Origin of the sequence: Roseivirga thermotolerans, from assembly GCF_014653175.1 — a bacterium.
Classification (GTDB): domain Bacteria; phylum Bacteroidota; class Bacteroidia; order Cytophagales; family Cyclobacteriaceae; genus Roseivirga; species Roseivirga thermotolerans.
In genome coordinates this window covers 576714-692056 of sequence record NZ_BNAG01000002.1, presented here as the reverse complement: position 1 = coordinate 692056, position 115343 = coordinate 576714, and the positions used below count along the sequence as shown (strand labels likewise).

The 115343-nt window shown below is 43.9% G+C and carries 92 protein-coding genes (2 of these 92 cut by a window edge); 45 read left to right on the top strand and 47 right to left on the bottom strand.

From position 1 onward, the window contains the following. Positions 1-939, top strand: partial view of a xanthine dehydrogenase family protein molybdopterin-binding subunit gene (locus IE164_RS08940; RefSeq protein ID WP_189629868.1) — the 3' end only. Its footprint begins 1185 nt before the window's first position; the window shows 939 of its 2124 coding nt (coding positions 1186-2124); the start codon falls outside the window, past its left edge; its stop codon occupies positions 937-939. A gap of 276 nt (positions 940-1215) precedes the next feature. Here IE164_RS08940 and IE164_RS08935 read toward each other — a convergent pair whose 3' ends face one another. The 4 genes from IE164_RS08935 to IE164_RS08920 form a co-directional block, all read right to left on the bottom strand. Continuing rightward, entirely contained in the window at positions 1216-2523 is a 1308-nt protein-coding gene (locus IE164_RS08935; protein ID WP_189629867.1) for a NupC/NupG family nucleoside CNT transporter, read from the bottom strand. Positions 2524-2585: 62 nt separating this feature from the next. Further along, positions 2586-3170 (bottom strand): bifunctional nuclease family protein, encoded by a 585-nt coding sequence (locus IE164_RS08930; RefSeq protein ID WP_189629866.1) that lies wholly within the window; start codon positions 3168-3170, stop codon positions 2586-2588. Positions 3171-3181: 11 nt separating this feature from the next. Continuing rightward, complete coding sequence (locus IE164_RS08925) at positions 3182-4135, bottom strand: electron transfer flavoprotein subunit alpha/FixB family protein (RefSeq protein ID WP_189629865.1); 954 nt, start codon at positions 4133-4135, stop codon at positions 3182-3184. Positions 4136-4151: 16 nt separating this feature from the next. Continuing rightward, positions 4152-4889, bottom strand: a complete 738-nt coding sequence (locus tag IE164_RS08920; protein WP_189629864.1) for an electron transfer flavoprotein subunit beta/FixA family protein — start codon at positions 4887-4889, stop codon at positions 4152-4154. A gap of 156 nt (positions 4890-5045) precedes the next feature. Between IE164_RS08920 and IE164_RS08915 the strand changes: the two genes are divergently transcribed. Both IE164_RS08915 and IE164_RS08910 read left to right on the top strand, forming a co-directional pair. Next, positions 5046-5369: a tetratricopeptide repeat protein gene (locus IE164_RS08915; protein ID WP_189629863.1), complete on the top strand. Its 324-nt coding sequence runs from the start codon at positions 5046-5048 to the stop codon at positions 5367-5369. 25 nt (positions 5370-5394) lie between these two features. Continuing rightward, positions 5395-6327 carry an energy transducer TonB gene (locus IE164_RS08910; protein WP_189629862.1) on the top strand — a complete coding sequence of 311 codons (933 nt, stop codon included), beginning with the start codon at positions 5395-5397 and terminating at the stop codon, positions 6325-6327. A gap of 603 nt (positions 6328-6930) precedes the next feature. Here IE164_RS08910 and IE164_RS08905 read toward each other — a convergent pair. Both IE164_RS08905 and IE164_RS08900 read right to left on the bottom strand, forming a co-directional pair. After that, positions 6931-8670 carry a M14 family metallopeptidase gene (locus IE164_RS08905; RefSeq protein WP_189629861.1) on the bottom strand — a complete coding sequence of 580 codons (1740 nt, stop codon included), beginning with the start codon at positions 8668-8670 and terminating at the stop codon, positions 6931-6933. Between the two features lie 8 nt (positions 8671-8678). Then, a complete protein-coding gene (locus IE164_RS08900) occupies positions 8679-10301 on the bottom strand; it encodes a M14 family metallopeptidase (protein WP_189629860.1) in 1623 nt (540 codons plus the stop codon). 217 nt (positions 10302-10518) lie between these two features. Between IE164_RS08900 and IE164_RS08895 the strand changes: the two genes are divergently transcribed. The 4 genes from IE164_RS08895 to IE164_RS08880 are packed head-to-tail and all read left to right on the top strand — an operon-like array spanning position 10519 to position 16856. Then, positions 10519-10911, top strand: a complete 393-nt coding sequence (locus IE164_RS08895) for a bactofilin family protein (RefSeq protein WP_189629859.1) — start codon at positions 10519-10521, stop codon at positions 10909-10911. A gap of 11 nt (positions 10912-10922) precedes the next feature. Further along, positions 10923-14807 carry a phage tail-like protein gene (locus IE164_RS08890; protein WP_189629858.1) on the top strand — a complete coding sequence of 1295 codons (3885 nt, stop codon included), beginning with the start codon at positions 10923-10925 and terminating at the stop codon, positions 14805-14807. Beyond that, positions 14800-15888 (top strand): T9SS type B sorting domain-containing protein, encoded by a 1089-nt coding sequence (locus IE164_RS08885; RefSeq protein ID WP_189629857.1) that lies wholly within the window; start codon positions 14800-14802, stop codon positions 15886-15888. The genes IE164_RS08890 and IE164_RS08885 overlap by 8 nt, the downstream gene beginning before the upstream one ends. Beyond that, complete coding sequence (locus IE164_RS08880) at positions 15885-16856, top strand: PorP/SprF family type IX secretion system membrane protein (protein ID WP_189629856.1); 972 nt, start codon at positions 15885-15887, stop codon at positions 16854-16856. The genes IE164_RS08885 and IE164_RS08880 overlap by 4 nt, the downstream gene beginning before the upstream one ends. A gap of 9 nt (positions 16857-16865) precedes the next feature. Here IE164_RS08880 and IE164_RS08875 read toward each other — a convergent pair whose 3' ends face one another. Together IE164_RS08875 and dnaB are read right to left on the bottom strand one after the other, a co-directional pair. Next, complete coding sequence (locus tag IE164_RS08875) at positions 16866-17861, bottom strand: zinc-binding dehydrogenase (protein WP_189629855.1); 996 nt, start codon at positions 17859-17861, stop codon at positions 16866-16868. Positions 17862-17942: 81 nt separating this feature from the next. Then, positions 17943-19511: a replicative DNA helicase gene (gene dnaB / locus IE164_RS08870; protein ID WP_189629854.1), complete on the bottom strand. Its 1569-nt coding sequence runs from the start codon at positions 19509-19511 to the stop codon at positions 17943-17945. A 209-nt stretch (positions 19512-19720) separates the two neighbouring features. Here dnaB and IE164_RS08865 point away from each other — a divergent pair, with 209 nt between their 5' ends. From IE164_RS08865 to IE164_RS08855, 3 genes are all read left to right on the top strand, one after another. Further along, complete coding sequence (locus tag IE164_RS08865; protein ID WP_189629853.1) at positions 19721-21091, top strand: UDP-N-acetylmuramate--L-alanine ligase; 1371 nt, start codon at positions 19721-19723, stop codon at positions 21089-21091. Continuing rightward, positions 21091-21897 (top strand): 3'-5' exonuclease, encoded by an 807-nt coding sequence (locus IE164_RS08860; protein WP_189629852.1) that lies wholly within the window; start codon positions 21091-21093, stop codon positions 21895-21897. Before IE164_RS08865 ends, IE164_RS08860 begins: the two co-directional genes overlap by 1 nt. Positions 21898-22019: 122 nt before the next feature. Further along, positions 22020-22970, top strand: a complete 951-nt coding sequence (locus tag IE164_RS08855; protein WP_189629851.1) for a calcium/sodium antiporter — start codon at positions 22020-22022, stop codon at positions 22968-22970. A 226-nt stretch (positions 22971-23196) separates the two neighbouring features. On the opposite strand, the gene IE164_RS08850 is transcribed toward IE164_RS08855, so the two are convergent. The 5 genes from IE164_RS08850 to IE164_RS08830 form a co-directional block, all read right to left on the bottom strand. Then, the gene (locus IE164_RS08850; RefSeq protein WP_189629850.1) at positions 23197-23850 is read right to left on the bottom strand and encodes a response regulator; all 654 of its coding nucleotides are present in this window, start codon (positions 23848-23850) and stop codon (positions 23197-23199) included. Positions 23851-24114: 264 nt separating this feature from the next. Next, complete coding sequence (locus IE164_RS08845; RefSeq protein WP_189629849.1) at positions 24115-26058, bottom strand: ATP-binding protein; 1944 nt, start codon at positions 26056-26058, stop codon at positions 24115-24117. 48 nt (positions 26059-26106) lie between these two features. After that, positions 26107-26724, bottom strand: a complete 618-nt coding sequence (locus IE164_RS08840) for a hypothetical protein (protein ID WP_189629848.1) — start codon at positions 26722-26724, stop codon at positions 26107-26109. A gap of 33 nt (positions 26725-26757) precedes the next feature. Next, on the bottom strand, positions 26758-27762 hold the full coding sequence (locus IE164_RS08835) for a hypothetical protein (RefSeq protein ID WP_189629847.1): 1005 nt from the start codon (positions 27760-27762) through the stop codon (positions 26758-26760). 755 nt (positions 27763-28517) lie between these two features. After that, positions 28518-31304 (bottom strand): CHAT domain-containing protein, encoded by a 2787-nt coding sequence (locus tag IE164_RS08830; RefSeq protein WP_189629846.1) that lies wholly within the window; start codon positions 31302-31304, stop codon positions 28518-28520. A gap of 701 nt (positions 31305-32005) precedes the next feature. Here IE164_RS08830 and IE164_RS08825 point away from each other — a divergent pair. The 3 genes from IE164_RS08825 to IE164_RS08815 all read left to right on the top strand — a co-directional run bounded on the left by IE164_RS08825 (position 32006) and on the right by IE164_RS08815 (position 34527). Continuing rightward, complete coding sequence (locus IE164_RS08825) at positions 32006-32437, top strand: hypothetical protein (RefSeq protein ID WP_189629845.1); 432 nt, start codon at positions 32006-32008, stop codon at positions 32435-32437. 254 nt (positions 32438-32691) lie between these two features. Next, the gene (locus tag IE164_RS08820) at positions 32692-33984 is read left to right on the top strand and encodes an AAA family ATPase (protein ID WP_189629844.1); all 1293 of its coding nucleotides are present in this window, start codon (positions 32692-32694) and stop codon (positions 33982-33984) included. Between the two features lie 9 nt (positions 33985-33993). Then, entirely contained in the window at positions 33994-34527 is a 534-nt protein-coding gene (locus IE164_RS08815; protein ID WP_189629843.1) for a hypothetical protein, read from the top strand. Positions 34528-34905: 378 nt separating this feature from the next. Here IE164_RS08815 and IE164_RS08810 read toward each other — a convergent pair whose 3' ends face one another. The 4 genes from IE164_RS08810 to IE164_RS08795 all read right to left on the bottom strand — a co-directional run bounded on the left by IE164_RS08810 (position 34906) and on the right by IE164_RS08795 (position 39983). Continuing rightward, positions 34906-35952 (bottom strand): hypothetical protein, encoded by a 1047-nt coding sequence (locus IE164_RS08810; RefSeq protein WP_189629842.1) that lies wholly within the window; start codon positions 35950-35952, stop codon positions 34906-34908. Positions 35953-35954: 2 nt separating this feature from the next. Next, the gene (locus IE164_RS08805; RefSeq protein WP_189629841.1) at positions 35955-37784 is read right to left on the bottom strand and encodes a hypothetical protein; all 1830 of its coding nucleotides are present in this window, start codon (positions 37782-37784) and stop codon (positions 35955-35957) included. 351 nt (positions 37785-38135) lie between these two features. Further along, positions 38136-38384, bottom strand: a complete 249-nt coding sequence (locus IE164_RS08800; protein ID WP_189629840.1) for a hypothetical protein — start codon at positions 38382-38384, stop codon at positions 38136-38138. 771 nt (positions 38385-39155) lie between these two features. Beyond that, positions 39156-39983 carry a M48 family metallopeptidase gene (locus IE164_RS08795; RefSeq protein WP_189629839.1) on the bottom strand — a complete coding sequence of 276 codons (828 nt, stop codon included), beginning with the start codon at positions 39981-39983 and terminating at the stop codon, positions 39156-39158. Between the two features lie 190 nt (positions 39984-40173). Here IE164_RS08795 and IE164_RS08790 point away from each other — a divergent pair, with 190 nt between their 5' ends. The 6 genes from IE164_RS08790 (at position 40174) to IE164_RS08765 (ending at position 45477) form a co-directional block, all read left to right on the top strand. Then, positions 40174-40782 carry a fumarylacetoacetate hydrolase family protein gene (locus IE164_RS08790; RefSeq protein WP_189629838.1) on the top strand — a complete coding sequence of 203 codons (609 nt, stop codon included), beginning with the start codon at positions 40174-40176 and terminating at the stop codon, positions 40780-40782. Further along, positions 40769-42673, top strand: coding sequence for a M23 family metallopeptidase (locus IE164_RS18570; RefSeq protein WP_189629837.1), 1905 nt, complete (start codon positions 40769-40771; stop codon positions 42671-42673). The genes IE164_RS08790 and IE164_RS18570 overlap by 14 nt, the downstream gene beginning before the upstream one ends. Position 42674: 1 nt before the next feature. Then, a complete protein-coding gene (gene bcp, locus IE164_RS08780) occupies positions 42675-43124 on the top strand; it encodes a thioredoxin-dependent thiol peroxidase (protein WP_189629836.1) in 450 nt (149 codons plus the stop codon). A 27-nt stretch (positions 43125-43151) separates the two neighbouring features. Further along, complete coding sequence (locus tag IE164_RS08775; RefSeq protein ID WP_189629835.1) at positions 43152-44000, top strand: transketolase; 849 nt, start codon at positions 43152-43154, stop codon at positions 43998-44000. A gap of 9 nt (positions 44001-44009) precedes the next feature. Then, positions 44010-44963: a transketolase family protein gene (locus IE164_RS08770; protein WP_189629834.1), complete on the top strand. Its 954-nt coding sequence runs from the start codon at positions 44010-44012 to the stop codon at positions 44961-44963. Between the two features lie 139 nt (positions 44964-45102). Further along, positions 45103-45477: a response regulator gene (locus tag IE164_RS08765; protein ID WP_189629833.1), complete on the top strand. Its 375-nt coding sequence runs from the start codon at positions 45103-45105 to the stop codon at positions 45475-45477. Here the strand turns inward: IE164_RS08765 and IE164_RS08760 are convergent. Continuing rightward, entirely contained in the window at positions 45474-47039 is a 1566-nt protein-coding gene (locus IE164_RS08760; RefSeq protein WP_189629832.1) for an ArnT family glycosyltransferase, read from the bottom strand. The genes IE164_RS08765 and IE164_RS08760 overlap by 4 nt on opposite strands. Positions 47040-47096: 57 nt before the next feature. Here IE164_RS08760 and IE164_RS08755 point away from each other — a divergent pair, with 57 nt between their 5' ends. Further along, positions 47097-48284, top strand: coding sequence for an aspartate aminotransferase family protein (locus tag IE164_RS08755; protein WP_189629831.1), 1188 nt, complete (start codon positions 47097-47099; stop codon positions 48282-48284). An 89-nt stretch (positions 48285-48373) separates the two neighbouring features. Here IE164_RS08755 and IE164_RS08750 read toward each other — a convergent pair whose 3' ends face one another. The 3 genes from IE164_RS08750 to IE164_RS08740 all read right to left on the bottom strand — a co-directional run bounded on the left by IE164_RS08750 (position 48374) and on the right by IE164_RS08740 (position 51319). Then, on the bottom strand, positions 48374-48895 hold the full coding sequence (locus IE164_RS08750; RefSeq protein WP_189629830.1) for a hypothetical protein: 522 nt from the start codon (positions 48893-48895) through the stop codon (positions 48374-48376). A 111-nt stretch (positions 48896-49006) separates the two neighbouring features. Next, the gene (hslV, locus tag IE164_RS08745) at positions 49007-49546 is read right to left on the bottom strand and encodes an ATP-dependent protease subunit HslV (protein WP_189629829.1); all 540 of its coding nucleotides are present in this window, start codon (positions 49544-49546) and stop codon (positions 49007-49009) included. Positions 49547-49690: 144 nt separating this feature from the next. After that, positions 49691-51319, bottom strand: coding sequence for a pyruvate dehydrogenase complex dihydrolipoamide acetyltransferase (locus IE164_RS08740; protein WP_189629828.1), 1629 nt, complete (start codon positions 51317-51319; stop codon positions 49691-49693). A 190-nt stretch (positions 51320-51509) separates the two neighbouring features. Between IE164_RS08740 and IE164_RS08735 the strand changes: the two genes are divergently transcribed. After that, the gene (locus IE164_RS08735) at positions 51510-52208 is read left to right on the top strand and encodes an SOS response-associated peptidase (protein WP_189629827.1); all 699 of its coding nucleotides are present in this window, start codon (positions 51510-51512) and stop codon (positions 52206-52208) included. On the opposite strand, the gene IE164_RS08730 is transcribed toward IE164_RS08735, so the two are convergent. Further along, positions 52205-52996 carry a DUF6503 family protein gene (locus IE164_RS08730; protein WP_189629826.1) on the bottom strand — a complete coding sequence of 264 codons (792 nt, stop codon included), beginning with the start codon at positions 52994-52996 and terminating at the stop codon, positions 52205-52207. The two genes, IE164_RS08735 and IE164_RS08730, sit on opposite strands and share 4 nt — an antisense overlap. A 253-nt stretch (positions 52997-53249) precedes the next feature. Between IE164_RS08730 and IE164_RS08725 the strand changes: the two genes are divergently transcribed. The 4 genes from IE164_RS08725 (at position 53250) to IE164_RS08710 (ending at position 56968) form a co-directional block, all read left to right on the top strand. Beyond that, the gene (locus tag IE164_RS08725) at positions 53250-54245 is read left to right on the top strand and encodes a 3-oxoacyl-ACP synthase III family protein (protein WP_189629825.1); all 996 of its coding nucleotides are present in this window, start codon (positions 53250-53252) and stop codon (positions 54243-54245) included. Positions 54246-54259: 14 nt separating this feature from the next. Continuing rightward, the gene (locus IE164_RS08720; RefSeq protein ID WP_189629824.1) at positions 54260-54829 is read left to right on the top strand and encodes a hypothetical protein; all 570 of its coding nucleotides are present in this window, start codon (positions 54260-54262) and stop codon (positions 54827-54829) included. Between the two features lie 41 nt (positions 54830-54870). Continuing rightward, complete coding sequence (locus IE164_RS08715; RefSeq protein WP_189629823.1) at positions 54871-56400, top strand: toxin-antitoxin system YwqK family antitoxin; 1530 nt, start codon at positions 54871-54873, stop codon at positions 56398-56400. Between the two features lie 406 nt (positions 56401-56806). Further along, complete coding sequence (locus IE164_RS08710) at positions 56807-56968, top strand: Lacal_2735 family protein (protein ID WP_308440966.1); 162 nt, start codon at positions 56807-56809, stop codon at positions 56966-56968. Between the two features lie 3 nt (positions 56969-56971). Here the strand turns inward: IE164_RS08710 and IE164_RS08705 are convergent, their stop codons facing one another. Together IE164_RS08705 and IE164_RS08700 are read right to left on the bottom strand one after the other, a co-directional pair. After that, on the bottom strand, positions 56972-57841 hold the full coding sequence (locus IE164_RS08705) for an alpha/beta fold hydrolase (RefSeq protein WP_189629822.1): 870 nt from the start codon (positions 57839-57841) through the stop codon (positions 56972-56974). A gap of 244 nt (positions 57842-58085) precedes the next feature. Continuing rightward, positions 58086-60248, bottom strand: coding sequence for a glutamine synthetase III family protein (locus tag IE164_RS08700; protein ID WP_189629821.1), 2163 nt, complete (start codon positions 60246-60248; stop codon positions 58086-58088). Positions 60249-60478: 230 nt separating this feature from the next. Here IE164_RS08700 and mtaB point away from each other — a divergent pair, with 230 nt between their 5' ends. The 4 genes from mtaB to IE164_RS08680 all read left to right on the top strand — a co-directional run bounded on the left by mtaB (position 60479) and on the right by IE164_RS08680 (position 64635). Then, the gene (mtaB, locus tag IE164_RS08695; protein ID WP_189629820.1) at positions 60479-61798 is read left to right on the top strand and encodes a tRNA (N(6)-L-threonylcarbamoyladenosine(37)-C(2))-methylthiotransferase MtaB; all 1320 of its coding nucleotides are present in this window, start codon (positions 60479-60481) and stop codon (positions 61796-61798) included. Positions 61799-61914: 116 nt separating this feature from the next. After that, a complete protein-coding gene (locus tag IE164_RS08690; protein WP_189629819.1) occupies positions 61915-62154 on the top strand; it encodes a hypothetical protein in 240 nt (79 codons plus the stop codon). 101 nt (positions 62155-62255) lie between these two features. Continuing rightward, on the top strand, positions 62256-63215 hold the full coding sequence (locus IE164_RS08685; RefSeq protein WP_189629818.1) for a hypothetical protein: 960 nt from the start codon (positions 62256-62258) through the stop codon (positions 63213-63215). Between the two features lie 721 nt (positions 63216-63936). Beyond that, positions 63937-64635 carry a hypothetical protein gene (locus IE164_RS08680; RefSeq protein ID WP_229838596.1) on the top strand — a complete coding sequence of 233 codons (699 nt, stop codon included), beginning with the start codon at positions 63937-63939 and terminating at the stop codon, positions 64633-64635. Between the two features lie 53 nt (positions 64636-64688). Here the strand turns inward: IE164_RS08680 and IE164_RS08675 are convergent, their stop codons facing one another. Then, positions 64689-65006: a hypothetical protein gene (locus IE164_RS08675; protein ID WP_189629816.1), complete on the bottom strand. Its 318-nt coding sequence runs from the start codon at positions 65004-65006 to the stop codon at positions 64689-64691. An 883-nt stretch (positions 65007-65889) separates the two neighbouring features. Here IE164_RS08675 and IE164_RS08670 point away from each other — a divergent pair. From IE164_RS08670 to trxA, 4 genes are all read left to right on the top strand, one after another. Next, positions 65890-66138: a transposase gene (locus IE164_RS08670; protein ID WP_189630066.1), complete on the top strand. Its 249-nt coding sequence runs from the start codon at positions 65890-65892 to the stop codon at positions 66136-66138. A gap of 95 nt (positions 66139-66233) precedes the next feature. Further along, positions 66234-66416, top strand: coding sequence for a hypothetical protein (locus IE164_RS08665; RefSeq protein ID WP_189629815.1), 183 nt, complete (start codon positions 66234-66236; stop codon positions 66414-66416). Positions 66417-66794: 378 nt separating this feature from the next. Beyond that, positions 66795-71090: a DNA polymerase III subunit alpha gene (gene dnaE, locus IE164_RS08660; RefSeq protein WP_189629814.1), complete on the top strand. Its 4296-nt coding sequence runs from the start codon at positions 66795-66797 to the stop codon at positions 71088-71090. 96 nt (positions 71091-71186) lie between these two features. Further along, positions 71187-71522, top strand: coding sequence for a thioredoxin (gene trxA / locus IE164_RS08655; RefSeq protein WP_189629813.1), 336 nt, complete (start codon positions 71187-71189; stop codon positions 71520-71522). A 177-nt stretch (positions 71523-71699) separates the two neighbouring features. Here trxA and IE164_RS08650 read toward each other — a convergent pair whose 3' ends face one another. Together IE164_RS08650 and IE164_RS08645 are read right to left on the bottom strand one after the other, a co-directional pair. Then, complete coding sequence (locus IE164_RS08650) at positions 71700-74258, bottom strand: M14 family zinc carboxypeptidase (RefSeq protein WP_189629812.1); 2559 nt, start codon at positions 74256-74258, stop codon at positions 71700-71702. A 56-nt stretch (positions 74259-74314) separates the two neighbouring features. Then, positions 74315-75250 (bottom strand): carbon-nitrogen hydrolase family protein, encoded by a 936-nt coding sequence (locus IE164_RS08645; protein ID WP_189629811.1) that lies wholly within the window; start codon positions 75248-75250, stop codon positions 74315-74317. A 356-nt stretch (positions 75251-75606) separates the two neighbouring features. Here IE164_RS08645 and IE164_RS08640 point away from each other — a divergent pair, with 356 nt between their 5' ends. Together IE164_RS08640 and IE164_RS08635 are read left to right on the top strand one after the other, a co-directional pair. After that, positions 75607-78882: an amidohydrolase family protein gene (locus tag IE164_RS08640; RefSeq protein ID WP_189629810.1), complete on the top strand. Its 3276-nt coding sequence runs from the start codon at positions 75607-75609 to the stop codon at positions 78880-78882. A 297-nt stretch (positions 78883-79179) separates the two neighbouring features. Further along, positions 79180-79683: a hypothetical protein gene (locus tag IE164_RS08635; protein WP_189629809.1), complete on the top strand. Its 504-nt coding sequence runs from the start codon at positions 79180-79182 to the stop codon at positions 79681-79683. Between the two features lies 1 nt (position 79684). On the opposite strand, the gene IE164_RS08630 is transcribed toward IE164_RS08635, so the two are convergent. Together IE164_RS08630 and IE164_RS08625 are read right to left on the bottom strand one after the other, a co-directional pair. Beyond that, positions 79685-80518 (bottom strand): DUF3667 domain-containing protein, encoded by an 834-nt coding sequence (locus tag IE164_RS08630; protein ID WP_189629808.1) that lies wholly within the window; start codon positions 80516-80518, stop codon positions 79685-79687. A 141-nt stretch (positions 80519-80659) separates the two neighbouring features. Then, entirely contained in the window at positions 80660-82897 is a 2238-nt protein-coding gene (locus IE164_RS08625) for a Tex family protein (RefSeq protein WP_189629807.1), read from the bottom strand. 316 nt (positions 82898-83213) lie between these two features. Between IE164_RS08625 and IE164_RS08620 the strand changes: the two genes are divergently transcribed. Next, entirely contained in the window at positions 83214-83756 is a 543-nt protein-coding gene (locus tag IE164_RS08620; RefSeq protein ID WP_189629806.1) for a pyridoxamine 5'-phosphate oxidase family protein, read from the top strand. Here the strand turns inward: IE164_RS08620 and IE164_RS08615 are convergent. From IE164_RS08615 to cmk, 8 genes are all read right to left on the bottom strand, one after another. Further along, the gene (locus IE164_RS08615) at positions 83745-85103 is read right to left on the bottom strand and encodes a S41 family peptidase (protein ID WP_189629805.1); all 1359 of its coding nucleotides are present in this window, start codon (positions 85101-85103) and stop codon (positions 83745-83747) included. The genes IE164_RS08620 and IE164_RS08615 overlap by 12 nt on opposite strands. A 150-nt stretch (positions 85104-85253) precedes the next feature. Then, positions 85254-85865 (bottom strand): NADH:ubiquinone reductase (Na(+)-transporting) subunit E, encoded by a 612-nt coding sequence (gene nqrE / locus IE164_RS08610; protein WP_189629804.1) that lies wholly within the window; start codon positions 85863-85865, stop codon positions 85254-85256. 13 nt (positions 85866-85878) lie between these two features. Continuing rightward, complete coding sequence (locus tag IE164_RS08605; RefSeq protein ID WP_189629803.1) at positions 85879-86544, bottom strand: NADH:ubiquinone reductase (Na(+)-transporting) subunit D; 666 nt, start codon at positions 86542-86544, stop codon at positions 85879-85881. Positions 86545-86557: 13 nt separating this feature from the next. Then, positions 86558-87331, bottom strand: a complete 774-nt coding sequence (nqrC, locus tag IE164_RS08600) for an NADH:ubiquinone reductase (Na(+)-transporting) subunit C (RefSeq protein WP_189629802.1) — start codon at positions 87329-87331, stop codon at positions 86558-86560. Next, positions 87318-88535: an NADH:ubiquinone reductase (Na(+)-transporting) subunit B gene (locus tag IE164_RS08595; protein WP_189629801.1), complete on the bottom strand. Its 1218-nt coding sequence runs from the start codon at positions 88533-88535 to the stop codon at positions 87318-87320. Before IE164_RS08595 ends, nqrC begins: the two co-directional genes overlap by 14 nt. A 5-nt stretch (positions 88536-88540) precedes the next feature. Next, on the bottom strand, positions 88541-89908 hold the full coding sequence (locus IE164_RS08590) for a Na(+)-translocating NADH-quinone reductase subunit A (RefSeq protein ID WP_189629800.1): 1368 nt from the start codon (positions 89906-89908) through the stop codon (positions 88541-88543). A gap of 142 nt (positions 89909-90050) precedes the next feature. Beyond that, positions 90051-90944 (bottom strand): 4-hydroxy-3-methylbut-2-enyl diphosphate reductase, encoded by an 894-nt coding sequence (locus IE164_RS08585; RefSeq protein ID WP_189629799.1) that lies wholly within the window; start codon positions 90942-90944, stop codon positions 90051-90053. Positions 90945-90953: 9 nt separating this feature from the next. Then, on the bottom strand, positions 90954-91682 hold the full coding sequence (gene cmk / locus IE164_RS08580; RefSeq protein WP_308440965.1) for a (d)CMP kinase: 729 nt from the start codon (positions 91680-91682) through the stop codon (positions 90954-90956). A gap of 125 nt (positions 91683-91807) precedes the next feature. Here cmk and ade point away from each other — a divergent pair, with 125 nt between their 5' ends. The 4 genes from ade to IE164_RS08560 all read left to right on the top strand — a co-directional run bounded on the left by ade (position 91808) and on the right by IE164_RS08560 (position 96521). Further along, complete coding sequence (gene ade / locus IE164_RS08575; protein ID WP_189629798.1) at positions 91808-93433, top strand: adenine deaminase; 1626 nt, start codon at positions 91808-91810, stop codon at positions 93431-93433. A 67-nt stretch (positions 93434-93500) separates the two neighbouring features. Beyond that, positions 93501-94787, top strand: coding sequence for a tetratricopeptide repeat protein (locus IE164_RS08570; protein WP_189629797.1), 1287 nt, complete (start codon positions 93501-93503; stop codon positions 94785-94787). A 136-nt stretch (positions 94788-94923) separates the two neighbouring features. Further along, positions 94924-96243, top strand: coding sequence for a tetratricopeptide repeat protein (locus IE164_RS08565; protein ID WP_189629796.1), 1320 nt, complete (start codon positions 94924-94926; stop codon positions 96241-96243). Next, the gene (locus IE164_RS08560; RefSeq protein WP_189629795.1) at positions 96243-96521 is read left to right on the top strand and encodes a sll1863 family stress response protein; all 279 of its coding nucleotides are present in this window, start codon (positions 96243-96245) and stop codon (positions 96519-96521) included. Before IE164_RS08565 ends, IE164_RS08560 begins: the two co-directional genes overlap by 1 nt. Positions 96522-96635: 114 nt before the next feature. Here IE164_RS08560 and IE164_RS08555 read toward each other — a convergent pair whose 3' ends face one another. The 5 genes from IE164_RS08555 to IE164_RS08535 all read right to left on the bottom strand — a co-directional run bounded on the left by IE164_RS08555 (position 96636) and on the right by IE164_RS08535 (position 106155). Next, positions 96636-99032: an alpha-L-rhamnosidase-related protein gene (locus tag IE164_RS08555; RefSeq protein WP_189629794.1), complete on the bottom strand. Its 2397-nt coding sequence runs from the start codon at positions 99030-99032 to the stop codon at positions 96636-96638. A 170-nt stretch (positions 99033-99202) separates the two neighbouring features. Beyond that, a complete protein-coding gene (locus IE164_RS08550; RefSeq protein ID WP_229838616.1) occupies positions 99203-100210 on the bottom strand; it encodes a phytase in 1008 nt (335 codons plus the stop codon). A 100-nt stretch (positions 100211-100310) separates the two neighbouring features. Beyond that, a complete protein-coding gene (locus tag IE164_RS08545) occupies positions 100311-103076 on the bottom strand; it encodes a TonB-dependent receptor (RefSeq protein WP_189629792.1) in 2766 nt (921 codons plus the stop codon). A gap of 182 nt (positions 103077-103258) precedes the next feature. Continuing rightward, the gene (locus tag IE164_RS08540; RefSeq protein WP_229838594.1) at positions 103259-104911 is read right to left on the bottom strand and encodes a tetratricopeptide repeat protein; all 1653 of its coding nucleotides are present in this window, start codon (positions 104909-104911) and stop codon (positions 103259-103261) included. A 374-nt stretch (positions 104912-105285) separates the two neighbouring features. After that, on the bottom strand, positions 105286-106155 hold the full coding sequence (locus IE164_RS08535; RefSeq protein WP_229838593.1) for an SDR family oxidoreductase: 870 nt from the start codon (positions 106153-106155) through the stop codon (positions 105286-105288). A gap of 154 nt (positions 106156-106309) precedes the next feature. On the opposite strand from IE164_RS08535, the gene IE164_RS08530 reads away from it, so the two are divergent. Further along, positions 106310-107266, top strand: coding sequence for an OmpA family protein (locus IE164_RS08530; protein ID WP_189629790.1), 957 nt, complete (start codon positions 106310-106312; stop codon positions 107264-107266). Positions 107267-107297: 31 nt separating this feature from the next. Beyond that, positions 107298-107564 (top strand): hypothetical protein, encoded by a 267-nt coding sequence (locus IE164_RS08525; RefSeq protein ID WP_189629789.1) that lies wholly within the window; start codon positions 107298-107300, stop codon positions 107562-107564. Here the strand turns inward: IE164_RS08525 and IE164_RS08520 are convergent. Beyond that, a complete protein-coding gene (locus IE164_RS08520) occupies positions 107553-108806 on the bottom strand; it encodes a DUF819 family protein (protein WP_189629788.1) in 1254 nt (417 codons plus the stop codon). The genes IE164_RS08525 and IE164_RS08520 overlap by 12 nt on opposite strands. A 182-nt stretch (positions 108807-108988) precedes the next feature. On the opposite strand from IE164_RS08520, the gene IE164_RS08515 reads away from it, so the two are divergent. From IE164_RS08515 to IE164_RS08505, 3 genes are read left to right on the top strand one after another with little or no spacing between them, the layout of a single operon-like run. After that, positions 108989-110380 carry a sodium-dependent transporter gene (locus IE164_RS08515; RefSeq protein WP_189629787.1) on the top strand — a complete coding sequence of 464 codons (1392 nt, stop codon included), beginning with the start codon at positions 108989-108991 and terminating at the stop codon, positions 110378-110380. A gap of 53 nt (positions 110381-110433) precedes the next feature. Further along, entirely contained in the window at positions 110434-111519 is a 1086-nt protein-coding gene (locus IE164_RS08510) for a carbohydrate-binding family 9-like protein (protein ID WP_189629786.1), read from the top strand. Beyond that, the gene (locus IE164_RS08505) at positions 111519-112604 is read left to right on the top strand and encodes a family 10 glycosylhydrolase (protein ID WP_189629785.1); all 1086 of its coding nucleotides are present in this window, start codon (positions 111519-111521) and stop codon (positions 112602-112604) included. Before IE164_RS08510 ends, IE164_RS08505 begins: the two co-directional genes overlap by 1 nt. A gap of 107 nt (positions 112605-112711) precedes the next feature. Here IE164_RS08505 and IE164_RS08500 read toward each other — a convergent pair whose 3' ends face one another. The 4 genes from IE164_RS08500 to IE164_RS08485 all read right to left on the bottom strand — a co-directional run. Next, the gene (locus IE164_RS08500) at positions 112712-113215 is read right to left on the bottom strand and encodes a hypothetical protein (RefSeq protein WP_189629784.1); all 504 of its coding nucleotides are present in this window, start codon (positions 113213-113215) and stop codon (positions 112712-112714) included. Positions 113216-113439: 224 nt separating this feature from the next. Next, on the bottom strand, positions 113440-113808 hold the full coding sequence (locus IE164_RS08495; RefSeq protein WP_189629783.1) for a hypothetical protein: 369 nt from the start codon (positions 113806-113808) through the stop codon (positions 113440-113442). 272 nt (positions 113809-114080) lie between these two features. Next, positions 114081-114419 (bottom strand): hypothetical protein, encoded by a 339-nt coding sequence (locus IE164_RS08490; RefSeq protein ID WP_189629782.1) that lies wholly within the window; start codon positions 114417-114419, stop codon positions 114081-114083. 126 nt (positions 114420-114545) lie between these two features. Beyond that, positions 114546-115343, bottom strand: the 3' portion of a protein-coding gene (locus tag IE164_RS08485; protein WP_189629781.1) for a PorP/SprF family type IX secretion system membrane protein. Its footprint extends 843 nt past the window's final position; only the last 798 of its 1641 coding nucleotides appear in the window; the start codon falls outside the window, past its right edge; its stop codon occupies positions 114546-114548.

Sequence of the window (115343 nt, the reverse complement as noted above, 5' to 3'; positions counted from 1 at the left end):
GGCGATTTTGCGGTGGAGGCCGCTCAAATTTCTGACAAAATAAGAAAGCCCGTTCAACTTATTTTTACCCGCGAAGACGACATGACTGCCGGAACTTACCGTCCGGCATCCAAATACAAATTCAGGGCAGCCTATAAAAATGGCCAGGTGGTAGGCTACCACCTCACCGGAGCAGGTATACAAATGGGCGACTCTACCCGCTCCAACTGGTTTCCTGCCGGAGGCATTGAAAACTACAGAGTAGACTCTCATAATGTTAGAAGTAATATTACTACAGGAGCATGGAGAGCCCCTATAACCAATTTCCTGGCCATGGCCGAACAAGCCTTCTTTGATGAATTGGCTGGCGAGATGGGGGTTGATGCTGTTCAGTTGAGGCTCGATATACTTGAGCGTGCCAAAAACAACCCGGTGGGTTCCATAGACTATGAACCTGAGAAAATGATTGGGGTAATAAAACTGGCGGCTGAAAAAGGAGGTTGGAACAATGGCAATGCCAGCATAGCCAAAGGCTTTAGCGCCTACTACTCGCACAACACCTATGTGGCCGAAGTTGCACATATGAGCCAGGTCAACGGTCAGCCAAAGCTTGATAAAGTGACCGTAGCCGTAGATTGCGGCATAGTAGTAAACCCTGAAGCAGCCATTAATCAGGTTCAAGGGGGTGTGGTAGATGGTATAGGCCACGCCATGTATGGAGACTTTGCCTTTGTAGATGGTAGACCACAAGCCGACAATTTTGATAAGTTTAGGCTTATACGCATGAAAGAAGCACCGGATGTTGAGGTACATTTTGTACCCGGCACTAACCACCCGACAGGTTTGGGAGAACCTTCTTTGCCGCCTGCAGGTGGAGCCTTGGCCAATGCCATTGCCAAAGCTACGGGAAGAAGGGTTTACAAAATTCCTTTCGTGCAACAAGACATAGCCTTAGGATAATCATATCTCATTGCTGAAACAGAAAAGGGGCTGTCTCAAAATCTAGGTGGGCGTCACCCAGAACTTACCTGCGGCCAAGGCAGGCAAGTTCTGGGTGTTCATATCGCTCATTGACGAACTTATGGATTCTGAAATGAACCTGCCTTTAGGTAGCCTAAGTTCAGAATGAAGGGTTTTGAGGCTTTTGAGACCGCCTCTTTCTTATATCTCTGCCGCCATACACCAGCCGCTGTTTATGTCAAGATAATATAAGGCGGCCAAGCAACTCAAACTCATTTAACCGAACAGTGCTCCGGCAATAGTCGCAGTCATCATTGTGGCCAAAGTAGCCGCCATGAGGGCTCGTAACCCAAGCTTCGAAAGGTCTGATTGCCTTTCCGGAGCCATACCTCCTATACCTCCAATTTGAATGGCAATGGAAGAAAAGTTGGCAAAGCCACACAAGGCATAAGTAGAAATTACAATGGCTTTTTGGCTAAGTACTCCATCGGCCTTCATTTCGGCCAGGCTCAGGTAAGCCACAAACTCATTGATTACAGTCTTTTGCCCAATTAGGCTTCCAACCTGCAAAGTCTCTTGCCATTCAACCCCCATTGCAAATGCAAATAGCCTGAACACCTGCCCAAGTATATACTGCAAACTAAATCCGTTGAAAACTCCTCCGGTACTTTCAACCACATAAGCATTGAGCCCGGTCAGTTCGCCAATACCATCAACCAATATCCAATTGAGGGTATATATTACAGCAATAAAGGCTAAAAGCATAGCACCAATATTGGCTGCTAATTTAAGTCCGTCACTGGCACCTCCGGCCAGAGCGTCAATAACATTCACCCCAATCTGATCTTTACTTACTCGCAGTTCAGTATCTACCTCTTCTTCTTCAGGCATAAAAATCTTGGTCATAAGAATTGCGGCCGGAGCATTCATTATAGAAGCGCTCAGCAAATAAGTAGCAAACTGAGCCTGTTGCTCGGGGTCACTTCCCCCTAAAAAAGAAACATATGCCCCTAATACAGAGCCTGCAATAGTGGCCATACCGCCCGTCATTAAACAGAGCAGTTCTGACTTAGTCATTTTACCAATAAAGGGTTTCACCAGAAGCGGTGCTTCCGTTTGCCCCAGAAATACATTGCCGGCAGCCGACATAGACTCAGCCCCTGAGAGTCTCATGGTTTTAGCCATAACCCAGGCAAACACATACACTATCTTTTGCAAAATACCCAGGTAGTATAAGCCAGCTGTTATGGCCGAAAAGAAAATTACAGTGGGTAGTGCCTGAAAAACAAAAAGAAAACCAAGGCTGTGACGGGCGTCTTCTACAGAGTCGCTGTTTTTAGCCAAATCTCCATATAGAAACTCGGCTCCATTAAGGGCAAAACTGAGGAAAGAAACAAAGCCTTCACTTATCAGCTTAAAGATATTCTGTACAAACCCTACCTCAGAGATAAGCAAGGCAATGACCACCTGCATGGTCAGGCCCACTCCTACTAATCGCCAGCTAATGGCTTTTTTATTCCCTGACAATAAATAGGCTATCCCTATGAGAATAGCCAGTCCTAATACTGCTCTTAATACGTCCATTATATTCTAAACCATCTCAGAACTGACTTTTCGGGTAGCCAGCATCTTCAACGATGTTCCGGTTAACTTCTTCGGTTGATCTCGTCTCTTATCTTGGCTGCCCGCTCATAGTCTTCGGCTTTCAATGCTTCATCCAGCATCTCATTCAACTTATCGATAGTAAAGTCCTGAAGCCGATCACCTTTTTTTTCTACAACCACGGGTTCATCTTGCTCTTCGACAATCTCCTCATCGTCTGTCAGTATTATACCGGCCTCGGCCAATACTGACTCATAGGTATAAAAAGGAACGCCAAACCGAATACCTATAGCAATAGCATCAGAGGGTCTGGAGTCTACTTCCATGGTTCTGACCCCATCGGTACAGACAATCTTAGCAAAAAATATCCCCTCCTTTAAATCGGAAATAATCACTTCGGTAATCTCGTAATTAAAGGCATGGGCAAACGACTTAAACAAGTCGTGCGTCATGGGGCGGTTGGGGGTGATTTTTTCAATTTCGAGTGCAATGGCCTGAGCTTCAAACATGCCAATAATAATTGGCAGTCTTCTTTCGCCATCTACTTCTCCTAAAACAAGGGCAAACGAGCCAGTCGATTGCGACTGACTCGATGACAATCCTAAAATTTCAATCTTTACTTTTTCCAAGATAAAAAAGTCTAAGCGAGCGCCTTTTTAAGTGCTTCGTTGAGCTTTGGCAATACTTCAAACGCGTCTCCAACAATGCCATAGTCTGCGGCTTTGAAGAATGGCGCTTCTTCGTCTTTGTTAATCACTACAATATACTTAGAAGAATTGACTCCTGCTAGGTGCTGTATGGCTCCGGAAATCCCAACGGCTATGTATAGCGAAGGGCTAACTTTAACTCCGGTTTGGCCAACGTGCTCATGGTGAGGCCTCCAGTCCATATCAGAAACAGGTTTGGAGCAACCGGTGGCAGCTCCCAAAGTTTTAGCCAAATCTTCAATGATGCCCCAGTTTTCAGGCCCCTTAAGACCTCTACCACCTGAAACCACTATATCAGCTTCTGGCAGCAATACATCACCTTCGGCTTTATCGGTAGCGGTTATTTTCGCATTGAACAAAGCATCATCCAGGCTTACTGAGAAGGCCTCCACATCGGCCGGCCCACCATCGGTTTTCAATTCAATGGCGTTTTTCTTGATGGCCAGAATTTTCTTGTCGGTGGTAATGCTGGTATTGGCAAAAGCCTTACCGGTATATATGCTTCTTTTCACCACAAACTCATTGGAAGTATCGGGCAAAGCCACCACGTTAGACACAAGACCTGCACCCAGCTTTGCGGCTACTCTTCCTACCACGGCATCGGCCAAAGACGACTTGGCGGTTACAATAATTGTAGCTTCTGTGGAATTTGCGGCAGCGGCCAATACCTCAGCATATGGCTGAATTAGACCCGCATTGAGCCGCTCGTCAGATACATGAAGCACTTTAGAAGCTCCATTGGCTCCTGCTGTGGCCAATTCATCGGCACTGGCAGACCCCAAAGCAACGGCTGTTGTATTGCCTAAAGCTGCCGCATATGATATAGCCTCGCGTGAAGATTTTTTGATTTTACCTTCTTCTAACTCTATAAATACTAATACTGACATTTCTTTTGCTTTTGGGTTATATCACTTTGGCTTCATTCTTCAACAAATCTACCAACTCCTCCACGTTGTCGGCATCGATCATCTTCACGGCTCCTTTGGCCGGAGGTAGCTCGTATTTGCTCAATTGGCTGTGTACTGTAGCATCAGTAGGCTCAACCACATTGAGCGGTTTTGTTCTGGCCGACATAATTCCCCTCATATTGGGTATTTTCCATTCGGCAATGGGCTCCTGACAACCGGCAACAAAAGGCAGGCTCACTTCCAGTTTCTCTTTACCACCTTCTATTTCACGGGTTATTTTAGCAGTAGTACCCTCCACATCGAGTTGCATTACGGGAGAAAACGAAGGCAATCCCAGTAGTTCCCCTACCATTCCGTGAACCATTCCTCCATTAAAGTCTATCGACTCACGTCCCATCAAAATCAGGTCGTATTCACCTTGCTTAGCTACTGCGGCTATTTGGTTGGCTACAAAAAAAGAGTCTGAAGGGAAGGCATTTACCCTTACCGCCTCATCGGCACCAATAGCCAAAGCCTTTCGTATGGTTGGCTCTGTTTCTGCTTCTCCAACGTTCAACACTGTTATTTTTCCTCCATGCTGTTCCTTTAGCTCAACAGCTCTTGCCAACGCGTAGTCATCGTAAGGGCCAATAATGAATTGAACCCCGTTTTTATCGAATTCTGTATTGTCGTTGGTAAAAGCAATGCGAGAGGTGGTATCCGGAACATGTGTAATACAAACGAGTATGTTCATGCTTGCTTTATAGTTTAATGATTTTATAATTCAACCCCACGTTAGCCTAAGTGTTCAGAAAAATGGAGCTAATCGGAAAGGTTTAAAACCCAAGGTTATCCTTAAATTTGCCCCGAAGATAGTCAATAATGAAGTAAATAAAAACGAGGCGAAAAGATGAATAGCGGGCGAATAGAACTCCTCCAAAAGTATATTGAGCAAGAACCAAACGAACCCTTTAACTACTATGCTCTGGCCAATGAATATATGGCTTCTGATGCCCCGAAAGCATTGAATATACTGCTAAAGGTGCTCAGCGATTTTCCTGACTATTTGCCCACTTACTATCAGGCAGCGCAACTTCTGACACAGTTAGAACAGGAAGAAAAAGCGCTGGAAGTTTATGAAGACGGTATTGCCCTGGCTAAAATTCAGGGCAACCATAAAATACTAAACGAATTAAATTCGGCTTATCAGAATTTATTATTCGAGATGGATTAGTTTAGCTCCTTTAAATAACTGATCTATGCGCACACTTATTCTTTCGGGAGTTTGCCTCCTTTTGTCTTTTAACCTCTTTTCTCAAGCCAACGACACCACATACTATTCGGCATATCATGTACATCTTGATAATTCAGAAAAAGAACATGCGGCATACTATGAGCTAAACAATGGTAAAAACAGAGAAGGCAAAGTAGATCGCTTTTTCCCTAGTCATGAGCCCTACGGTTATGCCCATTACAAACAGAATATCTTGGAGGGCTTTAGCCGAACTCTGTTTAAAAATGGTCGGCTAAAAGAGGAAGGAAACCATAGCAAGCTTACCAAAATCGGTGTTTGGAAACTTGGTTTTGAAAATGGTCAATCCTTTGCAACTCTCGAGTTTGGGGGCGACAATAGCTCCAATCTTTATACCGTAATTAGTTTATTAGATTCTCTTGGAAATACTTTAGTAAAAGATGGATCTGGTTTTTATAAGGGACCCGAACCGTTTAATGTGGAAGCGACAATTGAGGGAGAGTTCAGGTCGGGTATTAAAGTGGGTGAATGGGTAAGAAGGAAAGAGGGCCGCACGCTCGATAAAGAGAACTATTCTGAATTAGGTGAGTTTGTTTCGGGCACCAGTTGGGACAAAGAGGGCAATATATATCACTACACAGAAAGGGAGGTTCAAGCAGAATATGTAGGAGGCGTGGAGGGTTGGCACAAACACTTGCAACGAAACTTGAAGTACCCGAAAAAGGCTAAAAGGAATAATATTGAGGGGGCTGTGTTTCTTTCGTTTATAGTAGATAAAAACGGTGAGGTGAGTAATGTGGAAGTGCTTAAAGGCATAGGGTATGGCTGTGATGAAGAAGCTATAAGAGTAGTTGAAAGCTCTAAATGGCTACCCGGTTTACAAAGAGGGCAACCCGTGAAGTCAAGAATGGCCTTCCGAATTGTATTTAGGCTTCGCTAAGAGGTATTTTCTACACCTCAATTCATTTTCCGTAGTAGCGATCTCACATAAAAGTAACCTGTGTTCGATGCAAGAAAAAAACTTCATGCCGGAAAAACAGGCCTTAAACTCTCAAAAAGGCCAGTTTTATCCAGTATCTCAACAGAGCCTAAATGAGATTGCGGATATTTTCCTTTGCGTATGTGAAGTTTTCAGAGGAAAATTCCGCAATGACCTCCTAAGAGGGGATATTTTACTACTTACTTACATCGAACTCAGGTTAAAAGTAAGTATACAACCTGTGCCACAAGCTGTGTCCTCACAGCGTCTTTTAACAACCATTTGTGAAGACACGAATGGAGGCAAGGTTCAGAAATGCACTTCTTGCGACTTACGTAAGTACGTCTATTATGGAATACGATTACCTGAGCTACACGGTATATATTTCTAAGCCTTGCTACCATTGGCGTCAGTTCACCAACAGGTTTATTAGGAGCTGTGAAAACACAGCTTATGGCTAGTATACCGGGTCTAACAAATGCGATCTAAATGAGTAACCCTATTCCATAAAAAAACCGACTCCTTTCGAAGCCGGCTTTTCACATTTAAATTAACTAACTATGACTATCGGGTTATCAGCCCACCTTTAGCACTGTCTACAGTGATTTTTGGTGTGCCTCTACCACTTACAATCCATCGTACGATAACGGTACCATTTCCAGGAATATTGGCCACTTCCAACTTGGCAGGATTCACCTTCTGCTCAGTTGTAATTCCAAGATCCAGGTCTTCTACAATCATTCCGGCCTGCACACTTACACCATCAATCGAAATGTAGTCCGGACGCTCAATCTTATACTTGAGGTCTTGCGAAGCATGGGTAGGCATTAGGCGCTCATTTTTAATAATGGCGGTAATTTCCCTTAATCCACCACCCAGGTCTTTTTCCATTACCTTATCAATACTCAGCTTAGGCATATGATGGGCATGGTAAAGTGCAAAGGCCATGTTTCGGTGAAGCTCTTCTTCCAGCATGAATCCCGGAGTGGCCCTACCGAAGTTTTTCTTAAACCCGCCTATCTCAATTTCTCCATAGGTTGGGTGATTATATGGAGCCCAGGGGGTAAATGCATCGTTGGCCAACAACTCCCTGTCGAAATCATAGCTCTGATTTCTGTCCGGACGCTCATTCTTATAGTAGGCAAAGCTTGAGAATATCTCATTGGTGAAGGTGTAAATACCTCTGCTTCCGTAGAACCAATCGAGTTCACCGCCAAAAACTGAGTACAAGTCTTTATATACCGTTAGGTAACGGTAACCGGGGAGCATCTTCTCTCCTTTTTCACCAATGGCATCATAAATTCGAAGGTCGGCACGATTATAAGTCGCCAGATCTTCTTCGGCACCAGGCCCTCTCAAAATCATTCCTCCTGAGTTATGGAAACTCTGAGCACCGGCAATGTTGGGATGTGCCAATACGAAGTCGGCCACAGCACGGTTGGCCGGTACACTAAACGGATACTTTAATGCACCTCCCTGAATATAATCGGGCTGCCATTTCCAGGCCCAATCCCTGTTAGGATCATAATAACCGGGTCTGTCTTCATTTACCCGACCGTCACCATCATTATCTATACCTTCTGATCCCAGCAACTCATAGCGCTGAGCGGTAGTTACATCGTCCGGCCCAATCTGAATCATTTTACGCGGATCGAGCGGATCAATAATAAAGTCTCCATAATCGCTTTTTCTTCGCATGCTCGTTACCGAACCATCTCCATCCAAATCATCAAGACCATCTTCATCTACCAAACCATCGCGATCATCATCAAATGGCATCATTCCTGAACGAGGAGAACTTCCCGTATTGGCCTCTTTCATGTAATTGTTTCGGGCATCGGGGTTAATAGTAGGCACTATGTAAAAAATACGGTCGTCCAGTACCTCAGTAATGTAGTCTACATCGCCAAAGTTTTCGGTTAGGTACCAGGCCGTATAAATACAGATTTCTGCTCCCTGAATCTCATTGGAGTGAATGTTTCCATCGACATAAAATGCAGGTTTTCTTTCGGGGTTACCTTTCTTAAAGTTGGTAACCTGCAACATCCATATGTCTCTGCCCTCATACGACTTGCCAATCGATATTCGCTTTACCAAATCAGGGTGAGCATCGGCTATTTTCTTAGAAAGCTCGGCTAAGCCTTCGGCCGTGTAGTATCGGTTAAAGGCAATATTAACCTTAGGGTTGTGGGGGGAACCTGCAGCACGGAACACTTCGTCCGCATTCTGTCCAAAACTGATACCGGGTAGCGCTAAGCCTACCAGAACTAAACCAGCAAATATTTTTGATATATATCTTTTCATCAGTTCTCTTATTTAAGGTTTACAGTTTGGCTATCTACTCCGGCATGTGAGGCACCTGCCTGAATTTTGACAGTACCACTTCCTTTTACCAACCAGGTAAACTGCACAGATGCATCACCATCCAGGCTTCTGAGTGTTTGAATTTTTCTTCCGGAAATCAACTCTTGTCCGTTACCAAGGCTCAACTCTACCTTCACTGGCTGCAACCATCTGGAGCGGGTACCCATTTCGGTATGAGTAGGTAGGGTTCCACCATTATACACATCTACGGTGATTCGGGTCATTCCCTTACCAACGGCTTCCGTTTTAAGATTTACCAGCTGAACATTGGCCTGCATTTTGGCCATTTTCACTATAAAGTCGGTGTGGTTTCTTGCTGCATCACCAATTTTGGCCAATGGAGGATTATTCATCACGAAAGGTGCTATTCCACCTACCTCTACCTTTTGATTAGGAAAATCCGGGTGGTTTACCTCTTTCCAGTCTACCCAGTAATTGGTAAGACCCTCCTGCTCTGCCCATCTCAGGAAATTTACCTCTCGGTTTTTGTCTTTGTTGGCAGCTTGCCCTTCTTCATCTTTTACCGTGGGCACCCACCAGCCGGGAGTACCCACGCTCAGGCGTCCAAAGTGAAAATATGCCCACTGAAGGAAATCGCCTCCTTGCTCTCCGGAGTCCGGTGCGTTTTTCAGGGAAACTGTCTCATTGTAAATATCAGACAGGTACTTGTTCAGCCCTGCATCATCGTTCAAAATGCTCGTAACTACACGCTTAGAGGCTCCGGCTCTGTTGTATCTCCAGGGACTCGAAAGGTTGTTACCGGGACCGAAAGTAAACACTCCGTAAAGATTCCACTTGGTATAGAGCATATCCAGCAAGGCCCTGTTTTCCAACTCAGACACGGAATGCTCTCCGGAACCTGCCACAAAGTAAGGGTACTCATAAGTAAGGTTTTTTCGGAAGTGTATTCCACCTTCACCATCTTCATTGAAGGTACCGTCAAGGTCATTATCTCTACCTTCAGTAAAGACTTTGTACATACCTTTTTCACCTTTTGAGCGATCGGCTTTAATCATTATTCTACTATCGGCCGGGTGTGTAATCCAGTCACCTGTAGGGTCTTCAACTCTCATCCAGGTAATCATTCCATTACCATCCAAATCATCAAACGGATCTTCATTCAATCGTCCGTCCCGATCATCATCTGTAGGCCTGGCATTACCACTTCTTTCCCACTTAAGAGCTGCAAAATATTGTTCATATGCATCGGGGCTCATGTTAGGAAAGACATAGAAGGTCGTGTTATCGAGTACATCAGAATGATCTGAAATTATACCTTCGGCAAACCGAAGAGCCATTTCTACACTCAGCAGGTGACTACCTTCTACACCCCCCACTACCGCAATGGCAGGCTTGCTTTCCGCATCGCCCTTACCCAACGTGAGCATCCAAATGTCTTTGCCCCCAAGAGTTTTGGTGAGCGATTTCAGTGAAGCCATATTGGAAGAGTTTGCAAGATTACGCAGCCTTTGAGCCTGTTGGGGTAGTGTTGTATACTCCTGAGCCCATGCCATAGCAACCATACAAAACATCCCTACCAAAAGGCTAAGCTTCTGTAAGTTGTGTTTCATAGAGTTTCTTTTTGATAAAAATTCAAGTACTGAATTAACAGAAAGGCAATACGTATTTAAACAGACTCAAACTTGAGCGGTACTGAAATGTTATAAGTGGTTTGCGCGTTTAGGCCGTCCAGCTAGGTGAATTACCTAATCCACTGAATGCGTAAAATTTGCAGAAGTAAGAACTGCAAGCTCTCTAAGTTTATTAAGCCAAAAAACTGCTAAACGTATGAGAGTTAACCAAAACAGGAACAACCACCCAACAATCAATCGTATTGATGCGGGTACTCATTTAGAAGGACACCTCAAAACAAACTCTCCTCTGGTTATTAGTGGTTCATTTCACGGCACAATAAGTTCAGAAAGCTCGGTAGAAACCACCAAAGGCTCTATAGTCTTAGGCGAAATAAAAGCAGAGCGACTTATTATTAATGGTCAATGGCAAGGAAAAGCTCAAATTCAGGGAGAAACCCTGTTAGAAAGCCATGCTCTGGCCGATGGTGAACTAATCACCAACAAACTCTCAATCAGGCAAGGAGCCCAATTCAATGGCCTTTGCCAAATGCAAGACCCCACCGCGACACACATAAAACAGATCAGTTTAAAACAACAACTAGCCTAAACATTATGGTTATGCGATGGAAAACTACACTACTCACTACGGTCATTTTCTGGACCTGTATCAATTTGGCAAATGCGCAGTCGGTGGGAATCGGAAAAACAGACTTCAAACCTGATGAAAGTGCCATTTTAGAACTGAAATCAGACAGTCAGGGACTTTTGGTACCACGAATTTCCCTCAAGCAAAGAGACAATATTAAAAATCCTGCCTTGGGTTTGCTCATTTTTCAAACCGATGGTGAGGCTGGTTTTTACTATTACTCCCCCACCGGTTGGACAGCCCTTAAGAGCAACCGATCGGTGCAGGTAGGGCAATACCAACAACTGTCTTTCGATGCACAAACCGGTATTCTCTCATTAGAACAAGGTGGAAGCGTGGATTTAAGTCAATACCTGTATCAGCAGAAATTTCATGCAGGAACCAGTAACCCAGACTCCTCCATTGGTGCAGACGGAGACTTCTATCTCAACACCTCCTCTTACCAACTCTTCGGCCCTAAATCAGCAGGGAGTTGGGGCAGCGGAACTTCCCTTATTGGGCCTCAGGGAGTTCAGGGGCTTAAAGGTGACAAGGGCGATCAGGGCGAACAAGGAATCCAGGGACCTAAAGGTGACAAAGGAGAAAAAGGTGATACCGGGCCACAAGGACCTAAGGGAGATAAAGGCGACAAGGGCGATCAGGGCGAACAAGGAATCCAGGGACCTAAAGGTGATAAAGGAGAAAAAGGTGATACCGGGCCGCAAGGACCTAAGGGAGATAAAGGCGACAAGGGCGATCAGGGTGAACAAGGAATCCAGGGACCTAAAGGTGACAAAGGAGAAAAAGGTGATACCGGGCCGCAAGGACCTAAGGGAGATAAAGGCGACAAGGGCGATCAGGGTGACCCCGGACCGCAGGGGCAACAGGGTATAGCCGGAACTGATGGACTGGATGGTAAAACCATTATCAATGGCACCACAAACCCGGACTCTTCCATTGGGGTTAACGGAGACTTTTATCTCAATACCTCCTCTTACCAACTCTTCGGTCCTAAAACAGCAGGCAGTTGGGGTAGCGGAACTTCCCTTATTGGGCCACAAGGACCTCAGGGAATTCAGGGACTTAAAGGTGACAAAGGAGAAAAAGGTGATACCGGGCCGCAAGGACCTAAGGGAGATAAAGGCGACAAGGGCGATCAGGGCGAACAAGGAATCCAGGGACCACAGGGTGAACAAGGAATTCAAGGCCCCAAAGGAGATAAAGGTGACAAGGGCGACAAAGGCGATCAGGGCGAGCCCGGACCGCAGGGTATAGCCGGAACTAACGGACTGGATGGTAAAACCATTATCAATGGCACCTCAAACCCGGACTCTTCCATTGGGGTTGATGGAGACTTTTATCTCAATACCTCAACCTACGATTTTTTCGGCCCTAAAACAGCAGGCAGTTGGGGTAGCGGAACTTCCCTTATTGGGCCACAAGGACCTCAGGGAATTCAGGGGCTTAAAGGTGACAAAGGTGATCAGGGCGAACAAGGAATCCAGGGACCACAGGGTGAACAAGGAATTCAAGGAATTCAAGGCCCCAAAGGAGATAAAGGTGACAAGGGCGACAAAGGCGATCAGGGCGAGCCCGGACCGCAGGGGCCGCAGGGTATAGCCGGAACTAACGGACTGGATGGTAAAACCATTATCAATGGCACCACAAACCCGGACTCTTCCATTGGGGTTGACGGAGACTTCTATCTCAATACCTCCTCTTACCAACTCTTTGGTCCTAAAACAGCCGGTAGCTGGGGTAGCGGAACTTCCCTTATTGGCCCACAAGGACCTCAGGGAATTCAAGGCCCCAAAGGAGATAAAGGTGACAAGGGCGACAAAGGCGATCAGGGTGACCCCGGACCGCAGGGGCCGCAGGGTATAGCCGGAACTGACGGACTGGATGGTAAAACCATTATCAATGGCACCACAAACCCGGACTCTTCCATTGGGGTTGATGGAGACTTTTATCTCAATACCTCCTCTTACCAACTCTTCGGCCCTAAAACAGCCGGTAGCTGGGGTAGCGGAACTTCCCTTATTGGCCCACAAGGACCTCAGGGAATTCAAGGCCCCAAAGGAGATAAAGGTGACAAGGGCGACAAAGGCGATCAGGGCGACCCCGGGCCGCAGGGTACAGCCGGAACTGACGGACTGGATGGTAAAACCATTATCAATGGCACCTCAAACCCGGACTCTTCCATTGGGGTTGACGGAGACTTTTATCTCAATACCTCAACCTACGATTTTTTCGGTCCTAAAACAGCAGGCAGTTGGGGCAGTGGAACTTCCCTTATTGGCCCACAAGGACCTCAGGGAATTCAGGGACTTAAAGGCGACAAAGGTGATCAAGGCGAACAAGGAATCCAGGGACCACAGGGTGAACAAGGAATTCAAGGCTCCAAAGGAGACAAGGGCGATCAGGGCGACCCCGGACCGCAGGGACCGCAGGGTATAGCCGGAACTGACGGACTGGACGGTAAAACCATTATCAATGGCACCTCAAACCCGGACTCTTCCATTGGGGTTGATGGAGACTTTTATCTCAATACCTCCTCTTACCAACTCTTCGGCCCTAAAACAGCAGGCAGCTGGGGCAGTGGAACTTCCCTTATTGGCCCACAAGGACCTCAGGGAATTCAGGGACTTAAAGGTGACAAAGGAGAAAAAGGTGATACCGGGCCGCAAGGACCTAAGGGAGATAAAGGCGACAAGGGCGATCAGGGCGAACAAGGAATCCAGGGACCACAGGGTGAACAAGGAATTCAAGGCCCCAAAGGAGATAAAGGTGACAAGGGCGACAAAGGCGATCAGGGCGAGCCCGGACCGCAGGGTATAGCCGGAACTGATGGACTGGATGGCAAAACCATTATCAATGGCACCACAAACCCGGACTCTTCCATTGGGGTTGATGGAGACTTCTATCTCAATACCTCAACCTACGATTTTTTCGGTCCTAAAACAGCCGGATCGTGGGGAGTACCCACCTCGTTAATTGGCGACAACAGAAGGATAAATGATGCCGACATCAATACCTGGGTAACCACAGACCTAAACAGTATGAATGATGACATTATACGCTTTCAAACTGCTGGCACTGAAGTGCTTCGAATTCAGAAATCCACACTTGAATTCACCAACCCTCAAGAGTCAGTTTTAATTGGTAAACTATCGGGGCTCAACAACACAGGCGATCAGAATGTGGCTGTAGGCAACGAAGCCTTAGAAGCCAATACAAGCGGAAATAGAAATGTAGCCCTTGGTCATCAGGCGCTTGAAAAGAACACCACAGGGTCGGGCAATATTATGATTGGCTTTCGGGCCGGATTCAGTCATACCGGAAGCAACAAACTTTACATTGAGAACTCCCCTTCCAATTCACCACTTATTTATGGCGATTTCGACAACGACATTGTCAATTTCAATGGCAAAGTGGGCATTGGGTTAAATAACCCCTCTTCACTCTCTTACGAATTGTATGTCAACGGTAGGGTAATTGCCGATTGGTACAGTTTTACATCAGACGAACGCTTCAAGGAATCGATCAGCCCCATTAATGGTGCGCTCGAAAACCTCCTCAAGCTGGAGGGTAAAACATACTACTGGCGAAAAGAAGAGTTCTCCGATCGTAATTTCTCAGACAAACTTCAAATAGGCTTTATCGCTCAGGATGTCCAGAAGATCTTTCCGCAGTTGGTAGAAGCAGACGAACATGGCTACCTAAGCCTTAATTATGCCCAACTAACTCCCGTATTGGTTGAAGCCATGAAGGAGCAGCAAACACAAATAGAATCATTACAAAAAGAAGTTGAAGCTCTGAGAGATGATTTAAACAAGGCTCTGCAATTAATTAATCAACTGAACAAAAAAGATGATTAGGGTCTGGCTACATATGGTTTTAGGATTCGTACTGGGCATCAATCTGGTTCATGCACAAGTGTTTGTGACCACCGAAGGCAGTCATGTAAGCATCAACAATACCAACGTAGCACTGAACGATCTTCACATGATCAACAACGGCCAGTTAAAGCAAAGCGAAGGTCAGTTTATTGTGCGAAATAAGGAACGCAGAGTATACTTTGAAGGCAAAAACATGCCCGAACTTCATTCCATGCAACTCGATATAGAAGGTCGTTTGGTGCTGAACACAAGCATTCTGGTGGCAGCCGAATTAGAGATGGTAAAGGGAGAAATAGACCTGGGCAGGCACGAACTTATATTACCCTTTAACGAAAGTAAGATAGTTGGCGAAACATCCAATAGACGTATCCATAGTACTGGTGGTGGTGAAATAGTAAAGCTCATAGCCTCTAAACCACTAGAAGACGAAAATGTGGGTAACCTTGGGTTGGTATTTTCCAAATTTAACCTGGAAGACACCATGATTATTCGAAGGGGCCACTCTTCTACCCCATTGCCATTTGGCGAAAGCATAACGCGCTACTACAAAGTGAGTACTCGTAAGAAACCCAGCGACAAACTGGAGCTTGGCCTGGAGTATTTTGAAGATGAAGTACTACTCCGAGACCCCAAACTAAAAGAGCACATATGGTTTCAGAACAATGGCAGCTGGAAAAACACCACCGCCTATTCACGCTGGGGCCTCAACAATGGAGGAGTTATTGTAAAAGGAGCACTAGAAGTATTTGAAACCATAATTACTGTTGGTCTTTACAAGCAGTTGTTAGATATGTCGGCAATACCCACCGCCTTTACACCCAACAACGATGGCTTCAACGACCAGTTCATTATTCCCGGAATAGAAAAACTACCCAATGCCGAAGTACGCATTTACAATCAATGGGGACAGTTGCTTTACTCTACCAATAACTATGATCGATACCCCTGGAATGGCATTCTGAACGATAAGGTATTACCCATTGACAAGTATTTCTATCAAATATCCGACCCTAACAATCCGCTGGAATTTGTGCAAGGTGAAATATCCATTATTAAATGAAACCGCTGCACCTCTATATGACCCTTTTGCTACTCCCCTTTCTTACACGGGTTGGGAAAGCACAGCAGATTTCGCAATTCAGCCAATACATAAACAATCATTACCTAATCAATGCAGCTTCCAGTAACCTCAACAACGACCTGAACCTTGCTTTAAGCTTTAGAAAACAACAAAACCCCTGGCTGAAGAATACTGACAGTTACTACCTCTCGCTCTATAAGGCCTTAAAACCTGTAGGTAAAAACCAGACTACTTCCAACGGTTTTAGAGATACCAAGGCTGTAATGAATAGCACCGTTGCCTACGTCAACCCTAAAGCGATTCAGGTTCTCGGAGGCATTATTTCGAAAGACAACTTCGGGCTGGTCCATAGGCAAACCGCCCATGCAAACTATGGCGTACACCTGCCGCTCAATTCGGTAGTAACCATGAGTGCCGGTGCTTCTGTAGGCTATATCCGGCTTCGAATAGCCGATAACTTCTTTGTTTTGGAAGACAATGACCTGCCTTTTCAGCAATTCATGCAGGGCTTCGACCGACAAGATTTTTTGGACCTCTCTTTGGGCATTGCCTTATATTCTTCGAAGGCCCGAATATTCTACTCTGTAGAGCGTTTGTTTAGTGGCAATTCCATCCATGAGGGTAATCACGAAACCTTCCGCATTAAGAATCAACACTTTGTGGGTTTGGGGTATCGGTTAGAAATAAACGATTGGTCTTTTACCCCCTCAGTACTGCAGCGCATTAATCACATTAGCGATCTTGGACGCGATTATACCCTTCAAACGGGCTATAAAAACAATATCTGGGCTACATTTTCGCTTAGAAACGAAGAAGTTTTGGTAATGGGTATTGGTTTGCGCCTTTCGGGCAAAATGGAGTTTCACTTTAATTATGACAGTGGCGCTTTTAACGAGCGTACTCAAAGCACATCGGCCAACGAATTTCTACTAAAGTTGCGACTGTAAACGACCTGCTCACTCTAAACTAAGCACCAATTTTCCAAACTGCTTGCCTGCTTTCATTTCATCAAAGGCCGAAAGGACCTCATCCAATGGTCTTACAGAGTCTATAATTGGCTTTAATTTATGCTGATTGATAAAAGTAACCATCTCGGCAAACTCCTTATCATTACCCATAGTACTCCCCTGAAGCGTGATCTGATTCCAAAAAATTCGATATAAATCCACCTTTTCAGGTAAACCATTAGTTGCTCCGTAAAACACAATTCTCCCGGCCGGTTTCATGAGCTTCACAAAATCATTGACCTGATTTCCTCCCGCACTATCAATCACCAGGTCGAAGCCTCCTGTTTGTCGGGCCTCTTTGGTCCATGAATCCGATTTATAATTAAAACCGCCTTCAGCTCCGAGGGTCAGGCATTGTTCAATTTTTTCTTCGCTGCCTGAGCTCACCCAAACCCTGGCTCCCGCATGCACAGCAAATAAAAAGGCAAACTGAGCTACCCCTCCTCCTACTCCGGAGATTAGCACATTTTTACCGGAACTGCATTGGCCATGATGAAACGCAGCCCGAAAAGCCGTAAGCCCCCCGAGAGGTATTGCCGAAGCCTCAGCAAAGCTGAGATGCTCTGGCATAGGCACCAACCTATGGGCTTCTACCAATACATATTCGGCCAAGGTGCCGTCTTTGGGCATACCCAAAATATTGTATTCCGTACTTTGCACCAACGGATTTTCACCCCAAGATCGGTTGGGGTTTATGATCACCTCTCTATTCAGCCACTCTTCTTCTACACCCTCACCAACGGCCGAAACAATACCGGCTCCATCTGAACCCAGTGTAGTACCCATTTGAATATTGGGATATTTACCTTCTCTTATCCACTGATCGCGGTGATTAAGGGCGGCTGCTTTTATCCTCACCAAAACTTCACCCGCTTTGGGCACAGGCACTTCTTTGTTAGTAAACTGGAGAGGTTCTGGTTGGCTTGTAATACAAAGAGATTTCATGATGAGTTTTTAGTTCATTGTATTCAGTTCAAAGTAGTAAGACCTACCATAAACTTAAAACATGTGGCATGAAAGGTTAAATTAGAACGGAGGCTCCTCATCGTTAGTAGGCAAATTAGGAGTATCTCCACTATTGGCCTTGCTTTGGAAGGTCATGGTATTGCCACTAGACTCAAAATTACTTGAAGCACCAGACGGGAAGGTGTTTCCGTAAGTAGCTGTTCCACCATAGTTAAAGTCGAGGTCGCAGAACTTGGTAAACTGGCCGATAAATTTGAGCTGAACATTTTCCAGCGATCCGTTTCTGTGCTTGGCAATAATTACTTCACCGGTACCCTGAGTTGGCATGCCATTTTCGTCTTCCGTAATTCCGTAATACTCCGGTCGATACAAGAACATAACCATATCGGCATCTTGCTCAATAGAACCGGATTCCCTGAGGTCGGAAAGCTGGGGACGCTTATCTCCGCCTCGGGTTTCCACGGCACGGCTCAACTGCGAAAGCGCAATTACAGGAACATTAAGTTCCTTAGCCAGGTTTTTCAAAGCTCGGGAAATGGATGCGATTTCCTGTTCACGGTTACCGGATCCTCCTCCGCTCTTTGAAGAATCGCCCGACATCAGCTGGAGGTAATCAATCACCACCAGCTGAATATCGTGCTGTTGTTTCAACCTTCGGCATTTCGCCCTCAATTCGAGGATGGAAAGACCTGGGGTATCGTCAATAAATATGGGGGCTTTGGTTAAATTCGCTGTTTTGTGTACCAACTGAGCCCATTCGTGCTCAGCCAGGTTACCTTTTTTAATTTTTTCACTACCCAACTCTGCTTCGGCAGAAATAAGTCGGTTAACCAACTGTACCGATGACATCTCTAGAGAGAATATAGCACAGGCATGGCCATGGTCTACGGCCGCATTTCGGAGGGCCGAAACCACAAAAGCAGTCTTACCCATACCCGGACGGGCGGCAATAATTACCAAGTCAGATCGCTGCCAGCCTGAAGTTACCCTGTCCAGACTTGTGAAGCCGGAAGGCACGCCCGTCAGTCCATCCTGATGGTTTTTACGTGCCTGAATTTCTTCAAGGGCCGTAGCCATAATATTCTTCATGCTATCGTACTCCTTGCGGATATTGGCTTCAGACACTTCAAAAAGCGACTGCTCCATCCGATCGAGTAGCTGAAAAACATCAGTGGTATCTTCATAGGCATCTTTCTGAATTTCAGAAGCAATTCGAATAAGTTCCCTCTTAATGGATTGCTCCACAATAATTCGGGCATGATACTCAATATTGGCGGCAGAAGATACCCTATTGGTAAGTTGAGTTATGTAATACGGGCCACCCACCATTTCCAGCTTGCCCGTTTTTCTGAGGTAGCTGGTTACGGTAAGGATATCGATAGGCTCCGAAGCCTGAAACAGATCGTATATGGCCTGATATATTTCTTTGTGGCTGTCTTTGTAGAAAGAGTTCGGGCTTAAAATGTCAATCACATTGGTGAGTGCATCCTTCTCCAACATCAGCGCACCCAATACAGCCTCTTCCAAATCTATGGCCTGCGGAGGAAGTTTACCCAACTGGGCACCTTCCACCGAAAGGTTTTTAGACTTATATCCGAGCCTCAATGCTGCTGATTTTCCTTTTTCCATAAGCACAAAACTATCCTTATCCGGGCCACAAATTCAAGCAGATGCGAACCTTTATTTTTCCCCGCTCTATGCACAACAATAATGACCAGTTGCAAACAAGTTGTGCACAGTTGTGCACACCATTATCCACGCGCATGTATATCAGTACCTTATGATTGGAACGCCTTTAGTTTTCCTTTATTTTTGGCGCATTCTTCAGAAAACTATTCATGCTAAAAAATAAGAAGGTTCACTTTATTGCCATTGGCGGAAGTGTTATGCACAACCTTGCCATTTGCCTAAAACTACTTGACAATCAGGTTACTGGGTCTGACGACATGTTCTTTGACCCCTCTAAAACTAACCTCCAAAAGCATGGCTTATTGCCTGAAAAAGAAGGCTGGAATGCCGACAAAGTGCATAGTGGATTGGACTATGTGATTTTGGGTATGCATGCCAAAAAAGACAACCCGGAGCTACTCAAGGCCAGGGCCTTAGGTTTAAAAATTTACTCATTCCCTGAGTTTATCCACGAGGCATCGAAGGCCAAAACCCGGGTGGTAGTGGCCGGCTCTCATGGCAAAACCTCTATTACTTCTATGGTACTGCACGTATTGCAAAAAACGGGTAGGGCTTTCGATTATCTGGTGGGTGCACAGTTAGAGGGCTTTGAAACCATGGTAAAACTTTCTGACGCTCCGGTAATGGTAATTGAAGGCGATGAGTACACCACAAGCCCTCTGGATCTTACTCCAAAATTTCTTCATTACAAACACCATTATGCCTGCATAACCGGTATTGCCTGGGATCATTACAACGTATTCCCTACTCTGGACATATACGAACATCAATTTGCCCAATTCATTGACTTAACACCTCCGGAAGGCAAACTCTTTTATGCGGCCTCCGACCCGCGGCTTGTTAGTCTGATCGATCGGGCAGAAATACCACAAGAACGTTTATTGGCCTACGAGGCACTTCCGGCAACCGTTAGGAATAACAAGACCTTTGTTGAGTGGGAAGGTCATGAATATGGCTTGCAAGTGTTTGGTCAGCATAACCTCCAGAACCTGAATGCGGCTCGCTGTTTACTCAATGAGTTGGGCGTTTCCAATGAGCAGTTTTTCACTCACATACAATCGTTCAAAGGAGCTTCTAAACGGCTGGAACTAATAGGAGAAGGCCAAAATTGCAGCATCTATAAAGATTTTGCCCATGCCCCTTCTAAGCTAAAAGCTACTTCTGAGGCTGTAACCCGGCAGTTTACCAAACGGCAACTCACCGCTTGCCTAGAATTACACACCTTTAGCAGCCTCAACAAGGCATTCATACACCAGTACAAAGACTGTTACAACCTTCCGCACGAGGCGCTCATTTTCATAAACCCAAAAGCAGTAGAAGCCAAGAAATTGGAAATGATTACAGAAGCTGAACTGCGCGAGGCTTTTAACCGACCGGACATTCGACTGTTTACAGAAGCACCTAAGCTGGAAGAGTATTTACTCAACCAAAACTGGAATAATCGCAACCTGCTTTTGATGAGCTCAGGAAATTTCGGAGGTTTGGACATAGAAACCATTAAGAATAGAATAACAGGCTAATGCAACTCAACCTAAAAAACCCTCTCGTATTTTTCGACCTGGAAACCACCGGCATTAATATAGCACACGACAGAATTGTAGAATTGGCTTTTTTAAAGGTAATGCCCAACGGAGAAACCGAACGCAAAGTGCAGTTGGTTAATCCTACCATTCCCATTCCGGAAGAGGCTTCTATGATTCATGGTATTCGCAATGAAGACGTAGCCGATAAACCCACCTTTAAGGAAATAGCAAAAAGCCTGGCCAAATTTTTGGAAGGGTGCGATCTGGGTGGGTTCAACATTGTTCGTTTTGATGTGCCATTGCTGGTAGAGGAGTTTTTGAGAGCGGGAGTAGATTTTGAAGTAAGCCAGAAAAAGCTAATTGATGCTCAGAAGATTTTCTTTTTAATGGAGCAACGCACTCTGTCGGCAGCATACAAATTTTACTGCGGTAAGGAATTGGAAGGGGCCCACAGTGCTGAAGCCGATAACGAGGCCACTTTTGAAGTGTTTAAAGCACAAATTGAAAAGTATTTGGGGCAACCGGTTACTGATGCTTCCGGAAGAGATTTAGGCACTATTGAAAACGATATGGCCTCCATTCACAACCTGGTAGCCAGCCATATGGTAGACCTGGCCGGGCGCATGGTGTATAACGACAAGAATGAAGAGGTCTTCAACTTTGGCAAGCACAAAGGACGCCCGGTAGCCGATGTTCTTAAAAGAGAACCGGGCTATTACGACTGGATGATGCAAGGAGATTTCCCTCTGGACACCAAACGCAAGCTAACTCAGATAAAGTTGAGAAGCTTTCAAATGGGCTAGTGTTTTATGTTCATAGACCTTCATTGTTCATAAAGCATGAAATCATGAACCATGAACTATGAACCATAAACTTTCCTCCTCCATTTCGGTGACCTCTTAAAAGCACTTCGTCTAAAGGCCATATGCTTTCTCAAATATTGCTGATCCTGTTGGGCTTTGTTCTGCTGATCAAAGGAGCCGACTGGCTGGTTTCGGGCTCTACCCAATTGGCTAAAAAATATGGTGTCTCCGACCTGATTATTGGCCTCACTATAGTGGCTTTTGGCACATCGGCCCCTGAACTGATTGTCAACACACTGGCTTCTTACCAAGACCATCCTGAAATCGTGTTTGGCAATGTAATTGGCAGCAACAACTTCAACCTGTTCATTATACTTGGTCTTGTAGGGGTAATACTCCCTGTGTCGGTACAGTCGGGCATGGTTTGGAAAGAAATCCCCCTCTCCTTTTTAGCCACCGCTCTATTGCTATTTTTGGCCAACGACTGGTTGTTGGGTGGTGAACCAACTCTTTCAAATACTGATGCGTTCTTGTTATTGCTTGTTTTTGGTGCCTTTCTTTTCTACATGTTTCGGCAAATGAAATCCGAATCGGCTCAACCGGAAACCTATAGCCCTGGTTCTTCAGCCAAAATTTGGCTATTGATTGGAGCCGGTTTAACCGGACTTATTGCTGGTGGTAAACTGGTAGTAGACCACTCAGTACTGTTAGCGGAAAGCCTGGGCATGAGCGAAAGAGTAATTGGCCTAACCATAGTAGCAGCCGGAACTTCTTTACCCGAACTCGTTACCTCAGTGGTGGCTGCCCTTAAAAAGAACAGCGACATTGCCATTGGTAATATAATAGGCTCCAACATCTTCAATCTTTTGCTTATCCTGTCGGTGAGCGGTCTTATTAGTCCCATTCCATTTCAGCCAGACTTCAACAGGGAAATCTACTTACTTTTGGGAGGCACGTTATTCCTTTTTCTGGCCATGTTTATGGGAAAACGCAAAAAACTGGACCGTTGGGAGGCTGCTGTTCTACTGCTCGTGTATCTGGTTTATACCTGGTGGTTGGTGGTAGAACATTAGGAAGCCGGGAATTAGCCATCGGATGGACCAATCAACAGCCCTTCTTTTTATGTTCTGAGCACAGTCCAAGAATCTGCCCTAGTAGTTTGATAAGAAGAGCGCATAGCATAGGTTATAAATGGTTGAACGAAAAATTTCAAAAAACACCTAATAAATCCCTGACTATATATCTATTAAGTGACGATCAGGCATAAACTTTAAAATACCTTAATCGTGAAGCGGCCTACTATATTAAGCTCTGCCTTCTGGCCTTTTGAACGGCTTCCAGCTTATTATGCACTTGCAGCTTTTTGTAGATGTTTTCGATGTGCTTCCGCACCGTGCTTGGCGATAGAAACAGATTATTGGCAATAACGGTGTAACTCAATCCTTCCGCCAACTGCTCCAACACTTCCTGCTCACGGGTACTTAGTTCGGTAATGTCTTCTTCAACTTTGAATGACTCTTGTTTCTCAGGAAAACGAAGCAATTTGAGGGTTTTTACTGCAATTGAAGGACTCATGGCAGCACCTCCTTCTATCGTTTCCATGATAGCTTTGTAGAGTTTTTCACCTTCTATTTCCTTCAGCAAATAACCATCTGCTCCGGCACGAATAGCATTGAAGATGTTTTCATCATTATCGAAAACGGTAAGCATCAGCACCTTGATGTGGGGGTATTTTTGCTTAACGATATTGACCGTTTCGATACCATCGAGCACAGGCATTTCAATGTCCATCAGTACGATATCGAGGTTATGGTTCTTCTCCAGTTTGGCCAGAAACTCACTGCCATTGTGGACAGTGTATTTAATGTCCAAATCTTCATAACCAGACAATTTCTCATTGATAGCCCTCGCTAAGAATGTATTGTCATCTACTATCGCCAACCTTGTTTTCATTTTCTTACTCTTTAAAATACTGAGTATACGTTTTTACCTACCGCCTACTATTGTGTTCTCATCATGACTTTTACCAACCAATCGGTGAGGACACCGATTGTGGCAATCTCTCTTCCTTACCTTGTCCCGACTTTTCGGGATGGGGTCTTTAAATTCTTGATCTTGATATAGTTGATCCTGAAACACGTTCAGGATGACGGTACCGATTGTGGCAACAGAGGCTGCCCGTTCTACGCAACCCTACATTGACCTTTAAACTTCAAACTAACCTACCCTCAACTCTACCTTTGTGCCTTCACCTACTACACTAATCAGACTAAAGTCTATTCCGGCCTTTTCAGCCCTATTCTTCATAATATAAAGTCCGTTTCCCGAACCTTGAACTTCGGTATCGAAGCCTTTACCGAAGTCTTGAACTACAATTTCTATCTTATTATCGATGTCTTTGAAGGACACCAGCACTTCTTTCGTTTCTGAATGCTTCACCGCATTATTAATACACTCTTGAATGATTCTGAAGAGATTCATTCCCACAAAAGCATTCAATACTTTGTCGCTTGGCTCACTTTCGGTGCGAACCCTGATGCTGTCATCTGTGGCATCGTGGATGGTGGCTGCGAGCTGCTGCGTTCTCTCCTGAATATCTTCCAGGCTGATTTCATCCTTGTTCATGGCCCAGATGGTATCGCGCAATTCTGAGATGGTCACCAAAGTGAACTGTTTCATCTGCATGAGCTTTTCAGCCAGGAAAGCTTCTCCTTTGTTAATTCCTTTTCTGGTCGTGTCGGTTATCGAAGTGATGTATGTCAGTTGCGAACCGATATTGTCGTGCAGGTCTCTGGCAATTCTGATGCGTTGTTCCTTCAGGTTTTCCTGTGCTTTGGCCTCAGCCAGTGCCCTTTCCAGAGCAGCTTCATTCTTGATTCTTTCTGCCTTCAATCGCTGAACTCTAATCAGGGATACACCCACTACCAAGAGCACTAGCACCAAACCTCCACCTGCTATTAACAGATTATTTCTTCTTTTGAGGGTCAACTCACTCTCAATTAGCTCATTTCGTTGGCGCAGAATTTCATTCTCCTTTTGCTCGGTTTCGTATTGCTCCTTCAGCTTCAAAACCTCTTTGGCCTTTTCCGTCAGAAACAGGCTATCCTGAGCAGCAGTGCTCTTTTGCAAATAAGTTAGGGCATCCTTATAGTTGCGTTGATTTTCATAAATCTTAGAGAGTGTCAGGGCTGTCTTTTGTTGGAAAGTAAGCAGATCGTCATCTACAGCACCTTGGTAAGCTTCTCGACCCAAACTAGCCGCTTCAGAATAGTTTCCTCTTCTATTCAGCACATCGGCCAGGTGCATTTTCAGGAAAATCACCTCGTACTTATCGCCTCTTTCTTGTTGAAGTGCCAGCGCATTTTTCAAAGATTCTTCCGCCTCATCCAACTGACCCAATCCCTTCTGAGCAATTCCTAAATTGGTATAGCTATAGGCTACCACCAACCTTTGGTTGATCGATTGCCAAAGCCTTAATGACTCTTGTGCATGCGAAAGCGCCTTCTCGTATCGCTCCTGATCATTGTTCAGCAAGGCCAGGTTATTCTCAATGGCTGCCTGAAAGAACACATTGCCAAGTGCCCTGTACATTTCCAGTGACTCCATGTTCACCTTCTCCGACAGCCCATACTCCTTAATGGTTCGGTATTGACTGGCAATATTTAGCTTCACAGAGGCAATTCGCTGCGAATCATTAGCTATTTCATAGCGCCTCAATGCCTTGAGTGAGTAGTAAATAGCCGTATCGATCACCCCAGTTCGCTCATAGGCATTGGCCATGTTGTGATATACAAAGCTCAGTGTTTGCGAACCATTGGTTGAGTCTACCAGATTCATGGCGAGCTTATAGGATTTGATAGCATCTTCGTAATCTCCAGCTTCGGTTTTCAGAATCGCCAAATTCATGGAGATTCTGCCCTGAAGATCATCATCTCCAAAAGCCTCTGCTTCCTTATATGCTTGGCGAGCATAATGCCAGGCACTATCTGTGTTAATGGTTCGGTATTTAAAACCTAAATCGCCCAAAAACTCGATACGCTCTTTCCCACTTTTTAAAGCGAGAGAATCTTTGAGCGCATCAATATCGGCTTGGGTAATATTCTGGGCATAAGAACAAAGCCCGGAGAGCATCAAGAATGAAGCGATTATTAAGAAGCGCAAGTGTTTAGCTAAAGGCATCACTAAAAATAGACAACAAATTGAATTGGACTACTCTTTGAATTTTAAACTGTTCCAGATAATGGAAGAACATCCCTTTTTTCCGAAATCTTCAATCGAGGATATCTCAGAGTTCTGATTGGCTTGAAAAATAAAAATTACTCCCGTATCGGCTAAAGGTGTTGGCCTGATCAGCATGGCCTGTACATTATAAGTTCCGGCAAAATTTGCCTCAGGCCTGTCGATTGAGCCAGTAGCCTGGAACATGTGAAATTCCTTGCCATCGAACTCCTTTTTGCCTGAAAACTCAAAACTCAGATCGAAATTATTGACATAAAGACTTCTGATCTGGCTGATCAGACTTTCGTTCAGTACGTCTATCGTTCTGCCTAAGTCGCCCTCCAAGGTATAATAGCCGATGGAGACCATATCGCTGCGGTTGCCGGCTCCATCATTGGTGTAGAAGGCTGCGTAGTTCAGATTACGCTTACCTTCAGCAGCGAAATCAACAGCCATATTTGAAGGGTATTCTAATTCGAACTCAAGTTCTGGCAACCCATAAGCTTTGGCATAATCGGCATCGAAAACCAGTTTCTTAATCTCGCCACAGGAATTCAAAGCCTGCTGCCCCTTACTTTCACAAGACAGAGACAGCAGTACCATGAACATTGCTAAATATTTTGGTTGAAGGGTCATCAGCAATTAATTCGCTTTGTCAGCCATAGCTTGAACAGTGCCTCTTAAGAAAGCACCTACTCCCAATTCTGCACCTTTGAGGTATAATGCCGGATCACATTTTACGGTAGCAAAGTTGGCTTTCTCTCTGTCTTCAACTCTCCATACCCTAAGCACACCCATATCTGTTCCAAGCCTGTCAGTGTCGGCATTTTGGCCCGCTTCAAACTTTTGCCTTTCCATCACATCAGCAACCTCTACTCCACCTTTGGAGAAGAATGTGCCCATACCGAATCGGTTAGTACTACTCTCACTAATTTTAAAAGTAGTTTCAGCTTTAACTTGTGCTGAACCCGCATGACGGTTCAGGGTTCTCGATAATTCGCTCTGGCTATTCTCGAACACAATTACATCCAAGACCACCTTATTGAAGATATAGCCTGTCTTCTGGTTGATTACCTTATTCTCTGTACTTGTCTCATAATCCGCCAGTGCTGAAAGTGGGCTACCCTTTTCCTTGTCTACGGTTCTTCGAGCCACCACAAACTTTTGGGTGGAAGGACGTGTAAGAATAACACCGAATTCCTTGCCTTGCTCAGGTCCATTACCGGCTTTTAATTCCCATCTGTCTTCACGATTCTTGTCGTAAGCCTTGTTGTTCCATAGTTCCTCAATCGGAGCAATTTCAAAACCCTGGGCTTTTAAATCGGCCACATATTCAGCATACAATTGATCGGTTAGGGTCTGAAGATCGTCCGGATTCAGACCATCCAGCACAACGGTAATAGAGGCTTTCGCATCGCCTTTAATTCCTCCACGCCACATTTTGCCGCCCTTCTTTTCATCTTCTAAGGTGAGTGCTGTCTGGTAGTTTACCTGGAAGTCAGCAATAGCAATTCGCTTTGCTTCTTTGCGATAATTCAAATTGGCAGGACCGAGTTTTTTGATATTCACATCCTCTACTGTTTGAGAGAATAGGCTAAGGCTAGTAAATACCGAAACTAGCAACGCCAAACATATTTTCTTTTTCATAGTCATTTCAGTTTACACAACCACTTCAGGTTGATGTACCAAAACTAGACTACTGCCCTACGGCATTCAATACGGCAATTGACGTAAATGATTGGTTGATTTGTCATTGGACAATAGTCATTTGGGGAATGGGTGATTAGTTGATCAGAAAACAGGAGAAGCCTCTCCAAACCGTCATTCAGAGAGAAATGCAATGAAGCGAGGAATCCCCTAAGGAAACATCTACACTTGGAGATGCTGCAGTCGTACATTTCTGATTATTATCGAAATGTCATTCTTCTGAATGACGCGGGTTCTCCACCCTAAACATCAAAATACACAAAGCTTAAAGCACCAAGCACGAAGGCGGATAGAATAAGGATTGAATTGATTCGAACGAGTTTGGGGTTCAGGCCTTTACAAGTTAAAAAGGCATTGAGAGCGATGGCTAAGACCAAAGCAGGCAAACTCAGATACAGATTGAAAAGGTAAAACCATAACCAACTAGTGCAGAGTCCCCAAATGGCTAGGATGGTGGTGAGTGCCGGAATAACTTTTAGCATTTTCATTCGGCCTTTCTCAGAAAACTGAACATATGAAAAGAGTAAAAGCAGGGTAAGGAACCCTGCAATTACAATCGACCTAGAGACTAATCCAGACATCAACTAAAACCTTTTAAGACAGATTTAACTTCAATGAGATTCCAGATATTTCCCTTTGAGCTAATGAAATTTTCAAGGGAAAATTCCGGAATGACGTTCTAATTGGAATTCGTTTTAATACCCCGTATAAATAAATGGTGCCCAGAAATAGGGGTGCGTATGACCTTCAAACTCACCTTTAATGAAGCTTCTTTTTACATCGGTAATGGCTGCCGAAGTGCTCATACCTCCATTGAAAACACGGTTGTAAAGGTGGACTGTTAAGAACATAGTTCCCGTATCACTTACACTCCATAGGGAAGTTAGTGTGCTGTTGGCTCCGGCATTCAAAAGTGCCTGATTCAAGCCTTTGATACCATCGCCCGGAGATTCTACGCCCAAAGCCGTTTGACAAGCACTCAGCATTACAAAGTCTACCGGCAGATTCAGCTTTTCTAACTCTCCTACCACCAGCATGCCGTCTTCTCCGTTTACCGGAGTTGACTTCACGGTCATGGCAATGCTGCTCAGGTCGAAGACATAAGGATGCACACTGGCATGGCTGGAAAGGTGTACCGCACGATACTTGCCTAGTTCACCCGCAGCACTCATTCGCTTCAGCTCATTTTCTGTCATCATAGCATCCATACGTGTATCGGTTTTCGGAACAATTTCCTGAATCACAGATACTTCTTTGCGTCCACCTTCCAGGTAAGACATGGGTTCGTCAGTTTGAAATGTGGCGAAAGCGTAGTCTAATGGTTTACCCTTTTTCAAATCTTCACGCACACGGTAACGGAGTTTTTCAAGGTCTCCTAGTGAACTAAGCGGAGCCTTTTGTGCCGAATGCAAATCATAAGTAGCACCTCCAAAACCCAGCACATTCATTTCATAGGTCTTTTTAGGCTGCTTTCTGAGTGTGTAAAGCATGGCAGCATTCGGAATGTAGCCGATCTGGAAACGTTCAGCCAAATATTGGCCATTGTCATCCATCAAAGCATCGAACGGAATTGTCGCCAACAGCCCTTCTGGGCTGATTGTCAGCTTTTCCACCGTGAATAGATATACATCCAAACCACTGATAAAGGTGTGATAGAAGCGGTTAAGTAAGTCGGGCAGGTTCTCCTTCTGGTAGAAAACATATTTACCTTCAACTACCTTGGCTTCCATGTGCTTGCGCAAATATTGAGTCAGTAGTTTGAATTCGCCCTTGGCAAAAGTGTTGGTTACGCGTGCTTTCGCTCCGTTCAGATAATCCAGGTTCTCCTTCCTGAATTCCATTTGAGCCTGTTCTTTTTCCAACTCAATCAACTGGGCTTTTTGGTTGGTGAGCAAATCTATAAAGGCACCTGCTGAACGATTATACTTCACCACCACATTATTTTTGGTGACCAGGCACATGAGGTAGGTTCCTTCGTAAGTTGTGCCCTTAGACACGTCTATGAAAGACAAATAGGCTTCCTTTTCGCCCAAAATGGACTGCAATTCTTTCAGTGATAGCTGCTTCTTCTCGCTTCGTTTGTCATTCAACAAAGCATAAGCACGGTTCGACTCAATGACATCATAGATCTTATCGAACTGCTTGGTTTCGTAATATGCTCCTGCCAGAAATCCGTTGATGCGTTGAAATTTATCCAAGTAGCCACGCTGCTCCAGCGGATCCATTTTCTCCAATAACTCAACCTCTTCCGCCCTAGCCTTTTCAAACTCAACAGCTGATTCAGCATACTTCTTTTGCTCCATCAATCGGACACCATTGTTATAGGCATTTCCGGTTGAAGCTACCGCTTCATTATCCAGTAAATTGGCAATGCTGGAAAGTCCATTCTTCACATAAGAGACATAGCTCATTTGTTCAATTCCCTGAGTTTTAAGGAAGTTTTTAGCTCTTTGCGCAATGGCCTGAGCTTTGTCTATTTCCTTGTTGAAAGCATAGGCGCGCAAGATCACATAATAGGCTTCGGCAATGTATTCAGGAGATTTCAACTTAGGTAATTGAGCCGCATATGAATCGGCTAAAGCAGCAGCATCTTTGTAATTTCTGCTTTCAGTCTTGGCCATCACCAGGTAGAAATAAGCTTTGCCCAATGTGGCAATCGATGGCATTTGACCACTGAGATCGGATATAATGAGGTTCGAAGAAGCTTCCACCTTATCCCATCGTTTTAAGGCCGATTGTACCCTGGCCAAACGTTCATAAGCGCGATATCTTGAGGCTAATGCATAGTTCGACTGATCGAAAACGATCTTTTCCAAATGCGGCTCCAACTTCTGACCGAACTCAAAATTTACTTTTTCAGCCATGCTGGCAATGCTCACCAGGGCATCGACATACAAGTACCTTGAAATCAGACCTTGTTTTACTGCCTCTTCTGCTTTCACCCAATCGGCTAAAATCTGAACAGCTTTTTCGTTGTTGGCTATATCATCATAAGTTGCGCCAAGACTTGAAGCCAAATTCTCAAAAGTGGCCTTGGCTCTCTTAATACTTTCCTCATTATAATTAGCCAGATAGCCCCTCGCCTTTTGAACAGTGGCCGAAAGCTGGCTGTAATTGGCCAAGGAGTTAAGGTAACCGTTCAGGCTCTGATAGTCGCGCTGCATCCCGGCAGCATCCTGACCAAGCGCCTGCATATTCCTCACAAATTTCTCAGCTTCCAGCGGCTGATTGGCAAAGACGGAATGGATAAACCCATAGAAGCTTCCGGCTCCATCATAAGCATTGTAGGCTACAGCCCACTTCGAAAAATCGACTGCATCCTGAGGTTTATTCATATTGTAAAAGGCACTCGCAACCAGGTCAAAAGCCAGCGAATTGCCGGGATAGGTTTCTATCAGGTTGGCTCCGGCACGAATTGCGGCATTGAAGTCTTTGGCTTGCTTGGCACGCTGATAGGCCGCATAATCTGGGTGGGCTTCCATTTTGGCAGGTGGAATGCTGACCTGAGAAAAGGCCAAATTTCCACTGAAAAAGAGAATTATAAAAGATAGTGAGCACATTATTGGATTCGATCCAAAAGGATTAAACAGAAGCTTTCTCATAATTTGATTTTTCTCTAGTTGATACTTACAAACCTAGCTTCTGGCATAGTGCAGCTCAATACGGCAATTGACGTAATTGCTTCGGAGAAGCAGCTCAAGGGTTCAATGTATAATCTTCAAAGTTGAGGCTACCGCAAAAGCCAACCATAACACGTCATGCTGAACCTGTTTACCAACAGGCAGGCTTGTTTCAGCATCTCCCACAGCCTTGCACCTAGCCTCACTTCCCTAAGCAACGGAACAATCAAGTCGTCAGACCAATGACTGGTAAGGGCCACTAAGGCCGAAACTCCAGACTGTGTTGTGGACAATTGGTCGGACGACTAATTGCAATCTCGCAGCCCCTTGTAAATATTCTATTAAATTATTTACTTCCATTAAGAAAACCACATACATATTTTTTAAGCTAATTTGCTTTTCTGGAAAGAGAATAATTCCCGATAGCATACAAGTATGGAGTGCTATCAGGAATAAATCATTAATTAATTAATAAAATATAACAGCCACTACAGTGGCCTATAGCTAACGTTACCTCGCATATGAGAACCTGCATAATCATCATATTAACTCTGACCTTTTCGGTGAACAACCTATACGGGCAGAACAACCTCAACAAGTCAATTACAAAATTTGAAGCGGACTGCTCAGATGCAGTTTCAACTGAAGACCAGCCGAACGAATTTACCCTTCTGAAACTAGATTCTAAGTCAGGAACCTCTATCCTGAACTTTGAAATTGTCGCCAATTGCGCACAGAAAAATAAAGGCTTAATCTCCATTGTTGGAGACACTTTGAAAATTGATAACACTGATATGTCAACTCCAGAGACTAAACGCTATGAAATACTGGACTCAGCAGGTAACGTAGTTGAAATTGTTGAAGAAACATATGTAGCTGACATTGCCTTCTGTGATTGTCTGGTGAACTTTTACTACGAACTCTCAACATCCCTGGCTAACATCAACTTCCTAACCTTCCACGAACGAACTTTCGAACTGGCCAGAACAAAATAAACGCGAGGTAACAGACACTATCGGTTATGTGCCAAACTGCCTCTTTGCCAACTTCATCGGGAATTGCCCACGGAAGTGCACCTTCTGAAACTTCATCGCTTTTGGAGACTTCTGTGATTCTGGACTTTTACTTGTGGAACGCAGTTTTTTATAGTTACCGTAGTGGTTGTGGTGCACTTCCGCTATTTTAGCTGTACTTGCCAACTGTGGGCACACAAACCGATAGTTGAGTGTTGGCAGTAATTTGAAATAAAATGAAAATACTATATCTAAATAATTTCAGAGGGTTTAAAGACACTTATATCCCATTTGTAGATATGAATTTCTTCGTAGGAGAAAATAGTACAGGGAAATCTTCCGTATTAGCTCTTCTGAGATTAATATCTACTCCGCAATTTTGGAATAATGATGACTTCAACACCAATGATATTGAACTAGGTTTTTTCAATGAACTTGCCACTAAAAGCATCAAAGGAATCAAGGAATTCCAGCTTGGATTTCATATTGACGAAAACACTGATGGTCGAGACAGAGCTTTTGAAACACTCCTGCTCACCTATAAAAATGATAAGGGTTCTCCAAAGCTTTCTGAAATTAGACTATTGATTGAGGATTTCAATATTCTTCTAAAGGTTTCAAACAAGCAAATTAGGGTCTACACCAAAAATGCGCGCTATCTGCAGGGTACTTACAATTCATTTCAAGAATGGATAGGAGACAATGACTTTGGGGATGTAAAATACAAAGTGTACTCATCTGATGATGAATATGGCAATAGAGTGTCCTTTTATGAAATAAGAAGATTCTTAAGAGAAGAGCTCCCAAAGAAATACAAGATGGAAGGATTGGCTCGTCCAAGTTTTCTCCCTTTTACAACATGGATTGCACCCATACGAACCAAACCGAAAAGAATTTATGAAAGTTTCAAACTAATATTTAGTCCAGAGGGTGATCATACACCTTTATTGATTAAGTCAATTTTGGCAAACGAATTCAAAAAAAACATATCAAAAGATGAATTTTCTCGAAGGATAAGTCAATTTGGAAAACAAAGTGGACTCTTCGATAAGATTGAAGTGAAGAATTTAGGAAAGGATATGTCATCACCTTTCATACTAAATATTTACCTGAATGGCATGCCATTGAAAATAACCAATGTTGGATACGGTGTAGGTCAAATATTGCCACTTCTAGCCGAGATTCTTGTCACTTACAAAGGTAGATGGTTCTCAATCCAACAACCTGAAGTTCACCTTCATCCAAAAGCACAAGCTGCTTGGGGTGAATTTATTTATGAAGCTGCGGTTAGAGATAATAAGAGCTTTTTGATTGAAACGCACAGCGACTTCATCATTGATCGATATAGGTATTGTATGAAGAAAGGTAAAAAAAGCCCTAGGAGCCATGTACTGTTTTTTGAGCGAACCACTGAAGGAAATAAAGTCACTTCAATTGAAATTAACGAGAACGGACAATACTCAGAAAATCAACCTAGGTCATTTAGAGAGTTTTTCCTGAATGAAGAACTTAATCTTTTATCCCTCTAGTTTATGTGTTTGATAATTGATACTAATACATTTAAATCCGTTTTTGACGTTGAGGCTCAGGATCATGATGACTTTGCACCTGTTTATAATTGGATTATTGAAGGGGAAGGAAAAATAGTATTTGGCGGCACCAAATACAAAGACGAGTTGAGGTGTGCCTATAGATATCTAAAGGTTTTCAACCAGTTTGCAAGGATGAGAAAAGTGATTACGGTTGACGACAAAGAAGTCGATGACTACCAAGTAAAACTTGAGGAAATTGAGAAGCACAAAGATTTTGACGACCCCCATCTTGTTTCCATATGCTATATATCAAAGTGCAGAATCATTTGTACAAACGAAAAGAGGGCAATACCATTTTTAGCTCGCAAGGACTTTTATCCTAAGAATTCTCCCAGACCAAAACTCTATACGAGTAAACGAAACTCGGACTTACTATGTAGAAAAAATATGGCTGAAATCTGCATGCCTTGTGATAAACTAAAAAAAATAGATTACGAAGATTTAAAAAAAACTACTGCCAACATTGTGTATAAGCAATAGCGGGTTAAGAGCAAGATAAAACATAAAATTATATATCAAAGGTTGGTGCTTTCTGACAGTTTAGTGGTTTAAAATCCGCTACTGCTCATACACGAGACCGTTATCAAAAAAGCAGCACCGTCCGTGCTGCCTTTCTCAATTAAACAGGTGTAAACCTGCGACTCAACTAAAGACCATCCTAGCTTAAAGAACAAAACTGTGGGAGACTGCAGAATGACGGATTAAACTGACTGCATCTGTTCTCTGACCCTTGAATACTAATTCACCAATTCCCTGCCCCCCTAAATAACCAATGACAATTCAATCTGGCCGATCCTTCGGCTTTGCTCAGGATGAAAAAACCGGGTTTTTCTATTCACAAACTTCCCAATTCCCGAATTACTTAGTCCCCTTGAACAGATAAAACTCCTCCTTATTTAGCTTCATCATACTGAGCGGTTGCTTGCCGTATTTGGGGAAGAAAATAATCACCTTTTCTCCTACACTCAGCTGATCGTATAGCACTGTGCTGACCGGCAATGTGCCTTTGGTGGTGATTACTTTGTTGACTCCCCGTCTGCGGTTGCCCGTCACTGTGAGCTTGTCTTCCACCAATGCCGTCACTCCTCGCTTGTGGGCATAATCCTTGTTTCTGATGTATTCACCCCATCTGCGCATGGCACTCACTCCCTGCCAGAGAGGTACTACAAATAAGGGAAACAATACGATCAGGAAGCCCAGAAGTCCGTTGGTAATCATTCCAAAAACGATGACCACAAAGGGCAACATAAATAGCAGTCGCTTTCTGGTTTGCGCTCTAAAAATCTTCTTCAGTGCTTCAAAATCCTTTTCACTAAAACGCTCTTCCTGCATCTGGCTCTCCAGAAACTTGATGTTCTCTGCCCGCATATCGTTCGAAGCCTGCGGATCTTCGACCTCCTTAGACAAGACGGTTAATGAGAGTGTTAATCTGGATTTTGGAGCCCTATCCAACACTACATTAGAGCCCACTTTTACCCAAGTATAGTGCTTATAGTCTACCGAGAACTCCTCATCGTTGATATAGAGGTAATAGTGTCTGGTAGTGCTGGAACTGGTTCTTGAGCTGCCTGACCTGCCACCTGCTGAGGCATGCGAAGATGAAGTCTGCACATTCAGTCGCTTGTCTGTTACCACTCCGGTAACCCGGTATTTGAATCCTCTTTTGATGTCGATAACTGAAGTCCAAACCATGTAGCCCAGAATGCTTAGAAACAGCACCCCAAACCCCATGAAAATCTTCTCGCTGATGCCGTCTTGAAAGAAACTATCGTCCATATTTCTGAAGGCCAGCTTATAAAACACTGCAAACATAGCCACCACGGCAAATGGGAAAATCAGCATAGGAATAAGCTGTTTTCTCAGCTTGCCAATGTCTTCAGGTGAAAGTGGGAGTTGCTCTTTCATGGTTATTTCAGGGGGCTGGAAATGTAAATACCACCTAAGGTGTTGAACACAAATTCATCATTGGCGGTGAGAGTAATTTCCTCATCATGCGTGTACATGTCGGCTGCATCAAAACTCACTTCCAACACCTGTTCTGTGCATCCACCCGTTGAGCTGTTGCAAACGGAAATGCCCATTTCTCCACCAAATTCAAATACAATGGACACAAACTTGCCTGAACTCAATTCGAACTGACTGGTTTTGAATCCTTCAGGAAGCGGCTCATCTTTGATCAGGTTCCTACCCTGAAGAATTCCTTGCCAGGTGACTCCATAATCTTCACTCAACTTTGCTGACCCTATGCTTCCAGCATTGGTATCTACGGTGTACACGGTACCATCAGAACTGATCAGTCGAGGCCCGTAGCCCAAATGATTGGTAGCCGAACCAGACACCTCCGTCCAATCGATACCGTTGCCAGAAGTATAGGCTTTTAAATCAGCTGAATAGGTTCTGGCTTGGGTGCCTGGCGAAACGTAAACCTTTATTTCAACTGTCAGCGCATGGTAAATACCATCAGCGCCTTTGGCTACCAATTCAGGGGCGGGTGGATTTGTACTTTCAAGATTCCAATCCCTTCCATTGGTTGTAGTGTAAGTACCCGTTTCGGTGTATGCAATTGTTCTTCCTCCATCGTGCAAAATGCTGGTAATCTCGCCTGTCGGAGAAGTAGCATAAGTACCGCTATTCTTATCGAACACCTTGTCTTCGGCATAAGCGTAATTGCCAATTACATAAGTCTTTCCAAACATATAGCCCGATGGATACTGGTAGCCCATATCCAATGGCAGATATTCTTCTCGACCATTTTCGGTTTTGATAATTCCGCCTCTGAAACGATCGCCATTCTCAATAAAGCCTTGTGTATAGACCGTTTCACCTACATGGCAAACCGCAAAACCATGATCGACAGGCTCCACGGAATCACCGGTAGTCACATGCATTTTAGGCACTCCCCATCGATCGAAAATATTCACATAGGCATGATCTTTATAGAGCTTCATTCCTCCCTCTGTGTTCTGCCAAATGCGGTAGTCTTCAGGGTAATCGTAATAGCGAATTTCCTTTTCCGGAGTAACGATGATTACGCCTCCCTCCTTAGCATAAGCGAAATAACCATAGCTGTAGGCGGTTTTTACTTTGTTTCGGCTGTTTCCAGGACCATAGATTCTGGAATAGTTCATGTCGGTCAAAGTAGTTTGGGTATAGGTTTGTGTGCTTACATCGAACTCAGCAATGATTCTGTTCCTCCAATCGAAGAAACCCATTTTTTCGCCCCAGGTACCGAGGTAGAACTCTTCGCCTATTTCCAGACGAACACCTGTGCTCACGTAGGTTCCGTTATCATCGATAAAGAAAGTCTTGCCATTGGCACCATCATTCTGAATGTAGACCAACTTGCCCGAATCGGTTACACCAGTGGCATAGTGAATGGCTGCCGAACCCGAACGAATATTATCAAGGTCATAAACACCACCGCCATACACGAACAATCCATCGTTGCTGATGTTGATGGGAATATTATCTGCATTACCAGAAACGAAAAGCTCTTCAACTGTTTGCCCACCGTCTTTTGAGTAAAACGGCTTATGAGCACCAAAGAAGATCATGTACTTTTCATTCGGGCTGACCATGATGGATGTGGCCGTGGCATAGGCCGTTGTTGGCATTAACTGGCTGAACTTTATGTTTTGTGCAGCCTCAACAGTTGGATCAATATCTTCTTTAGGGTCACAAGCGAAGGCAACCAATAAGACGAATAGAAGTAAGAAAGCTCGATTTTTGAAACGCATAGATGCAAGGGAGTTTGTACGCTACAAACTTATCCGCAGGGCACGCGCAGTTCAATACGGCAATTGACGTAATTGCTTCGGGGAAGCAGTTCAAGGGTTCAAGGATTCAAGGGTTCAAGGTTTAATGTTCAAAGTTGAGGCTACCGCAAAAGCCAACCACACCCACGTCATGCTGAACTCGTTTCAGCATCTCACAAGACTTGCACCTCAGTAGGTTTTTGGTTGATCAGTTATCAGTTAATCGGGAAACCGTGGGCTAATCTTAGCCATCCTACTTTCCTCCCCGACCGTATTGGAGAGGCCTAAGAGGTGAATTGGTTGATTCGTCTATAAGGATTAATTGATCAGTTATCAGGTAATCGGAAAACGGGCTCCCAGTTCATTATTCACAGTTATGTGTACCACAAAAGCAACCATACCCACGTCATGCTGAACCTGTTTCAGCATCTCACAAGACTTCGCACCAGAGTAGGTTATTCGTTGATAGGTTATCGGATATCGGTTAATCGGAAAACGGAAAACAGGTCCTAGTTCATCATTCATAGTTACGGCTACCGCAAAAGCAACCATATCCACGTCATGCTGAACTCGTTTCAGCATCTCACAAGACCCTGCACCTGAGTAGGTTATTCGTTGATAGGTTATCAGTTAAATCGGGAAACCGTGCGTTGATCTTAGCCATCCTACTTTCCTCCTCGACCGTAGTGGAGAGGCCTAAGAGGTGAATTGGTTGATTCGTCTATAAGGATTAATTGATCAGTTATCAGGTAAACAGAAAACGGAAAACGGGCTCCCAGTTCATTATTCACAGTTATGTGTACCACAAAAGCAACCATACCCACGTCATGCTGAACCTGTTTCAGCATCTCCCACAGCCCTGCACCAGAGTAGGTTATTCGTTGATAGGTTATCGGTTAATCGGAAAAACAGAAAACAGGTTATTAGTATGTTTCTCATAGTAACGGCTACCGCAAAAGCAACCATAACACGTCATGCTGAACCTGTTTCAGCATCTCACAAGACTTTGCACCTCAGTAGGTTTTTGGTTGATCAGTTATCAGTTAATCGAGAAACCGTGGGCTAATCTTAGCCATCCTACTTTCCTCCCCGACCGTAGTGGAGAGGCCTAAGAGGTGAATTGGTTGATTCGTCTATAAGGATTGGTTATGGAACAAGGATGACAGAGGCTTGAAGGTGGCACCAGCTTTTCCCTATTAAACCCGAACTTAAATAGGGAGAATTGAGCGGACAATCGATGCGACAAAGCCAAAGGTCACGATCGGTAAAAGGTGTCTCAAAGCGCAATGAAGTGGGTCAGTAACTAAAATCACTCAGTTAATATCCACTTCCTGGCTTTAAAATTCTACCCTGTTACTTCATTTCGCTGTTTCTGTAATACTCCATAGCCTCCGGCAATTTGGCATTGAGGCGCTCGATACGGGTTTCATGAGAAGGGTGAGTTGAAAGAAACTCCGGAGGCGCCTGCCCACCGCTATTGGCCGACATGCGTTCCCAAAACTTGGGAGCTTCAGAAGGATCGTAGCCGGCAATGGCCATAAAGATCAGCCCAAGCTCATCGGCCTCCGACTCATGCGTTCTGGAAAATGCGAGCATCCCCAGCTCTGAGCCCAGTCCAACTGCCTGAAAAACCAAACGCTGACCCAACGTTGGGTCTTGCCCCAAAGCCACAGCCCCAATCGAAAGGCCAATTTGCTTGGCATAGGCATTATTCATACGTTCTTGTCCATGTTTGGCCACGGCATGGGCCACCTCATGTCCCATCACAACAGCTACCCCCAGGTCGTCCTTGCAGATAGGCAAAATACCAGTATAAAAGGCCACCTTGCCTCCGGGCATGGCCCAAGCATTTACAGTAGTATCATTGTCAATCAGGTTAAACTCCCAGTTGAATCCTTCCAACAAATCGGCTTTGCCATTATCGGCCAAATACTTTTCAACCGCCTGCTGAATACGTCCGCCAACCCGCTTGATCATTTGCGTTTGTTGCACATTGTCAGATAGTTTTACAGAATCCATTACCTGTTTGTAGGTATCGGCACTCATGGCTATAACCTGTTGGTTGCCAATAAGCCCCGTCATTTGTTTTCTTCCGGTAATAGGCACTGTCGTGCAGGCCCAAATGCCCACCATCAGTGTAAAAATCAATACTGCAAATCGCGTTTTCAAGGTTGCTTTCATGCTTGTTTGTATCTTTAGCTATTCAAAGTTGAACAATCTCTTTAGGTTGTCAAACGACTAGGGTATTTTAAATTTGTTCTGGCCAATGTGCTTTTTTAAGCATCTGTAGATGCTCACAAATTTAAGCGTTTATCAGACCTAGTGATTAAATACATTTGAGTCAAATTTGTTCCGAAACTGAAACTACTCTATGAAAATTATTGCCATTGGCAGAAACTACGCTGCCCATATTGCAGAACTGAACAACGAAAAACCCAGCCAGCCTGTTGTATTTATGAAACCCGACACGGCTTTGCTGAGAAACAACGCTCCCTTCTACTACCCCGACTTTAGCAAAGACATTCATTTTGAGGTGGAAATACTCCTCAAAATCAATAGAGAAGGTAAATATATCGACCCTAAATTTGCCCATAAGTACTACGAAGAAATAGGCATTGGCATAGACTTTACGGCAAGAGATTTGCAGCAGCAATGCAAAGAAAAAGGATTGCCCTGGGAAATTGCCAAAGCCTTTAATGGTTCGGCCCCCATATCTGACTTTGTTTCAAAAACCGATTTCGACCTGGCCAACCTCAACTTTTCACTGCACCAAAACGGTGACATGAAACAACAGGGCAATACCAGCCTGATGTTATTTCCGTTCGATGAAATAGTGGCCTACGTTTCGCGCTACTTTACATTAAAGAAAGGAGATATCATCTTTACCGGTACCCCAGCAGGGGTTGGCCCCATAGCCATTGGCGATAAGCTAGAAGCGTTTATAGAAGGAACAAAAATGTTGGAAGTTGAAATTAAGTAAGTTCATTGTAGGTGCCCTGCTGGTCGCACTTAGCTCCCATTCTTTTGCACAATACGATGCAATAGATAAAGACTATTATGTATTCCCCATTCAGCCGGAAAAGGATAATTTCTTAAGCGGCAACATGGGCGAACTACGCTCCAGTCATTTCCATGCCGGGCTCGACATTAAGACCAACGGAGTAGAAGGCCTTTCCGTATTGGCCTCAGCCGATGGCTATGTGAGCCGCATTCGTGTAGGCACAGGAGGCTATGGTAACTGTATTTATATTCAACACCCTAACGGAACCTCTACCGTTTACGCCCACCTTAGAAATTTCAGTGAAGCCATTGCCGAATACACTCTGAAAGAGCAGTACCGAAGAAAGTCGTTCGAGGTTAACCTCTTTCCTAAAAAAGGAGAATTCACGGTTAAAAAAGGCGAAGTGATTGGATTCTCCGGTAATTCAGGGTCTTCCACCGGGCCTCATCTCCATTTCGAAATCCGGGGAGTAAACCACGAAGTACTCGATCCTTTGCGCATTGGCTTCAACCAAATTAAAGACAACATTCCTCCTAAAATTGAAACCCTGGCCTTAAAAACCAACAACATACAGTCCAGGGTCAATCAACAATTTGGCCGCTTTGAATTCGACCTACAGTCTAAAAACAGCCGCGGACTTCATACCGACACCATCTATGCCCTGGGGCAGATAGGCATGGAAATTTACACCTACGATCAACTGAACGGTGCTTCCAACCGCAATGGAGTACCGCTTATCGATGTATATGTAAATGACGAACTCTATTTTCAGCAAAACATTGATAGCATTAACTTTTCGCTCCAGAAAAATATACTCATTCACACCAACTATCAGGCTGCCAAAGAAACCCGTAAGAGATTCAACAAGCTATATGTAGACGATGGCAACCCGTTGAAATTCTACCCGAAAAAGAAAAACAACGGCTATCTGTTGGTTGAAGCCAATGCCATAAAGAATGTGCGTATTGAAGCCCGCGATGCCTACGGCAACAAAAGTACGGTGCGGTTTGTCATTAAGGGGTTACCAACAATAGAGTGTCTGTCGGACCCCATAAAAGTAAAGTACAACTCGTATACGCTAGACAATACTCTGATGCTTTTTCAGTCCAGAGATAGCATCAACAATAAAATCACGGTTTATAACCAACAAGGATCCAAGGTCTATGAACCCGCCTACTACAACGACCAACAGAACGTGTACCTCATAGACCTGAGAAAAGTGCTTCCACTGGAAGTCGTTTACAGAGATGGTAGCCGTCAGGAAATAGCCTATTCAGACCGTGTGCCTGCCGCTAGCGAACACTCGTTTCTGGCCGACACCTACTCCCTGAAATTTTCTAAATCAACCCTGTTCGATACGCTGTATTTCAGAGCCAAACATTATGTAGACGAAAAAACGGGAAAAGATGTATTTGAATTCTCAGAAGATATATATCCGCTTAAGGGGGGAATAGAGGTAGAAATGGAGCTATTGGGCAGCTACGATTCGCTCAGCCAATACCGACTCTATATGGTAGATGGTTCCGGAAATGCCGGCTTTGTTGGAGGCACCATTAAGGACGGAAAAACCCGCTTTACTATGCATGGTTTCGGTAAGTACACCCTACTGAAAGACCTTGAACCTCCAACCATCAGGAAAAGGTCTGTTCAAAACAATATAATTAGCCTGACTATTGACGATAAACTTTCAGGGATTAATAACTTTGAAGCGAAATTGAATGGCGAGTGGTTGCTGATGCATTATGAACCCAAAAAGAAACTCATTTGGTCAGAAATGCTTCATAAAAACAAACCACTCAAAGGAGAGTTTGAATTGAAAGTGGCAGATAATGCCGGAAACGAATCAATTCTAAAACTAAACATTGAATAGCATGAGCTTAACAGTAGGCGACAAAGCCCCTGCCTTTGAAGGCATCGACCAAGATGGAAACACCATAAAACTTTCAGATTTTGCCGGAAAAAAACTGGCTCTTTACTTCTACCCCAAAGACAATACACCCGGCTGTACCGCCCAGGCCTGCAACCTGCGCGATAACTACGAAGCACTGCTTAAGGCAGGCTACGCAGTGGTAGGTATTAGTTCCGATTCTCCCAAAAAACACCAAAACTTCATCAATAAATTTGAGCTGCCCTTTCCGCTCATTGCCGATGAAGACAAGAGCATTCACGAACAGTTTGGCACTTGGGTAGAAAAACAAATGTATGGCAGAAAGTACATGGGCACGGCCAGAACAACCTTTATCATTAACGAAAAAGGCATTATTGAAGAGGTCATTGAAAAGGTAAAAACCAAAGACCACGCAGCGCAAATTTTAAAATAATTCCACAACCATAAACAACTTTGAAAGGTGAGTAAAAAGAACATCGAAGAACTTGAGCAAATAGCCTCTCAAGTGCGAAGAGACATTGTACGCATGGTGCATGGGGCCAGCTCAGGCCACCCCGGTGGCTCGTTGGGCTGCACCGATTTTTTAGTAGCCCTGTATTTTAACCTGATGGAGAGGAAAGATCATTTCGATCCGGATGGAAAGAATGAAGATATCTTTTTCTTATCTAATGGCCACATCTCACCGGTTTGGTATAGTGTATTGGCCAGAGCCGGCTACTTCGATGTGGCCGAACTTGCCACTTTCCGCAAAATAAACTCCCGTCTTCAGGGTCACCCTGCTACCGAAGAAGGCCTTCCCGGCATTCGCGTAGCCTCAGGTTCTTTGGGCCAGGGACTTTCTGTGGCTTGTGGAGCAGCACAGGCCAAAAAACTAAACAAAGACAATCACCTGGTATACATACTCATGGGCGATGGCGAAATAGAAGAAGGCCAGGTATGGGAAGCGGCCATGTATGCGGCTCACCATAAAGTAGACAACCTTATTGCGACCATCGATGTGAACGGCCAGCAAATTGACGGGCCAACAGAAGAAGTTATGTCTCTAGGTGACTTAAGAGCCAAATGGGAAGCTTTTGGCTGGACAGTAATGGAGAGCGAAGGCAACGATATGGCTTCCATTGTAAAAAGCATGGAAGAAGCCAAAACCCTGAGTGGTAAAGGAAAGCCTGTAATGAACCTAATGCATACCGAAATGGGCTACGGAGTAGACTTTATGGTAGGCACTCATAAATGGCATGGAATTGCCCCTAACGATGAGCAACTGGCCTCTGCCCTATCTCAATTGAACGAAACCCTAGGCGACTACTAATTCAGCAACATGACAAAATTCACTTACACTCAAAAGCAAGATACACGTTCAGGTTTTGGCGCTGGCCTTGCTGAACTCGGTAGAATCAACCCTGATGTTGTGGCCCTTTGTGCCGACTTGGTGGGCTCTTTGAAAATGCAGGATTTTATTGATGAGAATCCTGACCGATTCTTTCAGGTAGGAATTGCAGAAGCCAACATGATGGGTATTGCTGCTGGCCTGACCATAGGTGGAAAAATTCCGTTTACAGGAACCTTTGCCAACTTTTCTACCGGAAGAGTCTACGATCAGATAAGACAGTCTATTGCCTATTCCGGCAAGAATGTAAAAATCTGTGCCTCACACGCAGGTCTTACTCTTGGCGAAGATGGGGCTACCCACCAAATACTGGAAGATATTGGCATGATGAAGATGTTGCCTCACATGACGGTGATCAACCCATGCGATTATAACCAAACTAAGGCCGCTACCATAGCCATTGCTGAGCATCAGGGCCCCGTTTACCTACGCTTTGGGCGCCCCAAAGTGCCTATTTTTACCCCTGAGGATCAAAAATTTGAAATTGGTAAAGCACTCCACCTCATAGAAGGGTCGGACGTAACCATCTTTGCAACAGGACACTTGGTGTGGGAGGCCATAGTGGCCGAAGAGGAACTGGCCAAGGAGGGCATAAGTGTAGAAGTAATTAACATACACACCATAAAACCGCTGGATGTAGAAGCCGTTTTGGCTTCAGTAAGCAAAACCGGTTGTGTGGTTACAGCCGAAGAACACCAAATGAACGGTGGACTTGGCGACAGCATAGCACAGACGCTGGCTCTACATCATCCCGCTCCGCTCGAAATGGTAGCCGTAAACGATTCATTTGGCGAAAGCGGTACTCCCGATGAGCTTATGAAAAAATATGGCATTGATGCTGAAAATATAGCCAAGGCGGTTAGAAAAGTACTCAAACGAAAATAATAGACGCTAAAGTCACCAAAAAGCTCAGGTTTCTCATCTGGGCTTTTTTTATGCTCATCCCAGAAATCCTTCCAATGGTCGAAGAATCTCACGTACCATCATTATTAGGCCAATATTTGAATCATAAAACAGGAAGGTTATGAACAGACTCAAGATATTATTGGTAGAAGACGACAGGGTATCATTAATGGTATATAAGAAAATGCTTGAATCATGGAACTATGAGGTATTCCATGCCAGCGATGGCTTTCTGGCCTTGCAAATGTTACAAGAGCAGCGTTTTGATCTAATGATTAGCGATAATCAACTTCCGTTTATGAATGGAACGGAGTTAGTTGAAAAAGCCAACGAAATCAATGCTGCCATGCCAGCCCTTATACTTACCGGCAACAATCCTGACGATGTAAAAACGTCTGACATAGTGGCTGTACTGCAAAAGCCTGTTTTACCCAATTACTTCAGGCACCACATTCAGGCAGCAATTACTAACAGCAGATTCAGAAAAATTGCTTAAGGTGTATAGCGAATTAAATATATGGGCTCTCCGTGATAACTCAGCTCCCCCACCGGTTGGTATGTGGTGGGTAAATCTTCTGTATAGCAGAAAAAATACCCCTGCGAAAACTCTCCTTTCTGTTTCAATACTTCTCCACGCTCTCTTTCCAGGTAAAAAACTACAGTTAGCGACATGCGCACATCACCAAGCCTGTAAAGTGGCTTTCCTTCCGTAAGTAAGGCAAATTCGGTTGCCAAAGCCTTGTCTTTGGCTGCACCCGTTGTCTTTTCCCTTGTTTGCGGAACAATGAAAGAAAAACCTAAACGCAAAACACACAATACGGCCAAAACGGCCAAATAGGGTCTCACCCTTCTTTTTAAAGTAATCCCTAAAAGCACGGTGAGAAGGAACACCCCCATACCGGTTATTACCCATCGATTGTCAACCGCTTCTAAGGAAGGTAAAAACGGAATGGCTGCAAAAGCGATAATCATAAGCCCCGCACAAACAATGGAAACTGCTCTAAGGTACTTATCTTTCCAGCGAACGCCAGACAACTCTCCGGCATAAATCAACACCAGGCAAGCGAAAGGGAACAAGGGGTAAATGTATCTCGATCGCCCTTCAGTAGACAACCAATACACCGCAAAATTACTAAGGAATACGAGCACACCATACCAAACCAATCGGTTGGCTTTAAGCAACTGGATAATCTGCTTTCTGAAAATAACGGGCAAGAAAAAAGTAGCCGGAAGCAGGTTTTTGAGTGTATCGAGGGGAAAAGCTATTAAATGATTAATCCATTTAGAAAAGCCTCCTCCTGTGGCCTTCTCGGCTGATTCGCGGAATAAAGTAGTCCACCATCCGCTCACTTCCTCGTACTGGCTATACTGATAAAAATACCCTCCTACCAGGACTGAGAACAGCAAGACACCCAACCAATGCCTCCAAAAGAAAAGCTCTCTAAAACGCTTTTTCCAACTGAAATATACCAACAAACTAATGCCAGTAAATGGAAGGGCACTTAAGCCCTTGGTGAGGAAGGCCAGGGCTGTTAGCCCATATACCAAAAGAAAAAGCTTAAGGTAGCTACCCTTTTCCCCGTAGTGGAATATCCCAAAAAGTATTGGGGTGGTAAGCAGCGCATAGAACAAGTCTATTTCGCCTAAAGCCGAAAAATAGACCAGTATATCCACCGCCAACAAATAGCTAAAGGCCACAAGCACAGCCAATGCATTGCCCAAATATCTCTTAGAAAACAGATAGGTGATAAGCCCTAAAAGCAGGTGACTTGAAACCGAAAAAAAACGAGTGGCCCACTCATTGACACCAAATACCTTGTACGACAAAATGAGAAGCCAATTGTACAATGGTGGTTTCCTGAAGTACAAATCACCCGTTTGTGTCGGAACCCAGTAATTGTCCTGCATCATCATTTCCAGAGCAATTAATCCCCTACGGGGCTCCTCCAGAAACAATGGATAGATACCCAACTGATAATAAAAGGCGAATACAACCAGACACAGAAAGAACCACAAAAATCCTTTCTCAAAAGGGCTAAAAGGAGTGGTATTCAACATAGGTCAAAACTAATGAATAGGTGCCAATGGGAATGCAGAACTTCATTAATTTCGCACATGAACTCGCAGGAAATCTTTTTGCACCATTTGGCTCAAACCTCTCCTCACCCATTGGCTATAGAAGTGAGCCATGCCGAAGGCACATATATTTTTGATAAGAATGGTAAGCAATACTACGACCTCATTTCCGGTATAGCGGTAACAAACATAGGCCATCGACATCCCAAAGTAGTAGTCGCCATTAAAGAGCAATTAGACAAGTATATGCATGTAATGGCCTACGGAGAGTTTATTCAAACACCTCAAAACCAATTGGCTCTTGAGCTGGCCGGGCTACTCCCCAAAAGTCTAAACTGTAGCTATTTTGTAAACAGCGGAGCCGAAGCCATTGAAGGAGCTTTAAAACTAGCCAAACGGGTTACTGGCAGAACAGAAGTAATTTCCTGCCACAAGTCGTACCATGGCAGCACTCACGGAGCTCTTAGTGTATCGGGCAACGAAACCAAGAAGTATCGTTTTAGACCTTTATTGCCCGATGTTCGCTTCATTCATTTCAATCGACTAGCCGATGTAGAACTTATTTCTGAAAAAACTGCCGCTGTTTTGGTAGAACCTATTCAGGGAGATGCCGGGGTACGCATAGCCACCAGGGAGTTTCTGGAGGCATTGCGCAATAAGTGCAACCAAACAGGGACTCAGCTTATTTTCGATGAAATACAAACAGGCATTGGTCGTACCGGTAAAATGTTTGCCTTTGAACACTATGAAGTAGTACCGGATATCCTCACCCTTGCCAAAGCCCTTGGTGGAGGAATGCCCATTGGAGCGTTTATTTCTTCGCATGAAAAAATGAATCTCTTTACCCATGCTCCCATGCTGGGCCATATTACTACTTTTGGCGGGCATCCCGTAAACTGTGCTGCCGCTTTGGCCAACCTCAGGGCTATTGAAGAAGAGAATATGCTCGCTTCGGTTGAAGAAAAAGGCTACCATTTGGAAAAGGCTATTAGACATTCGGCCATAAAGGAGATTCGCAGAAAGGGGCTAATGTTCGCCATTGAATTTGAGCATGCTGAATTGGTTCAAAAAATTGTTCAAGCCTGTTTAAAGAGAGGTATTATTACTTTCTGGTTTCTCTCTTGCCCTGAAAGCTTCCGCCTGGCTCCTCCCATCAATATAAGTATGGAAGATATAGAAACTGCCGGAAGGTTGATTAGTGAATCAATTGAGGAAGCTTGCCAATAAAGGACTGATGTACTTAAAAACGGCTCAAAAACAAAAAACCGCTATGATATCACAGCGGCCTTTTATGTATATGATCAGACTGTTACAATTTAATCGGGCAGTATAGCGGAACCGTAGTCGCTTTGCCTCATTATCTTAACTTTCTCTCCTCCCATCACCACATAGTCTACTCTGAACTTGGAGATATCTTGAATGCTTCCGTAGCATATTAACAACTGCGCTTCACAACCAATGGTTATACATTTTTCCACTTCTTTGTCGCGTATCGCAATATTTATTGGTTCTGAATCGGCCCTTGCCAGGACAATCCCAGAATTTCCGGCATCAATTTTCTTAAAAGGATAAATATGGTACTCCGGCCCTAACTGATCTACCTGAAATTTTCTCAGGTCTAACTGATCTAGTGCATCGGCAGCCAGAAGGGTCACATAGCCATCTTTTACACCAAGTGCAGCATTCTCTACTACCTCACCATTTCCCAGGTGCACATTGGCTCCCAACAGAAGTCTGCCTTCTGTAGCTTCCTGATAGTTAACCACCGGAGACTCTGCACAAGCCCCAAGCACTACAGTTAAGAATGAGAGAATTAATAATCTACCTATGGTTTTCATTTTCTTTGTTTTAGAAAGCATGCGCTTTCAATGTCTGAATATCTCAGAATAGTTAGAAAATGATAGGTGTTGTTGGTGTTAGAAAAAGTTGCACTATTTCTAAACACAAATTTAGGAAATTCTCTCAATAATCAAATTACTATTGGTGTAAATACAGATGTCAGCAGCAATTTTTAAGCTTTCTTCGACAATTTTATAGCTGTCAAGTTCAGGAGCATGCTTTACCAGAGCCTGAGCTGCCGCCTGGGCATACATGCTCCCTGATCCTATGGCTGCAATGCCATTGTCAGGCTCCAATACATCACCGGTTCCGGAGAGAATTAATATGTCTTCTTTATCGGCCACAATGAGCATAGACTCCAACCGTCTCAGGTAACGATCCATACGCCAGTCTTTGGCCAACTCTATGGCTGCACGTTTCATGTTACCCCCATAGGCATTTAGTTTCTCATCGAAACGCTCCAGCAAAGTAAAGGCATCAGCAGTAGATCCTGCAAAGCCGGTCACTATCTTACCTTCCTGAAGTTTCCTGATTTTTTTTACATTGCTCTTAGCCACAGTGTTTCCCATAGTAGCCTGACCATCGGCACCTATGGCAATACCTCCATTGTGCTTTACGGCCAAAACAGTTGTCGATTTTATCTTTGTCATTTTCAATTTGCTTTAATGAAAAATGCTGCTTCAAAAGCCATTGCCCAAAACCGTAGCCCTTCGGCATTCTGGTTTTAATGAGCAATCGGATCAGACTTTTACGCATAAAAGTCTGAGGCTCTTAAAGCAGCATTTGTTAGTTCTTTATACCAACAGCCTCACCGGATCTTCCAGCAGACTCTTGAAGGTTTGCAAGAAGGCGGAACCTACTGCCCCATCCACTACACGGTGATCGCACGATAAGGTTACCTTCATAATGTTTCCAATGGTCAACTGACCATCTTTAACTACGGCTGTTTCTTTAATGCCTCCAACGGCCATAATACAGGCATCAGGCGGATTAATGATGGCCGTAAATTCATCTATACCAAACATTCCCAGGTTAGAAATGGTAAAGGTATTGCCCGACATTTCTTCGGGTTGAAGCTTTTTATTCTTGGCCTTTCCTCCCAACTCTTTCACCTCGGCAGAAATATGCGAAAGTGGTTTACTATCGGCAAATCGTACAACAGGCACAAGCAGTCCCTCATCGACCGCCACGGCCACACCAATGTGCACATGGTGATTTATGCGGATTTTATCTTCTAGCCATGATGAGTTTACCTGTGGATGTTTTCTCAGGGCCACCGAGGCAGCCTTAATGACCATATCGTTAAACGATATTTTTACCGGTGAAACCTCATTCATACTCTTTCTGGCTTCTATGGCCTTATCCATGTTGATTTCCATGGTGAGGTAGAAGTGCGGTGCGGTAAATTTGCTTTGAGAAAGTCTCTTAGCAATGGTTTTACGCATTTGACTCACTCTCATCTCCTCAAAGCTTTCTTCGCCAACTACTTTGGGTAACTGCACAGCCGGAGCTGCAGCGGCTTCCTGAGCCGGAGCCTGCGCTTGCTGACTTGGTACGTAGTTCTCAACATCACGCTTCACAATACGTCCGCCATCTCCACTACCTTTTACAAGGCTGATGTCAATCCCCCTTTCTTCTGCCATTTTCTTTGCTAAAGGAGAGGCTTTGATACGGCCATTGCTTCCTGATGTATTGTTTGAGGAAGAACCCGAAGATATAGGCTCGCTCTTGGCTTCTTCCTGTTTGCTCTCTTCTTTGGCAGTCGGAGTCGGCTCATCATCAGGAGTACCTCCTTGCTGGTCGGCCTTAATGAGTGCCTCATAATCGGCACCTTCTTCACCAACTACTGCCAAAATACCATCTACTTTTACCGAACTTCCTTCCTCAGCTCCCAGGTAAAGTACGGTACCATCGTGGTAGGACTCGTATTCCATAGTGGCCTTATCGGTTTCAATTTCGGCCATTAGTTCTCCAGCTTCTACTTTATCACCTACCTTCTTGTGCCATGCCGCAATAACACCTTCTTCCATAGTGTCGCTCATTTTGGGCATACGTACAATTTCAGCATTGATGTTGCTGGTATCTATTTTTTCAGCAGCTTTCTGGGGTTCTGCCTTTTTCTCTTCTTTCTTTTCTTCGGTGGCTTCTTCCTGGGCTCCATTCAAAAGGGCTTTATAATCTTCTCCCTCTTCGCCAACAATTGCCAATATGCCATTTACGGCTACCGCTTCTCCTTCTTTTGCACCAAGGTACAGCACAGTGCCTTCATGAAATGATTCATAGTCCATGGTAGCCTTATCGGTCTCGATTTCGGCCATCAATTCTCCAGATTCTACTTTATCACCAACTTTTTTATGCCAAACCGCAATAACACCTTCTTCCATGGTGTCACTCATCTTTGGCATTTTTACAATTTCAGCCATATTGCTCCGTCAAAATTTAGGCTCCAAAAATAGGTTTAAAACAATCTATATTCAAATTAAAGATACCAGAATAAAGCCCGATCTGTCATACACTTTGTTGGGCTATTGCTTTCTTTGCAAACAAGTTTTTTACAATTTGATTCCAAAGGCTTTTTTAACGAACTTGGAATACCAATTTTAGATCGACTAAATGCTCCCTAACTTCTCTATTGCATCCGAAGCTCAGCTTATTCAAGAACATTTTAGTGTTGAAGTTCCCGACAATCACCAAGGCACCTTTAACGCGCAACCTACTCAGCTATTACCGGCCATAACCAGTGCCGACCCTGATGTACTAAGCTATTTTTATTGGGGCATCCACCCTTCCTTTACAAAGAGTAAAGGCGTGAGCCATAAGCTGCTCTATGCACCTGTAGAAACCCTCCTAAGCAAGGCTTCTCAACGTAAAAGTCTAAAGCAGCAACGTTGTATAATCCCTGCCGATAGTTTTTATGATTGGAAAGACCTGGGCAAAAAAGAACAGGTTCCATACCGCTTTTATCTGCAAAACAATTCGCTCTTTGGTATAGCCGGTATATGGGACACCTTTGAAACAGAAGATGGTGAACAGGTGAATACTTTTATGATCTTGACCACCGAGGCCTCTGGCGATGTAAGCGAAGTTACCTCTCGAATGCCGGCCATTCTTAATGAAGACCTAATGATGGAATGGCTCAATGACAGCAACACAGCCGAAAGCATTCTGGAGTTTGTTAAGCCGTTTAGTGACGAGCCCATAAAACACTATACAATTAACCCGCGTTTGGCAGATCCTAATTTTAATGGGAGCGCCTTGTGGGAGAAGGTGCCTCCTGCCAATCAGTTTGGCAACCTTACTTTATTTAGCTAGTCGGCCAGCGGTTGCGGAAAAAGTCTTACTTCAACGTTTTCCAACTCAATTTTAGACACCAGCTTTAATTTGTTGGTTACAAAAGCATAGTCTAATTCGTGGGCAGGAAAGTCTTCTTCTATGGTATAGTTCATATAATCTTGAAAGCGTATGCCTTCGACCTCACGCTGGTTGTAGGCCTCTCTAAAGCGAACCCCTCCTCCATTTATATTAAAGGAGTAGGCCAGGTAGTCTACCGTGAAGTTTTCCTTGTGTATCCAATAAATGTACACGTCTTCAAAATCTTGCCCTCCTCCATTTTCACCATAGGTAATTTCTACTTTGTAGTAGGGTTGCCCTTTAATTTCCACCGAACGCATTAGTTGCCGGTTCACCACCGGATCGTCCAGGTTAAAGGGAAGAAGTGCAAAATAAATTACAGAATTAGTAGCCGTACGGTATGTGCGCATATCTTCACGGTCGAGTTTTATTTCTTTCTCCCCTACCATGCGCTTAAATTTTTTATTAGACCATATGTCTGTTACCCAGCCATTGTCACTTTTAAAACTGCGTTCGTAAACATATTCTCCATTGCTGATTTTTGCTCTGAAGTGGCGATTGCGAAAGTCAAATTCCACTTCCATGTTGTCGTAATTATCGCCTCCATGACGCTTCACCGCTTTTTGAATGATCTCATCGGCAGTAAGCTCTTTTTCATGATCACCACAGCTTGTAAAGGTCACCAGTACCAAGGCCACAAAACAGCAAAGACCACCTTTCATCATTTCTCTCAAACTACTTTCCAACACTGTTACGAATATGTTTTGAGTATGTTGCTTTTTTTCCAGCAGGCAAACTAAAGCTTATTTTGGGTTGTGCGCCAGCCACTCACCAAAAATGTTAGCTCTTACATGTTTTAAGCCTTTCCTCACCACAATTTACGGAGCGGCTTGTGGCAAAATGCCGCCATTGTTCTATTTTGCGTAAATTGTGCGTTGCCCAAAAAGGCAACAATGCTGTGAAGAGCGGTTATGAATAATACTCAAACAAAAACTCCTGCCTGTGAAAAAATCTAGAATAGTCGGACTTGGCCATTATGTGCCTGAAAACATTGTGAGGAACAGCGATCTGGAAAAAATAATGGACACCAACCATGAGTGGATCGTTGAGCGTACGGGCATTGAGGAAAGACGTTGGTTTAATCCGGAAAAAGACACCGTATCTAACATGGCTACACGAGCCAGTAAATTGGCCCTGAAAAGAGCGGGACTACAACCTGACGATATTGACTTTATAGTTTTTGCTACTATTACACCTGACTATTTTTTCCCTGGTTCCGGGGTACTTTTGCAGCGCGAACTGGGCCTACAGGGCATTGGCGCATTAGATATAAGAAATGCCTGTTCTGGCTTTGTTTATGCGCTATCTATTGCCGACCAATTTGTGAAAACCGGTATGTACAAAACCGTTCTGGTTGTGGGTGCGGAGATTCAATCGTCTGCTCTGGATAAATCCACAGAAGGACGCTCGAGTTCAGTCATTTTTGCCGATGGTGCAGGCGCTGCTATTGTTCAGGCTACCGATGAGGACAGAGGCATACTTTCCACTCACCTACATGCCGATGGCGATTATGCCGAGGAGCTTTACGTAAAAGACCCCGGATCGAGCCGTAAAGTAAGGTTGTCTAAAGAACTGCTGGATGGCAAAACATTCAACCTAACCATGAATGGAAATGCGGTTTTCAAACATGCTGTGGTGCGTTTTAGCGAGGTAATACAAGAGGCCTTGCAGCATAATGGACTAACCCCTGAAGATATTGATCTGCTCGTACCTCATCAAGCCAATCTGCGCATTAGCAACTTCGTACAAAAGCAATTTGGTCTCGCTGACGATAAGGTCTTTAATAACATAATGAAGCTTGGCAACACCACAGCAGCTTCTATTCCTATCGCCATGAGCGAAGCTTGGGAACAAGGCCGAATAAAAGATGGAGACCTTGTTTGTCTGGCTGCTTTTGGGAGTGGTTTCACATGGGCTTCAGCGCTCATCAGATGGTAGAGCTTAATTAGGAGTTGATCGATTTCCTTGAAAAGAAGGAATTCTTTGAACTGAAGTTAAAAACGGATAAACAGGTTAACGATTTACTATACTACACCCAGCAAAAGTTGGCCGAGTTATGGAAAAGCAGACCAATATGGAGTTTACCAGATGGTCTTTCGAGCATTCCTTCTAAAATAAGTAGAGGAAACAATCACTCCGGATACCCCTTTCAGGTTTTCGATTTTCCTTCTTCATTCTTTCAAACAGACATTTTTACTTTCAGAGTGATTGTTTGGTATGGCCGGCACTTTTCCTGTAACCTTATTGCCAGTGGTATTTTTCTGCGATATGTAGAAGACCGGCTCCTTGCCCTTGCCAACAAAAACACCCGACTGTTATTGGATGACAACCCATGGTCTAACTCGCTATTGGAAACTCATAACTTACTGATTGACAAAGAGTCAATAACACAAGCGACCACTTTTATTAAAAAAAATCAATCAATACGGTTATTTAGATTGTTTAGTATGAACCAAATTAATTCCATCCATCGTTTGACACTTGAGTGTTTTAACGATTGGTTCTCGGCTGATTTGGCTTAATATTTGATTCGTTAGGGCGACTCTCAACCACCTTATAGTTTATGCGACAAGCAACATTACTCTTCTCCCTTGTTTTTTTGGCCGGAGCACAACTCCCCCTCAAGGCCCAAGAGGCTTTTACTTTAATTTTTCCTTCAGAAAATCTGGAGCTAACAGAGAAGGGTGAAAAAGAAAACGGACTAAGAAGCGGGCTTTGGATAGCTTACTCCAAAGACAGCAGCTACATTCATAGAGGCAACTACTTTGAGGGGAAAAAATCGGGCTATTGGAATATATTTATAGACGGGGTTGAACGGGCACGTTTAAGCTATAGAAACGACAGCCTTAATGGTCCATACTATTTATTTTACCCCAACCGGGTAGTTGCAGTAAAAGCCATTTTTGCTCACAATCAGCTAAACGGAGAGTGGGAATCTTTTAGAGAAAACTCCTCCCCTTTAGAAAAAGGAACATTTAAAAGTGGAGAAAAAGAAGGACTCTGGACGGCCTTCCATCCCAACGGTCAGGCCGAGTTTATTTCTAACTACAAAAACGGCCTGCTCAATGGAAACTACTCAGCCTTCGATGAATATGGTTTTAAAACCGTGGAGACTACTTATAAAAACGGTTTACTCCATGGCGAGTGGAAAAAATACGACTACGATGGCTATGTCATTGAAAAAGGCCTGTATCTAAACGGTCAGCGCGATGGTAAATGGGAGTATTATTACGGACCAAATATGGAGGCCGGTGTTGAATACTACGAAAAAGGCAAAAAAACAGGAACTTGGGTGGCCTACCACATGAACGGACGCACCGCTTCCGAAATTACCTACAAAAACGATCAACCAGTTGGCACTGCCCGAAGCTGGTTTCCCAATAAGCAACTTGAGTCGATAACTCACTATAAATATGGCCTGGCCGATAGCCTTTATCAGCAGTATTACGAAAACGGCTTACTCGCTGCGGAGGGAAAGTATGAGCTCGGACTGAAAACAGGTGCCTGGAAGTATTTCCATGACAACGGCATGATCTCCGAATTGGGCAGATATTCAAAAGATAAACGAGTTGGTAACTGGAAGTCGTTTGACCAAACAGGAACACTCGTTGCAGAGGGCTCTTTTCTCGATGACCTGGAAACCGGTCAATGGTTCTATTATTATAGCACCGGAAAACTAGAATCTATTGGTAGCTATAAAAAAGGCGGGAAAGATGGGCTTTGGGGCTATTTTCATAAGAACGGTGCATCAATGAAAGAAGAGCAATGGGTGGAAGGAAGACTAATGTCCATTACTGAATACACTGATGAGCGAGGCAGAAAACACAGTTCCGGAAGCTTAAAGAACGGCTTTGGCGAGGTTATAAATTATTATGCTGATGGCACCGTGTTTTCTAAAGGAAACTATGAGCGAGGGTTGCCTAATGGCCAATGGTCTTTCTTTGATGAAAAAGGTAGAAAAATCACCTCTGGCAAACTAGTAGATGGTGTAAAAGAAGGTAGCTGGGAGGTTTTCTCTCGATCAGGTACCGTAGTAGACATTGAGTATTATAGCAATGGTGAGCTGGTGAGCACCAAAAGAGGTTTTAATTAAATCATAGGGTTACTTGCTTTGGTCATACAGCGAATGTATCGACATTTTACCACCTTGTGTCATCTCAAATGGCTCTTATAAGGCACTACAAAGACACAGCTTGTGGTTCACGTGGTCTATTTACATTTGTCTTATCTAAATAAACCTGAGTTCAATGTAAGTAAGTAGTAAAATATCCCCTCTTAGGACGTCATTGCGGAATTTTCCTCTGAAAACTTCACATACGCAAAGGAAAATATCCCCAATCTCATTTAGGCTCTGTTGAGATATCGGATAAAACAGCCCTTTTTGAGAGTTTAAGGCCTGTTTTTCCGGCATGACGTTCTTTTCGTACATCGAACTCAGGTTAAATAAGCACCCCTACTAAAACAATTGTATTTAAAGAGCTGTTGAGCTATAAAAAATCATGGGTTGGTTTACTAAAAAAACAGAAAAAGAGAAGCTTCACGATCGTTACAAAAAACTAATTGAAGAAGCTCACAAACTTTCACATAGCAACCGGAAAGCAAGCGACTTAAAGACTGCCGAGGCAGAAGAGGTTTTAAAGCAAATAGAAGCACTGAGTTAATCCTTACTGCCTGAACTCCCTCATCAATTCCAGTGCCTTTTGTTTTACAAGAGCATATTCATTCCAAGGTAAAAAATGGTTCTGCTTAGGTAAGAATATCACCTCTTTTTGAGCATTGATTAGCATGCTATCAGCAAAATTGGCATTCTGTGGATGTACGAGTCCATCCTCTCCTCCTTGTAACACAATAGTTTTTGCCTGAACTCCGGGCCAAAGCAGAAGCATTTGTTCAAGCTCCTCCTCAAGAAAAATAAGCTCCTCGTTCGAAACCCGTATAATTTTGGGAACCAGCGCACTTAGCAATGGCCATCGCATGGGCTTTCTGAACCAATCTTCGTTAGGCTCAAGGCGCGGATCCAAAGCCGGTGCCAGTAGCACAAGACCATCTACCCAATCGGGGTAATCCATTGCCAACCGGGCAGCAATTGGCCCTCCTAACGAATGACCTACTATAACTCTGGGAGCAGGCAACGCCTCAAGCATGGGTTGCAACAAGGCTGCTTGCTTCTCTATGGAGCCTACCGGTTTGCCAAATTCCGACTTGCCATAGCCTGGGCGGTCTACTGCCACTACAGTCACGTTCTGGTACAAAGTACTGTCAGCAAAATAATCTATGAACGCATCCCATCCGCCCGGTGAACCATGCAGAAACACAATAGTACCGTTTTTCGCTACGTCTAGTTGTTTATAATGAATGGCGTAACCATCCACATTGTAAAACACACTTCGTGGTTGAACCGGCTTGTCTCGAAAATACTTTGCTACCTCCCTATCGCTCTTGGTGAGGCTAACACAGCTGCTTACAATTTGAGTAAGAACTATAAAGCCTAATAAAAGAGTCAGGCAACCTATTTTAATCTTCTTTTTGGTCATTCCACGCATTCATTATAAATATAACTATTTGTAAATGAGCATGTTTATTATCACCCTGCAATTGACCAGCAAACGACATTTCTGCTTAGTCTAAGAAGAAAGGATGCCCACAACAATTTATGCCTGCTATTAATCTCCCCATAGTTTTACCTGTGGTCTGATGAAACCGCATACAACTACCAACAAATGAAAAGGCCCGTTCTCTAATGAAAACAGGCCTTCTATAGTGGTTTCAAAAAGGAAATTACCTTAAGAATAACATTTCTCTGTACTTCAACAATGGCCAGTCTTCATCGTCAATCAAACCTTCCAAACGATCCACAGCATCTCTGATCACATCAAAATAAGCTGCTTTAATTTGATCGCAGTAAGCAATGGCTCTTTCTCTGGTATCTTCTATAGAGTTAATCTCTCCCCTCACATCGTTCATGGCTGTTACATTCTTCTGAATAGTAACAATCTGAGCGTTTACCTTTTCGAGAATCGATTTGATATGGCTATTATCTAACCCAAACTCTCCCAAACCACGAGCATTCTGAATTAGTTTATTCTGGTAGTTAATTGCGGCAGGAATTACCTGAGCCATAGACATTTCAGAAATCAGGCGTGCCTCAATTTGAATCTTGAGAATATAATTCTCTAGCTGAATTTCGTTTCGCGCTTCTAGCTCTAGTGGCGACATTACACCAAACTCCTCAAAAATATGCTTAGAGGTTTTAGATACATAAGCATCCAACGCTCTTGGAGTATCTTTCACATTAGGTAAACCTCTTCTTTCGGCTTCATCGGCCCACTCTTGAGAGTAACCATCTCCTTCGAAGCGAACGGCCTTCGAGTCTTTTATGTATTCTCTAAGCACGTTGACGATAGCAATCTTTTTGTCTTCGCCTTTTTTAATCCTTTCGCTAACTACCTTATAGAATTCTTTCAGTTGCTTAGCCATAATGAGGTTAAGCACTGTCATTGGCTCAGCCACGTTCTGGTTAGAACCAACTGCTCTGAATTCAAACTTGTTACCTGTAAAGGCAAAGGGAGACGTTCTGTTTCTATCGGTGTTGTCGAGAATGATCTCAGGAATTTTATCAATTCCCAACTTCATGTACATATTTTCACCCTTGTCAATCTTAATGTTACCATTGTTCTCAAGTTCATCGAGAACGGCATTAAGATCGGACCCCAGGAAAACCGACATAATAGCCGGAGGGGCTTCATTAGCACCCAAGCGATGATCGTTTCCGGCAGAAGCAATACTGGCCCTCAACAAAGGCGCATACTCATGAATGGCCTTAACGGTGTTAACCAGGAACGTAAGAAATTGAAGGTTTTCTCTGGCACTGCTGCTTGGCTGGAATACGTTCACCCCATTGGATGCGATAAGCGACCAGTTATTGTGTTTTCCGCTACCGTTTAGACCTGCAAATGGTTTTTCGTGGAACAGAATGGACAAGTCGTGCCTTTCGGCCACTCGATTCATCACATCCATCATAAGTGAGTTATGATCTGTGGCCACGTTAATATCTTCAAATATTGGTGCCACCTCAAATTGAGAAGGTGCCACCTCATTATGACGGGTAGAAACAGGTATACCTAGTTTAAGGCACTCTATTTCAAAGTCTTTCATAAAGTTGTATACTCTACTTGGTATGGCACCAAAGTAGTGATCGTCCAACTGTTGCCCACGTGCAGGATGGCGGCCAAACACGGTTCTTCCGGCCATTACCAAGTCAGGACGAGCATTGAACAAGGCCTTATCTACTACAAAATACTCCTGCTCACAGCCTAGTGAAGCACTGACTCTATTCACATTTCGATCGAAAAGCTGACATACCTTAGTGGCCGCCTTATCTACTGCCTCAACAGCTTTTAGCAACGGTGCCTTATAGTCCAGGGCCTCACCGGTGTACGACACAAAAATGGTTGGAATACAAAGTGTACGTCCCCAAATGAAAATTGGTGAACTTGGATCCCATGCCGTATAACCTCTGGCTTCGAAAGTAGATCGTATACCACCATTAGGAAATGAGGATGCATCGGGTTCCTGCTGAATCAACTCGCTACCTTTAAACACCTCAATGCCCTTGTGCGCATCGAAAAACGAATCGTGCTTTTCGGCTGTTGCACCTGTAAGCGGCTGAAACCAGTGAGTATAATGAGTGGTTCCTTTAGAAATTGCCCAGGTTTTTACAGCAGAAGCTACCTCATTGGCAGTTTCTACGTCAATTTTCTTCCCTTTTTTAATGGCACTTTCTACTTTTTTGAAAGTATCTGGAGCAAGAGTGGCTTTCATCTTGTCCATTGTGAACACTTCTTCTGCGAAGAAGTCAGAAATTTTGTCAGAAGGAGCAAAAACTCTGTCTGTAGTTCTTTGCTGCACGATGTTTAGGGCACGTTGGCGCTGATTCGACATTTTTGTTGACTTTTGTGATCTAAATTCGTCCCGAAATTAACACAATTACGTAAACCTCTTTCGTTTCAGCTTATTTTTTTATCCGTTTTCAAAAGAAAAACGTTTGCACTAAGAGATTTGGGTTAAAAATCACACCTAATACTATCGATTTCTGAAAAAGTGAAGCTAATAGGGTTCCATCAACTATCTTTCTTCAATAATCCTTACCTTTGCAGTCTTTCCACCCGTCAATGAAGAAGGTTGCATTTTATACATTAGGCTGTAAACTAAATTTCTCCGAAACATCTACTATTTCCAGACAATTTGAGGAAAGAGGGTTTGCCAAGGTGGAGTTTTCTGACACCCCCGATGTCTTTATCATTAATACTTGCAGCGTTACAGAAAATGCTGATAAGAAGTGTAAGAAGATTGTTAAAGAGGCTCAAAAAATCAACCCTGACGGGTTTGTGGCTATCATTGGGTGCTATGCCCAACTAAAACCCAAAGAAATTGCCAATATTGAGGGAGTAGACGCTGTTTTGGGAGCGGCTGAAAAGTTCAGACTTCTGGACCTCCTTCCTACTTTCAAAAAATCTCCGCAGGCTAGAGTATTGGCCTCTGAGATCAAAGAAGCAACAACTTTTAACAATGCCTATTCTATAAACGACCGAACCAGAACCTTCTTAAAGGTTCAGGATGGTTGCAACTATCACTGCGCATTCTGTACTATACCACTTGCCCGAGGCAAAAGCCGCAGCGACAGCATAGAGAACATCATTAAATCGGCAAAGGAAATAGCCGCCACCGATACTAAGGAAATAGTGCTTACCGGGGTAAACATAGGTGACTTTGGAATTCAGGACGGAAAACGAACTGAGCGATTTGTGGACCTTGTAAAAGCAATCGATGAGGTAGAGGGCATTGACAGAATTCGGATATCATCTATTGAACCCAACCTCCTAACCAATGAAATCATAGAATATACGCTTAATTCAAAGCGCTTCGTACCGCACTTCCACATTCCGCTACAGTCAGGTAGCAATAAAATTTTGCGGAAAATGAGAAGGCGCTACCTGAGAGAGCTGTACGAAGACCGGGTTTCAAAAATTAAGAGCCTTATACCCGATTCGTGCATTGGAGTAGACGTTATTGTTGGTTTCCCTGGCGAAACAGAAGCCGACTTTCTGGAAACTTACAACTTTCTGAACGAACTGGACATTTCGTATTTGCATGTATTTACCTATTCGGAAAGAGCCAATACGGCTGCACCTGAAATGGAAGGAACTGTACCAATGAAGGAAAGACAGAAACGCTCTAAAATGTTGCGTATTCTATCCGAAAAGAAGAAACGACAGTTTTACGAAAGCCAGCTGGGAACTACACGCACCGTTCTCTTTGAAGACGATGTTGAAGATGGCATGATGCACGGTTTTACTGAAAACTATGTGAGGGTGGCCGCAAAATATGATCCACTGCTAATCAACGAACTAAAAACGGTGCAATTGAAGCGAATTAATGAGAATGGAGTGGTGGAAGTTGAAGAACCTGAAATGGTTTTTGAGACTCATTAGGCTCCGTTAATTATCTTCTCAAACCCGTTTGTCCTTATACTATAGATAATAGTGTTATTATACCCGTAAAACACACTATGTCTAGCGCAGGCCACATATTGGATTCTATCAAAAGAATGAAAGCCAACAGAGCGCTAACCGCGCGTAGAGATGCTTTCAACATAAAAGAGGCCAACACTTTTAAACCCAAGGCTGAATCAGAATTCAAGAAGTATAGATTTAGAAAAGCCAGCCCTGAATATCTAAAAGGATTAAAAGTGCAATTATCAGCTGAGCGAAAAAGAGAGCTTATCAAACAAACTATAATTCTATTACTCTCTGTGGCTATTGGTCTAATAATCTTTTACAGTATGTAAAAATCAATTTCATGTATTTGTAATTGGTTTTTCTGTATATAAGTTATACATTCATAGCGTCTTATAAACGGCCTATCTCTTAAGACCCACTACCCCAACCAATGTATTTAATTCATTCAATCCGTGCTTTTGTGCACAGGGTTCACCCTACAAATAGGCGAAAGCGCATATTCTATATATGCCTCTTTTTATGCCTCCCCACATTTATTACGCTCGGCTCCTGGCTGGAAATTACCTTCGTGGGCAAAAACGTGAGTTTTCAAGTACCTGCCGAAATAACCTTCGCCCTGGATCTGAGTGGGGTAAACTCCGAGAACATCTACATTAAAAAATCTAAAGACGATCTGAACGGAGTACGAGTAAGTAAATCGCAAAAAGAATTTAAGGCCACCTATGCTTTTCCGGGATACTACAAAGCACAGTTAATAGCAGACAATGAGCTGTTAAAAGTAAATGACGTCTTCGTTAAGTCCTTTGGTTGGGTAGCTACCTTAAACAAGTCGGGAACCATTGAATACCTGAATAAAAGCGATATTAAGTGCGATGCCATGATAGGTTTATCGGCTGATAAGCTAAAAGAAATAGAGTCCCAAATCACTGCCCCTACCCTAACCTTTCACTATTTCGACCAGATAAACCCCGTTTCGGGTCTAGACTTTACGCTGGAAACTCGTTTGAGAAGCACCTTTAACTCTTATGGTGCTCCTTGTAAAAGAATCAAGCTAGAAATTGTCGGCACCAATTCCACCTTCCTTATTCCCCTCTCAATTAGCGCCTGTTCGGTTGAAGGTCCTATACTTATTGCCGGTCAGGAGTTCTATCCTACTCAGATAGACTTAAGGAGCCTTCAGACCGACTATAGCCAATGGCAAAAGGTTAAGATGGAGGTAAATGGAGGCTTGGCTAAGTTTTACATAGCAGACAAGCACAAGCTAACGCTTCCGGTTCGTGCCAGTATTGGACAAATTGTAGGCTTCAGGTACCATTTTGAAGGTGCAGGCGAAGTTGACTTTGTAAAGCTAACGGACACCAGAGAAGTTATTTATGCGGCTCCTTTTTAAGAAATTTTGCCTGAATAGAGATCCGAAAGAGGAAATAGCCTATCAAAATCTACCCAGATAATATTTCCATTTTCGATACGAAAAGAATTGAACAGATATTCATCTATGAATTTCTTAATATCAGGCTTTGATGAAGAATAGACAACCCCCTTAAAGTCAACCCGATAATTTTATCCATTGGAAAAAGAAATTAATAACTGAAACGGTCTGACTGCAATCGCATTCTCAACTTTAAGCTGAGTTCTATGTAAGGAAGTAGTAAAATACCCCCTATTAGGACGTCATTGCGGAATTTTCCTCTGAAAACTTCACATAGACAAAGGAAAATATCCTCAATCTCATTTAGGCTCTGTTGAGATACCGGATAAAACAGCGCTTTTTGAGAGCTTAAGGCCTGTTTTTCCGGCATGACGCTCTTTTTGTACATCGAACTCAGGTTAATTTACGATATATACAAGAGCCCTGCGACACAGCTCTAGCCGGACGACAGAAACGTATACACACATTTCAAATAATGGAATAGATCAAGTGATATCACCGCTCGATATATTAAACCTACAAGATGATGTTATCGACTTATAGCAGCTGTATTTGGTGGCTATAAGTCATAAATCTTATATTATAGAAAAATAAAAGTCATACTTATGACTGATACATAACGTTGGCAGCAATAGTTGCTCAAAATGAAATTCCTTGAAATTAGCATTATTATGTATGGTTTATGAGTCTATTCAAACACCCAACATTGTTCATCACTCATGCTAAATCAGAGCTTGAAGCAAGAAAGACCGCTATTAGAATTCGACATCCAGAATGGGATGAAAAAGGAATATCCACAAAAGCTGAATATGATTACTACTTTGCCCTTTGGAAAGAAAGACTAAAGCAAAATATCCCATATCTTATTTTAGCAAGCATCGGTACTCTAAGTCTATTTAAGGAGTTCTTCTGGATGGAACCGACACTTGCCGGACTTTTATCCAACTGGAATTCACTTGCTGAAAACATTTTTAAAATTATTACCCTACGAATTTTCGATTGGCCTTCGTGGACAGTCAATTATCTCTGCATTGGAATCGGTATGGCCGGCATATTAGTTAATATGATTAATGACATGCAAATAGTTACCAAAACATCAGTGTTTGATGAACCAATGACTCATTTATCCCTACAGATAGGTTGCTTCAAAAGGTTTATATGGATTTTATATGTACCACTACTTTCTCCTCTCTGGCCATTCATGATAGTGGTACCGCTCTTAACCATGTTCTCAAGCTCATTACAACGTGAATGGGGAGTTTCGAAAATCGGATTGGTCAATATTCAGCTGAAACGGGTAGCTATGGTTTTAGAACCTTTCGTCATCCCTTTGATTGTTTGGGGCGTTTCAGGCCTATTCTATTGGATGAATGAGTATTAGGTGTCTGAAAAAATGAAAAAAGAGGACTGCCAACACACAGCCCTCTCACAATTTTAAGATTCCTGCCCAATCCGTTCAAAGCCTTCCCACAAGATTTTCAAATCAAAAAGAGCAGACTCTTCATCTTCGTTGAAGGATACATCTGAATGATAGAGAGCTAAATCATGAATCAACTTCAATGATTCAGACAACTGTTCTAAACCGTGAAATTTCAGATAATCCAGAAATTCTAATTGAGATTTTGATACGTTTCGGGTATCAATCGCTGTGCTTGCCGAATTACCATTCAGGCAGACACCTTGACCATTTGAAGTTCGCGTAATACAATGGATTGAATGAATAAAAAGAGGAGAGGTCACTGCGAACTTCATCAAAGTGGTGCTTTGAATAGGTCTCTGGACTTACACCCGTATGTCTCTCCAAGACTTTCTGTTTAAACCGTATTTGTGGTATTTGCACCAAAATAATCTGATAAAGTTCGCAAGACAAGTAACGACTTATAAGGAAATGAAGAAAAAGCCGATAACAAGAGCTATACGTAATGCGGGTTGCAGTGGTACAGGCAAGGCAGGTGGTTCTTGTCCCGCCAAAGCCGCGCTTTGACGTTTAATGAGTAAATTAAAACCCAAAGACACAGCTTTGGCTATCATCTGTGCAACTCGAAAGGTTTATGCCTTGAAATCCCGCACAACGCATAGACAAACCGTTGTGTGTAATGAGGATGAAGTTAATTGAACTTGAAATACCAATGAATATTGATCCCGGTGGAACTATGCCAGAGATCAACGCGGACGAACATAATCTGAAAGTCTCTTTCTATTTATTGGACTCTGAGATAAAGGAACATTAAATTTCAATTCTGTCCTTCAATTTACTTTTGGATATCCAAATGAAGAGGCCATTTAGGGACACAGATATGCGGAATACGGCCTAACTCCTTTCAAATTTGTGGAAGTGAGTGAATCAGAAATTATTGAAAAAATTAAGTCGGCTAATAGAGTTCACCCATACCATAAAGATTAACTCTTTGCTGAATATCAACATTTTGTATTTCCTTTTCATGACACAACATTAGAAGTTGTAGCAAAATCTTTCGATTTCGAATAATTAACTATGAACTTCGATTTCGAATTTTTCATTCCGACAATGCCGGATGAAGCCTTACCAGTTAGGTAGCCTTACTTAAAAATCGGACAGTTTAAAAAAGAACAAATTAGTACCGTTAAACTGTCAAAATGAAAAAAGTTAAAATTTATAGAGAGCCAGATCATCAAGGCTCTAAAAGAGAATGAACAAGGTCGAAAGACCGAGGACATTTGCCGAGGAATGGGTATTCACAAGGGTACATTTTACAATTGGAGAAAGAAGTATTCAGGTATGGATGCCATCCAATCGAAGCGATTAAAAGAGCTTGAAGACGAGAACGCGCGACTGAAAAAGATGTACGCTGAGTTGAGCCTGGATAACGTGATGCTTAAAGACGTGCTATCAAAAAAGTGGTAAGCCCTGCTGTCAAGCGGCAAATGTGTGAGCATCTGATCCAGACCTACCAACAGAGCATAAGAAGGGTCTGTATGGTGTTGTGTTTCGCTCGATCCATGTGGTACTATAAGAGTACGCGTGATGATCGTCCGGTTATCGATAAGCTCACAGAACTAGCTGAACAACTGCCTACCCGTGGGTTTGATACCTACTACGGCAGGATCCGTCAGCAGGGCTATGAGTGGAGCCGCAGCAAGGTATTACGAGTCTACAGGCTCATGAATCTGAAGATGAGATAGGAAGCATAAGAAACGCCTTCCTAATCGCTTTAAGGAGCCTTTAAACGTTCCGAGCATGCCAAACCACACATGGAGCATGGACTTCATGGGTGATGCACTCTCAGATGGCCGTAAGATCAGGGCGCTGAATGTCGCCAATGATTACAATCGTGAAGCATTAACCATTTTCTGACATGAACACGAATAGGGTAGTGTTCATTCGAATAAAAGAAAAACGCGATTCCAAGGTATTCGAATATTTCAGGCATGTGTTCATTTTTTTGAAGAAAATTAGAAATCCAGTCAAGTTGGCAGTACTTATCAGAACTGTAAAAATGTTTTTTCCTTACTTTAGATCTTTAGTTTCAGTGTATAAACAACCCATCGAACTAAGTCTCTATGTATCTGATATTTGATACCGAAACCACCGGTTTACCTCAAAACTATAACGCTCCTCTCACTGATTTTGAGAACTGGCCACGACTGGTTCAGATTGCCTGGCAATTGCACGACATGCGTGGAAATCTGATCAGGAATAGAAACCTGATTATTAAACCCGATGGCTTTACCATACCCTACAACTCCGTTCAGATACACGGCATAACCACCGAAAGAGCACTGGAAGAAGGGCTGGACATTAAAGAAGTGCTGGCCATGTTCGAGGAAGACATTAAAGAAGCCAGCTTCGGTATAGGACACAACATAGAGTTCGACTATAACATAGTAGGTTCTGAATTTCTGAGAGCCGGTTTAACTAATGCCCTGGAGCCTCTGGAGCCTCTGGACACCAAACTAGTCTCTACCGATTTTTGTGCAATTCCCGGAGGTCGTGGTGGCCAATACAAGTGGCCTACCCTTACCGAACTGCATCAGAAGCTCTTTGGCAAAGGGTTTGACGATGCTCACGATGCTGCATACGATGTGGATGCTACTGCCCGCTGCTTCTTTGGCTTGCTCAAAGAGGGAGTAGTGCCTCCTGCACAGGGAATTAAACTACATGAAATTATCTACGAAGCTCCTCAGCTAGACGAAGCCAACTTTGCCAAAAAAGAAGAACTGGAAAGTCTTGATTCCGGGCGGCTCAAAGTAGATAAAGAAGGCCTGAATGAACTTAAAGAGGTCCCCTTTTCTCACCTCCATGTGCACTCACAGTTCTCTATTCTCCAGGCCGTATCAGACATTCACAGCCTGGTCAATGCAGTAAAGGAAATGGGCATGCCAGCCGTGGCCCTTACCGATCATGGCAATATGATGGGAGCCTTTCAATTTGTTAGTGCCGCATTGGCCGCAGAAATTAAACCCATAGTTGGTTGCGAGTTCAACATCTGTGCCGACCGTTCCAACAAAAGCGTTCAGGACAATGGCTTTCAAACCGTTGTACTGGCTAAAAACCGAAATGGCTACCACAATCTGGTAAAACTATCTTCTATAGCTTTTACTGAAGGTTTCTATTATGTTCCAAGGATTGACAAAAACGATTTACTCCAATACAAAGACGACCTCATTGTTCTCACCGGTGGACTTTGGGGTGAAGTACCGTACAAAATCCTGAATGTGGGTGAGACTCAAGCCGAAGAGGCTTTTGTATGGTGGAAAGATCATTTTGGAGAAGATTTTTATGCCGAGATAAATCGCCACGGTATTCCTGAAGAAGATCACGTAAACCAAATTCTTCTGGAGCTATGTGCAAAGCATCAGGTGAAATATGTCGCTGCCAATAATACTTACTATACCGTAAAAGACCAGGCTTCTGCCCACGATGTCTTGCTCTGTGTAAAAGATGCTGAGTCTGTAAACAAACCCAAAAAATACATTGGCAAACGCGGTAGAGAATTCAGGTATGGCTTCCCGAACGATGAGTTCTACATAAAGTCTCCCGAGGAGATGAAGAAGCTCTTTTCGGATATACCCGAAGCCATAGCCAATACCAATGAGATTGTAGAAAAGGTTGAAGCTTATGAACTCGCCCGAGACGTGCTTCTTCCCAAATTTGAAATCCCGGCAGAATTTCAACATGAAGAGGATGCCGTAGACGGAGGAAAGCGCGGTGAAAATGCTTACCTAAGACACCTCACCTATGAAGGTGCAAAAAAACGCTATGGAGAAATTACCGAGGAAATCAAGGAGCGTCTCGACTTCGAACTAGCCACCATCGAAAGAACGGGATATCCGGGTTACTTCCTTATTGTTCAAGACTTTACCAATAAAGCCAAAGAACTGGGCGTTTCTGTTGGCCCCGGGCGGGGTTCGGCTGCAGGTTCGGCCGTAGCCTATTGTATTGGCATTACCAACGTAGACCCTATAAAGTATGACCTCCTTTTTGAGCGTTTTCTAAACCCCGACAGGGTTTCACTGCCCGATATTGACATTGACTTTGACGATGAAGGACGCCAACGCGTAATAGATTACGTTATAGACAAGTATGGTAAAAACCAGGTAGCCCAAATAATTACTTATGGTACCATGGCTGCCAAATCTTCCATTAGAGATACAGCCAGAGTTTTGGAACTTCCGCTGCCTGATGCCGACCGCATTGCCAAACTCGTACCCGATATAAAACTTCAGAAACTGTTTAGCCTTAGCGAGCGAGAACTCAAAGAAAAGCTAAGGTCGGAGCAAATTCTGTTGGCTCAGGAACTTAAAAAAGTAGCTCAAGGCAATAATCTGGAGGCCAAAACGGTCAATCAGGCTTTAGTTATTGAAGGTTCTGTAAGAAACACCGGTATTCATGCCTGCGGAGTAATCATTACACCAGACGACATCACCAAGTTTGCCCCGGTGGCAACGGCCAAAGACTCTGACATGTGGTGTACCCAGTTCGACAACTCCGTGGTAGAAAGTGCCGGGCTGCTAAAAATGGACTTTTTGGGGCTTAAAACCCTAACCCTGATCAAAGACGCTGTTAAAAACGTAAAAGAAAGGCATGGCGTAGATTTGGTGCCTGACGAATTTCCGTTAGATGACAAAAAAACGTATGAACTCTTTCAGCGAGGAGAAACAGTAGGCATATTCCAGTACGAATCGGCCGGAATGCAAAAGTATATGAAGGAACTCAAACCTACCGAGTTTGCAGACCTCATAGCCATGAACGCACTCTACAGACCCGGCCCGTTGGAGTACATCCCCTCATTTATCCGTAGAAAGCATGGCGATGAACCCATAACTTATGATCTGCCAGATATGGAAGAATACCTGGCAGAAACCTATGGTATTACAGTTTACCAAGAGCAGGTTATGTTGCTTTCGCAAAAACTTGCAGGATTTACCAAAGGTGAGGCCGATGTTTTACGAAAGGCCATGGGTAAAAAACAAAGAGCGGTTCTTGACAAAATGAAGCCCAAGTTTGTAGAACAAGCCAAAGCCAAGGGTCATCCGGAAGATAAGCTGGAGAAAATATGGAGAGACTGGGAAGCTTTTGCCTCCTATGCCTTCAACAAATCGCACTCCACCTGTTATGCCTATGTGGCTTTTCAAACAGCTTATTTAAAGGCTCATTACCCTGCTGAATACATGGCCTCAGTACTCAGCAACAACATGAACGACATCAAGCAGGTAACCTTCTTCATGGAAGAGTGCCAGCGCATGGGAGTGCCCGTACTTGGGCCAGATGTCAATGAATCGAATTACAAATTCACTGTAAATGCTAAGGGTGAAATTCGTTTTGGAATGGGTGCCATTAAGGGAGTTGGTGAGGCCGCCATTGAGTCGATTGTTCAGGAGCGCAAAGAAAATGGCCCTTACAAAAGCATTTTCGACTTTGCCGAACGAGTAAACCTGCGCGCTGTTAATAAAAAGAACTTTGAAGCCTTGGCCCAGGCCGGAGGCTTTGACTGTTTTGAAGAATACCACAGACGACAGTATCTGGAAGCTCCTGATGGTGAGCAATCGCTAATAGAAAAGGTAATACGCTACGCCAACGCCATGCAGGCCGAAAAAAACGCGGCCCAAGTGTCGCTCTTTGGAGGCGAAAGTGCAGTAGCCACTCCTCTACCCCGGGTTCCGGAAATTGAGCCTTTCTCCCAAATGCAAAAACTCAAACTGGAGAAGGAAGTAATAGGCTTCTATGTATCAGGGCACCCACTAGATCAGTTCGAAATTGAGCTCGATTCGTTTTGTAAACCCATTTCTGACATTAATAAATACCCCAATCAGGACATTGCCATCGGTGGCATTGTAAACTCTGTGAGAAATGGCCAGACCAAGAATGGGAAACCCTTTGGAGTGGTGAGTATAGAAGACTATAATGGTTCTACGGAGCTGTTTCTTATGGGCGAAAAATACATTAGCAATGCTCCCTATTTACGTCCCGGAGAGTTTCTATACATACGCGGAAGGGTTGAACTCAATTGGCGCAAGAAAAAGGAAATTCAGGAAAACCCGGCCATTAACCCTACTCCTGACGATTGGGAGCTTCAAACACAGAGTATCTCACTACTCAGTGAGTTGAGGGAAAAAAACACCAAGGGTGTTTATGTGAAATTAAATGCCCGACTGGTTGATCAGGAGCTTATTGAAACCATTATGGAACTCACCAGGCAAAATGAGGGCGATCGGATGCTTAAGGTTGAGCTCATAGACAAAGAGGAAAATATAAGCGTTGAGCTAATCTCCAGAAAGGTTAAAATCGATGCGAATCAAACGCTCATAAAAGCCTTAAAAACACATTGCGAAGGAGCTAGCCTCATCACAGTATAAGGCCGGTTAATTATTTTCGGGTTTGCGTTAGGAACTTTTTATTTACTTTTGATGTAAAATCCGTGTATCAACAGCAAATAATAAAACGAATCATAAATGGGAAAAGCAGTAGAACTTAACGAGTCGAACTTCGAAGAAGTAGTTTTAAAATCGGACAAGCCGGTTTTAGTTGATTTTTGGGCAGAATGGTGTGGTCCATGCCGAATGGTGGGACCAGTAGTAGAGGAAATTGCAGGAGAGTATGCCGATAAAGCTGTTGTAGCTAAACTCGATGTAGATGCTAACCAGGAACTTTCTATCAAATACGGAATTAGATCTATTCCCGCTCTTTTATTCTTTAAAAACGGCCAGGTAGTTGACAACGTGATTGGAGCCGTTCCAAAAAGCGTATTGACCGGTAAATTAGAAGCCCAAATAGGCACTGAAGTATAAACTTACCGATACCGGATTTAATACAGAGTTTAAATAAACTAAATATAAAGAGGCTGTCTCAAAAGCTCTAAAACTCGTCATTCTGAACTTGTCTACCGAAAGGCAGCAAGTTTCGGGTAACGCTCGCCAAGCTTATGAGACAGCCTCTTTTTGCATTATCAGTAATAAACTGTTTTGCTAAGGCCTACTTACTAAATTGCCAAGAAATATGGCGTTGAGGAACAGTTTATTTGTGCCATACCACATTCCCCTAAAATTGGGATTATCTACAAAAAGAATAACATTACCTCTGCCTATACCATTCACCAGAAGAGAAGCTGTTCCTCCTAGTTTTTCAAGATTAGTTTTATGCACATAGCCACTTAAGAGAGGGTTTTCTGTATACCTCACCACGGTGCTAAAGGGGTTGGCACTTGGAGCCATGAAAATACTATGGTTTCTATATACCGGGAGCTCTCTGCTGGTGTATCCGAAAGCTAAAGGATGGGTAATATCTACATCGGCCATATACATTGAACCGCCAATAGCATTTGAACCTCTAAAATCTCTGGCAGTGGCATAATCCATTCGTTCGGGTGTTTCTCTCTTTGGGCCTTCTGCAAATTTTTCGTTTACCAAACCGGAGGCCACTGCCCAACTGGTGGCACTTCTCAACGTAATGAGCGTGCCCCCTTCTCTTACCCATTGCTTTATCCGGTTTATAGTGTTTTCACCCAGCGAAGAGTAGTTGCCTGAAACCAGTACCAACGTGTTGTATTGGCTCCAATCAATACGTCCAACATTATCTGTCCATACCTTTGTAATGGGTAAGCCCACCTTGGAGTCCAACAAATGCCACACCTCTCCGGCTTCATAACTACTTGTTCCCGGCCCAATGAGCATAAGAACCTGGGGCTTTTGAATAGTTTCGAAACTTCCACTGCCTAAATCAATACCGGATGCACTGTAACCGGAAGATACCGCATAGGCCTTAACGCCCGCAATTTCAGTGGCCTCCTCTATGTAGGCGTGCACCAGATTGCTATTGGCTTCCTGTCTTGCTACAGGAATCATGAGTGTACCGTATCCAAACTCGCGCACACCTTCGTGCGTTTCAATGCTGAACGGTTTAAAGGCAGAGTTCACATATAGTCCTTTGTCTAAAAGGTAGTTTAGCGCCTTAGGAGCATAATATTCGTTCCACTCTATGAGGTATGCATATTCCGCCCTGGGCACACTGGCATATTCTCCCTGCAAATCGCTTCGTTTTAAAACCGCTCCCCTCAGTTCATTTCTTCCATTATACTGTTCATAAGGCATATTGTACGCCAAGGCGGCTGTCCAAGCCGAAGCATCGTAAAAAATGCTATCGTAAAAAGTAGTTACCTTTTCAAACATGGTCCTTACCATTCTATACTGCCCTTGAGCATTGGGTACATAATATGCCTTCCCCTTCTTGAATGTTTTATCACCTAGCGAAATATCTTCGTTCAAGGCAATGGTTTTGATTTTATGCCTCAACAAAAGATCTACAAAAGCCTGGTTTCGTCCGTCATCATAAGGGTCTCCAAAAACCCAGCCTCCACCGGCTTGTTCTCCCTCTTTTTGAGCAGAGTCAAAGTAGTTTTCCATATGAGCCAAAAGCGTAGCTTTTTCTGCCACGGAAGCACGAACCGTAGCCAAACTTGAGGTAAGGTGATTTTTAATAGTAAAAGCAAAAGCCACTTTACCCATGCGTGAGTCTTGCAAGTGCCCTCGAGAACTGGCTTGTTCAAAAACCAAACCGAGAGCGCCATGTATATCGGGGTAAGTAGACCCATAACCAGGGTAGCTATTATCGTACTGCTCTTTGGTGAAATACAAAGAGCCTATCTCGTCAAGAGCCTCATGAAAATACCCAGCAAAAAGGTTGTTCAGCCCGTCATAATTATCTCTAGGTACTACAGGGTTTTCCGAACCGAAAGGTTTTGTTGGCTCAAAGAAGTAAGTAGAGTTGGTGCCCATTTCATGAAAGTCGGTTACCACATTGGGGTACCATTTATGATAAAAATCTATGCGTGCCTGACTCTCTACATGAGCTAAAGGAAGCCAGTCTCTATTTAAGTCGTACCAGTAGTGGTTGGTGCGGCCTCCGGGCCAAGCTTCATTATGTTCAGCATCTACAGGATCAGAAACCAGGGGGTTGCCCTGATAGGCATTGGCCCAGGTGCTATGCCTGTCTCTGCCATCAGGGTTAAAAGCCGGGTCAATTAAGAGAACAGCTTCGTCCAGAGCTTGCCGTACCTCGGCATGCAATCCGGCCACATAGTAATAGGCCGTAAGCAAGGCGGCCTCTGAGCTACTCGGCTCATTGCCATGTACGTTGTAACCCAACATTACAATAGATTTCTGATCCGAAAAATCAGTAATGGTTTTGGTAGGATCTACCAGTTCAAGGTGCTTTCTTCTAATATTTTCTAAATTATTGAGGTTGGCAGAACTGCTCACTGTAAGTACCACGAGCTGCCTATGCTCATAGGTCTCACCTATGGTATCCAATCGAGCCCGGGGCGATCTTCTGGCCAGTTCACGCAGGTAGCCTACAATGGCATCGTGCCTTGTGTGCAAAGTACCAATAGGATATCCAAGGTACTCTTCAGGAGTCGGAATACTCTTGTCGAACCTGGCATTTGGGGGAAAGAAATAATCACTTTGGGCCTTGGCCGAAAAGCCTAAACCAAAAAGTAAAACAACAATAAAGAAACCTCTGTATTTCATAGCATTTGGTTGTGAATAGGTAAGAATGGTGAGAACTAACCGAAAACAGTCGTTTATCACTCGTCAACTTTGATTGTTTCGGGTTGATTTCTGACGCTTAAGTTAAACAAATCGGGTCGATGATAATGGCCAATTGGGTCAAAGTCTAGTTTTGCTTCTGTAACTCGGCCTAAATTAATTTCAGCGGTTAGTATTCCTTCTTTGTCCCATAGTGGCCCGGCTATCAATTCACCTAAAGGCCCCACAATCACCGAACCTCCCCGGCATAAACTATCGGGTTGTTTTTTCATTTCATCAGTAGCCTGTAAGTCTTCAGGGTAATTGCTTTTGATCACATATTGATTGCCCGCTAAAACATAACACCGGCCTTCCAACGCAATGTGCCGCATGGTATGTTGCCAACTGTCTCGAGCATCGGCCGTAGGAGCCAAGTAAAGCTGAACTCCTTTTTGATACATGGCCATTCGAGCCAAAGGCATATAGTTTTCCCAACATATTAAGCCACCTATTTTGCCCAGCGGAGTGTCTAAGGTCGTCAGTGTAGAGCCATCGTCCTCACCCCATATTACACGTTCCTGCCCGGTAGGCTTAATTTTACGGTGTTTACCCAAGAATTTTCCGGCAGGCGAAAAATAGAACATGCTACAATAGAGAGTTCCCGAAGTAGTGTCTTTTTCATTTACCCCAATTGCCAGATAAGCCTGAGCTTCTTTGGCAATTCTAGCCAATCGCTGACAAGCCGGGTCACCTTCCGCAACGGAGGAGTTCCAGTATCTTTGCCAAAGCTCTCGGCCTTCAGGTGTTCTACTCCCCACTACAGTGCCAAAACTCAAACCTCTTGGATAGGCCGAAACAAATGCTTCAGGAAACAAAATTAAACGTGCCCCTTGCCTGGCACAGTTATTCGCCCATTCTGCCACCTTGTGTAATGTGGCCTCCAAATCGAAAATGACAGGAGACGCCTGAACTATAGCCACCTTATACGCCTTCATGGAGGTCAAATTATCGAATATTGATCTGTTTTTGATCAAAAGCCGAGAAAATGAAAAGCAAAACAGATTTACTTATTCAGATCACATGAAAGTAGACAGACGACTTGAGCCGCAGGCTTTGCCTTCAGAACGCCTTATCAGTTCTATTGGTGAAAGCATAAATGGTAGAAAAATATCGACACATACACCAAGCGACTGAAGTAAGTAGCCCTAAGCCAAAGAACCCTTTGCAAAAGAGGCTCTCCACTATTCAGAAGTTGTGCCGCACTCTCTGGCTATTGTTCTACCTCTTATAAAAACTAATTGGTGGCTTTAATGCATTAGCGGTACTTTCCTGATTCAACAAGTCTTTAACTATGAGAATATTTCGTAACCTGACCTTATCGCTACTGGTTTTGGGACTATCCATCGCAGTCTATGCCCAAGATACCGAAGGTGATACTACTCAAACCGAAAAGAAGAAAAAAAACAAGAACCTGCCTCTCGAGCCCGGCAGAAGCTTTGAATTTGACCTGAATGAAGGCTCATGGATGGCCCTTGACGTGAGCCCTGATGGCCAAACTATTGTGTTCGATTTTCTGGGAGACTTATATACCTTACCCATAGCCGGTGGTACAGCGAGCCAGTTGACCAGCGGCATGCAGTTTGACACTCAGCCGCGTTTCAGCCCCGATGGCAAGAAAATTATTTATATCTCAGATGAGTCAGGTGGAGAAAATGTATGGACCATTGAACTCGATTCAAAAAATAAGCAACAAATCACCAAAGGCAACCATAATAGCTATCAGTCTCCTGAATGGACACCGGACGGCAAATACATGATTGCCTCAAAACAATCGAGAGGTGCACACAAAATTTGGCTATATCATGTCGATGGAGGGTCGGGTACTGCCTTGGTAGACGAACCCAATAGCCTCCGTATGATTGAAGGCGCTTTTAGTGCTGACCCTCGCTATGTGTGGTTCTCGCAGCGCCAGGGCACTTCGACCTACAACGCTCCCATGCCGCAGTATCAGATTGGACGATATGACCGGAAAACCGGAGAGATGATTACTGAAACTTCTCGATACGGATCGGCTTTTAGACCAACTCCCAGTGCCGATGGCCAGTGGTTGGTTTATGCCACAAGACATGATGACCAGACAGGCCTCATTCTTCGCAAAATTGCAACAGGAGAAGAAGAATGGCTGGCCTACCCCATTCAGCACGATGATCAGGAATCGCGAGCCACTGGCGATGTCTTGCCGGGGTTTTCCTGGACGCCAGACCAACAACACATTGTGATTTCGTATGGTGGAAAAATCTGGAAAATCAACATACTGAATAAAACAGCCCGTGAAATCCCTTTCAGAGTTCAATCTAGTATTGACATTGGCCCGCTGGTTGAATTCGACTACCCCATCTCTGATGAGCCGGAGTTTACGGTAACACAAATACGCGACATAGCTCCATCACCCGATGGCAAAACGTTGGCCTTCACAGCACTGAATGAGGTTTATTTAATGGATTTACCAAATGGAACTCCCAGAAAGCTCGTTGAATTGAATGAAACTCAAGCGGAGCCGGCCTGGTCTCCCAATGGTGAATGGATTGCTTTTGTTACCTGGCAACCGGATGGGGGCAAAATCTACAAAGTGAGGCCCAATGGTAGAAATCTCACTCAACTCAATAAAGAAGATGGAGTGTTTCAGAACCCGGTTTGGAACAATGACGGAACCCGCATTGTAGCTATAAAAGGACAATCGGAAGATTTTAGAAATGCCTTGCAACGCACAGCCTTTAGAGGCACGAGCGACCTAATATGGGTAGATGCCAACGGTTCGGCCAATAACTTTATTGCTTATACCAATGGTCGGGAAAATCCCCACTTCGTTAAAAACTCCAACCGTATATATTTATCGGGCTTTAGAGGGCTATCGTCCATTCGCTGGGATGGTACCGATGAACAGTTCCATGTGCGCATAACGGGAAAATCGCCTGCCGGTGGCGGTGGCGGAGCCAGAGCATCGTGGATTAAAATGGCTCCTGAAGGAGATCAGGCCCTGGCCGCTGTGGTAAACGACTTGTTTGTAGTTACTGTACCGCAAGTTGGCAGCGAAGCTCCTACTATTTCGGTGGCTAACCCCAAAAATGCTGCTTTCCCGGCAAAACAGTTGACCGATATTGGAGGTCAGTTTCCGGCCTGGTCGTGGGATGCTCAAAAAGTACATTGGGCTATTGGAAATGCGCATGTAACCTGGGATTTCGAGGCTGAAACGGCTTTTAATGAATCGGCAAGCAGCACCAAAGGAGAAGAGCAAGAAGATAAGAAAGAAGCTGCCAAAGAGTATGAACCCACGGAGCATCGGGTAATAGTCAAGGCCCAAAGAGACATTCCTGAGGGCTCATTATTACTCAGAAATGCCCGTGTTATTACCATGAATGGTGACCAAGTTCTTGAAAACACTGATATTCTAATTGAGAACAATCGCATTAAGCAAGTCGGTAAAAACATTCAAGCCAACCGAAAAACAAAAGTGATGGACATGTCCGGCAAAACAATTGTTCCGGGCTTTGTAGACACTCATTCTCATTTCAGACACCCGGTCAACATTCACAGAGGTGAGTTCTGGCCCTATCTGGCCAACTTATCATTTGGAGTAACCACCACCAGAGACCCTCAAACGGCCACCACCGATGTTCTCACTTATGGCGATTTAGTGGTTGCGGGTAAGCTCATTGGGCCTAGAATCTATTCAACGGGCCCGGGAATTTTCAGCAGCGAGAATGTTAGCAGTCTTGAGCATGCCAGAAAGGTAATGAAACGCTACAGTGCCTATTACGACACTAAAACCATCAAAATGTATGGCACCGGTAACCGACAACAACGTCAGTGGATTATTCAGGCTGCCAGAGAACAAAATATAATGCCTACCACGGAAGGTGGACTTAATTTTAGGAATAATCTTACCCAGATGATAGACGGGTATCCGGGACAGGAGCATTCGCTGCCCGTATTTCCGTTGTACAAGGATGTAGTTGGTTTAGTGGCCTTTACCAAATCGGCCTATACCCCTACCTTATTGGTTGCTTATGGTGGCCCTTGGGCAGAAAACTACTTCTATGCTCTGGAGAGACCGCATGACGACCTCAAGCTAAACCGCTTTATGCCACACCACAACCTGGATAGCCGATCGAGAAGAAGGAACGCAGGTTGGTTTATGGAAGAGGAGCATGTTTTTGAAGAGCAATCGGCTGTGGCCAATGCTATTGTTCAGGAAGGCGGACGCGTGGGCATAGGTTCTCACGGTCAGCTACAGGGCTTGGGCTATCATTGGGAATTATGGTCTGTTCAGTCAGGAGGCATGCCTGAGTTAGACGCTTTAAGAGCAGCAACTATACTTGGGGCTGAAGCCATAGGCTTGGACAATGATTTGGGTAGTATTGAGGTAGGCAAGCTGGCCGATCTTGTGATTCTAAACAGCAATCCATTGGATGATATCAGAAACTCCAAAGACATTGGTTATGTGATGATTAATGGGCGCCTCTACGAAGATGACACGCTTAACCAGGTTTACCCTCTAAACAAGCCACTTCCAAAACTTTGGTGGCAGGATTTTGCTCCTACGGGAGTTCCCGGAATCAGAAAATAACAGATTTCGACCAATAGTTTGGTCAAAATACCGATTATAGAATAATACGAATGTGATTGTCTCTAATTCAGTACTTTAAAAGACAATTACATTTTTTTTAGAGACATCCTCTCTTTCTTTCAACACCACAATCGAACTAATCACAGTATAGAATAAGCAAGCCGCGAGGCTTTGGAATGTTGCTTTGGTCCTTGTTGTCCTCTGCCTTAGGGTAGCACTCTATCGGCTCTGTCAATAAGGTGTATTCTACTTATTATTTTTTTTGGTTAGATTTAACTACCTCAAAACCTGTGAATTATGTTTAATCAGACTGTTAAACAATTCACACACATAGTACTGGCAAGCCAGGTAATTATTTTTTGTGCACTCTATTACTATTCGTTCGAAGGCACACCTAAACTCAAAAAGTTATTGCCTAAAGAGGTAAGGCATTTTGAGTTTGAGAAATCGCGAACCGATGTTCTATCGGCTAATCCGAAACTCGTGCTTTTAAAAGAAGAGAGTTTCCGTTGGGTTTACGGGCTGGAGCTTCAAAACTCTAAGATCAGCACAGTAGTTCTCTATTTTGGTAAAAGTTCAAATGAGCCTCTTTATGAAATAATAGTAAACTACAAAGACGCTGCCGACATGGAGATTGACGCAAATTCCCTTCTGGGCAAACCTAACTACAAAGGCAATGAGTGGAAGTTTTATGGTAAAGCCTCTGCTCCCTTGCATGCCTGGGTTTATAGAAACAAAATTGTCTATGCCATGCCCCTGCCCGGCACTGAATGGTATGAGAATGGTAAGAGTACTTTGTAGCCTATAGAGCTATAACGGTAGCCCCAAACAGTAAAAGACGATATAGGGTAACTACCGGATAAAAAGACACCATAATGATTAAAACTTTAGTCAGAAAAAGGTAAGTCTTGGCGCCTCTCCATGGCCTTAATTCAAAGGCCAGATAAACCGCTGAAGTGATCAAAGCAAGTAAGGAATATTGGAGGTCTGACCTTAGTAAATCGAGATCTGTCCATATTTCCAACTGCCTGTTAATGCCGGGCAATAGTAGCAACATAATAAGTAGATAAAAGGACAAAAACTGCAAAGCCAGATTGAATCCATCCGTTAAATAAAGCCCTTGTTGCTTTAAACACAAAAAAATTATAACCCCTAGCATAAGTGCCAGCGCAATAATTATGAGCTTACTTATTTCTGAAGTTTTGGCGTTATAGGCTTTTTCAAACTCCTCAATGCTTAATGATTCGTTTGCCGCATGATTATGTACAACTGTCCTAGCCCACGCACTGTAAGGCATGGCCGTAACTTGGTTGTTCAGAGTTGTTTGAAATGTGTCATAGGTGGGCAACAAAAAATACATTAGGTTGACTATCAGGAAAATATTAAGTGGCTTGATATACTTCACCCGAGCCCCTCTGGCGTAGTCGCTGGCATATTTACCGGGTTTAAACAACAGTAGCTTCATTGACCTAATGAGCCTTCCTTCTAACTGCCAAACATTCGAAAGCAAATCCTTTACCCAAACCCCTAAGGCCTTGTCGCTCTGTACAAGTACTTTTTCTCCGCACACATGGCAATATTTACCCATCAGCGGTTGCCCGCAAGATTGACAGCTTGCCGTGCTAACTTCTTTCATTGGATTTTTAGGAATGTATAAAACCGAGCTTAAAAGGTTTAATATAAACCCTTGCCTGCTTTATTCCAACCAATGGTTTCAGGTGCTACAGCCGTTTAGGCTTGTAAGCCAAGACTAGGTAAATGAGGTTAGCCCCGGGCACTACTTTCCAAACTTGCCTTTCAATGCGGCCAATTTAGCAGCCATATCTGTTTCCGGAACGTTCTGCTTCTTCCCCGATGATCTTTTCTTTGCCCCACCGCCTTTTGCCGCGCCATCGCCTTTCATCGAGAGGGATATTCGTTTTCTGGCTACATCTACCTCTGTTACAGTAACCATTACTTTTTGCTGTACAGCTACCACATCGGCCGGATTGCTCACATATTGGTCGGCCAATTGGCTGATATGCACCAGACCATCCTGATGGACACCAACATCTACAAAGGCTCCAAAGTTGGTTACGTTGGTTACTATTCCGGGAATTCTCATCCCTATCTTTAGGTCTTCGATATGGTTTACGCCATCGGCAAAACTGAATACCTCGAACTGCTCTCTCGGGTCCCGGCCCGGTTTGGCGAGCTCAGCCATAATGTCTTTTAAAGTAGGTAGCCCCACGGTATCAGATACATACTTTTTGAGGTCTACCTTCTGCCTAAGCGATGCCTCTTTAATAAGGTCTGTTACCTCACAATTTAAATCACGGGCCATTTGGCTCACTATGGTGTAAGCCTCGGGGTGCACTGCACTATCGTCCAGCGGGTTTGTGGCTCCTTTTATGCGCAAGAAACCTGCCGCTTGTTCAAAGGCTTTTTCTCCAAGACGCTGCACATTTTTTATGGCTTCACGATTCTTAAATGGTCCATTCTGGTTTCTATACTCCACAATATTCCTGGCCAGTTGAGGCCCTAGACCGGCCACATAGATTAGCAGTTGTTCTGAGGCGGTGTTTACCTCTACTCCAACAGCATTTACACAGCTCATCACCACATCATCGAGCGATTTCTTCAAGGCAGTCTGGTCTACATCGTGCTGGTATTGACCTACACCTATTGATTTAGGATCAATCTTTACCAATTCTGCCAACGGATCCATTAGCCTTCGTCCGATAGACACTGCCCCCCTCACTGTTACATCATGATCGGGGAACTCATTTCTGGCAATTTCAGACGCGGAGTAAATGGAGGCACCGCTTTCATTGACCATAACCTGCAACACGTGTTTTGGTAGTCCCAACGACTTCACGAAGTCTTCTGTCTCGCGCGAGGCGGTTCCATTGCCTATGGCAATGGCTTCAATGGCAAACTGGTCAACAAGCTGCTTGATTACCGCTCCCGATTCGGCCACCCTTTTTTGTGGTTCATTGGGGAAAATGGCTTCATAATGTAAGAGCTTGCCTTGAGCATCCAGACAAACCACTTTACAGCCAGTTCTGAATCCCGGATCTATAGCCAAAACTCTTTTGCTTCCTAATGGGGCGGCCATCAACAACTTATGAAGGTTTTTTGCAAATACCTCAATGGCTTCCTCATCGGCCTTTTTCTTAGAAAGCATGCGCATTTCTGTTTCCATAGAGGGGCTCAGCAGTCTTTTGTAGCAGTCTTTTATAGCCAGCTTCACTTGCTCTGCTGCGCTATTATTGGCCTCAATAAATTGTTTTTCAAGTATGGTTATAGCCTCTTCTTCAGGCGGTAAAATATCTAACATTAAAAAGAGTTCAGCCTCGCCCCTTCTCATGGCTAAAACTCTGTGAGATGGCGCATCTTTAAGAGGCTCTTCCCACTCAAAGTAATCTTTATACTTTTGACCTTCTTCCTCTTTTCCGGTATACACTCTGGATCTGATAATGGCATTTTGTTGAAAATACTTTCTCATCTTTTCGCGAGCCTCAGCATTTTCATTGATGGTCTCGGCAATAATGTCTCTGGCTCCCTGCAGGGCTTCATCAATATCTTTTACGCCTTTCTCTTCATTGACATAGGCTGCTGCTTCAGTTTCCACATCTATGGGCTGCTGCTTGAGCAACAAGTTAGCCAATGGCTCCAGACCTTTTTCGCGGGCTATAGAGGCTCTGGTCTTACGCTTAGGCTTATAGGGTAAATAAATATCTTCCAGCGCTGCCATGGTTTGGGCAGCCCTGATCTTCTCCTCTAACTCAGGTGTAAGCTTACCCTGCTCTTCCACCGATTTCAGGATGGCCTCCCTTCTTTTATCAAGATCTTTTAACTGCTGCAACCGATCCCTAACTGCTGAAATCTGCACTTCATCTAAACTGCCGGTAACCTCTTTTCTATATCGGGCTATGAAGGGCACCGTACCACCTTCTTCCAAAAGCTTTATGGTAGCTTCAACCTGTCTGGACGTTATGTTTAATTCTTGAGCAATGAGTGGAGCGTAAGCCATAGATTTAATTTTAGCGGGCACAAAACTAAAGAAAGATGAATCTTTGAAAATAATTTACTTCAATCTTTTAACACAAAGTTATACCGTGCCACCTGCCTTATGTTGATCGATTGTCTCGCTTTAAAAAGCTATTAGAAGGGTATTTAATTGATCATCAGCCCCTAAAGAACAACTGTTAAAAAATATTTGACTGCAAAGCCTACTTGCTAGGAACTTTTCATCAGTGGTCTTTTCTTTACATACTAAGGCGATTGGCCGCGTGTCCAGGCCATTAGTCTCTACCCTTTAGAATTGGCACCAAAAAGTAAGAATCATTATGGCTAAGTTTTACGATGTGCTATCGCCCGAACTTATTGAATTTATTAAAAACCAGAAGGTCTTTTTTACCGGTACAGCAGCCCCAAATGGCAGGGTCAATGTATCACCCAAAGGCATGGACTCTTTCAGGGTTTTAGGCCCAAATAAAGTGGCTTGGCTTAACCTAACCGGTAGTGGTAACGAAACGGCTGCTCACCTAAAACAGCTCAATCGAATTACCATTATGTTTTGCGCTTTTGAAGGCAAACCATTGATTTTAAGGCTTTTTGGGAGTGCAAAAACCATTCACCCACAAAATGATGAATGGGCAGAATATCTTGAACTGTTTCCTGAGCCCTTTGGAGCACGCAATATCTTTGTGGTTGCGCTCGACTCCGTACAAACCTCATGCGGCTTTGGGGTTCCTCTTATGGAATATAAAGATGACCGAAAGGTTTTAACCGACTGGGCCGAACGCAAGGGAGAAGAGGGAATTAAGGACTACTGGAAAGAGAAAAATCAAGTAAGTATTGATGGTTTTCCTACGGGACTATTTGATTAAGCTTTTTACTTTCTCCATAACCGCATCTTCTTCTCGCATTAGCTGCTGGAGGGTGTAAGATACTCTATGATGAGGTATAACTCCCCTGCCATGATATGGATGACCGGAATTGGCAGTGGTGTACATCCACATGGGGAGGTTTACCCGGAGGCCACTATGAGGTAGTATCAAAGTTCGGGTAGAACCGCTCGTATTGCCATCGTACCCTCCTCCTGACTCTTCTCCTACCAGGGTGGCCCACTCGTTATGATGCAGAACTGCGGCTACATCGGCACAGGTGGAGAAACTCCAACCATCAATGAGCATATATACTTTTCCTCTAAACCTTTGGGCTTCAGGCTTCCACTCGTCCAATCCTTTATGGGAAGTCATTAGCCTTCGCCCCTTTTCCCGAACAATGTTTCCATAGCCACTATAAGATTCTGTTACTTCAATTCTTTCGAAATACCGAAAAGGGTTCCGGGCCAAATAAGCCACTAAGGCGGCTCCGTAATTATCGTCTCCACCTCCATTACCACGAAGGTCTATAACCAAGGTCTGTGCTTCTTTTTGCTTTAACTCCCTGAAGCTCTCAGCCAGGAATCGTTCATAATTTAAACCAGCATCGCCTAAGGCCCTACTGGAAAACGTGTTGATCTTCATGTAGCTGTAGGAAGCCTCATGCCTAAGCACCAACTGAGGCGGCTGCTGAAAGGGCCTTCGCATGGAACGTATTTTAGTGTAGCTAACACCGGGCAATACAATAGTTTTGAGACCTGTATTGGAGCTGACCTCTACCTGAAAGGAAGTTGTACCCCTAGCCACAAACAATTGGTAGAAATAAGGAAAGAACTGCTCATTAAGCCTCAATCGACCTGTTGTGATGTAGCCATCGGCCGATTGGTGCTCAAATATGCGCCTTACTATTTCATCCATCTTAAGCCCATTAACAGACACCAACTCATCACCGGATTTCAGTTGGTCACCCGTGAGTGAGGCATTAAAAACAAACCACTTACCGTTTACTGCCCTTATTTCTAATGGAATAAAAAGTTGGTTCTCCAAAAATGTGCGCTGATCCTTTTCGGGCAACAGCACCTGGGTATGCCCGCAGCGAAGTTTATTTACCAAAAAGCTTACGGAGGCAAAAAAACCGATTTGGTCTGTCTCCTGAATTTGATCCAGCGCAGTTTGAAAGTACCAATCGATGGAGTCTTTACCGGTATATCGAAACATTCCGGGGTGATAGGCTTCCAGCTCTTTCTTTAGATAAAGCAGATCTTCGGTAGCCTGTTTTTGACTAAGGTCTTGCGCTTGTCCCACAACGGGGGCAAACACACTAAAAATAAAAAGGTAAAGCCTGTGCATAGAGATTCAAACCTAAGGGATTGTGCTTGCGAACACCAGTGGTTAATGTAATTCGCAACAATAGACAGGCATAAAAAAAACTGTCTTCAAAACGAGCCTGCTTTACGAAAGCTCCTTTGAAGACAGTCTTCTCTAAGAGTTTTTAGAGCCTTAGATGGAAATACCCATAAAGCTCATGAATGCAATACCCATTAGACCGGTAATGAACATTGTTACGCCCAATCCTTTAAGGCCATCGGGTACATTAGAATATTTTAGTTTTTCTCTGATAGCCGCCAAAGCTACAATGGCCAGGAAGAAACCAATACCTGAACCAAAGCCAAATACGGTAGCCTCACCAATAGAATAATCTCTTTGTGCCATAAAGAGCGAAGAACCCAGAATAGCACAGTTCACAGCAATAAGTGGCAAGAAGATACCTAACGAACCATATAGCGATGGAGAAAATTTCTCAATAGTCATTTCAACCAACTGCACCATTGCCGCAATAATGGCAATGAACATTATGAAACGAAGGAAAGACAGGTCGATAGTAGCGAAATCAGCCCCTAACCAGGCTAACGCTCCTTCTTTCAATACAAACTCATTGAGCAGCCAGTTCATGGGTACTGTCATACCCAAAACGAATACTACGGCAAGTCCTAAACCAAAGGCTGTCGATACCTTTTTAGACACTGCCAGGAAAGAACACATACCTAAGAAGTAGGCAAATACCATGTTCTCAATGAAGATCGACTTAATACCTAAATTCAATAAATCCATGATTGCTTACTTTTTAGTGTTCTACGTAACCTGTTTTAGATCGCTGTATCCATATGATGAAACCAAGCACAATAAAGGCTCCTACAGGAGAAACCATAAGTCCGTTGGTCGCAAAGTTTTCCATACCAATGGCTTCAAAAACAGGATATCCGAATACTTTACCGGAACCCCAGATTTCTCTAAAGAAAGCCACGGTAAGAATAATCCATGAGTAGCCTAAACCCGAACCAAGACCGTCCAACACAGAATCGTATGGCTTGTTTCCAAGTGCAAAGGCTTCCAGCCTACCCATTACAATACAGTTGGTAATGATTAGACCAATGAAAACGGAAAGGGTTTTGTACATATCGAATGCATAGGCTTTGAGTACCTCATTTACCAAAGTAACGAGGGTGGCTACTACTGCCAACTGCACAATAATACGTACCCTGCCGGGGATTGCATTCCTCATTAAAGAGATAATGAGGTTAGAAAATATCAATACAAATATTACCGAGAGAGCCATTACCAGCGTAGGCTTCATTTGAGTGGTAACCGCAAGGGCCGAACAAATACCCAATACCTGTACGGTAATTGGGTTATCGTCACTCAATGGATCGGTAACGAATTTCTTTCTTCTCTTCGATAGTAAGGCTTCTTTTTCTTTTACTACCGGGGCTTCTAACGTTTCAGTACTCATTTATAATTACTGTTTAGTTATTGTCAATATTCATGGTCATTGCCTGGTTCCGAACATTCTTATCGAAATAGTTCTGATAGTAGCCCAGGTAGTTCTCCAGCATGGCGTTCACACCATTGGCAGTGAGGGTAGCACCGGCCATACCGTCTACCCTATTTGGTCCAAGAGCAGACTCAGGTGTTTTTTCACCTTTCACCATTTCTACAGAAACAAACTCTCCCTGATCATTATAGAGTTGTTTGCCCTGATAGCGCTGCTGCACATCGTCTGAAGTAATTCTGGCTCCTAAGCCGGGGGTTTCACCACGGTGGTCGAAACTTACACCCTGAATAGTTTCCAGATCTGGCGCCAAGGCGACAAATCCCCAGATAGCATCCCAAAGTCCGGCTCCATACGTTGGAATAATGTAGGCTTCCTTACCTTCGGCACTGTACTTAAATACCGGGAAGAGTCTTTCTTCTACTGGCTTTTTGTAGTTTTTCTCAATGTCTACATTTTCGGCAACAACGGGCTCTCCTTTGGCATTGGTAGTTACCACATTGCCCTGATAGTCGGCCACTTCGGAAGAAATTACTTCGCTGTATCTAGTCAGAATCTGTTCTTTGGTCATTTCGGCCAAGGCCGCTTTCTCCGCAGGAATAGCTCCCAAAATTTGTTTTTTGGTATCTAAATCAACGGCTTCTTTTTGAATGGGGCCTAACACCTGAGAAACCCCTGAAAGCAATCCTCCCAACACTATTGTGAGAATGAGAGAGAATATAATTACGTAAGCATTAGACTGTCGCACGGGCCAACCTCCTTTTCTTGTTTGCTTGTACTACATAGAAATCGATGAGTGGGGCGAACACGTTCATAAACAGTACGGCAAGCATAATACCTTCCGGATAGGCCGGGTTCACCACTCTAATTATTACAGTAAGCACTCCAATGAGCACTCCATAAATCCATTTTCCTGTTTCCGTTTGAGAAGCAGACACCGGGTCTGTAGCCATGAAAACAGCACCGAAAGCTAAACCACCCATAACAAGGTGATATTCTGCTGGTAATTCCATAAATGTATTTGCTCCTACCAAATTGAAGATGGTACCCATAGCAAAAGCTCCGGCAAACACACTTACAATAATTTTCCAGCTACCCACACCGGTAGCAATGAGTATCAATGCTCCCAACAGGGCCATTAGTGTAGAAGTTTCACCAATCGATCCGGGAATTCCGCCAATAAGCATGTTTTGGAAGCTAAAGAAGTCGCCTCCGAAAGGCGCAGCCAGTACACTATTGGTATCGGCTAAACCAGAGATTACACTGGTATCAGTGGTAGAAGACTCATAAGCAACTGCTAGTGCTGTTGCGCCAGAATAGCCGTTTACGGGCGTTTTATCGGCCAATTGAGTCCACACTTCACCGGAAATTTGAGACGGATAGGCAAAGTACAAGAAGGCTCTGGCTGTCATAGCCACGTTGAGTATGTTCATACCCGTTCCTCCAAAAATTTCCTTACCTACCAAAACTCCAAAAACTGTCGCCAAGGCTACTTGCCACAAAGGAATGGTCGGAGGAACTATTAAAGGAATGAGCATTCCTGTTACAAGGAATCCTTCGTTGATGGGGTGTTTTCTTACTACGGCAAAAATGGCTTCAACTATACCACCTGCGGCATAGGAAACCAAAACGATTGGCAGTACCCAGCGGGCACCAAACAACAGGTTGTCTACCGAGAAGAATGAAGTGGTCTCTCCCACTGCAATGTGATGCTGATAGCCCACATTGAATATTCCCCAGATCAGACAGGGTATCATGGCGATAACCACTGTCATCATCATTCTCTTCAAATCTACTGCATCTCTCACCTGAACGCCTTTCTTACCGGCTGTAATGGGTGGAGAAAACAGGAACGTTTCACCAGCTTCGAACAGGTAGTAGAATTTCTCCAACTTACCACCCTTCTCGAACATAGGTTTCTGCTTTTCTAATATTTTGTGTAAAAACTTCATTCCTATTAACCGTTTTGCATCAATTCAAGCCCATCTCTAACAATTTGTTGAACATCATGTTTAGAGACATCCACATATTCACACAAGGCCAAATCTTCTTCAATCACTTCATAGATTCCAAGGGCCTCCATGTTATCGTAATCTTCAGCTAAAATAGCCTTCAGTAGATACACTGGGTAAATATCCATTGGGGTCACTTTCTCGAACACCCCGGTCTCAACAAATGCTCTTACCTCACCATTGGTGTTGGTATCCAGTACATATTCTTTATTTTTTCCATTCAGGAATGAGAACAAGCCCCATGCTCTGTGGAAACTCAGTACTTCTTTCTTAGGCTTTAGCCAACCGAGGAACTCTGAATGGTCTCCTTCTGGCAATACAGAAAGCAAGTTGCTGTAAAAGCCCAGATAACCGTCTTTTTCTACTCGCTCACCGGTTAGTACGTTGCCGCTAATGAAGCGTACATGGTCTTGTTTGAGGTTGCCCTCAACCATTTTATTTACACAGGCTCCCGTATAGGTTTTGTAGTATTGCGGGTCTTTAACTTCTGAACCGGCAATTGCCACCAAACGAGAAGCATCGTATATTCCTTTGCTGAAAAGCTTTCCTATTTGAGCCACACCATAAGGTGAAATGGTCCAAACAATATCTCCCTTAGCTATTGGGTCTATGTGATGAATCTGAACACCCACATTGCCCGCAGGGTGAGGCCCGCTAAATTTGTTGTGTTGAATACCTTCTACGTTGGCAAATACCGAAGACACCTCGCCATTTAGATCGTGATTGAGATGAATAGGACCTTCCGTAAATTTCTTCAACACTTCAATACCGGTTTTGAAAGCCTCTTCATCACCCTTTAGGGTAAATGCAATGTCGGCTGCCAATGGGTGGGTATCGAAGGCAGAAATAAAGATGGACTTAGGGGTATCTTCTTCTTTGGCGATAATGCCATAAGGTCTTTGAATGATGTTGGCCCAAACTCCTCCTTTAGTCATCTGAGCGGTAGCCTCTTCTCTGGAGAGACTCTTGAGCTCAGAAACATTGTAGGTTTTGAATTGCTCATATTCAACTTCCTTGTCGGCCAAAATCTTAATCTCAAGTAGTTTTCTCTTGGCTCCCCTCTTCACTTCGACTACTTCACCACTTACGGGAGAGCAAATCATCACGTTTTCCTGCATTTTGTCATACAAAACAGGAGTTCCGGCCTTCACGTTGTCACCCTCAGCTACTAAAAGCTTGGGTCTCTTCATTCCTACAAAGTCAGTGGGTTTGATAGCAAACGTTTCCGAAGGGGGAGTATTCGCGATTTTCTTTTGCGCCTTCCCGGCAAGGTTGATGTCAAAGCCTTTTTTAAGCTTTACAATTTTAGACATACTGTATTGAGTTGCGAATCACTAAGGTTGATCAAAATCGAGGCAAAAATAACACTTTTGCTCTCAAATGAAAGGCTAGGCCTTCCTTTTCGGTGCGCAAGTTAAGTTCAAAAAACTTGCTATTGAAATGCTAGGTGAAATATTATATTTCTACGGTTTCAGTGAAATGATTTTCAATGTGTTGTGCCACATTTTGCATGAGCCACATAGGAGTTGAGGTGGCTCCGCAAATACCCACATGGTCTGAAGGGCGAATCCAGCTAAAATCCACTTCGTCCTCATTTTCTACAAAGTAGCTTCTTTCATTCTGCTGTTTACATACCGTGTAAAGGGCTTTGCCATTGGAGCTCTTTTTGCCACTCACAAACACTATAACATCTACTTCTTCTGCAAACTTTTGTAGTTGAGGCTCTCGGTTAGACACCTGGCGGCAAATACTGTCGTTGGCCGAAAAGTCAATTTCTTCCAACTCACCTTTGGCCGCTTTTATGCGCTCCTCAATCAGTTCGCGAATGTGATAAAAGCCTTTTGTGCTTTTGGTAGTTTGGGAAAAAAGGGTAACCGGACGGTTAAAGTCAATCTTTTCCAAGTCAGCCTCTTCCATGATTATTATGGCTTCGTTGTTGGTTTGACCCGACAGGCCAATGACCTCTGCATGACCCAGCTTGCCATATATTACAATCTGGCCGTTTACTCTTTTCATTTTGTCATAGGCCAGTTTTACTCTGTTTTGAAGCTTTAGCACCACAGGGCAAGAGGCATCCACCAGTTCTATATTGTTTTTTAGCGCCAATTGGTAGGTTTCTGGCGGCTCTCCATGCGCCCGAATGAGCACTTTGGAGTCTTTAATGTCTTTCAGGTCTTCCCGATCGATAATCTTGAGCCCTTTTTCATTGAGGCGTTTTACCTCCATACTGTTGTGTACAATGTCGCCAAGACAATAGAGCGAACCTTCTTTCATTTCGTCTTCGGCCATCTGAATGGCAAACTCCACTCCAAAACAATACCCTGAATTCTGATCTATGGTAACTTGCATACACTTATTCTATTCTGCCTCAATGCGTTGCTTGGCCAAATCTAACACTTTTTGAACTTGCTCCTCAAATTTCAAATGAGAAGTATCTATCTCTACAGCGTCTTTTACCTTTATTAAAGGACTCTCGCTCCGGGTAGAATCTATCCGGTCTCTTTTTTCCAGGTTTTCCATAATCTCAGCGAGGTCTGCCTTCTCCCCTTTTTCAGCCAGCTCCATTTGCCTTCTCCTGGCTCTCACTTTGGTAGTGGCGGTCATATAAACCTTTAGTTCCGCGTCAGGAAAAACGACAGAACCAATATCGCGCCCGTCCATTACCACTCCTTTGTCTTTACCCATGGCCTGCTGTTGAGCAACCATTGCTTTTCTTACGGCCTTAATGGCAGCCACCTGACTTACCTGGCCTGCCACCCTCATTGAACGTATCGCTGTTTCAACATTCTGTTCATTCAAAAAGGTTTCGTTTTTCTGTGTTTCAGAATCAAAACGAAAATCTATCCGAATATTGGCCAATGCCTCTTCAACCGCATCAGGGTTATTAATATCCACTTGTTTGTCTAACATATATAAGGTTACAGCCCTGTACATAGCTCCGGTGTCTATGAATTTATAGCCCAGTGCCTTGGCTACGGCTTTGGCCGTGCTGCTCTTTCCACAGCCCGAGAGTCCGTCTATGGCAATATTAATCTTGGTCATTTCAGAAGTTTGCGCAAAGGTAGGATTCAAAGGCTTATCTTCCATTTTTTAATAAAGAAACCCACAAGCCAGGCTCTAAGCCTCCTATACTTAGCCTAAACTATAGCTACTTTTCGCTCTAAGCTCTCCACCGGCTGGAATTCCATGGGGCAATTCTTTAACATTGTAGCATGAAAATTTCAGGCCATATTGTCGATGTCAGAAACCGGAGGATATTTGATGGTGAAATCCGTACGGAGGGCAACAAAATAGTTTCAATACAAGAAACCAACCAGGTTGCCGACCAATACATACTACCCGGATTTGTCGATGCTCATGTGCACGTGGAGAGCTCCATGCTTGTACCCTCTGAATTTGCACGGTTGGCAGTGGTACATGGCACAGTAGCCACGGTTTCCGACCCGCACGAAATAGGCAACGTGCTCGGAGTTAAGGGAGTGGAATACATGATTGAAAACGGACGTAAGGTAAATTTCAAGTTTTACTTTGGGGCACCATCATGCGTACCAGCAACTACTTTTGAAACAGCCGGGGCCGAAATTAGTGCTGCAGAAGTTGACTATTTGTTGCAAAAGCCTGAGGTAAAGTATCTGGCAGAAATGATGAACTGGCCGGGTGTATTGTATGGCGATGAGACGGTACGGCAGAAAATAGAAAGTGCTCAAAAAGCCGGAAAACCTATAGATGGCCATGCACCGGGCCTTAGAGGAGAACAAGCTGAAAAGTATGTGAAGGCGGGAATGAGTACTGACCACGAGTGTTTTACTGCCGATGAAGCCCGAGACAAATTAAAGCATGGTATGAAAATAGCCATTCGCGAAGGCTCTGCGGCCAAAAACTTTGATGCCCTTGTGGAGCTGTTTGGTGAAGCTCCAGATATGCTCATGTTCTGCTCTGACGATAAACACCCTGACAACCTTGTGGAAGGGCACATTGATCAACTCGTAAAACGTACACTCGCCAAAGGCTTCAATTTGTTCGATGTATTAACTGCAGCCTGTATTACCCCTGTAGACCACTACTCCTTAGACGTGGGCACCCTGCAAACAGGCGATTTGGCTGACTTTATTGTAGTTAACAACTTACAGGAGTTTAATGTATTGGCCACTTATATTAATGGCAAAGCTGTTGCCGAAAGAGGCAAAACCCTTATTCCGAGAGTTGACAACGAAATAATTAATCGCTTCGATTGTGAGCCTGTATCAGCGAAGCAAATAGCTGTTAAAGCTACCGGCCGGGAAGTACAGGTAATTGAGGCCATGGATGGGCAGCTCATTACAAACAGTCTATGGCTTCCCTGCCCAATCAATGCTGAGGGAATGGCTGTTTCGGATCCCCGGAAAGACATTCTTAAAATGGTGGTGGTAAATCGGTATCATAAGGCCCGGCCGGCAATAGCCTTTATTAAAAACTTTCAGCTAAAAGAAGGTGCCATTGCCTCTTGTGTGGGGCACGATTCCCACAACATTATAGCTGTTGGCACCAACGATGAGGATTTGGCAAGAGCAATCAACCTCATTATTGAATCGCAAGGTGGAGTAAGTGCCGTGGGTTCTGACAACGAAATGGTTTTACCATTGCCTGTAGCAGGAATCATGTCGGCCGAAGACGGGTATGTGGTCGCTCAAAAATATACGGCTATTGATGCCATGGCCAAGAAGCTCGGTAGCAGACTCAATTCTCCGTTCATGACCCTCTCCTTTATGGCCTTACTTGTGATTCCCAAACTTAAACTTAGCGACAAAGGTCTGTTCGATGGGGAAAGCTTCTCGTTTACCAACCTGTTTAGAAATTGAACTAATAAATTAGTTTGATTTAAGGGTTTATTCCACTACCTTCTAGGTTCAATAAACCTTAAACAAAATGAGAGTACTTACTTTCCTGCTTCTCACCGTGTTCACGGTGGGTTTAACCTATGCTCAAGACACTCCTTCTGAGCATGCGATTAATGAAAAATTAGTGATGGCCGGAGACAACATGCACTTTGGTTATTATGAGAAGGCTCTGCCATCTATTCACTGGCTGCTTCAGAATGCTCCCAAGGCATCTTCTAGTGTCTACAGCATGGCATTCAAAGCGCTGGAAGAAACAGCCGGTAAAGTGGAAGACACAACCAAAAAAAATGTACTTCTCGATTCGCTAATTATTGCCTTCCGCCTAAAAGAAAAGCACTTTGGCCTGACAGATATTGAAAAGAACAAACTGGCCTTTCGGTACTTCGATTATTTTCTGAACAACAAGGAGAAAGTAGCAGAAGCCTACCCTCTTTTCCATGAACTCTTTGAAAGCCCCGATGAGGTAATAAACAACAACCTGGTAGCTTTTATGTACATAACCAACAAATACCATGAGCTGGTGAAGCCTTTGCCAACGGCAGAAATATTGGCCAACTATGAACTGGCCAGCAGGCAAATTGCCTCAAGGTACTTCTCAAAAAATCTCAAGCTGTACGAAACCTACAGCAAATATGCCGATGATCAGGTTTTTAAAACACTGAACGTCAATGAACATTGTCAGGCAATTAAGCAAATAGCTACCCACATGACTGCCCCGGACAGCGTGTATTTAGCCAAGAAAATTGTATCGCTCACCCTCGACTCTAAATGTGGAAAATCGGAACATTACCTAAAAGCCCTCAATATACTTTCCAGAAGCGAGCCAAGTCCGGGACTTCATAAAATACTGGCTCAATACGCTGCAGCAGAAGGGAATTACGCCCTAGCCACAACCCACTATGTGAAAGCCATTGAGCTGGAACCTGTAGCCGATAAGCGCGCAGCGATATATCTGAGTCTGGCCGAAATATATTTTTTAAACAATGATAAAACCAAGGCAAGAGCCAGTGCCTTGGAGGCTGTGGCAGCAGACCCCGGCCAAACCTCTGTGGCCTACTCGTTCATTGGCAATCTTTATCTTTCCAGCTATAACGATTGTGCCGAACGCCATGATCGGGTTCAGGACAAGGCCGTTTACCTGGTAGCCTATGACGCTTTCGAAAAAGCAGGCGACAAGAAGGGTATGGAAGAAGCTGCTAAAAGATTCCCAACGCGGGAAGAAGCTTTCGAAAATAACTTGTTCGATGGAGACCAAATTGACGTAGACTGCTGGATACAGCTAAGCACTAAATTGAGAACAAGAGTAAGCAATTGACCGTTATATTTGAGCTAAAAACAACAATTTGATAATCCATGCATTTATTCATACTTTCTAAGACCTGTTAGTTTCGCGTGGCCTTAGCTTTTTGGCTAAATGTTTGATTAAATGATTGGTTAGAAAACTCATTGTTATGAAAAGGATATTCTTTGTACTACTTACCTTATGTATTGCTCAAGTGGGAATGAGCCAGGAAAGTCAGCTAAAATTGCCTGATGATCCGGTACTTGCCGAAGAAGCAAAAAGAAGATTTGCTCTATCGGTTGATGCCATGTCTATCGATAGGTATAGACAAGCGGCCAATTCGCTTAGCTGGCTCATGAAAAATGCCCCTGATTTGTACGATGGTCTGTACATAAACGCATATAAAGCTTACGAAAACCTGGCAGAAGCCGAAACGGACGAGACCAAACAGAATGTGTTGCTCGACTCGATGTTTATTGCCTTCAACTTAAAAGAGAAATACTTTGGTCTAAGCGACCTGGAAGTAAACAATAAGGCCTATCGCTACTATAAATACTGGAAATCGAATCGTGAAAAAATAGGTGAAGCACTAGAGGCATACCACGAAGCCTACAAAAAACCAGAAGAGGTTATTAACAACAACATTGTTTCTTACATGGATGTGGTGAGACGCTACAAGGCCTATGGCAACTCCATTTCGAACGATCAGGTTTTGGATGTTTATGGCAAAGTGCTGGATGTTATTGACCGCAAAGAACAACAAGGTGAAGATTCTGACAAACTAGACCGGTACCGTGCGGCTGTAAATGGTTTGCTCACACAGATTATTGGTGATGACCTCAATTGTGACTTCATTAATACCAACCTGGCCCCTCCCCTGAATAACAATACCAACGACCTAAAGCTGGCCAAAAAGATTTTCGGATTGCTACTCAATCAGGGCTGTACCGAAAGTACATACTTCCTGAAATCGGCCGAGATTATTCAGAAACTGGAACCTACTGAAGGAATGGCCAAAGTAATTGCTCAAAGAGCCTATTCCACTAAAGAATATGATAAGGCAGTAAAATTCTATCAACAAGCTGTGAGCTTGTCTAAAGACCCTGAGAAAAAGGCAGATCTTTTACTGGGGCTCACTTCGGTATACATAGCCCAGGGCAACAAGCAAGAGGCCCGAAAAATAGCCTTCCAAGCCGCAGAAACACACAAGTCTTATGAAGCGCAGGCACTTACTTTGGTAGCTAATATGTACATGAATAGCTTCAACGAATGTGCTAAACAACAAAGCCAAATCGATGATAGAGCCATTTATATGGCAGCATACGATTTATACCAGAAAGCGGGTAATAAGGAAGGAATGGCCCAGGCCAGAGCACAGTTTCCCACAGTTTCTGATGTATTCACAGCCAACAAAAATGAGGGAGACCCTATTAAAGTGGGCTGCTGGATTAATGTTTCAACCACCATTAAAACAAGACCTACAAACTAATGGACACAGAGAAGTTACTGAAAGAAATCAGAGAGAAAATAGATGAGCTGGTAGAAAAGGCCAAAGAGGCCGGAGCCGAGGCTCGCGAAGAAATGGAAGATGTGATAGAAGACCTGAAGAAACAACGCGATAAGCTGGAAGACAAGCTACAGGACTTTAAAACCAAAAATGAGCCTAAGTTCGAAGAGGCTAAATTCCACTTAAGAAAAGCGGCTGAAGAACTGGAACAGGCCGTAAAGAAAATGTTTAGAAAAGGCCCAGGTGCCACTGAAGTATAGAACCTAAAGGAGAAGTTTTGAGCACTATCAAAGACCAAACCGGTTTCTTTGACAGAACTTCTCCTTTTTTCTTATGCGACCAGGAGAAAGAAACTTTCTCCAAAGCCATTCAAACTATCTTGGTCGGAGGATCACTACAATTTCTTTTCCTTCTAGTCTTATTTGGGGGCCGTTGTTTCTTAGCTGCTCACCCCTAACCACAGTTACTTCATAACGCTCTTCATCGAACACCATACTCAGGGCATCCTTAGGCTGGCTTATAGTTAGCTCTTCTCCATTATCCAAACGCTTGTACGCCACCGAAAGCAAATGCTCCCCTACCTTTAGGTTGTTTATAGCAGCCTCATTCCAGGCCGAAGGCATTAAAGGGCTAATCATTACTTCCGAGCGATGGGCCATAGGGTTTATTCCAAAAAACTGACGTACAATAGGGAAAGCGTAGGAATAAATATTCCAGGCCTGAACAATCATCCCAAAATCGGGACTCACTTCATACATAGACCCCGGCAGGGCATAGCTAAATGAGTTGGTCATTCGCTGCAAGTAATCCAATGCTTCATCCGGTCTGCCATAATTATTTTCTGCAATAGCCTGAACTCCGGTCGGTAAAGTCATAACAGCACCGGTATAGCTAAAAATCTTCATCTTCTTGGCAAAGCCACCATCATCTGTTCCGGCCGATTCGTCCCTGTCGATGCCTGTTACGAATACACCAAACGGATTCACATATTTACTACCTGTTTTCAGGGCCCTGAGGGCATACTGCTCTTTGGCCACCCCCACCTCCATGGGTGTGTTTACCACCCAGTTGTGGTATAGCACAAAGCCTTGTTTTTTATTTGGAGCATAGCTCCTTATTTTCTTTTGAGTATTCTTAAGTTCCAAAACAGCCCAGGGCTTATTCAGAGTATCGGCCCTTACGATGGCTCCATCAATTAAATGCAAGGCCTCTTTAGCCGTGCCAATAAAATCGGCATAGGAGTCAAACTCTTCAACCCAGAAATCGGTATTAATTGTATTTGCCAGTTGCTCGGCCTTAGCACTAAAGTCGGCAGCCCGCTCTTCTTCACCCAATACCCGGGCCATCTGAGCAGCATCAATAAAGGCTTTATAGGTATACGCTGCCACATCGATCATCTCAGACTCCAGTCCATGAATTTCCATCATGCCATAACCATCGGCCAACAAATTACCATTTTCATCATGCTCTTTTAAGAGCCAATCTAAACCGGCTATAGCCGTAGCATAATGCTTTTTAAGAAAATCCATATCGCCTGTCCACTTGAACACCTCCCATATAAGGCTGGTATATTGAGGAGTTTCGTTGAGATTGCCGGGATTAAAGACTGCACCGTTGGTAGACATTTCATGGATAATTTTACCACTACCCTTATTAATAGCGTTTGACACACTGTCGATAAGAGCAATGGTCTTTTCAGAGACATCGTGCATGCCTATGGCTACCGCCCCTTGCAGCGCATATTCACTATCGGCCCCAAAGTACCACGGATAGTCAGGAATTCCGGCAGTAATGCCTCTTCCAAGGCCTTCTACATCGCGCACCAGCCAGTCTGTATTATATTTTACCCAGCGAAAGGCTTGCTCAAGGCGTTGGTCAGGAATATGCAACTCGGCCGTTTGGGCAATGGTTTGATACCTTTTGGCCTTAGTTTGTAGCATATCTCCGGCCTCTTCCCTCACCCGACTGAGTGTGTTCAAAGCTTTTTCTTTGGATTGATGGGAGCCCGCAATTACGAAAGAAATGGTCTCCGTTTTTCCGGGTTTCACCTTCAACGCATACGTCAGCGAAGCATTTACTCCTTTTCCTTTTCGCTCATAATCGCAAGGCACCATACCCACAGAGTTGCCGGCTGAAGGCGTATTGGAGGCAAAAGCCACATACCATTCGTTATCGGCATCTTTGCCCACTATTCCATCTATTGCTTTTTCATATTGGGCTTTGTCCTGTCCATCATTCATCTGGGTTCGTTCGCCCAGCCAAACGGGCCTCAAATCGATCATACCAGAGAAGGTTAGGTCGACAGTTTTTGTTTCACCACCCAGGTTTTTCAACTTGAGCTCGACATATACAGCCTCTTCACCGTCAGGCACAAACTGAGTTCGCTCGGCCTCCAGGCCCAACTGGTTGAGTTTATAGAAGTGCTTATTGGCAAAAGGGTAATTTCTGAACTTTTCGGCCTCTTCCAGGCAAACGCTCTGCCCATTACTATTGAGTGAGATGCTAAAGCCATCCATTAGCTTTATGGGGTGATCCCAAATACCCCCCATTTCACCAGTCACATGCCAGCCAAGGTCCGGAAAAGTTCCGTCCTGATGCCCCACCATGTATAACCGGTCTCCTGCCGTTACATAAGGCGAGGCCAGGTATTCAGTAGTGCCATCAATGTATTCTGTGGAAGAAAGGAGTTCATCGAAAATCGAGTTCTGAGAAGTAGGGCTACAGCCCATAGCGACCAAAACTCCCAGCGCGAATAGAGAGGTCTTTTTCATACAATCGGAATGAAGAACTCCTAAACTAAGAGAAAGCCACGAACCATGCAAAGAACAAAATTGGCAGAGCTGTTTATGGAAGACAGGCCTGAGGAATTTGTTTCCCTCAGGCCTGCCTAGAAAAGAACTATGGTTTTCTAGTTTACAGTACTTGCCCAAAAGGTAAGCTGCTACTTCTTTAAAAGGCTATCGAGCAGGTCTTCCGGGCGGTAGTATTGAAAGGTGCGATCGTCTGACATGGCTACAAAGAGTCCTTTTTTAAACATATCGTTCAATGGCAAGCTGGTTATTTCAGAACCATCACTCTCTTTGGTCGATAGCCTGACCACCTTTAACAACTGGTGTGAATGAGGGTCTTGTGCTTCTCCTTCTCTGGGAAAAATTCTGAAGCTATTAGCTTGCTGATCGGAAACCAGAATAAAGCCCCGTCCATTTTCTGTAGTATAGATTGAAATTCCCTCGTGGTCATCTGCAAAGCCTTCAGTACCAAAAAGAGCAAGCTCTTCATTACCTTTCTCAGGATCGGCATAATACTTTCGAATGCCCACATTTTCATCGGAATAATAGACATACCCCAGTTCATGGTCTACTGCAATAGCTTCAATTTCCTTTACCCCGCTAAACTTGCCAAACTTTCTTACCAACCGGGCCTGCAGTTGGCCCAGCGAGTCTGCCTCTAACGCGTATTGCCACAAATAGCCTTGGCTTGGCCCGGTTTTTCGCCCCATAATTACAAAGGTCTTCTTATCGGCAGGGCGTTGATACAGGGCAATGCCCATAAGGTCTCGATGTTCCGGAGCCGTTTCTCCCTCAAACATAGGAAAACCTCCTCCATCAATTGGCTTCATGTCCGGGACAGAGTATACCCGAAGCATGGAAGTGAGTCTTTCACCGGTTACGGCAAAGTCTACTGTGTCTTTGCCTAGTACCAAATCATAACCAACGTCTACATTGTTCGGGCGCTTTAGTCCTCTCACCACTTTTTCCGGAAAAATTCTTCCCTGCAAATCGAAGACATACAAGGCCCCATCTTCGTGTTTATCCGTGCCAATAACAAGGCTTTTGGAAGGATCCTGGCGGTTAATCCAAATGGCCGGATCGTCAGAGTCATGCTTTACTGCTTCGGTAACCAGTATAGGTTTTATAGTTGACTGTTGGTTGTTGCAAGCCATGGCCATAAGCCAAACCAAAGGGATTAGTAGATTAATTTTCTTTATCATAGCAAAAATGAAGGTAGCCTTAAGGCCACCTTCTTTAAATCTGTTAATAGTAAACTAACTAGTCGTTGAACAAATCGAATTTTAAGCCGGCATTGAACCTAACGTTGTAGTATTCTACCTGCATGGTGCGACTGCTCACTCCCTGATAATAGCGCAATGGCTGATTGGTGAGGTTATTCACCTCAAAGAAAAACCTCCATTGTGGTGTAAAGGCGTAAGAACCATTCAGGTCTATAAAGGTCTGTTTGTCGTAAAAACGATCTTCAAAGGCATCGCCTCCCAATTCATCTATATAATCGCTGGCATAATTGAGCGAGGCTCTGAGCACCAGTTTGGGCGTTTCGTAGCTCAATGATGCATTGAACATATTGTTGGCTGTTCCCGGCAACTCAATATCTTCTTCTTCTCGGCCCTGAATACCGGTGGTTGAAGATTGCGTATAAGTGTAATTGAGGTAAAGCCCAAGGCCTTTCCATAGTTGTCGCTGCACAGCCACTTCCACTCCATATATTTCAGCCGTACCTCCGTTTTCGAAGGTGGTATATTCCAAATCATTGCCAAACTCAGGGTCGTTGTAGCCTTCAATAACCCGCTCATAAATAAAGTGGTCTACATCTTTGTAAAACACACCGCCCGAAATGATACCAATGTTTTCAAAGTAGTTTTCGAACATCAGATCGAAGTTCATAGAGGTTGTGGCTTCCAGGACAGGGTTACCACGTACCAGCTCCTGATCGTCCGGGCTAAACTCTGCATAGGGCACCAAATCGAAATAATTGGGTCGGGCAATAGTGTTTGTCCAGGCAAAGCGTAAAATAGAATAATCGCTAAAGTTATAATTGAGGTGTAGTCCGGGCATAAAATTGCCATAGTTCTGATCGTCTGAAGTTCCGGTGACCACATCGTTATCTACATCGAAAATATTACCGGTATAATCAATGGATGTGGCTTCATAGCGCAGACCTACTATGCCTGAGAGTTTTTCATTGAATTGTATATCGGCCATGGCGTATGTGGCATAAATGTTCTCCGTTGCACTATAGTTGCTGGCCGCATACTCGCCTAACTCATCGGTTTCGTCAAAAAGGGCAGGATTCTTAAGGTCTAATCCTCCTAAGAATGCCGGAGTAGCAAAGCGACCTACTTTGTACTTGCTACCGGCCAGATAGTTAGGGTTGGTGTAGCTGCTGTTGGGTACATTGCCCAACCTTGCGCCAAAGGCATCTTCATCGACAGGTTCGTATGAGAAGAAAGAGTTGTCTCTTAGTTTGTTTTTGGTTCTTACTCTTCCTCCAAATTTAAGGAGTGCCTTGCTGGTCAATGGCTTCTGAAAGTCTACTCTTGCATTGAAATCCTCATCTTCTGTGTAGTCATGGTTTTCAGAAATCTCATTTAAGCCAATGTTCAGGTTGTCGGCAGGGTTAATGAGGTTGGCCAAAGGGAAACCCGGGTCGCGCAGGTCTACAAACACATTCTGGTTACTCTGGCGATACGAGATATATCGCTCGTTGGGGCGATCTTCAGATGCTTTGGCATAGGTAGCAGACCAGGTCATTTTCAGGCTGTTAAACAAGTGTTCTCCCTTTAGGGTAATATTTCTGTTGCGCTGATCCTCCAACCTTCTCTTTCTAACTCTATCGCTGTCAAGGCCGCCTTTGGTTTGGTATTCTACCCTAGCCGGCAAATTCCAGGTGCGCATGCCTGTAGAAATGGCATCGCCATCATCAAAAGCGTCATCAATCTGTGACACGCGCATTCTAAACCTATTTTCCCAATCGTCTCGCCAGTTATATACTCCGGATAGATAGAGTTTGTGATTGGCATTGATTTCGTAGTCGAGAGCGAGGTTAAAGCTTCTTCGTACCCGCTGCACCTGGTATTCTCTAATGTCGAATTCTTCGATAAGTGCTTCGCCATTGTCTCCTTCATACCACACGGCCTCCACATTGTCTGAGCCAAAGTCATGATTATTGTAGCTGGCCGAAAAGACCGCTCCAAGTTTGCCGTTGGCAAAACGATCGGAAGCAATGAGTGTACCGGTCCATATGGGCTTTTCGGACAGGAAGTTATACCCTGAGGCAAGGGTGCCGGACAGCCTTCTTCCTGCAGGGGCCGAGCGGGTTACAAGATTCACAGAACCACCAATGGCATCGGCATCCATATCGGGCAAAACGGCTTTATTTACCTGAATGGTTTGAATCAGATCGGCCGGAATAAGATCTAGTTGAATATTCCTATTATCTCCTTCTGCCGAGGGGATTCGTTCACCATTGAGCGTTACTGAATTGAGCTGCGGAGCCAAGCCTCTCACAATAATGTTTCTGGCTTCTCCCTGGTCGTTCTGGATGGTAATACCCGGAATTCGTTTTAGGGCATCGCCAATGTTAGCATCGGGGAACCTACCTATCTGGTCGGCAGCTACCACATTGGTAATGTTAGCGTTGGTTCGTTGTTGGTTGAGCGCTTTGGCCTGCCCTTTCAAACGATCGCCCACTATTATCACTTCGCCCCCTGTGGTGTATCCGGGCTCCATAGAAAAGTTTTGTGTGGTAGTGGTGTTGTCTAAAACGGTTATTTGCTGCTCTATCTTTTTGTAGCCTACAAAAGTAACGGTGATGTTGTGCTCACCGGCCGGCACTTCAACTATAGTATAGTAGCCGTTGGCATCGGTTGGCATTCCTTTCTCTAAACCCGGCAACAGCACAGTTGCCCCCGGCAAAGGCAGGCCTAGCTCATCCAACACCCTGCCTTTAACTACCCCTTGGGTAAACGCAGGGGTGGCTATAAGGCCAATGATTGCAATGGTTAGTAATAGTCTTTTCATAGTTGTTTTTGTTCGTGAAATTGAATGGGTCAAATATGAAAATGACCTGATAAGGCTTGATGAACCGGAGGTTAAGCAAGTGATAAATTGCTACTCAAAAACGTTAACAAAACATATACAGAGAACCATTACCTACTGAAAATCAAAAACCTATAAACACAGAAAATGTTAACAAGCTTTACTTAATACTCGGCTAGAAATTCTTTGAGTTTGAGACCATGCCTCAGATGAAGCTTCTTCTTTAGCCTATATCGAGCTACTCTGAGACTATCGGTATTTATTCCCAGCAGGGTTGAAATATCTTTTGAGCTTATACCCATGCGGATTAGTGAGCACAGCCTAATATCAGAATCGGTGAGTTCTGGGTACCGGCTTCTAATACGGAGGGTAAAATCATCGTGTACCTGATTGAAGGTGTCTTGAAAGTGTTCCCACTCCGTATCGAACCGAAAGCCCTTATCGATGCTGTTACTTAGCCCTTCCAGCACTTCGGCTTTCATTTTAGACTCTTTTTCCAGCTGATCGATTTGCTCCCGGATATCTTTGAGTAACCTGTTTTTTTGAATAATGTGCAATGTCTTAGCCGTAAGATCCTGGCTTCGGGCTTCCAATTCCAAATAGAATTGTTCCTCTTTGAGTCGTTTATTTTCCAGTTGTGCCTGAAGGGCCTGCTGCTCCAGCTCAATATTGCGTATTCGCTCATCGCTCAATGCTTTTTGAGCCTTTAGAGCCTCAGTAGCCTTGTTTCTCCGTTTTCTTTCTTGTACGGCCACGAGTGCTGTAAAAAACACCAGTCCTAAACCACCTATTACGAGTGAATTTTTCGCCTGCCGATCAATTCTCTTCCCAGCCTCCAGGCGGGCTATGGCTTGCTCTTTTTCTTGTGTTTCATAGAGGGTTTGAAAATTGGCTATTTGGCCGGCAATCTGTGAGTTAAAGAGTTCTTGCGAAAACTCATAGGCACTGTCGTAATAACTAAGTGCCAGACTCAACTGCCCGTTCGACCGGTAAACTTTGGCCATGTCGTGATAGGCACTGAGAACTTCGTAGTTGAGTTGCAGCGAATCGGCCAAGTGCAGCGCTAGGTTGGTATAGGCAACAGCTTCGGCCACTTTGCCTCGCTTTCTAAAGGTATCTCCCAGATTATTGAGTGTATTCACCAAAGCGGGCAAGTTATTACACAGGGAGTCGTAATGAGCCGATAGTAAGAAGTATTCGAATGCCTTATCGAACTGCCCCAGGTCTTCATAAACACTACCTATATTATCATAAATAGTGGCTTTTCCTCTGGGGTCGTCTAAAGCCTCGTAGAGCTGCAATGCTTTGTATTGATAGTAAAAAGCAGAATCGGCCTGGGCAGTTTTTTCAAAATAATGCCCAATAACGCCATAGGTTTCGGCCATTCCTGTAGAATCGGCCAGCTGTTCAAAAATGCTACGAGCCCTCTTATACTCTTTAATCGCTTCGGCCCATAAGTTATGAAACTGATAAGCCGCGCCTAGAGAAAGCAGGGTTTGGGCTGTCTCGGCTTTCATTTCTAGCTGACTAAACTTGGCTAGTGCATCGGTGAGGTAAGCAATAGCATTGTCATAAGCCCCTTGTAGATAGAAGACCTGCCCTATGGTGCGTTGCGCTTGCGCCTGCTGGTGAAGGTTGCCGGATTCAAGCGCTTCATCCAACGCACGTTTGGCATAGTAAAAGGCAGAATCCGGATCGGTAGAGGTATAAAAATTGCCCAGACCATTCAATGACCTAAGCTGCACGGAGAGTGTATTGGCCGAATTGGAGGAGGTAGAAATAAGTACATTATTGCTCCTTATCTGCGCCCAAATCAACGCAGATTGCCCAAGAATAATTAATCCTAGTACAGCCTTCCGAAACACTCAGGTAAGCTACAGCCCGAATGTTAGCTTAAGGGTTAGGCAATTTAAAGTTTGTGTGAAGTTTTGGGGTGAGAAAATAAAATGTGCTAGTACTGAAAACCGAAGCTTCCTTGAAGTACTATCAAAGGGTGTCAAATTACACAAAGACGATGATACGCCAGTTATTAGCCATATTTCACAATCACAAAAACTTACTCCTTATTGTACAACCTCAACCAGAAGCCTTATTGATTCATGAGAATCACCCAAGGTTGAAACCTTGGGTTAAAGATCAATATTCCTAAGCTTACGCTTCGCCTTCCAGTAGCCCCAAAGTAATTTGGGGCTTATGCCTTTTTTCCGCGAGAAGCTTCAAGCATATCCCACATTTCCTGAGGTATTTTTTCCAGATGACTAAACTCTCCGGCTCCCATTAACCATTCACCTCCATCAATAGTAACTACCTCTCCATTGACAAATGAAGAAAAATCAGACATGAGGTATGCTGCAAGGTTGGCAAGTTCCTGGTGTTCCCCCACTCTGCCTACGGGCACAAGCTTGGCTGGATCGAATTTCTTCACCAAATCTCCTGGAAGTAATCGACTCCAGGCCCCTTCTGTAGGAAATGGCCCTGGTGCAATGGCATTCATACGAATATTGTATTTAGCCCATTCCACGGCCAGTGAACGTGTCATAGCCAAAACGCCCGCTTTGGCACAAGCCGATGGCACCACATAGCCCGATCCCGTCCAGGCATAAGTGGTTACAATATTTAGTACTGTTCCTGCTTGTTTCTTATCAATCCATCGTTTCCCAAGGGCAAGGGTAAAGTTGGTCGTACCTTTTAAAACAATGTCTATAATGGTATTAAATGCCCGGTGCGACAAGCGCTCCGTAGGGCTCACAAAATTACCTGCCGCATTGTTTAAGAGTCCGTGAATAGCCCCAAAATGATCCTCAGTTTGTTTAAGAACAGCTTCTACCTGGTCATATTCCCTTACATCGCAAGCAATAGGTAGTACCTTGCCACCTGTTTCTTCCTCAAGTGCTGCGGCTGTTTTTTCGAGCACTTCCATCTTACGGCTGGTAATTACAAGGTTTGCCCCAAGCTCTAAAAAGTACTTACCCATAGACCTCCCAAGGCCTGTGCCTCCACCGGTTACAATTATGGTTTTACCTTTTAGTGCATCGTCTTTTAACATTCCATCTGTTCTCATGAGTAACTCTTACGTTTTTAGGTTTGTTGTTAAGTTATCGAATAATTCTCTGCATGCATAACATTTTGAACACCCAAAACTAAATTTCAAATTGGCTGTCATTTCATTAAATCTCGAACGAAATGAGCATATTTGCCTATAAGTCAAAAAACCTATGAGCCGTCTAAAAACTCACCTTATTTTCCTTGTTGCAGCCACCACAGTTTTAAGTTCTTGCGTGGCCAAAAAAGAATTCGATGCCCTCTTTAATGAAAAAACAGGCCTAGAAAATGAAAATGCCAACCTGAAAGAGCAGTTGGAAATTGCTGAAGAAAAGATAAGCAGGCTGGAAGTTCAGGTGGAAGAGTACAAAGGCAAAACTGCCGCCTTGCAAAGCGACCTTGAACTACTTACCAAAGAATACAATACCGTAAAAGCCGATTACGACAGAGTAAAACAACTTTATGACAACCTGCTAAGCAACAGTAGTCAATTAAATTCAGATCTGGCCCAACAGCAACAACGGCTTCTGGCCATTGAAGATGACCTCGAAATTGAACGAAAGAAAAATCAGGAACTGGCCGAGGACCTGGCCAAAAGAGAAGCGCGTGTGGCCGAATTGGAAAAACTAATTGCCGATAAAGAAAAGGCCGTTGAGCAACTGAAAAAGCGAGTTACAGATGCACTATTGAACTTTGATGAGGGCGAACTAACAGTTGAGGTAAAAAATGGCAAAGTGTATGTTTCCTTGGCTGAAAAGCTGCTTTTTGGTTCTGGAAGCACCAAGGTTGATGCCAAAGGGATTGAAGCACTTAAACAATTGGCCAATGCGCTCAAAGGAAATAACGAGATCAACATTATGGTGGAAGGCCACACCGATAATGTACCTATCTCACGTACATCTCAGTACATGAATGACAACTGGGACCTGAGTGTGATGCGTGCTACATCCATTGTCAGAATCCTTGTAAACAATGGAGTAAACCCTGAGACAATTACAGCCTCTGGCCGGGGCGAATACTCCCCTATTGCCATTAATAACACTCCAGAAAACAAAGCTTTGAACAGACGCACTGAGATAATACTCACTCCAAAGCTAGATGCCCTGTTTCAAATTTTAGAGACCTATTAAACAATTGGTCTGAAATAACGATTGTATCTCCATGAATGGCACCAACGAATATTCCGAATACAGCAAAGAGGAGCTTAACGCTAAATTGAACAAGTTCAAAAGGCTTCAGAAAGCTATTACCATTGCTGCAATTTTAGCAGCAGTGGTAATAGTCATAGTTTCTTATTTAAGGAATGCTCCACAAGGATACAAAATGGCTCCTATTTTTCTCATTGTAGGAATAGGTTACCCTTACCTGGCATTTGGAGGTATCAAAACCAAGATTCAACTTGAACTGGAGAACCGCTCAAAAAGCTGAGGCTCTTTCCATCAGGAAAGCACAAATCAGTGCTCCATAAGTGCCCAGGGCATAACCTAAAACAGCCAATAAAACCCCCACTGGTGCTAATGCAGGGCTAAAAGCAGAAGCTACAACTGGTGCAGAAGCCGCTCCTCCCACATTGGCCTGGCTTCCCACAGCCACAAAGAAGAATGGCGCTTTAATCAACTTGGCTACCACCACCATAATGAGTACGTGAAAGAGCATCCAGGTAATACCTATGGAGAATAGCCCCAAGTTATCAAACACCTCACGGATGTTCATTTTCATACCAATGGTGGCTACCAAAATGAAAATAAATACGCTACCCAACCGCGAGGCACCCGCTCCCTCGTATTTCCGCAAGCGAGTAAATGATAACCCAACACCTACTGTGGTAGCAATTACCACAATCCAGAAGAAACCTGAAGCTAGTGACTCTAACGAAAAACGCTTGAGCCATTCCATACGAGCAGCCAGCATTGGCGAAATCAAGTCAGATCCCCAATGAGCAAGAGCAGTTCCTCCAAATGCAATTGCCAGAATCATATAAGTATCGGCCAGGGTGGGAATCTTAGCTATACCGGCCTGATATTCTTCCACCCTTCTCTTTAAATCGTCTATAGCACTGGTATCAGACTTAAGCCAAGCGTCTACCTTTTTACTAATATTGGCTCCATAAAGAAGAAAACCGGTCCAGATGTTAGCACAAATCACATCAACCACAATCATGGTAGCGAAAAGGTCTTCGCCAACTTTAAAAATTTCCTTCATAGAGGCTTGGTTAGCACCTCCACCAATCCAGCTACCGGCCACTGTAGAAAGTCCGCGCCAAACCTCCTGACCCTCACCTACATCCAGCACACTGGGCGCAATAGAAGAAATAAGCAATATAGCCAAGGGCCCGCCCAAGACAATACCTACTGTTGCAGCTAAAAACATTATAATAGCCTTAGGTCCAAGGTTCATTATCCCTTTGAGGTCTATGCTCAAACAAAGCAAAACCAACGAAGCCGGCAATAAATAGCGCGAAGCCACATAGTATAAGTTAGACTGTTCTCCGTCTATAAGCCCCAGCGGCCAGTTGAGTAGTGCGGGCAAAAAATAACAGAGCAAAATACTGGGCACTATGGTGTAGAATTTCTTCCAAAAGGGTTTTCCAGAACTTGAAGTATAGAATACACAGGCTACCACCATTATGAGTAGTCCAAGAACAATGGCATCATTGGTAAACACCGGCATGGCTGTTTTTTTGGTTAGGCTTCAAGTATAGGAATTTTTCATTAGTTGAACCGCTGTTTTTATGGTCAAAACCTCAAAGCTCCTGTTCTGAAGCACCGTTCATCCTTCATTTAAGATTTTTATAAGGTTCGCACCCAAATACTCTTTAGAATCCCATATATTCGGATTTTAAATTTTTATCAATGGCTAATAGAGGAGGATTTTCAAGCAGACTTGGATTTATTGCTGCCGCAGCAGGATCGGCAGTTGGATTAGGAAACATATGGGGTTTTCCCTATGAAGTTGGACAAGGAGGTGGTGCAGCCTTTGTGGTAATGTACCTGATTTTCTGCTTTATACTCTGCTATCCGGTAATGGTTACCGAAATTGCCATAGGTCGTAAAACGGAGAAAAACCCGGTAGGTGCTTTCAATGCACTGGGCTTTAAAAAATGGAGTTTTGTTGGAAAACTCGGCATTCTCAGTGGCTTTCTTATTCTTTCATTTTACAATGTAATTGCCGGTTGGGCCTTTGGCTATATTTTCGAAATGGCTTCGGGCAACTTTGGTATAGCCGAGCAGTTTGGAGAGTTTGTTAAAGACATTTTTAAAGTTGGAGCCTATGGCCTGCTCTTTATGGCTACTACAGCCTATGTGGTTTCCAAAGGAGTTTCAGGAGGAATAGAGAAGGCAGCTAAGTTTCTGATGCCTACACTCATTGTAATGATTCTAGCCCTTGTGGTATATTCCTTAACCCTGCCAAATGCCGTAGAAGGATTGAAATTCTACCTTATACCTGATTTTTCTGAAATAAATGCCGAAGTAGTAACCAACGCTCTTGGCCAGGCCTTCTTCTCTCTTTCTTTGGGAATGGGCGCACTAATTACTTACGGCTCTTATGTAAATAAAAAGGAAAACATTGTCTCTGCTGCGGCCTTCATTACGCTGGCCGATGTGGGTATAGCCGTGATTGCCGGTATGATGATCTTCCCATTAATAGGCTTTATGAGTGGCGGTACCATGGAAGGCGTAGGTAGTGGCCCGGCCCTAATATTCGTTACCTTACCTCAAATTTTTGGTACCATTGGCGGTACCTTAGGAGCCATAGCCGGCACCGTGTTTTTTGTACTTCTGTGTTTTGCGGCCCTCACCTCTACCGTATCTCTGCTAGAAGTACCGGTAGCCTATGTGGTAGACGAGAAAAAGGTTAAAAGAAAAAGAGCTGTTTGGCTGGTGGCGGGGCTTATTTACCTCATTGGTATACCATCACTACTTGGCAATGGCTACTCAGACTTCTTCTCTAATTTCATTACCTACCCCGGTGCAGAAAGTGCCACTGACTTCCTGAGCTTTATTGCCAATGTGGCCAATGATTCCTTCCTTCCGCTGGGTGGCTGTTTAATTGTATTCTTTGCCGCTCATGTTTGGAAGAAGCACAATTTGGACGAAGAACTTGCCAACGGATCTCCGAACTATAAAGGCTCATTTGTTCAGAAATACTTACACTTTGCCATTAGCTATTTAGCACCAACCATTCTGGCATTTATCTTTATAATTACAGTGTTAAAAACATACTTTGGCGTAAACCTTTTTTAAAGCTTACACGAATTTCAGATATTGAATCCTCCCTGAAAAGAGAGGATTTTTTTATGCTCAAACTAAAACTGACTTTACTTCTGGGGTTACTCACAGGCCTATCAGCCTATGCACAATACCCCCTCATTGAAACCCGGGCCTATATATGCAAGCAGCCCATAGACCCACTGATGATTGACGGAAAAGCTGACGAACAATCATGGAAAAATGCTCAGTGGACAGACGATTTTGTAGATATTGAAGGGCATAAAAAACCTAAGCCCCATTTGCGTACCAGGGTAAAAATGCTCTGGGACGAAAACTACTTTTACTTCTATGCTGAATTGGAAGAACCCCACATATGGGCCAAACTAAAACAGCGCGATACGGTGATTTTTTACGACAACGACTTCGAAATATTCATAGACCCTGACGGTGACACTCACCATTATTATGAATATGAAGTGAATGCCTTCAACACCATCTGGGATCTTATGCTTACAAGAGCCTATAGAGACAATGGCCAGGCCATCGATCACTGGAATATTAACGGAATTCGTTCGGCTGTTCACATTGAAGGGAGCCTCAACAACCCCTCCGACACGGATAAATACTGGTCGGTTGAAGTAGCCATGCCCTGGAATGCTTTGGAAGAAGCGGCTTTTAAAGGGAAAAAACCTAAAGCCCGAGACGTATGGCGCGTTAACTTTTCCCGGGTTCAGTGGGATACCAAAATTGTAAATGGTGGATATGAAAAGATGGTTGACCCCAAAGCCAAACGACCGGTTGAACATAACTGGGTGTGGTCTCCTCAGCGCATTATAGCCATGCACGAACCCGAGTATTGGGGGCAGGTAGTCTTTTCGGCCAAAACGGTGGATCAACCTGACCAGTATGTATCTGATTTTGGCTCTGAAGAAGTGAGACAACTGCTGGCTCATATACACCGAAACCAACAGCAGAGCAAGAAAAAAACCGGCTCATACACTGCGGCAAAAGATCAATTGCTGGAAGCCAAAACGTTTCATGTAGGCAAACCTATTGTATGGCAGTTACAGGCCGATAAATACCGCTACCATGCCATTATGCAACACCCATTCAATGCAGGCATTGTGTGGCATATAGACGAAACAGGAAGACTCTGGAAAGAATTTAAGTAATGGATAAAAGACAGTTTATTAAACAACTAGGCCTTGGAACAGCGGCCATAGTGGGAAGCCCCCTGCTATTTCATTCATGCCAACCTAAAGACACCATCAGCGACTTTAAACTCTGGATTTGGACAGGTGGAGGCAATAAAACAGAAGCCGATTGGGATAAAGAGCTGGAAGGTCTTAAGAACCTGGGTTTCTATGGTGTTTTAGTAGGCGGTGGAAAACCCGTACTGGAAAAAGCTATTCCTGCCGCAAAAAAACACGGACTGCAAATACATGCCTGGCTATGGACCATGAACAGGCCGGGCGACCCAACCGCCCAGCAACACCCCGAATGGTATGCAGTAAGCCGAGAAGGCAACTCCAGCTTTGATGTACGGCCTTATGTAGACTATTACCAGTGGCTTTGCCCTACCAAACCTGAGGTTCAGGAGTTTGTCTTTAATGGCATGATGGAGGTGTGTGAAATAGAAGGATTAGATGGTATTCAGCTCGACTATGTACGGTACTGCGATGTAATTCTTCCCCGAGGACTATGGGAAAAGTATGATCTTGTGCAAGACCATGAAATGCCCGAGTTCGACTTTTGTTATTGCGAAGATTGCCGAAACAAGTTCAAAGCTGAACAAGGATACGATCCGCTCGACCTGGATGACCCAAGCACTGACAGCCAATGGAGACAATTCAGATATGATTCCATCACTCATTTGGTAAATAAAATTGCCGAAGGTGTTCATCAAAGAAAAAGGCAAATATCAGCCTCCGTATTTGCCACCCCATCGCTCGCCCGTAAAATGGTAAGACAAGACTGGGACAAATGGAACCTCGACTTTGTGTTCCCCATGGTCTACTATAAGTTTTATGCCGAAGATATAGGCTTTATGAAAAGAGCAACCGAAGAAGGTCTGAACGATTTAAATGGAAGCAAACCGTTGTACACAGCCTTCTACCTGGCCGACAAGAATGATAAGGAAGTGGCAGAAGCCGTAAAGCTTGTAAAAGACACCAAAGCCAATGGTATGGCCTTCTATGATTACGGACTACTTAACGAGTCCTTCCAAAAGACCATTACAGAAGCCTTGAAACAATAAGTGCTTCTCCAAAAGAAAAAGAGGCGGTCTCAAAAGTTGAATGTCATTCCCAATAAAGTTGAGCATGACCATTATAGTTGACTTTTGAGATCGCCTTCTTATTATAATCAACCTGCTACCCGAAAAATAGAACCGGACTTTGCATCTTTCAAAAGCTCATTGACTCTTTCGGCCCACCTTTTGGCCATTAGTGGTTCTCCATTTGGTAGGGCTGTTGACTCCGAATCGAAAAGAATTATCCTCTCTTGTGCCTTACCGGGTTCTGGATGAAAAATCAGTGAAACCTTATCCATGTAAGCTTCTTTTCCTACTTGCCTTTTTTGGATTGCTACCGTACAATTCTTCACCGCAACCAAATCTATGACCTTATTCGTAAAGCCAATCTTTTGATCTCTTGTATAAAAGAGGTATCGGTTTGTTTCATCGATACCCAACCCAAAATCAAGTCCCAACTCATGCGCCTCAACTTGGGTAGCCTGTCCTGTGGCAAGCACCTGTAACTGATTGATTAGTATTTTCTCTTTGTTCTTTCTACTTCTTTTTAAAAGCACAAATATGTATATGCATAGGGCTAAAATTGCCAGCCCAAATAGTGTTGTTCTAAACTCCATTTGATTAATAATTAATTGATAACAGAAATGACTTCTGTCTTAAACTGTTTGGAACGATACGAAGGGAATACCTTCAAAATAGACTAGCCACTAAACCGTAAAGCAGGGCCGTCTCAGGTGGTGTTTTCACAGCATCTGAAACACTCCTTTCCCAAGACATCAATGGAGACAAACCACAGAAGTCTGATGTTAACGGCTTAAGTAAGCTATCCCGTAAAAAAGGGCTATAAAAAGAAATGTTTTGGATAGAGCCTGGCTACAAGTTTTTCCAAAATAAGAGCCTCGTAGAAAACCCGTTTCTCCGTAAAAAATGCCAGCCTATGAGCTGTATCAAGAGCCTTCAAAGCTTTGGCATTCTCTTTCTGCAGGTCGGAAGGCGTTGGGTCACCGGAGTACTGAGTAAAACCGGTTGCTACAGACTTTACTAAGGATCCGGGGATAAAAAGAGGAGAATGAATCGATTGAATGGTCTCACCTTGTCCGTCAGTAACCAAGCCATGCAGATGAGCCGTTTTAGAGGCAAACAAACCCTGCCCAACCGTAAGCCCTACGGCCAGAAAGAGACTTACAAGAATAACTGACTTACGATACAATCTCAACAAAATGATATAAATACACGAAGTTAGGCGAAGTTAGGCGAAGTTAGGCGAAGTTAGTATCTCTTAGGAAGAAAAGGTACTAAATAGTTTTTAGGTGTAAAGAAGGGTGCCTCAAAAGCCACAAAACCCGTCCTTCTACTCCCAAGCCTCAGGGTCAGAATCCTTAGTACTGAAATTAAATTCCTAAAGCTCCTGAAACAAGACCGGCTGTAGACAGCGACAGGTTCTCGATGACGCTAGACTGAATTTTCAGACAGTCTCTAAGGTTAGTTACTGGTTTCTACCGGCACTGCCTTGGCCCACACTTTGGGTAGGTCTGGATTTTCTTTTTTATGCCACCAAACGGCATAATCGGCACCAGACTTACTGTAATACTTTTCGATGTATACATAATACTTCTTCTCCTTGGCATCGTAGTGCAAACCGGCATCTTTGAATTTCTTCTTCATTTGCTCCAATACTTGCTCATTGGCCGCTTTATCGGCCGAATTGGCAACCACAATAAGGTAGTTTTTTTTGTCATCTACTTTGTCTTGTGCCATAACCTGGCCTGCAAAAAAGCTCAACAAAAAAACCGTAAACAGAGAGGCGAATATTCTTTTCATTGTATAGGGTTTTTAATTATTCAGTGAAAATACTAAGATTATCCGTTTTGACCTAACCATAAAAAGCCACCCGTACGGTGGCTTTTTATTTTGGCTATTAACCTCAACCTTCAATAGCCCATCAACTTATTTTTTAATGATTTCCATTTCTACCCTTCTGTTAAGGGCCCGGCCTTCTGCAGTATTGTTATCAGCCCTTGGATTGGCTATGCCATAGCCTTCGGCCTCTAACCTGTCGGCCTCAATTCCCTTGCTCATCAGGTAGGCCTTAACTGCCTCTGCCCTGCGTTTGGACAGTTCCAGATTAGACTGGGCATTACCGCTATTGTCTGTATAGCCCGATAGCTTGAGTCTCAACTCTGGGTTGGCAGTCATTAACTCGGCCACCTGATTGAGCGCATCGTGCGACTCTTCTTTCAGGTTGGCACTACCGGAGTTAAAGGCAACTGATTCTGTAGCCAGGCTCAGGGCTCTTTTTATTTCTTGCTCCCTTTCTAATGCCAGTCTCTCCAACTCTTTCATTCTTGCCAGTTCTATAGCCTCAATACGCTTTCTCTCTCTTTCAGCTTCTGCATTCTTGATAGAGTCTTGTCTTGCTTTTTCAGCTCTCAGGGCTTCTAGTCGTGCGGCTTCTACCTTGGCCAGCTCTTCTTGCTCTATCTTCTCAAACAGTGCTTTGTAGGCTTCTTCGGCTCTTTGGTTCTTCTCTTTCTTTTTGCCTTCTTCCAGGCTCTTCAAGTAGCACAGGGCCTTTTCCTTGTCTTCCGGATTCACCAGGTTCTCATCGAAAATGCGCTGGTCTATGATTCTGTTCACTACGGCAAGCCCTTCTTCTTCACACACATTGGCCTTTTCTTCCGGGGTATTGAGTTGATAGTGAACACCAAATTCATTGAAGCCATCGGCCAGGAACGGGGCGTCTTT

Coding starts and splice junctions, on each gene's coding strand:
- IE164_RS08935 (WP_189629867.1), bottom strand. CDS start 2,523: ATGGACGTATTAAGAGCAGTATTAGGACTGGCTATTCTCATAGGGATA.
- IE164_RS08925 (WP_189629865.1), bottom strand. CDS start 4,135: ATGTCAGTATTAGTATTTATAGAGTTAGAAGAAGGTAAAATCAAAAAA.
- IE164_RS08920 (WP_189629864.1), bottom strand. CDS start 4,889: ATGAACATACTCGTTTGTATTACACATGTTCCGGATACCACCTCTCGC.
- IE164_RS08915 (WP_189629863.1), top strand. CDS start 5,046: ATGAATAGCGGGCGAATAGAACTCCTCCAAAAGTATATTGAGCAAGAA.
- IE164_RS08910 (WP_189629862.1), top strand. CDS start 5,395: ATGCGCACACTTATTCTTTCGGGAGTTTGCCTCCTTTTGTCTTTTAAC.
- IE164_RS08905 (WP_189629861.1), bottom strand. CDS start 8,670: ATGAAAAGATATATATCAAAAATATTTGCTGGTTTAGTTCTGGTAGGC.
- IE164_RS08900 (WP_189629860.1), bottom strand. CDS start 10,301: ATGAAACACAACTTACAGAAGCTTAGCCTTTTGGTAGGGATGTTTTGT.
- IE164_RS08895 (WP_189629859.1), top strand. CDS start 10,519: ATGAGAGTTAACCAAAACAGGAACAACCACCCAACAATCAATCGTATT.
- IE164_RS08890 (WP_189629858.1), top strand. CDS start 10,923: ATGCGATGGAAAACTACACTACTCACTACGGTCATTTTCTGGACCTGT.
- IE164_RS08885 (WP_189629857.1), top strand. CDS start 14,800: ATGATTAGGGTCTGGCTACATATGGTTTTAGGATTCGTACTGGGCATC.
- IE164_RS08880 (WP_189629856.1), top strand. CDS start 15,885: ATGAAACCGCTGCACCTCTATATGACCCTTTTGCTACTCCCCTTTCTT.
- IE164_RS08875 (WP_189629855.1), bottom strand. CDS start 17,861: ATGAAATCTCTTTGTATTACAAGCCAACCAGAACCTCTCCAGTTTACT.
- dnaB (WP_189629854.1), bottom strand. CDS start 19,511: ATGGAAAAAGGAAAATCAGCAGCATTGAGGCTCGGATATAAGTCTAAA.
- IE164_RS08865 (WP_189629853.1), top strand. CDS start 19,721: ATGCTAAAAAATAAGAAGGTTCACTTTATTGCCATTGGCGGAAGTGTT.
- IE164_RS08860 (WP_189629852.1), top strand. CDS start 21,091: ATGCAACTCAACCTAAAAAACCCTCTCGTATTTTTCGACCTGGAAACC.
- IE164_RS08855 (WP_189629851.1), top strand. CDS start 22,020: ATGCTTTCTCAAATATTGCTGATCCTGTTGGGCTTTGTTCTGCTGATC.
- IE164_RS08850 (WP_189629850.1), bottom strand. CDS start 23,850: ATGAAAACAAGGTTGGCGATAGTAGATGACAATACATTCTTAGCGAGG.
- IE164_RS08840 (WP_189629848.1), bottom strand. CDS start 26,724: ATGTTCATGGTACTGCTGTCTCTGTCTTGTGAAAGTAAGGGGCAGCAG.
- IE164_RS08835 (WP_189629847.1), bottom strand. CDS start 27,762: ATGAAAAAGAAAATATGTTTGGCGTTGCTAGTTTCGGTATTTACTAGC.
- IE164_RS08830 (WP_189629846.1), bottom strand. CDS start 31,304: ATGGAAGCCCACCCAGATTATGCGGCCTATCAGCGTGCCAAGCAAGCC.
- IE164_RS08820 (WP_189629844.1), top strand. CDS start 32,692: ATGAAAATACTATATCTAAATAATTTCAGAGGGTTTAAAGACACTTAT.
- IE164_RS08810 (WP_189629842.1), bottom strand. CDS start 35,952: ATGAAAGAGCAACTCCCACTTTCACCTGAAGACATTGGCAAGCTGAGA.
- IE164_RS08805 (WP_189629841.1), bottom strand. CDS start 37,784: ATGCGTTTCAAAAATCGAGCTTTCTTACTTCTATTCGTCTTATTGGTT.
- IE164_RS08800 (WP_189629840.1), bottom strand. CDS start 38,384: ATGCTGAAACGAGTTCAGCATGACGTGGATATGGTTGCTTTTGCGGTA.
- IE164_RS08795 (WP_189629839.1), bottom strand. CDS start 39,983: ATGAAAGCAACCTTGAAAACGCGATTTGCAGTATTGATTTTTACACTG.
- IE164_RS08790 (WP_189629838.1), top strand. CDS start 40,174: ATGAAAATTATTGCCATTGGCAGAAACTACGCTGCCCATATTGCAGAA.
- bcp (WP_189629836.1), top strand. CDS start 42,675: ATGAGCTTAACAGTAGGCGACAAAGCCCCTGCCTTTGAAGGCATCGAC.
- IE164_RS08770 (WP_189629834.1), top strand. CDS start 44,010: ATGACAAAATTCACTTACACTCAAAAGCAAGATACACGTTCAGGTTTT.
- IE164_RS08765 (WP_189629833.1), top strand. CDS start 45,103: ATGAACAGACTCAAGATATTATTGGTAGAAGACGACAGGGTATCATTA.
- IE164_RS08760 (WP_189629832.1), bottom strand. CDS start 47,039: ATGTTGAATACCACTCCTTTTAGCCCTTTTGAGAAAGGATTTTTGTGG.
- IE164_RS08755 (WP_189629831.1), top strand. CDS start 47,097: ATGAACTCGCAGGAAATCTTTTTGCACCATTTGGCTCAAACCTCTCCT.
- IE164_RS08750 (WP_189629830.1), bottom strand. CDS start 48,895: ATGAAAACCATAGGTAGATTATTAATTCTCTCATTCTTAACTGTAGTG.
- hslV (WP_189629829.1), bottom strand. CDS start 49,546: ATGACAAAGATAAAATCGACAACTGTTTTGGCCGTAAAGCACAATGGA.
- IE164_RS08740 (WP_189629828.1), bottom strand. CDS start 51,319: ATGGCTGAAATTGTAAAAATGCCAAAGATGAGTGACACCATGGAAGAA.
- IE164_RS08735 (WP_189629827.1), top strand. CDS start 51,510: ATGCTCCCTAACTTCTCTATTGCATCCGAAGCTCAGCTTATTCAAGAA.
- IE164_RS08715 (WP_189629823.1), top strand. CDS start 54,871: ATGCGACAAGCAACATTACTCTTCTCCCTTGTTTTTTTGGCCGGAGCA.
- IE164_RS08710 (WP_308440966.1), top strand. CDS start 56,807: ATGGGTTGGTTTACTAAAAAAACAGAAAAAGAGAAGCTTCACGATCGT.
- IE164_RS08705 (WP_189629822.1), bottom strand. CDS start 57,841: ATGACCAAAAAGAAGATTAAAATAGGTTGCCTGACTCTTTTATTAGGC.
- IE164_RS08700 (WP_189629821.1), bottom strand. CDS start 60,248: ATGTCGAATCAGCGCCAACGTGCCCTAAACATCGTGCAGCAAAGAACT.
- mtaB (WP_189629820.1), top strand. CDS start 60,479: ATGAAGAAGGTTGCATTTTATACATTAGGCTGTAAACTAAATTTCTCC.
- IE164_RS08690 (WP_189629819.1), top strand. CDS start 61,915: ATGAAAGCCAACAGAGCGCTAACCGCGCGTAGAGATGCTTTCAACATA.
- IE164_RS08685 (WP_189629818.1), top strand. CDS start 62,256: ATGTATTTAATTCATTCAATCCGTGCTTTTGTGCACAGGGTTCACCCT.
- IE164_RS08680 (WP_229838596.1), top strand. CDS start 63,937: ATGAGTCTATTCAAACACCCAACATTGTTCATCACTCATGCTAAATCA.
- IE164_RS08675 (WP_189629816.1), bottom strand. CDS start 65,006: ATGAAGTTCGCAGTGACCTCTCCTCTTTTTATTCATTCAATCCATTGT.
- IE164_RS08665 (WP_189629815.1), top strand. CDS start 66,234: ATGTGGTACTATAAGAGTACGCGTGATGATCGTCCGGTTATCGATAAG.
- dnaE (WP_189629814.1), top strand. CDS start 66,795: ATGTATCTGATATTTGATACCGAAACCACCGGTTTACCTCAAAACTAT.
- trxA (WP_189629813.1), top strand. CDS start 71,187: ATGGGAAAAGCAGTAGAACTTAACGAGTCGAACTTCGAAGAAGTAGTT.
- IE164_RS08650 (WP_189629812.1), bottom strand. CDS start 74,258: ATGAAATACAGAGGTTTCTTTATTGTTGTTTTACTTTTTGGTTTAGGC.
- IE164_RS08645 (WP_189629811.1), bottom strand. CDS start 75,250: ATGAAGGCGTATAAGGTGGCTATAGTTCAGGCGTCTCCTGTCATTTTC.
- IE164_RS08640 (WP_189629810.1), top strand. CDS start 75,607: ATGAGAATATTTCGTAACCTGACCTTATCGCTACTGGTTTTGGGACTA.
- IE164_RS08635 (WP_189629809.1), top strand. CDS start 79,180: ATGTTTAATCAGACTGTTAAACAATTCACACACATAGTACTGGCAAGC.
- IE164_RS08630 (WP_189629808.1), bottom strand. CDS start 80,518: ATGAAAGAAGTTAGCACGGCAAGCTGTCAATCTTGCGGGCAACCGCTG.
- IE164_RS08625 (WP_189629807.1), bottom strand. CDS start 82,897: ATGGCTTACGCTCCACTCATTGCTCAAGAATTAAACATAACGTCCAGA.
- IE164_RS08620 (WP_189629806.1), top strand. CDS start 83,214: ATGGCTAAGTTTTACGATGTGCTATCGCCCGAACTTATTGAATTTATT.
- IE164_RS08615 (WP_189629805.1), bottom strand. CDS start 85,103: ATGCACAGGCTTTACCTTTTTATTTTTAGTGTGTTTGCCCCCGTTGTG.
- nqrE (WP_189629804.1), bottom strand. CDS start 85,865: ATGGATTTATTGAATTTAGGTATTAAGTCGATCTTCATTGAGAACATG.
- IE164_RS08605 (WP_189629803.1), bottom strand. CDS start 86,544: ATGAGTACTGAAACGTTAGAAGCCCCGGTAGTAAAAGAAAAAGAAGCC.
- IE164_RS08595 (WP_189629801.1), bottom strand. CDS start 88,535: ATGAAGTTTTTACACAAAATATTAGAAAAGCAGAAACCTATGTTCGAG.
- IE164_RS08590 (WP_189629800.1), bottom strand. CDS start 89,908: ATGTCTAAAATTGTAAAGCTTAAAAAAGGCTTTGACATCAACCTTGCC.
- IE164_RS08585 (WP_189629799.1), bottom strand. CDS start 90,944: ATGCAAGTTACCATAGATCAGAATTCAGGGTATTGTTTTGGAGTGGAG.
- cmk (WP_308440965.1), bottom strand. CDS start 91,682: ATGGAAGATAAGCCTTTGAATCCTACCTTTGCGCAAACTTCTGAAATG.
- ade (WP_189629798.1), top strand. CDS start 91,808: ATGAAAATTTCAGGCCATATTGTCGATGTCAGAAACCGGAGGATATTT.
- IE164_RS08570 (WP_189629797.1), top strand. CDS start 93,501: ATGAGAGTACTTACTTTCCTGCTTCTCACCGTGTTCACGGTGGGTTTA.
- IE164_RS08565 (WP_189629796.1), top strand. CDS start 94,924: ATGAAAAGGATATTCTTTGTACTACTTACCTTATGTATTGCTCAAGTG.
- IE164_RS08560 (WP_189629795.1), top strand. CDS start 96,243: ATGGACACAGAGAAGTTACTGAAAGAAATCAGAGAGAAAATAGATGAG.
- IE164_RS08555 (WP_189629794.1), bottom strand. CDS start 99,032: ATGAAAAAGACCTCTCTATTCGCGCTGGGAGTTTTGGTCGCTATGGGC.
- IE164_RS08550 (WP_229838616.1), bottom strand. CDS start 100,210: ATGGCCATGGCTTGCAACAACCAACAGTCAACTATAAAACCTATACTG.
- IE164_RS08545 (WP_189629792.1), bottom strand. CDS start 103,076: ATGAAAAGACTATTACTAACCATTGCAATCATTGGCCTTATAGCCACC.
- IE164_RS08535 (WP_229838593.1), bottom strand. CDS start 106,155: ATGAGAACAGATGGAATGTTAAAAGACGATGCACTAAAAGGTAAAACC.
- IE164_RS08530 (WP_189629790.1), top strand. CDS start 106,310: ATGAGCCGTCTAAAAACTCACCTTATTTTCCTTGTTGCAGCCACCACA.
- IE164_RS08525 (WP_189629789.1), top strand. CDS start 107,298: ATGAATGGCACCAACGAATATTCCGAATACAGCAAAGAGGAGCTTAAC.
- IE164_RS08520 (WP_189629788.1), bottom strand. CDS start 108,806: ATGCCGGTGTTTACCAATGATGCCATTGTTCTTGGACTACTCATAATG.
- IE164_RS08515 (WP_189629787.1), top strand. CDS start 108,989: ATGGCTAATAGAGGAGGATTTTCAAGCAGACTTGGATTTATTGCTGCC.
- IE164_RS08510 (WP_189629786.1), top strand. CDS start 110,434: ATGCTCAAACTAAAACTGACTTTACTTCTGGGGTTACTCACAGGCCTA.
- IE164_RS08505 (WP_189629785.1), top strand. CDS start 111,519: ATGGATAAAAGACAGTTTATTAAACAACTAGGCCTTGGAACAGCGGCC.
- IE164_RS08500 (WP_189629784.1), bottom strand. CDS start 113,215: ATGGAGTTTAGAACAACACTATTTGGGCTGGCAATTTTAGCCCTATGC.
- IE164_RS08490 (WP_189629782.1), bottom strand. CDS start 114,419: ATGAAAAGAATATTCGCCTCTCTGTTTACGGTTTTTTTGTTGAGCTTT.